Source organism: Paenibacillus sp. 01T431 (assembly GCF_056398625.1).
Genome location: NZ_JBFTPT010000014.1, coordinates 1 through 115,343 on the forward strand (window position 1 = coordinate 1; position 115,343 = coordinate 115,343).

Annotated in this window: 80 protein-coding genes and 1 other annotated feature (1 of these 81 running past the window's edge); of the genes, 28 read left to right on the forward strand and 52 right to left on the reverse strand. The window is 45.7% G+C overall.

What is annotated here, in order from left to right; translation table 11 throughout:
• Positions 1 to 509: hypothetical protein (locus AC1DM9_RS23820; RefSeq protein WP_477582548.1), on the forward strand; the 509-nt coding region annotated here is incomplete at its 5' end.
• Between the two features lie 119 nt (positions 510 to 628).
• Here AC1DM9_RS23820 and AC1DM9_RS23825 read toward each other — a convergent pair.
• From AC1DM9_RS23825 to AC1DM9_RS23865, 9 genes are all read right to left on the reverse strand, one after another.
• Positions 629 to 1,747, reverse strand: a complete 1,119-nt coding sequence (locus AC1DM9_RS23825; protein WP_477512562.1) for a S1C family serine protease — start codon at positions 1,745 to 1,747, stop codon at positions 629 to 631.
• Positions 1,748 to 1,759: 12 nt separating this feature from the next.
• Positions 1,760 to 3,013 (reverse strand): FxLYD domain-containing protein, encoded by a 1,254-nt coding sequence (locus AC1DM9_RS23830; protein WP_477582550.1) that lies wholly within the window; start codon positions 3,011 to 3,013, stop codon positions 1,760 to 1,762.
• Positions 3,014 to 3,184: 171 nt separating this feature from the next.
• A complete protein-coding gene (locus tag AC1DM9_RS23835) occupies positions 3,185 to 9,169 on the reverse strand; it encodes an S-layer homology domain-containing protein (protein ID WP_477582552.1) in 5,985 nt (1,994 codons plus the stop codon).
• Between the two features lie 282 nt (positions 9,170 to 9,451).
• A complete protein-coding gene (locus tag AC1DM9_RS23840) occupies positions 9,452 to 11,122 on the reverse strand; it encodes a ribulokinase (RefSeq protein ID WP_477582554.1) in 1,671 nt (556 codons plus the stop codon).
• A 14-nt stretch (positions 11,123 to 11,136) separates the two neighbouring features.
• A complete protein-coding gene (araD, locus tag AC1DM9_RS23845; RefSeq protein WP_441907995.1) occupies positions 11,137 to 11,832 on the reverse strand; it encodes an L-ribulose-5-phosphate 4-epimerase in 696 nt (231 codons plus the stop codon).
• 163 nt (positions 11,833 to 11,995) lie between these two features.
• A complete protein-coding gene (locus AC1DM9_RS23850) occupies positions 11,996 to 13,108 on the reverse strand; it encodes a substrate-binding domain-containing protein (RefSeq protein WP_477582556.1) in 1,113 nt (370 codons plus the stop codon).
• 142 nt (positions 13,109 to 13,250) lie between these two features.
• Positions 13,251 to 14,129 (reverse strand): UTP--glucose-1-phosphate uridylyltransferase GalU, encoded by an 879-nt coding sequence (galU, locus tag AC1DM9_RS23855; RefSeq protein WP_477512560.1) that lies wholly within the window; start codon positions 14,127 to 14,129, stop codon positions 13,251 to 13,253.
• A gap of 124 nt (positions 14,130 to 14,253) precedes the next feature.
• Complete coding sequence (locus AC1DM9_RS23860) at positions 14,254 to 15,645, reverse strand: ATP-binding protein (protein WP_477582558.1); 1,392 nt, start codon at positions 15,643 to 15,645, stop codon at positions 14,254 to 14,256.
• A complete protein-coding gene (locus AC1DM9_RS23865) occupies positions 15,642 to 16,316 on the reverse strand; it encodes a response regulator transcription factor (protein WP_477582560.1) in 675 nt (224 codons plus the stop codon). The genes AC1DM9_RS23860 and AC1DM9_RS23865 overlap by 4 nt, the downstream gene beginning before the upstream one ends.
• A 155-nt stretch (positions 16,317 to 16,471) precedes the next feature.
• On the opposite strand from AC1DM9_RS23865, the gene trxB reads away from it, so the two are divergent.
• The 4 genes from trxB (at position 16,472) to AC1DM9_RS23885 (ending at position 23,815) form a co-directional block, all read left to right on the forward strand.
• A complete protein-coding gene (trxB, locus tag AC1DM9_RS23870) occupies positions 16,472 to 17,413 on the forward strand; it encodes a thioredoxin-disulfide reductase (protein ID WP_076268899.1) in 942 nt (313 codons plus the stop codon).
• 237 nt (positions 17,414 to 17,650) lie between these two features.
• Positions 17,651 to 19,609 (forward strand): glycoside hydrolase family 13 protein, encoded by a 1,959-nt coding sequence (locus tag AC1DM9_RS23875; protein WP_477512557.1) that lies wholly within the window; start codon positions 17,651 to 17,653, stop codon positions 19,607 to 19,609.
• Positions 19,610 to 21,516: 1,907 nt separating this feature from the next.
• Positions 21,517 to 22,416, forward strand: a complete 900-nt coding sequence (locus AC1DM9_RS23880) for a LacI family DNA-binding transcriptional regulator (protein WP_477582772.1) — start codon at positions 21,517 to 21,519, stop codon at positions 22,414 to 22,416.
• A 121-nt stretch (positions 22,417 to 22,537) separates the two neighbouring features.
• The gene (locus tag AC1DM9_RS23885; protein WP_477582563.1) at positions 22,538 to 23,815 is read left to right on the forward strand and encodes an MFS transporter; all 1,278 of its coding nucleotides are present in this window, start codon (positions 22,538 to 22,540) and stop codon (positions 23,813 to 23,815) included.
• Between the two features lie 20 nt (positions 23,816 to 23,835).
• Here AC1DM9_RS23885 and AC1DM9_RS23890 read toward each other — a convergent pair whose 3' ends face one another.
• Positions 23,836 to 25,707, reverse strand: a complete 1,872-nt coding sequence (locus AC1DM9_RS23890) for a beta-L-arabinofuranosidase domain-containing protein (RefSeq protein WP_477512442.1) — start codon at positions 25,705 to 25,707, stop codon at positions 23,836 to 23,838.
• A gap of 146 nt (positions 25,708 to 25,853) precedes the next feature.
• Between AC1DM9_RS23890 and AC1DM9_RS23895 the strand changes: the two genes are divergently transcribed.
• A complete protein-coding gene (locus AC1DM9_RS23895) occupies positions 25,854 to 26,672 on the forward strand; it encodes an SDR family oxidoreductase (protein WP_477512441.1) in 819 nt (272 codons plus the stop codon).
• A 92-nt stretch (positions 26,673 to 26,764) separates the two neighbouring features.
• On the opposite strand, the gene AC1DM9_RS23900 is transcribed toward AC1DM9_RS23895, so the two are convergent.
• From AC1DM9_RS23900 to AC1DM9_RS23980, 17 genes are all read right to left on the reverse strand, one after another.
• Positions 26,765 to 27,910 (reverse strand): glycoside hydrolase family 76 protein, encoded by a 1,146-nt coding sequence (locus tag AC1DM9_RS23900; RefSeq protein WP_477512440.1) that lies wholly within the window; start codon positions 27,908 to 27,910, stop codon positions 26,765 to 26,767.
• 32 nt (positions 27,911 to 27,942) lie between these two features.
• The gene (locus tag AC1DM9_RS23905) at positions 27,943 to 29,010 is read right to left on the reverse strand and encodes a glycoside hydrolase family 76 protein (RefSeq protein WP_477582567.1); all 1,068 of its coding nucleotides are present in this window, start codon (positions 29,008 to 29,010) and stop codon (positions 27,943 to 27,945) included.
• Between the two features lie 246 nt (positions 29,011 to 29,256).
• On the reverse strand, positions 29,257 to 30,399 hold the full coding sequence (locus AC1DM9_RS23910) for a GntR family transcriptional regulator (protein ID WP_477512438.1): 1,143 nt from the start codon (positions 30,397 to 30,399) through the stop codon (positions 29,257 to 29,259).
• A 126-nt stretch (positions 30,400 to 30,525) separates the two neighbouring features.
• The gene (locus tag AC1DM9_RS23915; protein ID WP_477582569.1) at positions 30,526 to 31,635 is read right to left on the reverse strand and encodes a glycoside hydrolase family 76 protein; all 1,110 of its coding nucleotides are present in this window, start codon (positions 31,633 to 31,635) and stop codon (positions 30,526 to 30,528) included.
• A 44-nt stretch (positions 31,636 to 31,679) separates the two neighbouring features.
• Positions 31,680 to 32,621, reverse strand: a complete 942-nt coding sequence (locus AC1DM9_RS23920) for a carbohydrate ABC transporter permease (protein ID WP_477512436.1) — start codon at positions 32,619 to 32,621, stop codon at positions 31,680 to 31,682.
• A 5-nt stretch (positions 32,622 to 32,626) separates the two neighbouring features.
• Positions 32,627 to 33,592: a carbohydrate ABC transporter permease gene (locus AC1DM9_RS23925; RefSeq protein WP_441878535.1), complete on the reverse strand. Its 966-nt coding sequence runs from the start codon at positions 33,590 to 33,592 to the stop codon at positions 32,627 to 32,629.
• A 24-nt stretch (positions 33,593 to 33,616) separates the two neighbouring features.
• Positions 33,617 to 36,217: a DUF5696 domain-containing protein gene (locus AC1DM9_RS23930; RefSeq protein ID WP_477582572.1), complete on the reverse strand. Its 2,601-nt coding sequence runs from the start codon at positions 36,215 to 36,217 to the stop codon at positions 33,617 to 33,619.
• 29 nt (positions 36,218 to 36,246) lie between these two features.
• Complete coding sequence (locus AC1DM9_RS23935; protein WP_477512434.1) at positions 36,247 to 38,373, reverse strand: YIP1 family protein; 2,127 nt, start codon at positions 38,371 to 38,373, stop codon at positions 36,247 to 36,249.
• 21 nt (positions 38,374 to 38,394) lie between these two features.
• Positions 38,395 to 39,267 carry a carbohydrate ABC transporter permease gene (locus AC1DM9_RS23940; protein WP_430055165.1) on the reverse strand — a complete coding sequence of 291 codons (873 nt, stop codon included), beginning with the start codon at positions 39,265 to 39,267 and terminating at the stop codon, positions 38,395 to 38,397.
• Between the two features lies 1 nt (position 39,268).
• The gene (locus AC1DM9_RS23945; protein ID WP_076268836.1) at positions 39,269 to 40,231 is read right to left on the reverse strand and encodes a carbohydrate ABC transporter permease; all 963 of its coding nucleotides are present in this window, start codon (positions 40,229 to 40,231) and stop codon (positions 39,269 to 39,271) included.
• Between the two features lie 39 nt (positions 40,232 to 40,270).
• The gene (locus AC1DM9_RS23950) at positions 40,271 to 43,090 is read right to left on the reverse strand and encodes an extracellular solute-binding protein (RefSeq protein ID WP_477582575.1); all 2,820 of its coding nucleotides are present in this window, start codon (positions 43,088 to 43,090) and stop codon (positions 40,271 to 40,273) included.
• A 176-nt stretch (positions 43,091 to 43,266) separates the two neighbouring features.
• Positions 43,267 to 44,772 carry an ABC transporter substrate-binding protein gene (locus tag AC1DM9_RS23955; protein ID WP_339206816.1) on the reverse strand — a complete coding sequence of 502 codons (1,506 nt, stop codon included), beginning with the start codon at positions 44,770 to 44,772 and terminating at the stop codon, positions 43,267 to 43,269.
• Between the two features lie 91 nt (positions 44,773 to 44,863).
• The gene (locus AC1DM9_RS23960; RefSeq protein WP_477512444.1) at positions 44,864 to 46,129 is read right to left on the reverse strand and encodes a glycoside hydrolase family 125 protein; all 1,266 of its coding nucleotides are present in this window, start codon (positions 46,127 to 46,129) and stop codon (positions 44,864 to 44,866) included.
• A gap of 245 nt (positions 46,130 to 46,374) precedes the next feature.
• Positions 46,375 to 48,036 (reverse strand): alpha-amylase family glycosyl hydrolase, encoded by a 1,662-nt coding sequence (locus AC1DM9_RS23965; RefSeq protein WP_477582577.1) that lies wholly within the window; start codon positions 48,034 to 48,036, stop codon positions 46,375 to 46,377.
• Positions 48,037 to 48,040: 4 nt separating this feature from the next.
• The gene (locus AC1DM9_RS23970) at positions 48,041 to 48,880 is read right to left on the reverse strand and encodes a sugar ABC transporter permease (protein ID WP_076268893.1); all 840 of its coding nucleotides are present in this window, start codon (positions 48,878 to 48,880) and stop codon (positions 48,041 to 48,043) included.
• A 2-nt stretch (positions 48,881 to 48,882) separates the two neighbouring features.
• Complete coding sequence (locus AC1DM9_RS23975; RefSeq protein WP_076268830.1) at positions 48,883 to 50,196, reverse strand: carbohydrate ABC transporter permease; 1,314 nt, start codon at positions 50,194 to 50,196, stop codon at positions 48,883 to 48,885.
• 125 nt (positions 50,197 to 50,321) lie between these two features.
• On the reverse strand, positions 50,322 to 51,632 hold the full coding sequence (locus tag AC1DM9_RS23980; protein WP_441878547.1) for a sugar ABC transporter substrate-binding protein: 1,311 nt from the start codon (positions 51,630 to 51,632) through the stop codon (positions 50,322 to 50,324).
• Positions 51,633 to 52,127: 495 nt separating this feature from the next.
• Between AC1DM9_RS23980 and AC1DM9_RS23985 the strand changes: the two genes are divergently transcribed.
• Both AC1DM9_RS23985 and AC1DM9_RS23990 read left to right on the forward strand, forming a co-directional pair.
• Positions 52,128 to 53,156, forward strand: coding sequence for a LacI family DNA-binding transcriptional regulator (locus tag AC1DM9_RS23985; protein WP_076268828.1), 1,029 nt, complete (start codon positions 52,128 to 52,130; stop codon positions 53,154 to 53,156).
• Positions 53,157 to 53,160: 4 nt separating this feature from the next.
• Positions 53,161 to 55,104, forward strand: a complete 1,944-nt coding sequence (locus AC1DM9_RS23990) for a glycoside hydrolase family 15 protein (RefSeq protein ID WP_477549135.1) — start codon at positions 53,161 to 53,163, stop codon at positions 55,102 to 55,104.
• Between the two features lie 104 nt (positions 55,105 to 55,208).
• Here AC1DM9_RS23990 and AC1DM9_RS23995 read toward each other — a convergent pair whose 3' ends face one another.
• Together AC1DM9_RS23995 and AC1DM9_RS24000 are read right to left on the reverse strand one after the other, a co-directional pair.
• Entirely contained in the window at positions 55,209 to 57,500 is a 2,292-nt protein-coding gene (locus AC1DM9_RS23995; protein WP_477549134.1) for an alpha-amylase family glycosyl hydrolase, read from the reverse strand.
• A gap of 146 nt (positions 57,501 to 57,646) precedes the next feature.
• A complete protein-coding gene (locus AC1DM9_RS24000) occupies positions 57,647 to 58,666 on the reverse strand; it encodes a LacI family DNA-binding transcriptional regulator (RefSeq protein ID WP_477549133.1) in 1,020 nt (339 codons plus the stop codon).
• 414 nt (positions 58,667 to 59,080) lie between these two features.
• On the opposite strand from AC1DM9_RS24000, the gene AC1DM9_RS24005 reads away from it, so the two are divergent.
• Positions 59,081 to 59,527, forward strand: a complete 447-nt coding sequence (locus AC1DM9_RS24005; RefSeq protein WP_477582579.1) for a Dps family protein — start codon at positions 59,081 to 59,083, stop codon at positions 59,525 to 59,527.
• Positions 59,528 to 59,621: 94 nt separating this feature from the next.
• On the opposite strand, the gene AC1DM9_RS24010 is transcribed toward AC1DM9_RS24005, so the two are convergent.
• From AC1DM9_RS24010 to AC1DM9_RS24060, 11 genes are all read right to left on the reverse strand, one after another.
• A complete protein-coding gene (locus AC1DM9_RS24010; protein ID WP_477582581.1) occupies positions 59,622 to 62,369 on the reverse strand; it encodes an ABC transporter permease in 2,748 nt (915 codons plus the stop codon).
• Positions 62,363 to 63,049, reverse strand: a complete 687-nt coding sequence (locus AC1DM9_RS24015) for an ABC transporter ATP-binding protein (RefSeq protein WP_475446220.1) — start codon at positions 63,047 to 63,049, stop codon at positions 62,363 to 62,365. The genes AC1DM9_RS24010 and AC1DM9_RS24015 overlap by 7 nt, the downstream gene beginning before the upstream one ends.
• A 97-nt stretch (positions 63,050 to 63,146) precedes the next feature.
• Complete coding sequence (locus AC1DM9_RS24020; RefSeq protein WP_477582583.1) at positions 63,147 to 64,457, reverse strand: sensor histidine kinase; 1,311 nt, start codon at positions 64,455 to 64,457, stop codon at positions 63,147 to 63,149.
• Positions 64,454 to 65,158 carry a winged helix-turn-helix domain-containing protein gene (locus AC1DM9_RS24025; RefSeq protein WP_477582585.1) on the reverse strand — a complete coding sequence of 235 codons (705 nt, stop codon included), beginning with the start codon at positions 65,156 to 65,158 and terminating at the stop codon, positions 64,454 to 64,456. Before AC1DM9_RS24025 ends, AC1DM9_RS24020 begins: the two co-directional genes overlap by 4 nt.
• 136 nt (positions 65,159 to 65,294) lie before the next feature.
• A complete protein-coding gene (locus AC1DM9_RS24030; RefSeq protein WP_475446214.1) occupies positions 65,295 to 65,927 on the reverse strand; it encodes a fumarylacetoacetate hydrolase family protein in 633 nt (210 codons plus the stop codon).
• A 45-nt stretch (positions 65,928 to 65,972) separates the two neighbouring features.
• A complete protein-coding gene (locus tag AC1DM9_RS24035) occupies positions 65,973 to 67,922 on the reverse strand; it encodes an ABC-F family ATP-binding cassette domain-containing protein (RefSeq protein WP_477582588.1) in 1,950 nt (649 codons plus the stop codon).
• 158 nt (positions 67,923 to 68,080) lie between these two features.
• Positions 68,081 to 69,466: a class II fumarate hydratase gene (gene fumC, locus AC1DM9_RS24040; RefSeq protein ID WP_076268818.1), complete on the reverse strand. Its 1,386-nt coding sequence runs from the start codon at positions 69,464 to 69,466 to the stop codon at positions 68,081 to 68,083.
• 139 nt (positions 69,467 to 69,605) lie between these two features.
• A complete protein-coding gene (locus AC1DM9_RS24045; RefSeq protein ID WP_477510792.1) occupies positions 69,606 to 70,838 on the reverse strand; it encodes a GAF domain-containing sensor histidine kinase in 1,233 nt (410 codons plus the stop codon).
• Positions 70,839 to 71,003: 165 nt separating this feature from the next.
• Positions 71,004 to 71,879 (reverse strand): glycoside hydrolase family 43 protein, encoded by an 876-nt coding sequence (locus AC1DM9_RS24050; RefSeq protein ID WP_477582590.1) that lies wholly within the window; start codon positions 71,877 to 71,879, stop codon positions 71,004 to 71,006.
• A gap of 109 nt (positions 71,880 to 71,988) precedes the next feature.
• A complete protein-coding gene (locus tag AC1DM9_RS24055) occupies positions 71,989 to 72,657 on the reverse strand; it encodes a bifunctional 2-keto-4-hydroxyglutarate aldolase/2-keto-3-deoxy-6-phosphogluconate aldolase (protein ID WP_477582592.1) in 669 nt (222 codons plus the stop codon).
• Between the two features lie 99 nt (positions 72,658 to 72,756).
• Entirely contained in the window at positions 72,757 to 73,068 is a 312-nt protein-coding gene (locus AC1DM9_RS24060; protein ID WP_076268814.1) for a Dabb family protein, read from the reverse strand.
• 241 nt (positions 73,069 to 73,309) lie between these two features.
• Here AC1DM9_RS24060 and AC1DM9_RS24065 point away from each other — a divergent pair, with 241 nt between their 5' ends.
• Positions 73,310 to 77,383 carry a bifunctional 2',3'-cyclic-nucleotide 2'-phosphodiesterase/3'-nucleotidase gene (locus AC1DM9_RS24065; protein WP_477582594.1) on the forward strand — a complete coding sequence of 1,358 codons (4,074 nt, stop codon included), beginning with the start codon at positions 73,310 to 73,312 and terminating at the stop codon, positions 77,381 to 77,383.
• A 123-nt stretch (positions 77,384 to 77,506) separates the two neighbouring features.
• On the forward strand, positions 77,507 to 78,640 hold the full coding sequence (locus tag AC1DM9_RS24070) for a winged helix DNA-binding domain-containing protein (protein ID WP_477582596.1): 1,134 nt from the start codon (positions 77,507 to 77,509) through the stop codon (positions 78,638 to 78,640).
• Here AC1DM9_RS24070 and AC1DM9_RS24075 read toward each other — a convergent pair.
• Positions 78,619 to 79,848 carry a DUF418 domain-containing protein gene (locus AC1DM9_RS24075; protein WP_477582598.1) on the reverse strand — a complete coding sequence of 410 codons (1,230 nt, stop codon included), beginning with the start codon at positions 79,846 to 79,848 and terminating at the stop codon, positions 78,619 to 78,621. The genes AC1DM9_RS24070 and AC1DM9_RS24075 overlap by 22 nt on opposite strands.
• 130 nt (positions 79,849 to 79,978) lie before the next feature.
• On the opposite strand from AC1DM9_RS24075, the gene AC1DM9_RS24080 reads away from it, so the two are divergent.
• Both AC1DM9_RS24080 and AC1DM9_RS24085 read left to right on the forward strand, forming a co-directional pair.
• Complete coding sequence (locus AC1DM9_RS24080; protein WP_477549122.1) at positions 79,979 to 80,728, forward strand: response regulator transcription factor; 750 nt, start codon at positions 79,979 to 79,981, stop codon at positions 80,726 to 80,728.
• Entirely contained in the window at positions 80,725 to 82,461 is a 1,737-nt protein-coding gene (locus tag AC1DM9_RS24085) for a sensor histidine kinase (RefSeq protein WP_477582600.1), read from the forward strand. The genes AC1DM9_RS24080 and AC1DM9_RS24085 overlap by 4 nt, the downstream gene beginning before the upstream one ends.
• A 44-nt stretch (positions 82,462 to 82,505) precedes the next feature.
• On the opposite strand, the gene AC1DM9_RS24090 is transcribed toward AC1DM9_RS24085, so the two are convergent.
• Positions 82,506 to 83,693, reverse strand: a complete 1,188-nt coding sequence (locus AC1DM9_RS24090; protein ID WP_477582602.1) for an aminotransferase class I/II-fold pyridoxal phosphate-dependent enzyme — start codon at positions 83,691 to 83,693, stop codon at positions 82,506 to 82,508.
• A gap of 52 nt (positions 83,694 to 83,745) precedes the next feature.
• Positions 83,746 to 83,983 (reverse strand) — a binding site (T-box leader).
• Between the two features lie 244 nt (positions 83,984 to 84,227).
• Here AC1DM9_RS24090 and AC1DM9_RS24095 point away from each other — a divergent pair.
• Complete coding sequence (locus AC1DM9_RS24095) at positions 84,228 to 84,917, forward strand: class I SAM-dependent methyltransferase (protein WP_477582604.1); 690 nt, start codon at positions 84,228 to 84,230, stop codon at positions 84,915 to 84,917.
• A 103-nt stretch (positions 84,918 to 85,020) separates the two neighbouring features.
• The gene (locus AC1DM9_RS24100) at positions 85,021 to 85,359 is read left to right on the forward strand and encodes a hypothetical protein (protein ID WP_076268806.1); all 339 of its coding nucleotides are present in this window, start codon (positions 85,021 to 85,023) and stop codon (positions 85,357 to 85,359) included.
• Positions 85,360 to 85,523: 164 nt separating this feature from the next.
• Here AC1DM9_RS24100 and AC1DM9_RS24105 read toward each other — a convergent pair whose 3' ends face one another.
• From AC1DM9_RS24105 to AC1DM9_RS24125, 5 genes are all read right to left on the reverse strand, one after another.
• Positions 85,524 to 85,739 (reverse strand): hypothetical protein, encoded by a 216-nt coding sequence (locus tag AC1DM9_RS24105; RefSeq protein ID WP_076268805.1) that lies wholly within the window; start codon positions 85,737 to 85,739, stop codon positions 85,524 to 85,526.
• Positions 85,740 to 85,983: 244 nt separating this feature from the next.
• Positions 85,984 to 86,664 (reverse strand): S-layer homology domain-containing protein, encoded by a 681-nt coding sequence (locus AC1DM9_RS24110; RefSeq protein WP_477582607.1) that lies wholly within the window; start codon positions 86,662 to 86,664, stop codon positions 85,984 to 85,986.
• A 72-nt stretch (positions 86,665 to 86,736) separates the two neighbouring features.
• Entirely contained in the window at positions 86,737 to 87,936 is a 1,200-nt protein-coding gene (locus AC1DM9_RS24115; protein ID WP_441878590.1) for an MFS transporter, read from the reverse strand.
• A gap of 39 nt (positions 87,937 to 87,975) precedes the next feature.
• Positions 87,976 to 89,103 (reverse strand): Gfo/Idh/MocA family protein, encoded by a 1,128-nt coding sequence (locus AC1DM9_RS24120; RefSeq protein WP_477582609.1) that lies wholly within the window; start codon positions 89,101 to 89,103, stop codon positions 87,976 to 87,978.
• The gene (locus AC1DM9_RS24125) at positions 89,096 to 89,929 is read right to left on the reverse strand and encodes a sugar phosphate isomerase/epimerase family protein (protein ID WP_441878594.1); all 834 of its coding nucleotides are present in this window, start codon (positions 89,927 to 89,929) and stop codon (positions 89,096 to 89,098) included. The genes AC1DM9_RS24120 and AC1DM9_RS24125 overlap by 8 nt, the downstream gene beginning before the upstream one ends.
• A 362-nt stretch (positions 89,930 to 90,291) precedes the next feature.
• Between AC1DM9_RS24125 and AC1DM9_RS24130 the strand changes: the two genes are divergently transcribed.
• The 7 genes from AC1DM9_RS24130 (at position 90,292) to AC1DM9_RS24160 (ending at position 97,232) form a co-directional block, all read left to right on the forward strand.
• On the forward strand, positions 90,292 to 91,692 hold the full coding sequence (locus tag AC1DM9_RS24130; protein ID WP_477510807.1) for a stalk domain-containing protein: 1,401 nt from the start codon (positions 90,292 to 90,294) through the stop codon (positions 91,690 to 91,692).
• 19 nt (positions 91,693 to 91,711) lie between these two features.
• A complete protein-coding gene (locus tag AC1DM9_RS24135) occupies positions 91,712 to 92,575 on the forward strand; it encodes a phosphate ABC transporter substrate-binding protein (protein WP_076268799.1) in 864 nt (287 codons plus the stop codon).
• Positions 92,576 to 92,739: 164 nt separating this feature from the next.
• Positions 92,740 to 93,702 (forward strand): phosphate ABC transporter permease subunit PstC, encoded by a 963-nt coding sequence (gene pstC / locus AC1DM9_RS24140; protein WP_477549117.1) that lies wholly within the window; start codon positions 92,740 to 92,742, stop codon positions 93,700 to 93,702.
• Positions 93,703 to 93,716: 14 nt separating this feature from the next.
• Complete coding sequence (gene pstA / locus AC1DM9_RS24145; RefSeq protein ID WP_430056169.1) at positions 93,717 to 94,607, forward strand: phosphate ABC transporter permease PstA; 891 nt, start codon at positions 93,717 to 93,719, stop codon at positions 94,605 to 94,607.
• Between the two features lie 272 nt (positions 94,608 to 94,879).
• The gene (locus AC1DM9_RS24150) at positions 94,880 to 95,371 is read left to right on the forward strand and encodes a DUF1648 domain-containing protein (RefSeq protein ID WP_477510809.1); all 492 of its coding nucleotides are present in this window, start codon (positions 94,880 to 94,882) and stop codon (positions 95,369 to 95,371) included.
• Positions 95,372 to 95,465: 94 nt separating this feature from the next.
• Positions 95,466 to 96,242 carry a 3'-5' exonuclease gene (locus AC1DM9_RS24155; protein ID WP_076268796.1) on the forward strand — a complete coding sequence of 259 codons (777 nt, stop codon included), beginning with the start codon at positions 95,466 to 95,468 and terminating at the stop codon, positions 96,240 to 96,242.
• Positions 96,243 to 96,353: 111 nt separating this feature from the next.
• Positions 96,354 to 97,232 carry a DMT family transporter gene (locus tag AC1DM9_RS24160; RefSeq protein WP_339209500.1) on the forward strand — a complete coding sequence of 293 codons (879 nt, stop codon included), beginning with the start codon at positions 96,354 to 96,356 and terminating at the stop codon, positions 97,230 to 97,232.
• A gap of 213 nt (positions 97,233 to 97,445) precedes the next feature.
• Here AC1DM9_RS24160 and AC1DM9_RS24165 read toward each other — a convergent pair whose 3' ends face one another.
• The gene (locus AC1DM9_RS24165) at positions 97,446 to 98,030 is read right to left on the reverse strand and encodes a LysE family transporter (protein ID WP_441878601.1); all 585 of its coding nucleotides are present in this window, start codon (positions 98,028 to 98,030) and stop codon (positions 97,446 to 97,448) included.
• A gap of 63 nt (positions 98,031 to 98,093) precedes the next feature.
• Between AC1DM9_RS24165 and AC1DM9_RS24170 the strand changes: the two genes are divergently transcribed.
• Positions 98,094 to 98,699, forward strand: a complete 606-nt coding sequence (locus tag AC1DM9_RS24170; protein WP_441878874.1) for a helix-turn-helix domain-containing protein — start codon at positions 98,094 to 98,096, stop codon at positions 98,697 to 98,699.
• Between the two features lie 62 nt (positions 98,700 to 98,761).
• Here the strand turns inward: AC1DM9_RS24170 and AC1DM9_RS24175 are convergent, their stop codons facing one another.
• Positions 98,762 to 100,411 (reverse strand): sigma-70 family RNA polymerase sigma factor, encoded by a 1,650-nt coding sequence (locus tag AC1DM9_RS24175; RefSeq protein ID WP_477510811.1) that lies wholly within the window; start codon positions 100,409 to 100,411, stop codon positions 98,762 to 98,764.
• A gap of 192 nt (positions 100,412 to 100,603) precedes the next feature.
• Here AC1DM9_RS24175 and AC1DM9_RS24180 point away from each other — a divergent pair, with 192 nt between their 5' ends.
• Positions 100,604 to 102,172 carry a class I adenylate-forming enzyme family protein gene (locus AC1DM9_RS24180; protein ID WP_477582612.1) on the forward strand — a complete coding sequence of 523 codons (1,569 nt, stop codon included), beginning with the start codon at positions 100,604 to 100,606 and terminating at the stop codon, positions 102,170 to 102,172.
• A gap of 28 nt (positions 102,173 to 102,200) precedes the next feature.
• Here AC1DM9_RS24180 and AC1DM9_RS24185 read toward each other — a convergent pair whose 3' ends face one another.
• The 3 genes from AC1DM9_RS24185 to AC1DM9_RS24195 form a co-directional block, all read right to left on the reverse strand.
• Positions 102,201 to 102,737, reverse strand: a complete 537-nt coding sequence (locus AC1DM9_RS24185) for a hypothetical protein (protein ID WP_477582614.1) — start codon at positions 102,735 to 102,737, stop codon at positions 102,201 to 102,203.
• Positions 102,737 to 103,153: a MerR family transcriptional regulator gene (locus AC1DM9_RS24190; RefSeq protein ID WP_477510814.1), complete on the reverse strand. Its 417-nt coding sequence runs from the start codon at positions 103,151 to 103,153 to the stop codon at positions 102,737 to 102,739. The genes AC1DM9_RS24185 and AC1DM9_RS24190 overlap by 1 nt, the downstream gene beginning before the upstream one ends.
• A gap of 239 nt (positions 103,154 to 103,392) precedes the next feature.
• Positions 103,393 to 110,958, reverse strand: coding sequence for a pullulanase (locus tag AC1DM9_RS24195; RefSeq protein ID WP_477582617.1), 7,566 nt, complete (start codon positions 110,956 to 110,958; stop codon positions 103,393 to 103,395).
• A gap of 461 nt (positions 110,959 to 111,419) precedes the next feature.
• Between AC1DM9_RS24195 and AC1DM9_RS24200 the strand changes: the two genes are divergently transcribed.
• The 4 genes from AC1DM9_RS24200 to AC1DM9_RS24215 all read left to right on the forward strand — a co-directional run.
• A complete protein-coding gene (locus AC1DM9_RS24200) occupies positions 111,420 to 112,115 on the forward strand; it encodes a response regulator (RefSeq protein WP_477510816.1) in 696 nt (231 codons plus the stop codon).
• Positions 112,108 to 113,112, forward strand: a complete 1,005-nt coding sequence (locus AC1DM9_RS24205) for an ATP-binding protein (protein ID WP_441878619.1) — start codon at positions 112,108 to 112,110, stop codon at positions 113,110 to 113,112. The genes AC1DM9_RS24200 and AC1DM9_RS24205 overlap by 8 nt, the downstream gene beginning before the upstream one ends.
• Before the next feature lie 103 nt (positions 113,113 to 113,215).
• Positions 113,216 to 113,977: an ABC transporter ATP-binding protein gene (locus AC1DM9_RS24210; protein WP_441908051.1), complete on the forward strand. Its 762-nt coding sequence runs from the start codon at positions 113,216 to 113,218 to the stop codon at positions 113,975 to 113,977.
• A protein-coding gene (locus AC1DM9_RS24215) for an FtsX-like permease family protein (RefSeq protein ID WP_477582620.1) crosses the window boundary here: on the forward strand, positions 113,967 to 115,343 show its 5' portion. 576 nt of this gene lie beyond the right edge of the window; 1,377 of the gene's 1,953 nt are visible here — the first part of the coding sequence; it begins with the start codon at positions 113,967 to 113,969; its stop codon lies off the right edge, out of view. The genes AC1DM9_RS24210 and AC1DM9_RS24215 overlap by 11 nt, the downstream gene beginning before the upstream one ends.

Sequence of the window (115,343 nt, forward strand, 5' to 3'; positions counted from 1 at the left end):
GCTTTGGGCCAGGGGGACCCGGCGGCTTTGGGCCAGGGGGACCCGGCGGCTTTGGGCCAGGGGGACCCGGCGGCTTTGGGCCAGGGGGACCCGGCGGCTTTGGGCCAGGRGGACCCGGCGGCTTTGGGCCGGGGGGCTTCTGGATCGGTGGGCCATGGCTGTTCCCGCCTGCGGGACCACAGGCGACCGTTACGGTTCTCATAAACGGTGGAAGAGCGTTTCCTAGCATAACGGAGGCGTATCGCATTCCTTTCCGACCGGGTTTGAGCATCTATCAGGCTCTAGCGGAAACGGGGGTTGTTAGCTTCAGCTTCAATGGTCAAATTAATTCCGTTAGTGGAGTCCCTATTGGCGGCAATACCAGCTATCAACTTGTACTGAATGGACGCGTAATTCCAGCATCGCTGCTCAGCTTCCCGCTTCAGCGCAATGACTCTTTAGCGCTTGAACTCTTTTTAAGCCCTGTTTTGCGCGAGGATGAAATCGAAAATACAAGCATAGAAATTTAATTAGAACTGACGATGAATCAATAAATTCATCGATAAGGCAAGTCCCACAGCTATACAAAAAAGCTAGAAAAAGCGGTCTCCCCTGACCGACTTTTTCTAGCTTTTTAAACAGCATTCTTTTACTTAATAGCCTTACCTTTGCCGCTCAGCAGCTTTAATTGATCGTTCTCGTAGCCGACCTCATAGGTCACTTGGTATTTGCTTAACACATATTTGCCTTCGACCCGCTCATCTACTGAAATAACAGCGATAACGGTAGCTTTGTCTTCCCTGCTCTCCGTCACATGCATATTTTCGATGACCACATTCAGCGTCCCCAAGTAACCTGCCCTGAACTTCTCGTAGCTCGTCCCTTCCTTCCAATTGCCGCCTAGCAATGAATAAGCATAGACATAATCGGCATTGTTCAGACTGTCATAAAAATGAGTAACGAGATAATCAGCATATTCCTCAATCTTCGCTTCATCTTCCATCTTCAGTTCCTTATCCGAAAGCTCCAGATCGGGCAGCTTAGTCATCGGTTTAGTAGACCAGCCTTCTGCGATATCGATTACGTTCGCAATGGGGATACTAAAGCCAATTGAACCTTGCTCATAACCGGCAGAATTAATGCCAAGCACCGATCCCGTTTTCTGATCAACGAGCGGTCCACCGCTATTACCAGGAGCAATTGGCGCAGAAATTTGATAGAGATCCGAATACAAATAGGAATCAATTTTGAACGTTCTTCCTAGTCCGCTGACAATACCGGTAGTAACCGTATTTTGAAATCCGAGCGGACTGCCAACAGCAAGCACTTCGTCCCCGACTTCCGCTCTTTCTTTACGCTCTACCTGCAGCGGCTCCGTTCCAGCCAGTTCCTTCACACGAACAACCGCAATATCCGTTTCCGTGCTAATGCCAATGACTTTTCCGTCCAGCTCGCGTGCATCCGCTGTTTTAATTTTCACAGTATGGGAGCCAGCGACAACATGCGCATTCGTGATGAGATCCCCTTGCTTATTATAAAGGAAGCCTGAGCCTTGATCCCCGTTTTCATTTTCAATCATGACGACCAGCTTCTGCGTTTCAAAAATAATATCCTTAAGAGACTTCTGCTTCGTCTCATCAGCTACCGCAAGCAACGGCTTTCCCGTCAGCCTGTTTGGCAACTCTGAATGAATGGCTAACGCAGCAGCCAATCCTCCACATACAATGAGAGTAGAAGCGATGACGCTAATCCAAGCTCGTTTTCTCATCACATCTTCCCCTTAATCCAAATACCAAGTCGCGTGATCAACGACGACGGTTGTATTCTCTACATAAACCCCATATACCGTACTATTAAAGGTGATTTTCTGGCCTGGATCAACATAATCCGGCGTCGCCTCTGCCTTGCCCTTGCCTACCTCTTTGCCGTCAGCATCGTAGACGATAAATTGAACGCTAATCGAATAAATAGGCCGTGTAGCGGCATTTTTCAGCTCGCCTACAATATTTAAATCTCCGAACTCATCTAGCGTCGATTCGATTTTAACAACCTCGACGGCTGCCGTCTGATTTTTTAGATCCTCTGCTGCAGCCTGCTGCATCGCTTGCTCTAATCTTCGCTGTTCCCTTTTCTCGTAATCAGCCTGTGCATCAGTTATCTTTTTGGCCAGTGACATAATCCGCTCATTATCCTTGGCAAAAAGCAGCGCTCGGTCCGTCAGCGCCAACGCATCCGAATAGTTTTTTTTCTTAAGCAATGCTTCGGCATCCTTATAGCTTATATCGACGATTTTGGCAACAATTTGCTCTTTTACAGCTAGCGCCTCTTCACCGTCTAATTGATTCGCAATGTTAAGCCTTGACTCAAGCTCATCCACTGTATTCAGACCTGCCAGTTCTTCCGTCAGCCTCATGACACCAAGTTTAACGTTATAGTCGTCAAGCTGATGCTTAATCTTTATATAGATTGGCTCTTTATGACCCTTTAATTCACCGTTAATCCGCTCCAGTGTCTGTTCTGCCTCTTCAAGCTTACTCTCCTCCAGCTGCTTCCCCGCAGCTGTAATTGACTGTGCCAGCTCTGCGACAAGGGCAACGATCTCCGCATCCTTCTGCAGAGCGTCAAAGCCTGGACGCGCATCCGAGGCTTCCTGCAGCAGCTTCTGCGCTTTGTCATATTTCCCTGCTAGCGCCTCCGCCTTCGCCTCAACATGAAGCTTGATGACTCTATCATTTATTTCGGATTGATATATATAGTAACTAAATACGGAACCAGCGGTAACAAGTGCTAAAATTATAGGCATCAGCCATGCCAAAATAGAGCTCTTAGCTCTACGTCTCCGCGTTTTTTTAGGCTTGCCCGGCTGCTGGCTTGTTGCGTCTATCTCTACAGAAGCAGCCCGCTCCGATAACAGCATAGATCGCTCAGTACTTAGAGCCGCTGCAGCTTCTTCTCCATCAGCAAGCAATCTGCCGCACTGGCTGCAATAAATGGCATCATCCGTCTGTTTTTTTTCACAATGATGGCAATACACTTCCGTTCATCCCCCAGCCCACGTTTCTCTCTAAACATATCTATCTATTCTATATCAAAAAGTAAATGATCTCCATTTTTTTATAGTGGGAAATGGAGCCATATTTAAAAAAAGCAGCCTATCATGGTCACAATACACTGTGAACAGATAGGCTGCTTCTATTAATGCTCTTTATTTCACGCTATCATTGATGCTTTCGATCCATTTTTCACTGCCATCTTCATTGCGCTCAGCTTTGTGTGAGATCGTTGCTTCCTGTACATCGCCAAAGCCCCAGTGGCTTTGCGGCATATCAGGGAACAATGGAGCCAGCCCCTGAAGCGGTCCGCGATAAAGCATACGATTGATCATCGTAACTGCTTCAACACGAGTAATTTCTTTTTTCGGCTTAAAGCTTCCGTCCGGATAACCGGTTAAAAACTTGCCGTTAAACAAAGCTTCGATCGTGTCTGCTGCCCAGTAGCCTGAAGTATCCTTAAAGTGGGCTGTCGCAGGCGCGCTCACTTCAAGCTTGAGGAACCTTGCCATAACCGCTGCAAGCTCTCCTCTTGTAACTGCCGCATCTGGACGGAAAGAGCCGTCTTCGTATCCGCTGAAGTAGCCGTTTACCGTAACGCTTTGGATGTAGTTCGTCGCCCAGTGACCTTTGCGAATATCGTTAAATGAAAGCGGCTCTTCCACTTTCTCGTTTCCAGATAGTCTTGCAACAATGGCTGCAAGCTCCGCACGAGTCAATGAGCCTTCTGCCTTGAATTCCTTATCCGGGTATCCAAGAATATAACGAGTATGAGTAAGCTCCCCGAAGCGATCTGAGAATACATTTACTTTTACTGATGATTGGACAGTGGCATTATTCCCGACAAATTCACCCGAAATATCAAATGCCGTATCTGCTGCTTTCATAAGCGGCCATTCGATGACCAGTTTGAAGCTGCCGTTCTGTCCGCCTTGCACATTTGTTACTTTCCATACAATGGTGTTGTCCGTTACAATTCCGCCAGCTGCATCCACAACAACTGCGCCCGCTGGAATCTTGACCTTGATTTCTCCTGCTGCCATTGGACTGCTGGAGTTGTTTTTGTAATCCACCGTTAGAGTCGACGTTGTTCCTTTTTTTACTTTGTTCTTGTCGACTGAAAGAGTAAGCGCAGGATTGGCAGATGGAGCACTTGCCTCAATAGGCGTCAGCTCTAGATCATGTTTGACAATCTCCCATTCAACGGAGAGAACTGGACTTTTATAGTTATAGAACCCATTCTTCATTACGCTAAGATAATAGTCCGTTTCTGGATACACCATATAGGCATAGAAACCGTGTGCATCAGTCAGCTGTTCTGGACTCGCATTGTCATTTGGTGCAAAACCAACGAGAGCCGGCAAAACAACCTCCGTGTTAGGTGTAATCCCTTTGCCTTTATTTCTTGCTGTGTCCGCGTAATAAAGGACAACGGATGCACCTTCAATAACTGCTTTTGTAACCGAATTAGTAATCGTTCCATATGGATCGACAAGCGCCTCAGAAATATTCATTTCCCCTGAAGCCGTTACTTTGACCCCCGCATGGCTGAAAATAATTTCCTTGCCAGGTTCAACTTCATATCTAATTTCCAGCTCGTATTCTCCAATAGCAAGCCCATTCGCATTAAATACCCCTTGCGGGCTAAGTGCAAATGCTTTCGGAGCTCCACCTTCGGAAATGTAGCTGCCATCCGCTTGTTTCAAATAAATATTTGTTTTAGCAAGCAGATCACTGTTAAACAACGAGGACTTGCCATCTGGCTGCTTAAGCAGCACGATACCTGTGACCGTTTTCTCGGATTCAAAGTTTTCCTCGCCTGCTCCTGTTACTTCACCCACTTGTGCCGATTGCTTATAGGTTACAGTTGTAGGAACGCCGCCAACGTCAACCGTTTGCGTCACTTCCAGCTCATAAACGACATCGCCTTTCGGAACCACGACATAATAAGCTCCGCTAGCATCGGTAATAACCGTTTCATCAAAGTCTGTTCCTGGAGTGATAACGCCGTCGCCATCTAGATCAAGCGTTACGCGAACACTTACGCCAGCAATTGGCGAATTCGTATCTCCCTTTGTAATAAACCCTTTAACTGCCGCAGGCAAGAAGGTAATGATGATCTCATCCTGCTCCTTCAAGCCACGCTCTTTGTTGTACACATTCGCTTGAATCGGAATCTGCTGCTCGTTGATGCCTGTAATTTGCTGTGATTTGTACGTAACCTTCGCTATTCCTTGCGCGTCAGTTACCGCAGTGTTTCCACCAACAAACGTCCCTTTACCAACAGGAGCTTCAAAAATAACCGTTACATCTTTAATTGGAGTGCCATCTGCATTTGTTAGCAATGCTGATAGCTCGGTAGTTGATTTGCCATCGCCCAAAATTTTCTCTGGACTTGCGGTTAACGCCAGTACCGCCTTAACCACTTCAAAGCTGTTATCCGCTAATTTTGTCTCTGAAGGCAATAAGCCTCCTTCAACGTCTAGCGCCTTAAATGTAACTTCGTATTTGCTTGCTGCTGTTAATTCAGGAAGTAAATACGTTGTATTTTCCCACTTCTTATAGCCGTCTGCTACGAAAGTATCCTGATTGACAAGCGTAAGCGGTACGATAATACCGTTCACATTCGCCGTAACGCTCTTAGCAAGCAAGGAACTGACAGCACTCAGCTTAAGCTGTTCGCCTGGAATGATTTTTAATACATCTACCTCGCCCTGCGCTTTGTCTCCGGCCCATCCATCGAGCGCTCTATGAATATTAATCGTTACCGTTGCAGGAGCTGCAACTTGATTATCTCCATCCGTTACAGTGTACGTAAAGCTATCCTGTCCAGATATAAAATCCGAACCCGGTTTATAGATCCATGTATCACCCGATACATTATAATCGGCAGGCTCTAGCGTACCTTTGCCTGGATTGCTCTCTAAACCGTAAACAAGCTTCGTAACTGTCTCGCGATCTGAACCTTTAAAAACAATAATAATATCAGTTGTGCCTTCGGCAACATTTACAGTGATTGGTTCTGCAACCGGCTTGCCGTTGTAGCCAATAGTGATTGCAGCAGTCGCTTCTGCAAATTGTTTCCCATCGCTGCCCCTCCAACCAAATTCAACTGTGCTTCCTTCTGCTAATGAGGTTGAAGGCTGGAATTTAAGACTTTCCAAATCGATTTTTGCAATGATTTCAGTACTGCCTGGCATCAAATAGACTGACTCACCAACAGAAGGTGTATACCAAAGCGTTCCGCTCTGATTGAAATTTGCTGGAACAATAATCGCAACTTCTTTCAGCAAATCGCCATCTGCATCTGTGTAACGAGGCGAATCCGTGAAATCCGTTGTTTTAAAAGCAATAATTTCACCAGAAAGTCCCGCTTTTATAATGTCATCTAAGACTGGCGGAGTATTAATGGTAATCGTAACCTTCTTGTTTTCCTTCGCATATTGCTTGCCGTCCGAGCCGTTCCAGTCGAATGTTACTGAACCCGTTACGCCTGCAGCAGGCACAAAGGTTAAACCATCTAAGTCACTTGCTTTAATGACAAAGCCGGCAGTCGTAATGTCATAAACTGGGCCATTGCCTATTTGAAAAACAAGCTTGCCTTTTGCAGGATCTGGGAGCGATACGAGCTTTACTCTGCTTAAGCTCTCACTGTTGGAATCGCTGTACGAATCCGTAAAGTCCTTAATTGCAAAAGGCACCGTGCCACCTTTCAATATCTCCTTATTAATCTGTTCTACCGTTGGAGCAGCATTCGCTTTAATAGTTACCGCAGCTGGCTGCTTCGCATATTTCGATCCATTATAACCATTCCAATTAAATGCTGCCGTACCTGTGAACCCAGCATCAGCTGGAACAAAAGATAACGTATCCACTTCACCGATCGCAATTTCATCACCGGCTTCAACTGCCTTGCTGCCTAGGAACAAGGAGCCTTGTCCCACTGCTGGCAGAGTAACTATCTTCACAAGCTGAAGTCCATTGTAATTAGCAGCACCGTTTGCTTTCGCATATTGGCTTCTAAACTCGTCAGCTGTAAAAGCAGTCGGCTCATATTGAAGACCGTCCTTCGCAATGTTGCTCACGACAGGGTCGTTCGTATAAGTAATGCTCACATTTGCTGGCGATAAAGAATACTGTTTGCCATCAAATCCATCCCAAGTGAAGGTAACTATACTTTCTTCCGCCAAATTTGCAGCTGGAACGAAACGCAGCGTATTTAATTCCGTTAAAGAAATTTCTCTATTAGAAGATACTACGAAGTCCACCCCTTCGGATGTATAACGCAGCTTTCCGCTATTGGAAAAGTTGGCTGGAAGGTTAATACGTACTTTTGTCAATAAATCGCCATCCGCATCGCTATATGCATTCGCATTAGTGAAATCGGTAGCTTTCATTTGAACCGTATTGCCAGCTATAGCTGCAAAAGAAATGTTACTAACAATTGGCGCCGTATTAATAGCAATGGTCACTTGCTTATTATCCTTCGCATACTGAACGCCGTCTGAGCCATTCCACTCAAAAGAAGCTGTACCGCTGGCATTGCTCGCAGGAACAAAGCTCAGCTTGCCCAAATCAGCTGCACTGATTTCATCGCCCACGGCCACAGCTGCAGCAGAACCACCGTTTGTGATCATTAGCTTACCGGCAGCTGGCGCCGGCAATGAAACGATTTTCACCTTGCTTAAGTTTTCCTTCGGCAAAGTTGCATCCGTATACTGGCTTGTGAAATCTGAAGCTGTAAATGTCAGTGTTTCACCTTGATTAATAGCCTTATTCATATCTGTTACAACAGGCGCGGCATTTGCAGTAATCGTTACCGTCCCATCGATAGCCGCGTACTTGCTTCCATCATAGCCATTCCACTTAAAGGAAGTCGTACCCGTTAAACCTGCTGCATCTGGAACGAAGGTCAATTGAGCGACATCTGCCTTAGCAATTTCGTCATCTAATTTAACGTCCACTCCTGCAAGCTGGAGCTTGCCGCCGCTTGGAAGCGAAACGATTTTCACTTTTTCAAGCTTAGCTGCTTGTGCTTCACCTGTTACGCGATAATATTTGCTGCTGAAGTCAGTTAGCGTAAAATTCGTTGGCTCGTATTGAGGTCCCGCTTTTGCAATATCTCTTACGGCAGGGTCAAACGTAGACATCGAATAAATATGCTGAGCTGTTCCAGGTTCATTCTTATCTGGCTGCTTGTCGAACAAAATAATATTTACCGTGTATTCCTTGCTTGGATCTGCTCCAGGAGCATTAAGTACAATGTTGTCCCATTTCTGCTCGGTTCCTTGCTTGGAGCCGCTAAAGTAATTCTGCGACAAATCCAAGTTTTTCTCCCTAATCTCATTGCCGACTTTCGTTTTCTCAATGACGTTGACTTCCATATAGAAGTTTCCGTCTTTTTTAGGCAAGAAACCTGTGTTTATCGTTACTTTGTCTTTCGCAACGGCAACAGCGGCTCCGGTAATTTCTCCGGTCTCTCTCACACCGCCGTCAATGACAAGCTGACCCCAATCGATGGTCGTCACCCAGCCGCTGCTGAAATTAGTCGTATTCATGAAATAATGATGTACTGAAATGCCAACATATAAATCCTGATTGGCGACGATTCTATTCCATTGATCTGGTTTAATTTCCAGAACGGTCGTATTCCACACATTATTTTTTCCGGATAAAGCGCCCAAGTTAAATGCTTGAGGGAATTCCTTCTTGTATGTATCAGACCCAAAATTTGCTGGCCATGGGGTTGTAGGAGCACCTAATGCAATATCTGCAGGGTTAGATGAGAAATATACACGGTCCCACTCGCCTGTACCGCTTTTGTTTGATTCATCGTATTCGTCTACATCAAGAGCCCGTATAAGCATATAAGCGCTTTTTGTAGGTTTGGCTTTAATGTCTTTAATTTTAAATTCGATTGGATAAAGAGCCGTACCGTTCCCCGTGCTGCTGTCTACATCGCCGTCAGCTGCACTGTTCGCAGCTCCGCCGCCCCAGTTATCCGTACCGGTAAAATAAGTCGCTCCTGTATCAAGCGCTGCAGCACTTGCTGCGTATGGAACAGGGAAAAGCTGAACGAGCAGCACCGCAAATGCCATAAATGCGGTAAATAACCGTTTTCGCCACAGTCTGCTGTTCATTCGACCTCTGTTCCTAGAACCCCTTGGTTCTATAGACCTACCATCTTCCATCATTCCCGTACTCTCCTTTACTATTAAGATCACTTTCAAAAGTTGTCTACTTTCTTCTGTCTCTTTTTTATAAGTCCGACGACCTATAATAACATTCGTTTCTGTACAAATTCTGTACATTTTCGACAAGAATAGTGGGAAAAGCTAGAAATTAATAAAAAAAACGACTCCGTCGCATAATTAAATGCAGGAGTCGTTTTTTTGGTATATAGATGATTGAATAATAGCTACCTAAGCTTGCTCTTCTTTTATAACCTTAAGGCGTTTCATTACATCATTTGCGCCGCGTCCGTAGTAGTCGTGCAGCAAGTTATATTCCGCATACAGCTTCTCGTAAACCGCAACGTTTGCCGGAATCGGCTTGAACGTTTCTTCGCGTACACGAGCCATCTTCTGAGCAGCGTCAACAATGCTGTCGAAACCGCCCTTTTCGGCACCAGCTGCTACTGCTCCAAACATCGCTGCACCAAGTGCAGGCGTTTGCTTGGATGCTGCGACCTTAATCTCGCGATTCGTTACATCTGCATAAATCTGCATGAGCAGCGCGTTCTTCTGCGGCAATCCGCCGCATGCGTACAATTCATTTACTTCAACCCCGTTGCTGTGGAATGCATCGACGATTTTGCGTGTGCCAAATGCCGTTGCTTCAAGAAGGGCGCGGTAAATTTCCCAAGGTTTCGTTAGCAAGGTGAGGCCCACAATAGTACCTGTCAAATCCGTATCTACAAGTACCGAGCGATTTCCATTCCACCAGTCAAGCGCCAGTACGCCGGATTCGCCAACGTTCAGCTCGCTGGCTTTGCGAGTCAAATAAACATGTACATTTTCGCCAGCCTGCTCTGCCTCTTGAATTACGTAGGCTGGAACAGATTCCTCAACGAACCATTCAAAAATATCGCCAACCGCTGATTGTCCCGCTTCGTAGCCGAAGTAACCCGGAATGATGCCGTCCTCAACGACGCCGCACATTCCTTCCACTTCCTTCTCTTCCGTTCCAAGCAGCATGTGGCAAATCGATGTACCCATCGCCATAACCAGCTTGCCTGGCGTAACGACGCCAACACCTGGCACCGCCGCATGCGCATCCACATTGCCAACCGCGATCGCCGTGCCTGGCGCAAGTCCGATGCGGGTAGCCATATCAGGCAGCAATTCTCCAGCCTTAGAGCCAAGCGGTACAACTTCTCCACGCAGCTTCGTTTCTGTCAGATTTTCTAAACGAGGATCAAGCGCTTTGAAAAAATCCTTGCTTGGGTAGCCCTCTTGCTTATGCCACATGCCTTTGTAGCCGGCCGTACAGCTGTTGCGAACGATATTGCCGGTCAATTGGCCGATAACCCAGTCCGTCGCTTCAACAAATTTATCTGCAGTTTCATAAATGTCCGGTGCTTCATTCAAAATTTGCCAAGCTTTGGCCATCATCCACTCTGATGATATTTTGCCTCCATAACGCGGCACCCACTTCTCACCACGCTGTACTGCCATTTCGTTGATGAGGTTAGCCTCATCTTGTGCAGCGTGATGCTTCCACAGCTTCACCCAGCTATGCGGATTATCCTTGTAGGCATCCTGTACACATAGCGGATTCCCTTCTCCATCGATGGGAAGCATTGTGCATGCTGTAAAATCGATGCCTAAACCGATGACATCAGCAGCATGGATACCTGATTCCTTCATTACAGCAGGAACCGACAATTCCAACACTTCAATATAGTCAAGCGGATGCTGAAGCGCCCAATCATGCTCAAGCTTAATGCCAGATACCGGAAGCTTCTCATCAATAACGTGGTGAGTATACGGCGTGACATGCTCCGCTACCTCTGCACCGTTAGATAGATCCACAAGAACAGCTCGGCCCGATTGCGTGCCGTAGTCTACACCAATTGCGTATTTTTTGCTCATTATCCGAATCCTCCTTATTTTTGGCCGTAGTAGGCGTTCGCTCCGTGCTTGCGCAAATAGTGCCGGTCTAATAAAGCTTGATCCATCGGCTGAACATTCGGGTTAAGCTGATACGTATGAAGAGCCATCTTCGCCACTTCCTCCAGCACAACTGCATTATGAACGGCGTTATGCGGGTCTTTGCCCCAGCAAAAAGGAGCGTGGCTGTTTACGAGCACCGAAGGCACTTGGTTTGGATCGATATGGTTTTTATTGAAGGTTTCAACGATGACATTGCCCGTTTCCAGCTCATATGCGCCGTTGATTTCCGCTTCTGTCATCGCGCGTGTGCAAGGCACCTCGCCATAGAAATAGTCGCCATGCGTCGTGCCAAGCGATGGAATAGAGCGCCCCGCCTGCGCCCAGCTTGTCGCCCAAGGCGAATGGGTGTGTACAATTCCGCCTATCGAAGGAAACGCTTTGTAGAGCAGCACATGAGTAGCCGTGTCAGAGGAAGGTCGAAGATTTCCTTCAATCACATTGCCTTCCAAATCTACGACAACCATCTGCTCTGCTTTTAACTCCTCGTAAGGAACGCCGCTCGGCTTAATAACCGCATATCCAGACTCCCTATCTACACCGCTGACGTTGCCCCAAGTAAATGTAACTAATCCGTACTTCGGAAGATCCATATTCGCTTCCCAAACCGCATGCTTCAATGCTTCTAACATGACCACTTATCGCTCCCTTCAAGCTCGCATTTCTATGCTGATCCGCATTCACTTATACGGACATCGCCATAGAATATCTTTGCTTTATTATAAGTTGTACGTACAAGTGTGTCACGTCTTTTTTATTCATCCATTTAAAAAGCATTAACCGTTCAGCAACAGCTTAGCTATGCGGCGGTCTAGTTGAATCACGTATAACGAGCTGCGGATCATATATTTTATCCTGCGTTTGTCGCCGCTGGTGCTGCTTATCCAGCATACTAAGCAGCAATTCAACCGCATCCGTGCCCATTTCTGTTTTTGGATGCGCAACGGTTGTCAGCTTCACTTCGGTAGCCGTAGCCAGATTCGCATCATCAAAACCGACAATCGAAAGATCCTCAGGCACCGTTAAGCCAGCCTGCCTTACGATATCAAGCATTTTTACAGCCAGCTCATCGTTATAGCAAATAATAGCGGTCGGCCGTTGATCCGGCTCACGCTGCAGCATCGCAAACAAGGCCTGCATCGGCTTGTCCTGCTTCTCCTCCGTCGTATAGCGCAGCAAATAATCCGGCGGAACCGTGTGCCCTTGCTCCCGATGAGCCCGTAAAAAACCGCGCATCCGGTGTACGCCTTGAAAGTCATCCGTCTTAAAAAATCCAGCGATTCGCGTATGGCCGAGCTTAATTAAATGCTCTGCGGCACGAAAGCCGCCAAGCTCGTCATCCACGCGCAAGCATGGCGCATCCACGTCGCTGTATCGTTCATTGAGCATAATGTATGGAATTTTGAGCGCATCGAGCGCCAAAAAATAATTAAAGTTCGGGTTGCCCYCCGCGCTCTTCGTCGGCTCAATAATGAGCCCGGTCAGCGGCTCGCGCAGCATCGACTCCAGGCTGTCCTTTTCTTTATCCTTTTCATTATCCGTGCTCGCCAGCAGAAGTCTTGCCCCTACAGCGCGCAAGCTCGATTCAACGCCTCTGACGATGGTCGGGAATATATAATCTGATATATGGGTCGTAATCATCCCGATCGTCATGCCTTGGGATGAGTTTTTCCGCTCCGGCGCAGACTGATCCGACACGAATGTCCCTTTCCCTTGTACGCGGTAGAGCCAGCCCTCCTGCTCCAAATCACCGAGTGCTTGGCGCACCGTTTGCCGGCTCATCTCGAATTGCTTGCCGATCTCATTCTCCGATGGCAGCTTCTCGTGCGGCTTAAACTGCGCTGTGACGATCCAGGATATAATTTCCTGCTTTAATTGCATATATTTGGGCGTTTGCTGTTCCTTCACTTCACACCTCAACTCCGTTAGTTGTATTCCTGTAGTATATCATACGCGAAACTTGTACGTACATGATCTCAAGCTCTAACCATAGAACCGGCCAAGAGACAAAATAAAAAGCCGCTCATAGGCGGCCTTCATTTCTCATGAATTAGAACTGCGTTTCCTTCAGCCTCTCCAGCATGTACTTTCTGACCTCATCGCCTAGATCCGCACGCTCTAATGCAAAATCAATCGTAGCTTGTACAAAACCAAGCTTGTCGCCTACATCATGTCTAATACCATCGAACCGATAAGCCATTAAAGAAGAGATATGGTTTAATTGCTGTAAGCTGTCTGTCAGTTGAATTTCCCCAGCTTTGCCTGGCGTCGCTTTCTCAAGCAGATCAAATATGACAGGATCAAGGACGTAGCGCCCAACAACCGCATAGTTGGACGGGGCTTGTCCTTGCGCCGGTTTTTCAATAATGTTGCGTACTCGCGCTACCTGCTTATCCCGTTCAATATCAACAATACCATATTTATGCGTCTGATCCCAAGGCACCTCCATCACAGCTACAACAGATGACTGTTCCCTCTCGTACACATCCATCATTTGCCGCAAGCAAGGCGGATCAGCTTTCAAAATATCGTCGCCTAGCAATACCGCGAACGGCTCGTCCGCTATGAAGCGGCGTGCACAAAGCACTGCATGACCAAGGCCTAGCGGCTCCTTCTGACGAACATAATAAATATCTGCCAGCTGTGATATTTTCCGCACCATCTCCAGCATTTCTTCGTTATGACGCGCTTCCAGCTCCATTTCGAGCTCGGCAGATTTGTCAAAATGGTCCTCGATCGCCCGTTTGTTGCGTCCGCTGACGATTACGATACTCTCGATGCCTGAATTTACAGCCTCTTCTACGATATATTGAATAGCAGGCTTATCGATAATAGGCAGCATTTCTTTCGGCTGCGCTTTCGTAGCCGGCAAAAACCTTGTCCCTAATCCCCCAGCAGGAATGATCGCTTTCCGAATCCGCTTCTCCACCTTAACATCTCCCCCAGCTCTTTGCTTTCTATGCAATCGCTCCTTTTATCATAACGGTTTCACCCTCGTTTTTCCATGTATTCAAAAGCTTCCACTGTCGCTTCTTTCCAGCTTCGTCCCATAACTAAGCAGCTGTTCGTGCAAACGGGAGCTTAATCATAAAGCTTGCTCCAGTAAGCTGGTCCGCACTTGGATCAAGCGTAATGGTTCCGCCGTGAATATGAATGATGGTTTGTGCGATCGAAAGCCCAAGCCCGCTCCCGCCTTGGCTTCTATCTCTCGATAGATCACCCTTATAAAAACGCTCAAATATTCGCTCGCGATCCTCCTCATGAACGCCTATCCCGGTATCGGTAATTCGAACCACGATGGAACCATTCTGTTCGGACAAAGACAAAAAGATTTTGCCGTCCTCTGGTGTAAATTTCATGCTATTGGCAAGCAAATTCATCCATACCTGATTAAGCTGATCACGATCAGCAGTAATCACCGTTTCCTCCATTAGCAGCTCGACCGTTTGCCTCTTGGCCATCCACTGCGGCTCGCAGGCAAGCACCACATCTCGAAGCTGGCGATCCAGTCGATAGGGCTGCGGGTGAAAAGGATGCTGCTGCGAGTCGAGCGATGCCAAATTAAGCAAATTTTCACTTAGCCGAGAAAGCCGCATGCTCTCTTGCTTAATGATGCTAATATAACGCTCCCGCTCAGCTCCAGTAACCTCCTCGCTGCGCAGTGCTTCTGCGAAGCCGCCAATCGACGTAAGGGGAGACTGCATTTCGTGCGAGACATTGGATACAAAATCCTGACGCATCATTTCAAGCTGTGATAAGCTGAGTGCCATTTTGTTCATGCCCTGCGCAAGCTCACCGAGCTCATCGCCGCGTCTTGCGGGCAGCCGTACACTGAAATCCCCCTGTGACATTCGCGTCGCAGCGTTCGTCATCATTTTTAGAGGCCTCACTAAATAACGGGCCACGATCAGAATAAGTACGCTTCCGACGAGCAGCAGCGTAACAAGCAGCGTGACAGCCGTCCATAAGAAGTTGCTATTTTGCGGAAAACGATTCGGCTGAACGAACAATGCCCATCTTTCATTGCCGAATGACACAAGTTTCCCTACAGCAGGCGGCGAAGGCGGGCTAACCTCCTCGCTAGTGTATACATCCAGTCTGACAGAGCTGCCACCGAATACCTTTCTTAGCTGCTCGAATGTAAGTCGCTCCATAATCAGCTCGCTTCGCTCGCCAGCCCTTACTAAATAGTTGGAGCTGCTAATAGCGACAATTGACTGCCCTTGCAAGCTTGAGATCTCTTCCAAAAATGCTTGCAAATCTGCCGGCTTCGAGACGGCATAAAGCTGTTCTATGCGAGCAATCGACTTCTCCAGCTGATTGGGCAGCTGCCCCCTTGCATCCCTCTTGAACATTTGGTTCGTGAATAAAAAAGCGACCCCGATGCTAATCAAAACGATAACGAGGAATGTAGCCGTAATGCGAAAGTAAAGGCCGCGAATCATGACCATACCTCCATTCGATACCCTAGACCGCGAATCGTTACGATACGGAAACGATATTGCTCCTCGGGAAAACGATCCCGCAGTCTTTTGATATGGACATCAACGGTTCGCTCGTCCCCCTCATAGTCCATCCCCCATATTTGTTCAATCAGATGATCACGGGCAAAGGTTTTGCCTGGATAGCTTGCCAGCTTGAACAGCAGCTCAAACTCTTTAGGCGGTAATGTTACCTTCTCGCCACCAGCTGACATATGGAAGTCCGTTCGATTCATGAGGACATCGCCGAACTCCACCGTCTGAGAAGCGGTGATCCGGTATCTTTTGAGCAGCGCCTTAACCCGGGCTATGAGCTCCGGCGGATCAAATGGTTTGACCATATAATCATCCGCACCAAGCTCAAACCCCTTCACCTTCTGCGAGGTTTCTCCCTTTGCAGTCAGCATGAGCAGCGGAATATCATAGCTCGCTCGCAGTTCTGCGCAAAGCGCCCACCCGTCCATGCGGGGCATCATGACATCAATAATCGCAAGATCTGGTCGTACCAAGTCCAGCTTCTCTAATGCGTCTATACCATCTATAGCTTCAATGACCTGACAACCTTCTCTTTTTAGGAAAAGAGCTACCAGCTCGCGAATGTTTGGATCGTCGTCTGCAACTACGATTTTGGGCATTTTGTTCTTCCTCCAATTAGACTTATGTAGTTATGATTTCAGCATACATGACCAACATGAACGTTACATGAACGATATTGACTTTAAAGCTACATTATAATAATTTTAAAGTAGGATTTATTATTCAACGGAATTTTGAATGGAGGATATAGATGATGCATAAAACAATTATTATTGGTACAGGACCTGCCGGATTGACGGCTGCCATTTATTTGGCTCGCGCGAACATGGAGCCGCTCGTTATTGAAGGGTGGCAGCCAGGCGGCCAGCTTACAACAACAACAGAAGTAGAAAACTTCCCAGGTTTCCCTGATGGTATTTTGGGCAGCGAGCTAATGTCCAACATGCGTAAGCAAGCACAGCGCTTTGGTGCAAAATTCAAAACAGGCTCTGTAAAAAGCGTCGACTTCAGCAAACGTCCCTACACGCTTGATGTGGAAGGCATTGGCGAGCTGCAAGCCGAATCCATCATTATCTCTACAGGCGCTTCAGCCAAATACCTCGGCATTCCGGGTGAGCAAGAAAATATCGGTCGCGGCGTAAGCACATGTGCAACTTGTGATGGCTTCTTCTTCCGCGGCAAAAAGATTATTGTAGTAGGCGGCGGCGACTCCGCAATGGAAGAAGCCGTGTTCCTTACTCGCTTCGCTTCCGAAGTAAGAGTAGTTAACCGCCGCAATGAGCTGCGCGCATCAAAAATTATGCAGGATCGCGCTCGTGCGAATGACAAAATCGTATGGAGCCTAAACCGTACACCGCTTGAAGTTGCTGCAACAGGCATGGGCTTGCAAGGGTTGAAGGTGCGCAATAATGAAACGGGCGAGGAAGAATTGCTTGAAACAGACGGCGTATTTATTACGATCGGCCACACGCCTAACACTGGCTTCCTTGGCGGTCAAATCGACACCGATGAGCAAGGCTACATTATTGTGAAGCCGGGCACTTCCGAGACGAACATCCCAGGCGTATACGCTTGCGGCGATGTTCAAGACCGTAATTACCGCCAAGCGATTACCGCTGCTGGAAGCGGCTGTATGGCTGCTCTGGATTGCGAGCGCTACTTGGAATCACTAGCGCATGAAGCGGTTAATGCATAATTTTTTTTCAAAACTAGACTAGTACAATACGTGCAAATTATGTATAATAAAAGTGTTGAGATTTACAATAGAAAGGCAATGCTACCGCAACCATTTGTTCGCAATATGCTTCGCGTGAGCGGCGCCTGAACGTGTTATGGGAGAAGGTACAACCTCGGCTTATTATGAGCAGAGAGGTTGTGCCTTTTTTCGTGTTTCCATATCTTTTCTCACATCATCCATGAAGGAGCGATAATCATGTTATTAGAAGCTGTTTATCACAGACCGAAGCAAAACTGGGCTTACGCCTACGACGGAAAAACGCTGCACCTCCGCTTGCGTACCAAAAAAGACGATGTTGCTGTAGTTGAAGCAATCGTTGGCGACAAGTACGCGTGGGATCAAACGATCACAACGGTCCCTATGCATATTTTCACTTCGGATGCACGATTCGATTATTGGGAAACCTCCGTTATCCCTCCTTTTCGGAGGCTGCGTTATGCGTTCCGCTTAATAAGCGGAGATGAGGCGATTATTTTCTCGGATAAAGGTATCGAGCTTACACTTCCTGACAACTCAAATTCATTTTTTGATTTCCCATATATTAATCCAATCGATGTATTTGAGCCGCCAGCTTGGGTGAAGGACGCTGTCTTTTATCAAATATTCCCTGAACGCTTCGCGAATGGCGATCCTTCGATCAATCCTGAAAATGTGCTGCCTTGGGGCGGCGAGCCTACGCCAAAAAACTTTTTTGGCGGTGACCTCCAGGGTGTAATTGATCACTTGGATCATATTTCAGCACTTGGCATTAATGCGGTATATTTCACACCGCTGTTCGAAGCAACGACCAATCACAAATATGATACACAAGACTACATGAAGGTTGATCCGCATTTTGGCACAAATGAGAAGTTGAAGGAATTGGTTGATGCCTGCCATGCCCGCGGCATTCGTGTCTTGCTTGATGCGGTATTCAATCACTCAGGCAAAACCTTCCCTCCATTTGTCGATGCTCAGAAAAACGGACAGCAGTCAAAATATGCGGATTGGTTCTATGTTCGGGAATGGCCGCTGCAAGTGGTGGACGGCGTTCCGACGTACGAGACCTTCGCATTTGAGCCGCTTATGCCGAAGCTGAACACCGAGCATCCTGAGGTGAAGCAATATTTGTTCGAGGTAGCTCGCTACTGGATCGAGGAGATCGGAATCGACGGCTGGAGATTGGATGTTGCCAATGAGGTTGATCATCAGTTTTGGCGTGAGTTCCGTCAGACGGTAAAAGCAGTGAATAAAGACGCTTATATTTTGGGCGAGATTTGGCATGATTCAATGATGTGGCTGCAGGGTGATCAATTCGATGCGGTTATGAACTACCCTTTCACGAATGCAGTTCTTGATTTCTTTGCTTATCAAACGATTGATGCCTCTGACTTCGCTAATGCGATTGGAGCGCAGCTTGCAGCATATCCGCAGCAAGTAACAGAATCGGCTTTCAACCTGCTCGATAGCCATGATACGCCTCGTCTGCTTACGATCTGCGAGGATAATACGGATGCGATGAAACTTTCTTCGCTCTTCCAGCTGACCTTCCCTGGAACCCCATGTATTTATTATGGCGATGAGGTAGGCATCAATGGCGCTGGCGATCCAGGCTGCCGCAAATGCATGGTGTGGGACCCAGAGGAGCAAAACCGTGAGTTGCTCACGTTCTATACCGACGCAATCGGACTGCGCCACAAGTACAGCGCGCTTCGCAGCGCTGATATTCGCTTCGTGCACGTTGGCGCAGCAGATGGCACCTTGGTCTATGAGCGTCGTGAAGGCAGCCAACGGCTTCTTATCGCGATGAATGCTCGCGGCGAAGCGGCTGATCTGAGCTTCGTAATTGAAGCTCAGCCGACTGATTGCAACGCTGCTCCTCATGCTGTTGCTTTTAGAGGCTTTGCGAAACCAGCAGCTGCAGCTGCAACTGCTGTAAGCGAGACTTCTGCATCCCCAGTGGCTGCCTCGATCGAAAATGCTAAGGCCGATGCTAGATCGGTTGCAACAGCTGTCATCACCGATAACGGCTCATCGACTTGGTCTGTATTGTTATCAAACACTAGCAAATATGCAGTAAGCTCTTCCGTTGCAAGCAGCAACGACGGTAAACTTCAATTCACATTGCCTGCTTACGGCTATGTGATTTTGGAGCAAACAGCAAGCAACCACTAACCTTGTTTCCTTAGGGCAGTCCAATCGCGGACTGCCCTTTTTTTGGGGGTTGATTCACACGTCCATGTAACACAATAAACACCTATTTGTGCTTACAGACCAGTAACCATAGCTAGTTTCTCACTGTAAGAACACATACGTGCTTACAGCCTCTTTTCTACCTTCCGCATACGCCGAATTCGCTCAATAAGCACTTATACGTGCTTATTGAGCAGCAACCATAGCTAGTTTCTCGCTGTAAGAACACATACGTGCTTACAGCTTGTTTTCTACCCGCCGCATGCGCCGATTTCGCTCAATAAGCACATATACGTGCTTACAGACCAGTAACCTTAGCTAGTTTCTCGCTGTAAGAACACATACGTGCTTACAGTCTCCTGCCTACCCGCCGCATACGTCGAATTCGTTCAATAAGCACCTATGTGTGCTTACAGACCAGTAACCATAGCTACTTCTCGGCTGTAAGAACACATACGTGCTTACAGCCTCTTTTTTACCTTCCGCATACGCCGAATTCGCTCAATAAGCACCTATGTGTGCTTACAGACCAGTAACCATAGCTAGTTTCTCGCTGTAAGAACACATACGTGCTTACAGCCTCTTTTCTACCTTCCGCATACGCCGAATTCGCTCAATAAGCACCTATCTGTGCTTACAGTCCAGTAACCATAGCTAGTTTCTCACTGTAAGAACACATACGTGCTTACGGCTTCTTTTCTATCCGCCGCATACGCCGAATTCGCTCAATAAGCACCTATGTGTGCTTACAGACCAGTAACCATAGCTAGTTTCTCGCTGTAAGAACACATACGTGCTTACAGCCTCTTTTCCACCTTCCGCATACGCCGAATTCGCTCAATAAGCATCTATGTGTGCTTACAGAACAGTAACCATAGCTACTTCTCGGCTGTAAGAACACATACGTGCTTACAGCCTCTTTTTCTACCTTCCGCATACGCCGAATTCGCTCAATAAGCACCTATGTGTGCTTACAGAACAGTAACCATAGCTACTTCTCGGCTGTAAGAACACATACGTGCTTACAGCCTCTTTTTCTACCTTCCGCATACGCCGAATTCGCTCAATAAGCACCTATGTGTGCTTACAGACCAGTAATCATAGCTAGTTTCTCGCTGTAAGAACACATACGTGCTTACAGCCTCTTTTCTACCCGCCGCATGCGCCGATTTCGCTCAATAAGCACATATACGTGCTTACAGACCAGTAACCATAGCTACTTCTCGGCTGTAAGAACACATACGTGTTTACAGCTTGTTTTCTACCCGCCGCATGCGCCGATTTCGCTCAATAAGCACATATACGTGCTTACAGACCAGTAACCATAGCTAGTTTCTCGCTATAAGAACACATACGTGCTTACGGCCTCTTTTCAACCCGCAGCATACGCCGAATTCGCTCAATAAGCACCTATGTGTCCTTACAGACCAGTAACCATAGCTAGTTTCTCACTGTAAGAACACATACGTGCTTACAGCCTCTTTTCTACCCGCCGCATGCGCCGAATTCGTTCAATAAGCACCTATGTGTGCTTACAGACCAGTAACCATAGCTACTTCTCGGCTTTAAGAACACATACGTGCTTACAGCCTCTTTTCAACCCGCAGCATAAGCCGAATTCGCTCAATAAGCACGTATTCGTGCTTACAGCTATTACTACTACTCGTTACCTTGAGAAGTGTTTGAGGAAATCTTTAATAAATTGAGTCTAGACATTTAATTGACATTCATGCAATAATTACTTAAACGATTAAGTAACTGCTTTTAAACATGCCATTTCCGATATAATAATCCAACAGTCATTATCAAGCTTTAGCAAGCTCTCACGATTCCAATCGTATTAAGGTTGAAGGAGTTGTATCCCCATTAAAAAAGCTACGCTTAAGGACATTGCAAAGGCTGCTCAAGTATCTGTAGCTACTGTCAGTTATGTACTCAACAATGTCTCCAATCAGACGATACCTGAAGAAACAAAATGCCGTGTCCTCGATGCCGCCAAGCAATTGAATTATGTACCCAACCTTGCTGCCAGATCGCTGGTCAAGCAAAAGTCTGGATTGATTGGCATTCTGATTAACAGAGCGGAAAATGAAGGCTTCTGGAAGCAGTTCCGTTATTCTCAGTTTATTAATCGGCTGGAGCGGCTGCTGACAGATCGCGGCTACCACGTTGTATTATTCAGCTTGGATGCCTTAAACCCAAATCTTGATATTATCTCGGAACGCAAGCTGGATGGCGTATTTGTTGTTGATGTTAAAGAGGAAAACTTCCACCTGATTTCAAGCCACTTCTTTGCTGACGTCCCTTTAATCGTTGTGGACAGCATGATTGAAGATCCCTTATTTTATAAGGTTAATTATGATTATGCCGACGCCTTCACTCATGCATTCGCATCGCTCTTACAGCCTAAGGAGAGCTTTTTGATAATCGACAGCTTCAACAATGCTGACCTCGTTAACCATATTTGTACTCATTCAGGAATAGGACACGATCAAATTCACGTTGTGGACGAAGAGCATGACTTAAAGGCATTCCTAGAACACAATTCGGATCGGACCGGCGTCATTCTGAACGAATTTGTCGCCATCTCAGCAGCTAAATATGTTGATCCAACAAGCTTAGCCATCATTTGTACGGCAGGCTGTCCGGAAATCGCCCCTGCTTCCGCTTCCAAGATATCGTTTGGCGATCGCAAGCCAGAAGAAGCGTTCCAGCTTATGATGCAGCTGCTGAAAGATCCGAAGTCTGGCCCTACGAATAAATATGTTCTAGTAAAAGCTGAAAAATAAGCAAACGCAGAGTAATCTCTGCTTTTTCTAGGATAACTTAAACGATTAAGTCATCCTCTATATCCTTAATAACTGCTGTTAATTATTAACCAAGTCAATCATTCTTATAGGAGGTTATATTATGCTCGGATTAGCAAAAGAATCAAGTGGCGGCGCTCCTAATCTTCAACCGCAAGAAGGTACTGCTTCATCTCTGTGGAAAAACCGAAATTTCATTGCCGTATTCTCCAGCTACAGCCTATCGCTGCTAGGCAATACCTTTCATAGCATTGCGCTAAATCTGTGGGTGCTGCAAACGACAGGAAGCGCCAAGCTCATGTCCGTTGTACTCATTACCCATCTCGTAATCAGCATGCTGTTCGGTTCCTTCGCAGGTACGATTGCGGATCGTACCGATCGTCGAACGTTAATGTGGGTGACAGATATTATCCGTTTTGTGCTCGTCGGCGCTATCGCTGTACTTGTTTACCTGCCTAATATACCGTTTATTTTTATCGTTATTTTGACCGCCATCGTCGCTTTTGCAGGGGTCATTCGAACGCCTGCCTTCCAGGCTTCGCTCGTCGAGATTATTGATAAAGAACAAATAACCAAGGCCGTTGGGGTAATCAATATATCGGATAACATCATCCGAATATCTGGCTTTGCTCTTGGAGGTATCGCTGTTGCTGCATTTGGCGGGGCATTTGCAATTGCAATCGATGCAGTAACCTTTCTGCTCTCAGCAGCGCTGCTACTCTTCACGGGCAAGTTCCCCTATGCAGCAGTTCGAGATACGGAGAAGGCGCAAACCACCTTTAAAGAGGATCTCAAAGCAGGCTTCCGTTACGTATGGACGGATCCATTTGCCAGAGCAGCAGTTATTTTATTACCGGTAGTTATGTTCTTCTTTCTGTCCACCTTCATGCTCATTCAAGTCATGGCCGTCAATGTGTGGCATGCAAAACCGTTTGTATTCGGACTTATGGAGGCGTGCATCCCGCTCGGTTATGTCGTGGGCTCCATTCTGATTATTAAGCTGGATACACGGTTAAAAGGCAGAGGAAAATGGATCATTGGAAGCATGATCCTCATGGGGCCTATGTTCATCGCCATATCACTAATGTCATCTGCATTTGCAGCATTGCCGCTTATCCTTCTGGTTGGCTTCCTCTTCTCCTTCAGTACGACGATCATCTTTATCGCACTTCGGGTAGCCATTGATCCTTCGATGCAAGGCAGAGTATTTGGACTCATCGGTGCTCTAACAAGCGTTGCGCCGCCTGTCGGCTTAGCCGTATTCTCAACCCTATCTGATATACACGGACCTGCCGTCATCATAGCGATAAGCGGCGCAGCAATGCTCATTATTGGCTGCTTCTCCTACATGTATATGAAGGAGATGCGTCACTTCAACTAAACGAATAGACGGACAACGTTTTAAGATTGAATAACTGGGAACTCGGCGATCCGAAGTCGCGCGCAGCCGTACGGGATAAGCGTAATTTCTTCCTCGGGTTCCTTGCTAGCAACAGGCCCTATTGGCAGAGTGCCAGCCGAATTAAGCTCCATGGTCCATTGCGGGATCCGGCGACCGTTCATTCGCAAACGTATCGGTGCGTTCTCAGCTGCGAAGGGCTGCCTTACCATTGCTGCGGCTTCCACAATAGGTTTTCCCTGTTCATTTCCCTTCAGACTCACTCCATAATTCCATGGCGACTCCGGGTAAATCTCCCAGTCATGATAAGGCTCGTATGTGCGATGCTTCTGCCAGCGCTCCTTGATTGGGATAACGAACATAAGCGCTCCGCGCTGCAAGCCGGCTGCACCGTTAGCTCTGCTGATCGTGCGTACCTCCATTGGAAGCCGAAGAGTCAGCTCATCGCCATCGTTCCAAACCTGCCGCAGCGTAGCAAAACCTTTTTCGATGATCATAGAAGGCTGCTGTTGTCCGTTGATCAACAGAACCGGCGCGCTGCACCATTCCGGTATTCGTAATTTAATCGGGAATTCAGCTGGCTGATTTACATGCACTGTCATCGTTATCGTTTCTCTAAATGGATATTCCGTAGCTACACGTATGGAAACATCGGTACTTGTGTCGATGGCAGCTGTGATCGTACAAGGAGCATACGCGATAGCAGCCAAACCGCCATCCTCCGTTGCCATCCACAATCTTGCCGTATATTTCGGCCATCCTTGATGCATGTTAGCGGTGCAGCAGCCAAAATGCGGCTCAATGCCAAATAGATTGGCTTCATTGTTGTTTTCCGTCCAATTGCGTTTGGCATGCGTACACATAATCTGGTTAGCCTGCTGGTCATATTGATGAACGGTCCAATCCGGGCTGATTGCGGCAGGCAGTGCATTATAAGCAACCTTCTCCAAAATATCACCGAAGGAGCCATCGCCTGTAATCCGAATCAAATGCTCTAAGGAATGCATATATTCCACCACAGAGCACAGCTCCGTACCTTGGCTAGGATGAGTTCCTGCAAGCCACTCGTCACCAGAAAACATGCCGTTAACTTGGCCATGGTAAGTCATCACGCTTGAGATCCCTTTGTATGCAGCTTCGATATGCTGCTTATCCTTTGATTGCATGTAGCGGAGAGCTGGCTGCTTGAATGACATCGCTACGTTAACAACATGAACCCTGTGATCAAATGCCTTCTGCAAGTACCAATAAGGATAGTCTTCATACAGGCCTATCCAGTCCAGCGTTTGCTCCTGAATCAATTGCGAGAGCTCAAGCAAGAAAGGCTCACCGGTGCGATTGTACAACCAATAAATGCTGATGAGATTTTCGCCGCCTCTAGCCTTTGCCCATTCCTGCAAAGGACGATTCGGCAGCTCCGCAAGCTGATATTTGAAATAGTTCATCAAGAATGGTTCTACCCGTTCATCACCAGTATGCTCAGCGTGCTGAATCAGCACCTTGAGCATAATCATTCGGCTCCACCAATCTTCATTTGCGGCTGGCCCGAATTGTCCATCCTCGCGTGCGCTTGCAAGCGTCCATTCGATCCACGGCTTTACTTTGGCCTTAAGCTTGTCCTCATCAATGAGATAAGCAAGCGGAAGTAGACCGTCCAAGTAGTAGGGTCCTCTTTCCCAGCTGTCTCCGTCTCCTCCAAGCCAACCGCTATTTGGCCCGACATAACTCCAAAATTCATCTAGATGCCCTGTCATCCCCTCGCTTTGAATCTCCAGCTGGTCTCTAAGCCAGCCATCCGGCTTAATCGCACCAAGCGGCAGCTCTTGAAAAGGGGTCGAAGCAAGCGGTGCACGGTTCAAAAATATAGCGCTCAATTTGTCATCTCCTCTATGCTGCTTATGTAGTTGAATTTCATCTAGCCATGCTAGTGATCCTTAACCCGTTTCCTTAAAGAATAAATGATTTGCCCCAAAGGAATACTAATTTGGAAATAAGCTAGTAATGGAGGGAATCGTTAGTAATGAACAATGCAGCTAACCAGAAGGATTCCAGCTCTTCTCAGCTTCGTGTAAAGGATAAGGTTGCGGTCATCACTGGAGCTGGTTCCGGCATAGGACGTGCAGCCGCGCTGCGTCTCGCACAGCAAGGAGCAAAAATCGTTCTTCTCGATCTCATTCACAACCGTACTGAAGAGGTAGAGCAAGAAATTAAGGAATTAGGAGGCGAGTCCTTCTTTATCGATACCGATGTTGCCAATGCTGAACGGATGCAAGAAGCGATCCAAGCTGCCGCAAAGCATTTCGGACGAATCGATATTGTGTTCGCTAATGCGGGCATTAACGGCACTCTCGCTCCTATCGAAGATCTGTCGCCCGAGTCATGGGATGAAACGCTAACAACGAATCTAAAGGGAACCTTCCTTACCGTCAAATATGCAATCCCCCATATGAAAAAATCCGGCGGGAGCATCATTATAACGAGCTCTATTAATGGCAATCGTGATTTTTCAGGTGCCGGCATGGCTGCTTACAGCTCCTCCAAGTCAGGTCAGGTAGCTTTTGCCAAGATGGCTGCTCTAGAGCTTGCCCGATATAAAATACGTGTGAATGCCATTTGTCCTGGAGCCATTCAAACGAACATTGGGCAAAACACCCATCGGACTCCTCAAGTAGATAAAATCACCATACCCGTGAACTACCCTGAAGGCAGCCAGCCTCTTGAGCATGGTCCCGGGCAGCCTGAGCAGGTCGCCGATTTAGTGCTATTTCTAGCATCACAGGAATCCAGCCATATCTCTGGAACCGAAATTTACATCGATGGGGCAGAAACCTTGCTATAGAAAAAGAAGCATACAGGGTTGGAATGCCTTAGGGAGGATCCCTAAGGCATTTTCTACTACGCTAAATTGAGGGCTAAATCACATCACTCTGATCACTTTTTCGTATCAGCTGCCAGCTGAGCGTGGATCGTAACCAGCGCCGCTTGCTCCAATAGTTCAGTTGAACGATTCGGATCGATTTCAATGACTCCCGTCTGAGGGTTCCGAAGCGTCGTCCACACCTCATCCGCATAGTTCTGTATATAATCTTTATACTTCGATTTTTTGTTCATGTCATCCAGCAGCAGCAGATTTTCAAAAAAGATTGAATTGAAAATAATCGGCTGTGTGTAGAGGCGCGAGCTGCCATAAAATTTCAAAGCCGCATCAGCGATGCTTACTGCTTTGTTCAAGTACGATTTTTCACCTGTTGCTTTGTATAAAAGTACGCTGGCTCCAATCATCGTTCCTTGATTATAGGACCATTGTGTTTTATTAATATTTCCGTTTAGGTCAATATGGTCCCAGTAAAGCCCGTTAGGCGCCAGCATGCAGTCATTTACCCAGTTATACATTTTCTTCGCCCAGTCTAAATAGTATGTATCCTTGCTGATTTCATATAAATACAGTCCTATTTGAGCTGCAGGTGCATTCGATACGGTATTCCGATCCTTGCTCCACGATGCCTGTGTCCAAAAAACGCCGCCAGGGCAAGCATGAGAGGCATCCGTGTCCCAGCCAGATACTTGCAGCTCAAATATTTGCTTTGCTCTATCTAAAGCTGCAATATCACCAGTAATTCGGTAAATTTTTATAAGTTCTATTGCGATCCAATCATTATCATCATAAAAGATGTCCCCGCCTCCGCCAAGCGGTGCACGTACGTAAGAATCGTAGCCTGCAGGTGTCTTCGTGTCATTCCAATATGCAGCTAGACCATCTAATCGATTCTGAATGTCGGTTTTGTATTTCTCGCCAACCGCAGGTATTTTCGCCAAAGCTACAGTTGACTGCATCGTCCCTGCATAAGGCCAAACATAGGAGTATTGGTTGTTCCCAGAATGTGGGCTGTTCTCGCTGTAGAGCTTGGTGTCTGGCTGATAGAAGTAGGTTTGTAGAGCCTGATAAGCCGCTTCAGCCCGTTCTGCATTTTGATTTTTATTCGGTTTGGCCCAGACGCTTTGACCGGACGTCATTAATAAAACAACAATCGACAATGCAACAAAACGGAACGTCTTTACTGGTTTCGGTGTACTCATGATATACCTCCCAAGGATCTACTTAGACTACTCTATATTAATCCAGACTTCTCCAAAGCTGCTGCCGTTTCGAGCAGGATCACGCCGCTAAGCTGTGTGCTGAGCTCGATTTCTTCTTCAAGCGATTCATCCCACCGTTTGCTGAAAAGAATATCCCCCCGGCTCGAAACGCTGCTCCATAGGGACGATGCGTTTGCATACAATACATCTGCTACTTCACTTCCGCTGCCGCTGCCCATCGCAAGGGCCAGCTCGCCTGCGTAACGAACAAAAATGCCTTTAAACAAGCCAGCATCCCCGCCGCCTTCTGCAGGCAGGACATTAGCTTCCTGCGAAGCAAACTCCTCCACAGACGCCTGCCATGTCCGAATAGCATCTTCAAGATAACCTTTTTCGCCCGTAATTTTGTACAGCTCAACTGCTGCTCCAATGAATACGCCCTGGCAATAAGTGAACTTCCAATCCTTATCAATAGTTCCATCGCCTAGACGGTTAGCGCCATCCCACACGAAACCGCTTTCAGGATCAACAAGCACAGCTTTCTGCCAATCGTAAATCTTGATTGCCCATTCTAAATCTTCCTGCTTGCCGAATACCTGATATAGACGTGCAGCCAAAATAGCCGCAGGAGCATTAGCAGGCGTGTTTTTATAATCCAGCTGCGTTTTCTGCCAAGCAATTCCGCCGCCGACATGGTCATTCCATCCCGTCTTAATATCCTCCCATAGCAACTTCGCAGTGTGCCCGTAGGTTTCATCTTGATCAATCAAATACGCGCGAAGCCAGCCAATTGCCATCCATTCCATATCATCGTATAGATTGTTAGGCCATTCTCCGCCGTTTCTCTCCAGAAGGCCTTGATGAAGCATAGCCAACCTTTGCTTATAGATGGAATCACCCGTACGGTTCCATCCATCCACCTGCGTTTCAACCGCATGGGCCATCCACCAATAATGAAAAATCGTGTTGCACGCTCCGCCGGGACATGGAGTCTTAATGTCATACAAGCTGATACTTGGGTTCCAGAACCGAGAATCCAAAGTTCGTTGAGCCTGCTCCGCTCTCATATCCCAGAACGCAGCTTTTACGTTGTTTGCCATCTTCCTCTACCTCCGTTTCACTTTGATCCATTAGGTTTCCCGCGACCTGCAAATTGCTTTAACACGGGATTACGTCCTCTTTGAAAATGTACAATATAAAGCACTTTCAAATAATATACTATATTTCACATGTTAATATGTCAATATGTCATCTTTACATTTCAGACTGTAATTTTCTACAAAAAAAGGCCGTTCCAAGAGCCATATTGGCAGCTCTAAGAAACGACCCTTTATTCTGATCTGACATTAGATAGATACGGTAGAATTTCCTTGAACAATCTCATGCTCCACAATATTGTTCAATTCCGTAGTCTCATTATTCCAAACACGCTGTAATATTTCGACAGCTCTCCTGCCTGTATCACGCTCGTTCTGGCGAACATGAGTAAACAAATAATCGCCAAACGGCTGACTCGGAGAGTCAAAGCAAACAATTTGATAGTCTTCCGGAATCCGTTTCTTTAGGGACAATAGCGCTTCCCGTAAAATAAGAGCAAGATTATATTCCGTAACGACATACGCATTAAGATCCTTATTAATTTCCACGAAATGGCGTACCGTCTCAATATCATACTGTACTTTAATCGTTTGAAACGATTGCGGCAAAGAGCTGTATAGATTCGTCATAATATGCTCAGGTTTAGGTGTAAACCCACGCTGCATGCACGCATCATTAAAACCTTGTATTCGGTCTTCAATCGTCGTCGTATTGTCTGCAGGCGTCGATAAGAAACCGACATGCCGACCCTCTTGATTCAGCAAAATATTCGTAAGGTCGAAGGCTGCCTTTCTGTTGTCTGTATACACAGCGGTAGCCGCAATCCCCTTCAAATATCTGTCCACTAACACAATAGGGAAACCGTTTAATACGAGTCTAAGCACTTCAGCATTATAGTGCTCGCCGTGGCCTGGGAATACGACAATGCCATCGACACCCAGCTTCACAAAAGCACGAATGGCAGCTTCTTCTTCATCACGATTATCGTAAGTCAGCTTCATCATCATGACGCAGCCGCTAATCGCGCATTGCTCTTCTATTCCGCGAATAAGATCAGCACCAAACGAATCGCCAAAGTCGGGCAGAATCACACCTACAATGCGCACAACCTCATCTTCCGGCCTCGCTTCTACGCTTTCTGACTGCTTCTGCAGCTTCGTTTCTTGCAGATCAGGCAAAACCTCCGCCACAAAGGAGCCCTTCCCTTGTATTCTCTCAATGAGTTTATACTGCGAGAGCATCTCCAGCGCTTTCTTAGACGTAATTCGGCTAACGTTAAATTGGGCAGCAAGTTCTTTTTCCGAAGGAACACGCTCCCCTTTTTTCAATTCGCCGTCATTGATTTTTTGAAAAATATAATTATAAATCTGCTCGTATAAAGGATTATCCATTAGCCGACCTGCCTTGTCATAGTATCTTGATATATCAACTATACAACTTTATTATCACGACATCAATATATGAAAAGGCGAAATGGAGCAACGACGCTGCCGTCGCTCCGCTACGTCAATACTAACTTATTCCGAATCTAGTCTTTCTATTTTGGCTGCAACTTCTATTAAGAAAACTCCGCTCAATTGCACGGATATATCCAGAGGCTCCTGATGAGGCATATCCCAAGCGGGGCCAAACAAGCCAATTTCCTTCGTGCTGCCTTTCGAGAGCAGTGTATCCGCATTATGAAAGATCATTTCTTTAATTCGGACGCTTTCGTTGACTTCATACAAATGGATCAGATAACGAATGAATATGCCTTTGAACAGTCCACCGTCTCCGGTTCCTTCTTCCTTCATCATTCCGGTCTCAGCAACCGTATGATATTTCATAGCCGAGGCAGCGGTTTTCTCCGCATCTGCCAAATACGTCTTGTCATTTGTATGCTTATAAAGCTCAACTGCTGCGCCTATATAAGTGCCTTGGTTATAGGTAAATATCCAATTCTTATTGACATTAAGATCACCATTCTCTTCCAGCTTAAGGCCATCATACACAAGACCGCTTTCAGGATCAACCAAATTTTCCTTCTGCCAATCATATATCTTTTTGGCCCACTCCAGATCTTCCTTATCGCCAAAATACTCATACATCCTTGCGGCTAAAATAGCTGCCGGCCCGTTCGAGCATGCATTCCGGCTGTCTCGTTGATCCTTCTTCCAAGCCATGCCGCCCAGCTCATCCTCCCACCAAGCGGTCTTAATATCATTCCACAGCTTTAGCACATAACCTTTAACCGTCTCGCTTTTGGTTGCATCATAAAGCCTTAGCGCTGCAAGAGCGAGCCATTCCATATCATCATAAAATTCATTAAACAATGACCCATTTTTTTTAATAATGCTTTTGACGATCCCCTCTGCCCTATCGGTATAAGCAGCATCACCCGTTCTCTCATATCCATCCATCATGGCATCCACGGCATGAGCCTTCCACCAATAGTTAAGGCTCTCCTCGCGTTCTTTGCTATAAGGATAAGCGTTGTTCATCAGCTTCCCATTCTCATTCCAATAATGCTCGATGAGCTTCTCTTCCGCCCATTCCGCATGATTATTGTAATTTTCCAAGCGCTCCTCATTTCCATTGCAGCCTGTCAAGAAAAAACTGCCGACAAGCAGCATGCATATGCTTTTCATAAATTTCACCTCATCCGTCCCTTCTTCTTGCAGGCTTCCGCCTTTTAACCGACAATACCGCTATGTTCAATACCCTCTACGAGGTATTTTTGCGCAAACAAATACACAATGATTAATGGCACAACAACTAATAATGACATCGTGTTCGTTAAGGTGGCGGTCAGAGGCTGACCCTGCTTCAGTCCAATGGTGGCGCCCTCCAGCATCAAGCCTTCAAATCCAACCAGCAGTGAATTCGATAACAGCTTGAACTGGCTGAAGAACATCGAGGAATAGAAGCTATCCGTCCACTGCCACGAGAAGGAAAATACAAAGATCGTAATCATCATGGAAAATGAGAGCGGAAGAATGATCATGCTGAACGTCCGAAACAAGCCCGAGCCGTCCACATAAGCCGCTTCCTCTAATTCTTTCGGTATTCCTTTGAAATATTGCCGCATGATCAATATATAAAGCCCATTTTTGAATCCAAAACCAATCATCGATAAAATCGCCATCGGCCACATCGAATCCATCAGCCTAACTGTCCCTCCTGTAAAGGTAGACATCAGGCCGTATAAATCAAAGAAGCTGAACTTCATATAAAGAGAGATCATATACGTTTGCGGCGGAATTAAAATCGTAAGCACTACTAAAGAAAATATGACGCTTTTTCCTTTAAAATTAAACCGCGCAAGCCCATAGCCGACCATCGTACAAACCAGCATTTGAATAATACCGCTTAGAAAGGAAATGCCGAACGTGTTCGACAGCCCTTTAAAAAAGGACGTATATTCGATGACCGTTTTGTAATTAAACCATGTAAACTGCCTTGGGATGAAGCGCACCGTGCCATCTATCAAATCCTGCGGGCTCATAAAGCTGTTAGAGAGCTTTACGAGCAGCGGATATAAGATGAGAAACGCCAGCCCAATGAGAAGCAAATAGCGAATAACCGACCAGAACAAGCCATTTATTGCATGCAGATTTAAATATTTAGCCCGCATATTTTTCACTCCCTATTCTGATAAAAGACGAATCTGCTGACAAAAAAGCCAATGACGACAAGGAATACGGCTGCTACCAGAAAATAAATCCATGCCATAGCCGAGGCTGTTCCATATTGGCCAAGCTTCATCGCGTTCGTAATACTGTGCATAATTTGGTTTTTGCTTCCCGTAAAGGAATCAATAATCGAATAAATGATATTGACTAGAATCAACGGACTGATCAGCGGGAATGTAATTTTCCAAAAGCATTCCCAAGCGGAACAGCCTTCGATTTTGGCCGATTCGTAGATGGAGGAGGAGATTGCCTGCAGTCCTGCCAAGAAAATAAGAATTTGCACACCTGAACTATTAATGACGGCAAATATATTTTCCGCAGCGCCAACCGTTATATTAACGAGTGCCGGACTGAAATCCAGCATTTGGAACATATATTTTTTTAGCTCCAGATTGCTGAACATCCCGCCTGCCGATTCATTCACGATAGACGCGCCCGTATCAAGCCCTGGGATACTCTGATAAGCATTCATAATCGAGTTGCTTAAATCAGCTTTATCAATGATTCCAGTTGCCAAAATAACGGGCACGAAAAAAATCGCTCTAAAAATTCCTCGGCCCTTCATTTTCATATTTAACAAAACGGCAATAAACAAGCTGTACATGACGATAATCGGAATATCGAATAACATGTTCTGAACAGCACCGTAAAGCTGCTTGTTAAAGTTAGGGTCCACTCTTAAAATTTGATGGTAATTGTCCAGCCCAATGAATTTTTCCGAAAATCCGCCTTGGGTTAGAAGATTTACATCCATGAAGCTAAATCGCAACGAATCAATGAATATACCCAGAAACAGCAGGAGAAATCCGAGTACAAAAGGACTGACAAAAACCCAGCCCATCAGATCCCTCTTCTGCGTCACGGTTAGCCTAAACCTTTCTTTTTTGTTTATGGCTGCAGACAATTTGTTCATTGCCGGTGATCCTCCTCGCTTGGTTTAAGGATTAATGACCGCGTAACCCAATCCATCTACTGCGGTACCCTCAACCTCAATTCCTTTATCGCTGTAATTAACAATAATCGCTGTACCATTTTCATAAGTTGTTTTGTAAACCTCTTCACCAAGCCGCTCATGATTCACGATCGCCTGATCCTGAACATGCTTCAATACATTGTTCATTTCTGCATAGATCGCTGCAGCGCTCTCCTCCCAATCATCAAACTGGGAAGCGTACAAATCATCGAACAACGAAGCATCCTTCAGCAGGCTGTTCTCCCCGTAATTCAACTTGAAATAGACACCGCTGCCGTATTCCAGAGCTTTCAAAACAGCTGGACGCAGCTCGCTCGCTAGGTTCAAGGCTTCGCTCGCGTACCCAATATAGCCATGCAGCGCGATTTGAATAAATGGTACCTGCGCATCTGCTATCGAGAAGGAGCTGTCCTCATCAGGCAGGTTCAAAATATGATTAACATAAGGAAAGGTGTACGCGTTTCCGTCGTCTGTAATAATATCCTCATAATCCTCTTTTGCTTTAGCTAAAACGTCTGTCGTTATTTTTTTTGTGTCCTGTCGATTGATTTGAGCGCGGTTCTTAAAGTTGGAGTTCAAGCTTTCTCCCATCGTCGATAAGGAAAGTGCCTTTAAACCAAGCGAATGATAATCTTTGGAAAATTTATTGTAATAACCTGAAATTTTGTCCGGATTAATTCCCCACACGCTGCTCTCATACTCAAGCGTAGCTACATTGAACAACCCTTTATAGCTAGTTTTCTGAAACAAGGAACGAATGCTGTCCTTTTGCGGCTTAAAGCCATCGAATGCTTTATTAGAAGAAACAAACAGCATATCCACATCCGGGAACACCTTTGCCCCCAGCTTCTCCGCTTTCTCTGACAGCTTGCGCAGTCCCTTTGCACCGCCGAGCACGGACTCTACCTTCATTTTTGCAGGTGCGGTATGGCTCATGCCTCCGTTATACCATCCGGTATAGCGAAACTTAATGTTTTGGATACCGCTTTGCGACAGCTCATCCAGCATTAGTCCCGCTTGATCGAAGGAAGTAACTGCCACTTGGCTGCGAAACGGAATACCCAGCTTCCGCACCATCTTATCGACAGAACCCATCGTATCCAAGTAGAACGGAATGTTCTCTTCGGCGCTCACTTTGCTCAAGCTTCCTTTATCAACGAGATACTGACGATATGCCTTTGCCATTCCAACGTAATTTGCATCGTCGCCTGTAAGGAAGAAGTACTTCATGACGATGTTGCCGGTATAAGCATTTTTCTCATAAATAATCCAAGGAGCCTGTTCAAAAGCATTTTTGGCAATAAAAGAGTCTTTATTTCGAATGGTGAAGTTAGCATACGCCGTGTTATAGGAGTGATTAATGCCGCCCATAACGCCATTAATATCCGCTACCGCATCGCCCTCTTCAATAACCGAGAATAGCGCTGCTCCATCCTTCTTGATGCCAAACACCGGCGCTCGAAACTCTTGTTTGAAGCTGCCTCTTGGCGACTGCGTTAATGCATAATCCGGCCCGTACATTTTCCCTGTCGTTAATAGCGTATTTTTGCTTGCATCATTATTGAAATTGAGGAGCGTTCCCGAGCCGTCTGGAAGGAATACATACCCCTCCTCGCCGGTTTGCCCTGCACCGAAATAATTCAGCAAGGAAAGCTTCACAAGATTAAAACTGGATTGATCATATTCAATGCCGCCGTTATAAAGAGTGACCGATAGACCGCCGTCCGCAAGCACGTAATCAAGACTCATTTTAAAATAAGGGAATACGGAATCATCTCCGTCAAATCCAACCTCGGCGTAGTCCTCCTCCTGCTTCTCGTACGTATAACCTGCTTCCTTGACGTAGTTTTCCAATACCTTCTTGTCCCGCTCCTTGACGGAGGTTTTCAGCGCATAAATATCTTCTTTCTCCAAAACAGGGTATTTCGCGATCAGCTCCTTGCCTTTGCTCCCTTCTACATCAGCACGACTGTAGAGGATATAGTAGGCTAATAACTTCTTCTTATCCCGATCAGCTTCCATATGATCAAGAACATTTTGCTCAAATTTGGACTTCGTAATTTGACGCGGCAGCAGCATGCGCTGTTCCTCGCGCCCGATAACCATGTCCACCCTTATGCCGTTATCAATCTTGCCCCAGCTCACCTGATCCAGCTTCATCGCATGCGTGTAGCTGTTCATTTCCAAGTCGCCTTCTTTGCCTTGCACATTATAGACAAGCTTGACCTGCGACATAAGCTCCTGTTTCATCGCATCACTGGCTTTCGGGTCTTCCAGAGCACTTGGCGGGTTGGAATAAAATTTGCTTCCCGTCGCTTTATCTTCAACCGCCACGCCGCCCGATTCATTATCGAAGTACAGCAGGAGGCGATCGTTCTCAGCAGCAAGTGCCAATCCGCCATCCTTTACAGCTTTTTTCATGTTTGGCGGGCTTGCTTTTGCTGCAACTGCTGTTTCTGCTGTTGTTGCTTCAACTGCCTCCGCCGTTTTCCCATTTGTCGGTATCCCGAGCGTAATGGCAACCACTATGACCAATAGCCTAGAGATAATCCCCTTGGCATTCATATCGCTGACCTCCTATCCACCATCTTGTTCTACAACCGAAACGTAATTTCATTGATGATCGTCGTAATAAAGGAATTCATATTTTGCAGGATATTAATGAACAGCACCGTAAGGAAAGCAATGAAACCCATTCCTACTATTGAAATAGCAGAGGTATAGAAATTCTTGAATGGACTGTAATCATTGGTCACCAATACACCTATAAATATGAGCCCGAGAGACCAGCCTAACGCTAGGGTTGTAAAAAAGGTAATAAACTGCTGCTCTTCCAAAACAACGATGTTGCTGAATAGGGTGACAGGAATCGTAATGATCACCATTGGGACTAACGAATAGGAAGACGCGATAAAAATATCTTTAAGGCTTCCTTCACCATCCATCAATGTTGTAAGACCCCAGTTTGCACAGCACCATAATCCAAATGGAATAAGGACGCTAAGCAGCGTATCCCAAAGCTCAATAACACGCCAGTCGGAAGGGTACAATATGTATCCGCCTGCCAGCTGTTTAAAGATGTCTACAGCCATAACGGCTGCAACAATAATGACAGCGGCACGAACGCTGCCTCGTTTCTCATGCTTCAAATCCCAAAACCCGTCAAACGGATGGAACATCACATGGAAGGAATAAAGCAGCTCTTCCCACAGCGTTCGCTTGCCGGGCTTTCTCCAGCCTGCTGTGTTGACCTTCTTGGCATATTTGAAAAATCTGTACACTAACCATAGAATGGCTGCTGCGACTATTGGAATGAGGATAATAAATTTGCTTACTATTTCTTTCCGATACTCCGCAAAAGCTTTGAAATAATGATCCCAGTCATTAGCCAGCTTGTAATTATGCATCGCTTCCTTGTATTCTTCTTTGCGCATATTGGACTGCGCCACACCGGAATACGCCATCTCAAGCGTCGGATTCATCTTCAAAACCCGCTGCCATGCAGCGATGGATTCATCGTAATTGCGATTCTTGCGATGATGAATCGCTGCTGCAATGTTAGCGCCGTATTCGGTCCGCCTAAATACAGTCAGCTTGCTTGAATCCTTATCCAGCACAAGCAGATTATTACTCTGGTAAGCGAGTGCTGAAGCGCTTTGGAACACGCCGTCCTGTGTTCCATATCCTCCAAATACATAAAGAAGATTGCCATTATCGTCGTAAGTAAAAATCTTATTTTGCGAAGAATCGAGCGTGCTGTAAGCCCCGTCCTCTGCCAAAGCTACATCAATAAAACGTGAAACCTTGTCGGTTGTTTGAATATCTCCAGCAGGCGGAAAAGCGCCATTTCGTTTCAATACATCGATGCCTGTATTGTTCAGCCGCTTAATTGGCGCATGCTTGCTCGATTTATCCCGGTTAATGAGCGCGCTGTATTGGTTTCTTGCGTGGATCGCACTGCTCGTAACATAAGCGAAGCCAAGCTCATCGATCGTAATGTTGTTATACTCGGTCGGCACGCTTTTGGCCGTGCGGCTCTTCTGCTCCTTGGTCGTCACCAGCTTCCAGAACAAATCGGACACTTTGGGCACTACCTTCTCCGCTCCGACAAAACCTTCGAATCCTCCGTCAGCATTCAGAGCAATAACACCCATGTTTGTGCTCTTCGAAATCACATAGATAAGACCGGATGGATCAACACCGATTGCTGATGGCTCGTAAATAAAGCCGGCAGGAAACACATCCGAATCCGGTGCCTCCAATATTTTCTCTACGCTTCCATCCTGATGAAGCACGACGATTCTAGCGTTTTTGGAGTCGGCAACGTAGATCAGCCCCTCCTCTGACACAAATATGCCGCTTGGCGTGTTGAACTGATCCTTCGTCACGCCGTCTTCATGGACAAACTCCGTAATTTCTCGTTTTATTCGGTACTGTTCATCGAGAATAATAATTCTGTTCGATCCCGTATCTGCGATATAAACCGAGTTATTGTTGTCTACAAACAAATCCAGAGGCTGGTTCAGCCCAGCGCCCTCGATTCCCATCGCCTTGGCGTTTAACACTTTGCCTGGCACATAAGCGTCAGGAGAAACGAGATACTCCCCGTCATAATCATAAAAATAGGTTTTATATGGAACCATGGCGGAAGCTGATTCAATACCGAAGCTGCACAACAATAATAGTGCGGCAAAAAACAAAATCCACTTTTTTCTAACCACCGCATTCTTCCCCTTCCATGCCTATTCTTTCATGCCTGATGCAGACATGGTCTCTATAATCTTCGACTGCGAGATGATAAACACGATGATAGGCACAATCATCATCAGCACCGCTGCAGCCGATCCTGTTCCTGTACGCGCAATTCCGCCGGCTAAGATTTGGGACAACGCATAGTTTAAGGTTTTCAGCTCCTCGCTTTGGATGAAGTGATTCGCGCCGATTCCCCACAAACCTTGCATGGAGAAGATGATGAGCGTCAGCCAAGCAGGCTTAACCATCGGCATAACGATTGACCAGAAAATCTTCCATTCGCTGGAGCCGTCAATGCGAGCCGATTCCAAGATGGCGTCGGGAATCATCTGATCCATAAACTGCTTCATGAGATACAAACCGAGCGAGGATGCAAATGCCGGAACAATAATAGCCTGATACGAATCAATCCAGCCTAACGAAGAAATGATGATAAAGTTCGGTATTTGGGTAACGACACCGCTAAACATAAGCGAGAGCACGACCGTGCTGAACATGATTCCTTTGCCAGGAAACTTATGCTTGGATAAGACATAAGCGCATAAGGAAGCGATGACCACATGGCCAGCCGTACCAACAGCTGTTATAAATACAGTGTTAAAGATATACCGGCTGAAGGGCACCCACGAGTCGCTCATGACTGCGAGCAAATCTCTGAAGTTATCTAAGGTTGGGTTGTTTACTAGAAACCGCGGAGGGAAAAACCAAATCTCCTCCAATGGCTTAATCGAATTTGAAATCGCATATACCAGTGGCAGCATCATAAAAATGCCAAACAGCAGCAAAAACAAATAGATGCCAAAATCCGCAAAAAAGGAACGTTTAATGCCGCTCTTGCTTCGATGAAGCTTGATTTGAATCACTTCATTCACCTACCTTTGCCAGAAGCATTTGCACAATCTTATTCGCTCCAATCATGATGATAAATAGAATGGTAGCTATAGCAGAGGCATAGCCCATCTCATAACGTATGGCGCCGTAATCCTCCAAGTGGTTAACGATGGTATGCGCTGCATAGCTGTTGCTTGGCATGCCGCACAATGCGGTAACAATGGCGCCGGTGCCGAATGCGCCGGTAATGCTCATTACCGCCCCGAACATAAGCTGCGGCTTCATCGAAGGCAGCGTGACGTACCAAAGCTCCTGCCACCGATTTTTAACACCATCCATAGCCGCTGCTTCATAAAGCGTTCGATCTATCCCCTGCAATCCCGCAATAAAGGAAAGGAAGCTCGTTCCAACGCTGGTCCATAAAGCAACGATGACGACAAGAGTCATCATATATTTCGGATTCTCAAACCATAGAATAGGCGAAGATATGACATTATAACGAAGCAGAATAGCATTGGCATAACCATAAGCGTCCTTGTTGAAGAAAATGCCCCAAACCAAATAAATGTTTCCTGAAATGGATGGCGCGTAAAAAATTAAAGTCAAAATCGTTCTTAGAGACTTCGGCAGCTCATTAATAAGCCAAGCGAACACTAGGCACATGATATAACCGATCGGACCTACCATCACAGCTAGCAGGAACGTATTTCCGATCGCTTTAATGAAAATATCATCGCCTAGAAACAGCCTTATATAATTGTCCATGCCAACGAAGATAGGCGCTTCAAGCAAGTTAAACGAGAAAAAACCTAAAATCAATGAAATAATGACGGGCAGAGCGGTAAAAGCAAAAAACAAGATCATGTAGGGAGCAGCAAAGAGGTAGGACACTTTATTTTTTTTAATCGACTTCCAGCCCTGCTCCAATTTTCGCAAGACCGGATTGCCCTGCCTCTTAGGGTCAACAGCTCCTGATATCACCAAATCTCTACTCATGAATGGGTCCTCCTGAATCAGTAAAATCGCAAGGCAGCATCATTCCAACTTGAACTCCCGCCTTTTTCGCGTTATTTCAGTATTAACTTCTTTCACATAGTCCAGAAGAGATTCAGGATCTCCGTTGTTATACGCCGTTGCGGCAGCAAATCCAATACTTCGGGTCACATAGTAACCGCCCGGCACCTCCGGTGTACCTGTTGCGAACGACCACTGCGTCATCAAATGGTCATACTCTGTTTTTGTCCAAGGCATATTAACAAGGGCTTCCATATTGGCGGTCGCTTGTTTGGCTGCCTTGCCGAGAATCGCTTCCATTTCCATTCCGAATCTGGACTGCGTCTCTGCACTCGTCCACCACTCCATAAAGCGCCATGCGTCATCCTTGTTCTGGACGCCCTTAAGCATCATGATCGCTGTCCCCGTCGACGGCGTCGCCCGGTTCAATTGTCCATCCTCCATCACCGTTCCAGGAAGCGGAGCAAATTCCCACAGTCCTTTAATTTCAGGAGCAAACGCGATTAATTGGTTGTATGTCGTATAATCCGCGATGCCTATCGGCATTTCCCCAGTTCGGAAGCGGTTGCTGAAATCATAATCCCTCGGAAACTTATAGGTCGTGAACAGCTCCGTCTGCTTCTGGAACGCATCGATCGTCAGATCGTCTTCCAGCGTTGAGCGGCTGCGCTCCTTGTTGTAAAGCTCCCCATTTTTCTGATACAAAAAGATTTGCAAGCCGGTAATATCCGCCGGAAAACCAATTTGCATATTTTGTTTCTGAATTTCCGGTATTAGCTTGTAAAACTCATCCCATGTCTCTGGAGCCTTCAGCCCCATATCATGCAAAATATCTTTCCGATAAAACATCATGGGAAACGATTGCGTTTCCGGCAAAGCGTATACTTTTCCGTCTAATTCGAAGGGCACTAATGCACTAGGATGGAATCTAGAGGCAATAGCATCATAGTTCGGCATGTCTTTGATGTTCTCCACCGCATGTCTTAACGCGTATTGAATAGGGTCGGCAGCTAGATTTCCCATCGCCACATCCGGCCCCGTACCTGCGAGCACCGATGGCAAAAGCGTTCCTTCCGTTACCAGCTTGAGCTTTACGTTTATGCCCGATTCCGGCGTAAACGTGTCATTGATCATTTCCCTAATAATTTGCGATTGATCGCGTCCAGACGTCAGCCATACTTCGAGCGGCTCTCCTTTGGTTTCACCTTCTGTATTCAAGGCATTGTAATCCACAAAGAAAGACATCGAAAAAGACTTCGCTTCAAACATCATTTTTTTGAAAAAGGATGCATCCGCTTTTGGCAGCTTCTTGGACAACGGCATCACGCTAAAATAATCGACCGTTAAAGGCTGCTCGCCTACCGTCAAGATCCACGTACCAAGCGCGCCTACATTTTCTTTAAAAGGGGTAAACGTCTTCGCAATATTGGCTTCCGGATTTTTAACCATTTGCTCGAGCTGGAAGGCGACTTTATCGAGCAGCACCATGTTTTCGCCTTTTTGACCAACCAGCGCCTCCATGTCAGCCGATACTTCTCTAAGTATCGCGGCATGCTCCCTCATGGCAGCTATGGCATCCGGTATTAATTTCTCAAAGCCGTAATCACGATACAAATCCGGCTCAGCGCCGGTTATCATCAGAATTTGCCGATATACGGCATTCAGTTGAAATAAACTATCATCAACCCTGTTCAGCACATCAGCCAAATCTCCGAGCGTGACCTCCATCGTCAGCTCATGCTCGCCCGGTTCTAGGTAAAAAGAAAACGCCTGATCGTCGTTCCCCAACGTTTTCACTTGCCAGTTGTTCCCGTATTTAAATTTCACAGCTTTCGCTTCTTTAAACGGTACGGCTCCATCCAGCAAAATTTTACGGTTGACGTACATCCCAGCTAATTTGTTTTGCTTGAATCTCGTTGCAATCTTGTATAGGCCCGCTTCCTCTACCGTGAATCGGTAGCTGATCCATTGACCAGGCATTTTCCATTTATCGCCGCCTATGCTGTTCAAGCGAAGCTTCGATGGGTCCTGCGGCTCGGTTATAGCTGATGAGCGATCGGACACCGGATATAGCGTATTATCAGATTTCTCAAAGCTGTTTTCCGCTTGAACCTTAATTGTCTCGGCGTCCGCTTCCTTATAGCCTTTTGCTTCATAACCCGCTTTTACTTCATCATAGGTCGGAAGCTCCTCCGCTTTATAAATACGAACGGTATTTAAAACCACTGATTCCCTCACCGATTCGAATCCAATGGTATGCTTACCTTTTTCCAAATAAAATAGTAATGGATCGTTATAATAGCCAAGCAAATCATGCAACAGCACCGTTCTCCATCTAGGCGCTTCTGTCTGTTTCGGCCTAATGTCATTTCCTTTTTTGTCTTGCGCAATCTCGCTTTTGTCCTTCCAAACCCGTGATAAATTTATGTATTTCGCTTCGTTATAAGGTACTTCACCGTCAATTGATATCATTCTTTCAATGGAATTGCCTTTCCCATCTATCGGGTAATAAAGCAGTTCTACATTGTACATGCCACTCTCAGGAACGTTAATTTCCCATTCAATCTTTCCGATTTCGCCCGTAAGAACAGATTTGCCTTCCTTTCCTTCAAAATGATCGAGGGTTTTCAAATCTCCCTCCGCATTCGTATACGCATCCGCCTTGATCACAATATCCGCTTTCCCAGCTTTTTTATCGGCGTGCTGTTCAAGATAGGTACGGTAGCTTTGCAGCTTGATTAAGTTGTCATCCTTGCTTGCAAATGCCGCATGCGGCCAAACAATCACCAACAAACATAAGGCTATTGCTGCAACTGATAATTTCGCTATTTTATTATTCATAAACGTTCAACTCGCACCGTCATATTTGTTTCCTCCATATGGACAGAGATTCATTGCCTTTTCGTGAACGATAGGGAAAGCAGCCTCTTTTTTTTGCAAAAAAAAGAAAAGGGGCTGTTGCGCTAGCAGCAATCGTCATCTGTCTGACAGCCCCTTTATCTATTTGGTGAAAGCTGCTATTCCGCCTTTTTCTCTTCCTCAGGCTTCGGTTCAGGCTCTACGAATTCACCTTTCAGCCTTAAAGCAAGCTCCTCAAGACCAATATTTACAGCATCCTCGATTTCCGCAACCTTGGAGGCAGGCTCTAGGTTCTGATCGTAGAACCCAACATCGGGAATGAGTGCCAAACCACTGTGTACATTGCCTTGCATTTGCTGACCGATGAACGCCATGTCCGACACGCCATAATTTTTCAGCTGCAAGAGCGTTTGAAGCGATTCCTCATCACGCAACTGAGTGAGAGCAATTTCATCCATCCAAATTTTCTCTTCGCTTTGCGCTTTCCACGCTAGTGCATCCAAGATAAGTCCGGTTTTATCAAGCTCTTTGTTCGTTACCGGCACTGCGATCGAAGGAGCATCATGGCTTACCCAATCAAGGTAATCGTCTGTGTTATTGCCCATAGGCAATGGGATAAAGCCAAAGTCACTTTCCATTTCATAAATCGGATCAATAACGCCTCTGCCTCTGGAGTAGGCTAAAAACAGCGATTTCCCTTCTGCAAAAGCTTTCACGTAAGCGTCCATATCCTCGCCTTCGTTTTTCGGGAAGAACGTATCACCTTTTTTCGCCATCTTCTTAATCATTTCAATCGTCTCGTATGCTTTTGGTGTATTTACTGCATATTTCATTTTTCCATCACTGGCGATATCAATGATTTTATTGCCGGATGCCAGATAAAGCGCTACAGAAATATCCCAGTCATGTCCAGTCGCCAGTCCATAACGGTCATTGCTGTCCATCACGCCATCACCATTTAGATCACGTTTTGCCGCTTGCTCCATCTCGAGCATTTTCTGGAATGTCCATTGTTTGTTTTTTACCAGCTCATAAGGATTTTCAAGACCTAGCTCTTGAATAATGCTTTTGTTGAATGCCAGAACCCATACTTCATCCCCCTGGTTAGCGAATGGAGCTGCTGTTCCATATGTTCTGTTGTCATAAGTGAGCAAGAATGAAGTGTTGTATTCCTTCCAATAATCTTGATCCATCCGAAGGTTAGGAATCGTATTCATGTCCACAATACGCTTGCCGTTGATATGTCTTCCCAGCTCCCAAGTAGGAGCAACGATGATGTCAGCGTATTTGTCGCCCGCCAGTACCGCCGCGCCAAACTCTTCCTCGGAATGTTTTCTCACTTCAATTTTTACGTTGTATGTTTCTTCTACCCACTTGATTCGATCAATAATGGCATTGGCGTGATCAGAGCTTCCTTCTTGCGGGAACCATCTGTTCGCATTGTTATCCGCAACGATAAATTTATAACCGCCTAAATCTTTTACTGGAGGAGCTCCGTCATCTGGTGTTGCTTCCGGACTTGGCGAGGCTGTGTTTTCTGCCTTGTTCGTTGCTTCAGCCGTCTCCTTGTCTTTGCCTCCGCCGTTATTACTTGTGCAAGCACTCGCAAAGATGGAAATAATGAGGACGCATACGACTAACAAAAACATTCTCTTTTGTTTCATTTTTCTGCCCCTTTCAAATCTTTTATTTGTTATGCAAGTCCTGTCCTCAGCGGAGTCAGGCCCGCTCTAACACAAGTGGAGGTCAAACCAATTAAAAGAGATGCTGTTTCTTGTCTTCTACGAGTTTATAAATAAGTTCACCGAGTAAGCTGTTAGCCCATGCAAACCACGGTCTCGTGAATTCATTCGGATTGTCTACGTGAAAACCCTCATGCATAAAACCAGTACCGCCATCTGAGCTAATTATCGTTCTTAGAAGTTCTTGTATTTCTGCGTCGTTGTCTGAAGTGAGCGCTTGCATGACTAGGCTGATATGCCATATGTAATTCGTGGGAGTATGTGGGCTTCCGATCCCTCTAGCTGCTTTTCCTGCGTAATAATAGGGATTCTCTTCACTTAAAATAAACCTTCTCGTATTCTGATAGATGATATCCTCTTTGCTTGTATATCCGAGATAAGGAATCGACAGCAGGCTTGGCACATTAGCATCGTCCATCAAGTTGTAATTTCCTAAGCCATCTGTTTCGTAAGCGTATATTTCGCCAAACGTTTCATGCTTGTATATCCCAAATGCTTTGATGCCGGCATCGATTTCGCCACCTAATTTCTTGGCTGCGAGCGCCAGCGTTTCGTCTTTGTATATGTCTTGGGCGATTTCTTCCACATATCTCAGCACAACAACAGCGAACATATTCGCAGGAATCAAATAATGATATTTGCACGAATCGTCGCTTGGCCTAAAACCCGACCATGTCATCCCTGTATAGGCAACGGGACTCCCTTTTCCATCGTGGCTTAACGTATCCGATTCTGGACAATTAAATCTTTGGAAGCTGTAGCTCGATTGTTCTGCATGCTTCTGCTCGACTGTCCAAAGCCCAATAATTTTGTTAACCGCTTCTTTAAAAGCATCATCAAACATTGCGGTGCTGTTTGTGGCCTTCCAGTACAAATAAGCGAGCTGTATCGGGTAACATAGGGAATCAATTTCATATTTTCTTTCCCATACCCATGGATTGCCCTCGGTTGCATCTTCCGTATGTCCCCTGTTGTCCGGGCCTTTATTGAATGCGTTTGCATAAGGATCAATCTGGATATATTGCATTTGCCTTTTGATAAGTCCCTCTATCATTTTCTGATAGTGGCTGTCTGAAACAGCCAGTGGAATATAATGCCGAACCTGAGCTGATGAATCACGCAGCCACATGGCTGGTATATCACCCGTAAATACAAAAGTGGTTCCATCCTCTAGCCATTCCGTCGTCGTCTCCAGCGTGTTATAGAAGCAGTTTTTATAAAACTTAACGATTTCAGGCCACTTTTCCAGAGATGAAATCAATGCGTCACTCTTTTTCATATCGGTAATAGACAGATTCATTCGCAAACATTCCTCCTAATGGTGATCCTTCTACAAGTTGGATAAAGCTTCGTGATAAGCGCTTACAAATAGTATATTATAAACAATATGTCAACATGTCAATATACCAACTAGTAATTTCCTTAATTTTTTTACAAAATTTGAATACAAATGGGCTGGAATCGCATTGGAACGCACAAAAAAAAGAGGGAGCAGCACCGGCGGTGCAGCTCCCTCTTACCGTATTATTTTAATATGACTGTGGTGTAAGCCGGAATGGTCAGTTTCCCATTATCCAACTTTGCCCCATCATTGCTTGAGCGAATGATCCCCTCGTATGATCCAAAAGTTTTGGATGGCTGAAGATCAGCCATCTGATCCTCGCCCGATAGATTGTGCACAACGAGCACTCTCTCGCTAGCAATGACGCGAACATATACACTTAGCTTCTGATTGGCAGGCTCCAGCTTAAACTCGGCTATTCCGCCATTGCGCAAAGCGGGCTCCTCGTTCCGCCACTTTATGAGCTCGCGATAATGGTTTAACAGCGAATGCTTATCTGCTGTCTGTGCCTCAACAGATACCGTCTCGGCATTCCCATTGAATCGCGATTTCTCCCAAGTGGTTTGGCCTTCTCCTCCACTTGCTGCGCTATACCAAGGCATTGGCTCACGAATGTATTCATCCGGCTTAGCCCCTTTCATGCCCAGCTCCTCACCATAATAAAGGTACGGGGTGCCTGGCAAAGTAAGCAGCATTGCAGCAGCCATCTTGGCATGATTAATATTGCCGTTTAAAACCGTCATGACACGATTCTGGTCATGATTGCTTAGGAACGGCGCATCAACAAATGTACCACCAGATGATTTCTCGTAAACGCCGTATGCACGTCCTAGAGAATAAACTAAGTCTGCATCCTTCTCCGTATCGGCCGCACTCAGCAGCCGAACAGCTAGATCAAAGTGGAATGCGGAGTTCAGCGCTTGGTCAAAGTAAGGCGCAATAACCGTTAGTGAATCCCAAACCTCTCCGATCAGATAAGCATCTGGCTTCACTTTGTTCATGCCAGCTCGGAACTCTTGCCACCAAGCTTTATTTTTCGCTTGAATCTCAGGCGTGCTGGCCGTAGACGCGAAGTCGCCGTAAATATGTTTTGCCGCATCAAGGCGGAAGCCGTCCAGCCCCTGCTCCAGCCAGTATTGTCCGATCTTAATCAATTCCTCGCGAACCTTCGGCTCGTCAAAGTTCAGATCGGGCATGCCTTCCCAGAAGACACCTAAATACTTGAGACTGCCATAGCTATGCCATGGATCACCACCAACTGCCCCATCTGCTCTAACCTTCTCACCTTGTTTAGCAAATGTGTACCAGCTGCGGTAAGGACTGTTCTCATCCTTTAATGCTTCTTTGAACCAAGGATGTTCCTTGCTCGAATGATTAACGACAAGATCCATAATAACTTTAATATCGCGCTTATGCGCTTCATCCAACAGCTTCTGCAAATCATCCAGCGTGCCGTATTCCGGATTTACCGCATAATAATCGGTTGTATCATAGCCATGGTAGCTTGGCGAAGCGTTAATCGGCATTAGCCAAATACCGCTAACCCCAAGCTCCTTTAAGTAATCAAGCTTAGCGGTTACACCATTCAAATCGCCGATTCCATCTCCGTTCGTATCATAGAAGGAACGGACAAATATTTCATAGTATACGCCGCCAGGCTGCTCATCTACTGTGTAAGCAGCAGTGGAAGCTTCCCCGCTTGCACCTTCTTCATCCGCTTCTGCAGAAGCTGTGCTACTTGGTTTATTATTGTTCGCCGCCTCCTCTGAAGAGCAAGCAGCGAGCATAATAAAGATTAGCGAGCATAACAGGACTATCGCATAACGCAAACGGCTGCGGTTCATTCTCTTATCCTTTCGAAGCGCCAGACATCAGCCCTTGTACAAGGAAGCGCTGCAAGAAGATGAATAGGAGAGTAATCGGGATCGCAATCAACACCGCACCCGCGGCAAACAACGTGAAGTTGCTGTTCTGATAATTGCTTACAAGATCCCACATTCCTACAGCAAGTGTCCAGTTGTCTTTGCTTCGAAGTACCAATCTTGCAAAGATAAAGTCTACCCATGAACCAGCAAATGTAGTCAGCGCTACATAGGTTAACATCGGACGCGACAGCGGAAGCATGATTTTTACGAACACCTGCAGATGAGTTGCTCCGTCGATCCGAGCCGCTTCATCCAAGCTCCGAGGAATCGTATCGTAAAAGCCTTTAACGACAAAGCCACCGAGCACTGCACCAGCAGAATATACGATAATGAGCGCCGCATGTGTATCGAGCAGGTTAAGCTGCAATAAGAAGATAAAGATAGCGATCATACTCATGAAGCCAGGGAACATGCCCAGTACAAGCATAATCGTCAGTGTCATCTTACGGCCGCGGAAGCGGAAGCGCGACAACGCGTACATGCTGAGCGTGACCAGAATCGTAGAGAAGATCATCGTCAACGTCGCAATTTTGAGCGTATTCACGTACCAAACACCGTATTGGAAGCTTGGATTCGTAAATAACTCCTTATAATGAACAATTGTGAATGTATCAGGAATAAGACTGTCGCTAAACAGAGCCGTGCCCGGGCGAAGCGAGGATAGCAGCACCCAAAGAGCAGGATAGATAGCGCACACAGCTATAAATATTAGAACGACATAGCTAAGTGTCAGGCGCACAATATTGGCGGTTTTCCGGCCCATTTTCATTGAATCATATCCTCCTCTTTAAATGACCGTGAGCGACGATAGTTATAAATAGAGAACGACGCTACGATCAAGAAAATGATGATACCGATCGCGGATGCCATATTGAACTGACTGTTGTTCAGCGTTAGCTTATACAACCAGGTTACAAGCAAGTCCGTGCTGCCGGCGTACTGGTAATCACCTTTAACCGGGTCACCGTTCGTGAGCAAGAAAATAACGTTAAAGTTATTCATGTTGCCAGCGAACTGTGTAATCAGAATCGGTGCCGTCGAGAACAAAATAAATGGCATCGTAATAATACGGAATTTCTGTATGCCTGTTGCGCCGTCAACATCGGCAGCTTCGTACAGGTCTTTCGGAATTGCAGTCAATACGCCTAGAATAAGTACCATTGAAACCGGGATACCAATCCACATATTAACGATAATAACCGTTACCTTTGCCCAAAATGGATCTGTCAGCCAAGGCAGCTTGCCCATACCAAAAAACTTTAAGTATTGATTGATCGGACCAAATTGTCCATTAAACAAATTTCTCATGACGAGCAAGGAGATCAATTGCGGAATGGCATAAGGAATAATGAACAATGTCCGCCATAGCTTTTTAAAACGAATGCCTTTTTGCTCAATTAGCAGCGCAACTAACAAACCGCCGAAATACGTCGTTACCGTTGCAATAACAGCCCATACAATCGTCCAAGTAAATACGCCAACGAATGTATGGCTCCACGTTTTCAAAGTCAATAGATTAGCAAACGTTTGGAAGCCTACCCAGTCAACCAGCTTAGCTGGCGGAATATGATCAGGCGATGCGTAGTTGGTGAAAGCAAGCATAATCATGAAGATAATCGGCATGATCGTTAGAAACAATACACCGAGCGCCGGAAGCGTAAGCAGTAAGTGCGGAAAATTACGATCCGTTACATAAGCCCACGTCTTCCGAAAGCTTGCTGGCGCCACTCCTGCGTCTCTTTGCTTGCCGTTCAGATAAGCATCGCGGATATTCATAACATAGATAAAGACAAATAGCAGGAATAAAATTAACGTTATTAATCCACTGATTAGAAGAAAGATCGAATGGTCTCCCTCTACACGAACACTGATTTTACCTATTTTCTCAAGCCCTTGCGTTTTCTCTCCGAGCGTGACAACTCCCCAAATCGCTCTTCCTAGGTTTGGAATAAAATACATGAGCGCCGCTGCTTCAACAGCAAGCATAATTAAGCCTTTTATAAATTGGCGGTTATACAATTGGCCAAGACCCATTACGAGTAACGACAATATAGCCGCGGTGCTGCGATGACGATTCATCCCGCCTGGCTCCCTTCCTTTCATATAAAAAAACTTGTTGCAACTTGCTAGTATGGAAAGTATCGCTTATAAAACATCGGTTCACCCGCCGAAGGAATTCGGCGGGTGAAACCGTTGATATGATGTTATTTCGATGCCGCTGCGCCGTTGTTAGCGTCTTTAATTTGTTGCACGGCATTGTCTAAAGCTGCTTTTGCATCTTTGCCGGAGTTCCATACGTCAGAGAACGCTGCTCCGATAGGAGTCCATACATTGCCCATCTCAGGGATGGAAGGCATTGGCGTCGATTGGTTGAATTGCTCCAAGAAACCTTTTACCACTTCATTGCCTTGTACAGTAGGATCTGCTGCTGCTTCTGTGTTCGCAGGAATAGCGCCTGTCAGTTCAAAGTTTTTCAACTGAGCTTCTTTTGTAGATGCATAGTAAGAGAATAGACGTGCTGCATTCGGGTATTTCGAGAATGAGTTAACATACCAAGCTTTAATGCCTGAGAAGGAAGAAGCCGGTTGGCCGTTGATGCTAGGCAATGGAGCTACGCCGAAATCGATGCCAGCGTTTCTGTAATCGCCAATTGTCCAAGGTCCGTTAATATCCATTGCAAGTGTACCGCCGATGAACAAACCTTTTTTAATATCGTAGTTGATATCGCCAGAGTTAAGCGGCAAAATGCTGTCTTTCAATGAACCGTAGTATTTCAAACCAGCGATTGCGCCTTCTGTGTTAAGGCCGATATCGTCTTTGTTTTGACCGTTATCGCCGTATACATAACCGCCAGTTGAGATGAACGGATAGCTGAAGTAGAAGTTTCCTACATCCCACATAAGACCGTATTTGTTGTTTTTCGTATCGTTGAACGTTTTCGAGAATGCTACTACCTCATCAAACGTTTTTGGAGCTTCTTTGATTAGTGCTTTGTTATAAAACAATGCGTATGTTTCTACCGAGCGCGGGTATCCATAAAGCACGCCGTCATAAGATACTGCATTTACTGCAATTTCCGAGTTTGCGCTTCTTGATTGCTCTTCATAGTAGTCATTTGGCAAAACCAATCCAGCTGTTACTGCTTTACCAAGGTTATCATGAGGGAAAAGAACAACGTCAGCGCCAAGACCTGCAGGGCCGTCTGTAACCAGCTTGTTTACTTGATCGCCTGCGCCGATTTCCTCGAATTTAATTTCAATGCCGTATTTTGCAGTGAATTCCTTCGCGATGGCTTCAACGAAAGGACGTTCCTCTTTACTTTCCCATATAAGCAGTGATGCGCCTTCTTCAGGAACGATTTCTTCTGATGCAGTACCTTCGTTAGCAGGTGTATTATTCGTTGGAGCATTTGTTGCATTTCCAGTTTTCTCTGTGTTTTCTGCCTTATTTGTTCCACCACAAGCGGAAACGATAAACAAGGCTGTGATTAATGACATTACAAACCACTTTTTCATGCTAGGTGATCCCCCTCCATAATGTGTTTCATGCCTTTTTTTTGAATTCGCGGCGTTCCAACAATTCCTCAAGCTCTTTTCTAATAGGCTGCATTCGCACAAACGTTTTATTCATCGTTCTGAAAAGCTTACTTCCATCATAAATTGGTAAGCTCAACAATGCGCAAACGTTTGTACAAATCATACTAGAAAATAATTTGTGAGCGGTTTTTATGCCGTTTCACAGCTGAAAACATGGTGGAATTGTTTTGAAAGCGTTCTATTCGTGGATTCATCATACAACAAGGTGCACGGTTTGTTAAAACGTTTGCACAGTTCAATATTCCGCTTAAATACGGAGTTATCTTCAATTTTCTTCGATATTCTCCTTCTCATTCAGTTTTTCAATATTTGTGAAACGCTTACTTTAGATATATATTTACTTTTAGGCAACAGTTGCATTAGGATGAAGCATATAAAGCAAGCACGTTTGCGCGGGTGGGGGTTCAACTTAATATGGTAACCATTAAAGATATTGCAAAAGCTGCAGGGGTATCTCCTTCCACTGTATCAAGAGTCGTCTCTAATCATCCTAGAATTAGCAAGGCAACCTCTCAGAAGGTCAAACGGTATATGGAAGAAATGGGCTACCATCCTAACGTGATGGCGAAGAGTCTGGTATCAAAAACAACACAAACCTTAGCCATTATGCTGCCTCGACCAGCTGAAGAGCTGTTTCAGGACTTTTTCTTCGGTGAATTGCTTCGCGGAATACTGACGCAATCAACAAGAGCGGGATACGATATGCTGCTTACCGCAGCGACGTCGCCAAGCGACGAGACGGAAACCGTATCGCGTCTTGTATTCGGTAGACGAGTTGACGGCGTTATCTTGTTATCCTCTCGGGTAAATGACCCTTTAATCGACCTATTGGACAAACATAAGTTTCCTACTGTATTAATAGGCCGCACAGAAAATCGGCCTAATATATTATCAGTCGATAATAACAATGAGCAAGCAGCTTATGATGCGACGCAGCATCTCATTGTCCAAGGCCATGAAAGAATCGGTTTTGTTAGCGGTCCGCCATCATTAACCGTTGCACATGACCGGATGGAAGGCTACCGCAGAGCCATGTCCGAAGCCGGTTTGCCTGTTCGATCCGAATGGATCGTTGAAGGCGAGTTTCTTCAGCAAAGCGGCTATCGTGCCATGTCATTTATGATGAGCCTGCCTGAAAGGCCTAGCGGCCTTGTTGTCATCGATGATGTGGTCGGATTCGGCGTATTGCGCGGCCTGACAGAGCTTGGGTACAAGGTGCCTGATGATCTTAGCATCGTAAGTTTCAATAACATTGCATTGTCCGAACTTGCAACACCGCCGATCAGCTCGATAGATATCGGAACCTATCAGCTCGGCTATACCGCATCACAAATGTTGATTCGTCTTATCCAAGAAGAAAGCATACACCAGAACAGAATGATTATTCCGCATCGGCTGATCGTTCGCGAATCATCGATTCAAACCGTATCCAAGAGGAGTTGACAGCATGTCAAATAAAAAACCATTTTTAGTGGATGCCATTATCGGCAATTCAAAGTTTCTCGCATCGCTTGGCCGCACAGGCAAAATGTATCGCCTGTGGTGGCCGAACATTGATTTGCCGCAGCATGTAGACGCTATCCGCACAGGAATTCAGTGGGCGCAATCCCCTGTTTCCTGGTTCGATGAAGAAACGAACGGCTTCACTCATGAGACGGCATATGTTGCAAAAACAAACATTTTGCAAGTGAATGCTCGTACTGAACAACAGCCCGTTCAAGTGGACAGCTTGCATTTTGCTGTTCCGGGCGAAGATATTATCGTTCGTGAATACACGTTCACAAACGTCAGCGATCAACCTGCTTCCTTCTCGTTTATCGTTCACTCTTCTTTTCTCGTAAGCGAGAATAATCTATATAACACAACAATGTTTAATGCCGCTGAAGATTCCTTGGTTCATTTCCGCCATAAGTATTATTTTGCGCTTTCAAGTGCAAACGTATGCACAGGTTATCAATCAGGAATCAACTGGGATAACGTTCAGCATGGGGAGTTGAACGGCAACAACATTGATATGAAGCCAGATGGTGCATTGAACTGGCGTATCAATGAGCTTGCAGCAGGCGCATCTGTAACGATTCCCGTCTATATAACAGCCGGCCATGATGAAGAAAGCGTACTGCAACAAATGCGTACTGCAAAAAGCAAAACAAGCGCAGAATGGGTCCAAGAAACGACTACCTACTGGCATGAATTTTTGGCTGCCGCTGCCCCTTGTCCGATTGACGACAACGAAATCTCAGATCTATATGACCGATCCCTGCTTATGTTCAAGCTCATGTCCGATGAGCAAACGGGCAGCATTATCGCTGCTCCAGAATTCGATGAAAATTTCACGCGCTGCGGGGGTTATTCCTACTGCTGGGGCCGAGATGCCGCATTCATTACAACTGCGCTTGATAAAGCAGGTCTTGGCGCTCTGTCCGACAGCTTCTATGCATGGACGCTTTCTGCGCAATCACCAGATGGTTCATGGCAGCAGCGGCATTATCATGATGGCAGCTTAGCGCCGTCATGGGGTTTGCAAATTGATGAAGGCTCGTCGATTCTTTGGGGAATGTGGCAGCATTATTTGGAGAAAAAGGACTCTGATTTCGCTAAGCAGGTATGGCCTGCTGTAGAGAAAGGCGCATCCTTCTTGATGAGCTTCCTCGATGCAGAGAGCGGCTTGCCGAAGCCTAGCATCGACCTGTGGGAAGAGCGTGAAGCATCGCATACGTACTCCTCTGCCGCTGTATACGGCGGGTTGACGGCAGCAGCGAGCTTTGCCGAGCTAGCAGGCAGACCTGAGCTTGCAGCTGAATGGACGGCTGCTGCGGAGCGGATTTCAGCAGCGATCAAAGAGCTATGCTGGAACGAGGAAGGCGGCCGATTCTACCGCGGAGTTGACCTAACAGTAAACGCAGGCAAATACGAGCAAGCCTTGGCAGCTGGCTCAACTGGTTATGTGACTGAGGGCAATAAAGGCTACAAGAAGCATGTTCTCGATCATGATGCTGTAATCGATATCAGCCTGCTTGGCATCGCTGTACCGTTTGGAGCGGTAGCGGCAGATGATGAATCCATGCGCCGCACTGCAGATGCAGTTGAAGCTGCATTGACTGTACCAGGCGTCGGCGGCATTAAGCGTTATGAGGACGATATCTATATTGGCGGTAACCCATGGATTCTCACTACTTTATGGCTTGCTCACTATCGCATTCAAACCGGCAGCATAGATGAAGCGAAGCAATTGCTGAAGTGGGCGATGGACCATCGCACAGAGACCGGCCTCCTGCCAGAGCAAGTAGACAAAAACACCGGCGAAACCGCTTGGGTTGTCCCGCTTACTTGGTCGCATGCCATGTTTATATTGACGATTTTCATGCTTGCGGATGCAGAAGCAAAGTAAAACCTGCTCTATCCGATTTTAAAGAATCTCAAATACATCAAACCCCGACGGCTGCTTGAACCGTCGGGGTTTTTTATGCTTGAATTCCGCGCTGCTGATTTACATCAAGACCAATTGTAGACGGCAGTGTCAGACGTGCCTGTCGAACTCGCAGGAGAAGTAAACGAGCGGTTCGTTCCACTCTCCCAGATAACATTGCCGAGACTGTCCTTCTTAATGAACTTGAATTCGAAGGTCGTCCCTTTCGGCACACTTACTGGCAGGAACCATACTGGATAGTTCGGATTCATCATCGCTTCCGTCGATTTAGCTGCATCCCAGCTGCCAAGCTCAGGAATGCTRCCGACGATATGAATATTTTGTCCAACTGCCGTTGTAGCGTTGACCTTAAAGATGACCTGCACCTGATCACCCGACAGTACCTCGTAAGTAAAGCTATTGCTGACATTTGTCCCTTTCGTAACCGTAATGCTGCTTGAACCGGCAGCTACAGCTGGAACGACAGCTTCGATAAACGTATCATTGTTGGAAACGATCGTTGCAGCAGCCGTACCGAATTTCACGGTAGCCGTACCGCCTAAGCCCGTTCCGTAAATATAAACGGTATTGCCTGGGCGTCCTGAGGTAGAAACTACATCTCCGATTCTTGGAACGGTAGTGCCAAGCGATGGATTGTATGCCAAAATGTTAACCTCGCCGCCTGAGAGCGTAAAGCTGGAAATTTTATTTTGACCTGATACGCTCGTAACCGTATTCGACGCGCCCATTAGCAGGCCGGACAATCCATCTGTGTATGTTCCTACCGGCAACGTTGTATTAATTGCAGGAACCGTATACGAAATATCTGGCTGTCTATTTACAGCGACAATCACTTGCTTGTCGTAGAACTGACGCTGATAAACGAGAACATTGTCTGTGCTGTACAGGATAGAAGTTGTACCATAAGCGATCGCTTCGTTGGACTGGCGCAATGCCGATAGATTCTTGATCACTTTGAAAGCAGTTGTCGTCTCATCGAAAGCAGCCGCCTTCTGCATAAATGAACGGCCAGCAATATCGCTGCTGTCCGCGGAGGACATATACTGCTCCGTACCGTAATAAATATTTGGTGTTCCACGTGATGTCATAAGCGTTGCGAGCGCAGCGTGATAAGGCTTATTGTTCGATTGAATATAGCGGAACCGCGTAACGTCGTGGTTGTCGAGGAATGTTACCGCTTGATTCTCATAGGAATAATCGGCGCTCGTTTGTGTCAGCATATTACCGAAAGTAGACATCGTCTCGGAGAAGTTGCCGAAAGCATTTGTTGCAGAACGATAAAATTCAAAATCAAGATTATTCACGCCCGTACGGTCAGGGAAGGTACGGAATTCATCATATTTCGGGTCAGGTCTGCTGATAAAAAATTCACCAAAATGAGTGAGCGGTCCGCCTGCAGCGGAGTCAATGGCATCTTTCAAGCCTTTTGTAAATGCAGGATTCATATGCAGCGTTGCATCATGGCGGAAGCCATCAACGCCCTTCGATTTCCAGAACGTCGCTGCCTTCTCCAAATGCGCAACTACATTGGCATTCTCTTGCGAGAAATCCGCAAGCGAGCCGAGCTCCTTATGACGGAAGCCATAACGAGAATTGTCGCCTGCGCGATCGCCTAATCCGTGAAACCAGCCGTTTACATCATTATTCGGGTCGGCGATTAAATTTTCTATTTTGCCATCATTGTTGTAATCGTAAGGGTTGCCAGCAGCATTGAAGGCATAATTGCCGCTTGCGTCTTTATCCGGCTCATAGAGCTTGCCGTCTTCTGGAGAATTGCCGTTAGTCGGGTTTTGCCAGCGGCTCGTATGATTCGTTACAAAATCAATGACCAGCTTCATTCCTTGATTATGGAGAGCATCACGAAGATTCTCAAAGTCCTTCATCAGCCCAAAATGCTGATTCGTTGCAAAATAATTGCGGACATGATACCCATGGAAGCTCGTCCATTTATTCATGCTGCCGCCAGGCTGGTAATCCTCAATTACAGTATCTCTATTCTCGTAAGGTGCGGATATCCAAACAGCTGTTACACCCATATTTTTCAAATAAGGAATTTTGTCGATAATCCCTTGCCAATCTCCGCCTTGATAAAGCTTTAAATCATTGCCATCCCCTTTGCCATCGCCATTCGCATCATCAAATAAAGCAGCGGAGGAGCCAGCAGGGATATTATTGCTTGTGTTGCCATCATAAAATCGATCCGTAATAATTTGGTACACCGTATCCTTTGGCGTAACTGGACTAAGCGCGGACGATGCGGTTAATGCCTCTGCTTCTCTTGGATTAACACTAATTGCCGGCAATACAAGTGCTGCTGCTAATACGAACAAAGCTAACCTTTTCCCTATAACCTTCATCCATTCAACACTCCCCACTATTTTGAAATGCAGATTTATTGCCTAGTTCAAAAAATACCCTCCGTTTAGACGCATGATTTCACCTAGGCTCCTAGAAGTTTGGCATCCCCCCCTTCATAGACTGCAAGTCATCGCGCTGCTTCTGTTCATTTCTTTACTGCTGTGCTTTGCCTAATGGTCAGCTCGACTCCAATTACGACCTTGCGATCGACAGCAGCATCCTTATCCATTTGTGCAGTCAGCAATTTCACAGCCGTCTGTCCTTTGAGCACAATATCCTGATGAACGGTCGTTAAGCCGGGCACCATATAATGGCTGTTTTGATTATCGTCAAAACCCATTACGGACACATCACGCGGCACAACGATACCAAGATCATGCAAGCCTTTAATTAGTCCAATAGCGAGAACATCCGATAAAGCGAATACAGCCGTTAGCTCCTGTCCTCTTGAAGCGATTTGAGATGCAGTGCGATAACCGCCAATGGATGAGGTAGGAACCTCGAAAACATAGTCGCTTTGGTAGGTCAATCCCGCTTCTTTCAGCGCTCTCTTATAGCCGAGCCACCGTCTGTGATTAACGCCTTCTTCCAGCAGTGTCCCGGTCAATAATGCGATGTTCTGGTGTCCAAGCGATAACAGATGTTTTGTTCCGATATAACCGCCAAGCTCATCATCCAACCCAACTTGGTACAGCTCATCGTTTTTTAAATAACTATCCATAAATACACAAGGCACATTCAAATCTAAAATTCGCTCGTATATCGGTGAACCCTCAAATACGCCAATAATGATCAAACCATCCAAATGGCGTTCACGAACGAATGAAAAGGTTTCATCCGGCTCCACCCCGACAAGAAGCACATGCAGCTTCTCGTTCCGTGCTCCTTCTTCAATGCCCGTAACAAGCTGCCAATAAAACGGATTGTCATGCAGCCTGCCTTTCTCCAAAAAAGGGACAATGACCGCTATTAGCGATGATTTCTTATCCTTTAAATTGCGAGCGGACATGCTTGGCGTGAAGTTCATCTCAGCGATAGCTGCTTGAACCGACTGAACCGTATTAGGCGCTACTCTGCCTGTTCCATTCAGCACGTTGGATACTGTAGCAATCGATACTTTTGCGCGTTTAGCAACGTCTTTAATCGTTATTCGTTCCTGACTCATGACGAACCACCTTTACAATAATTAAACGTTTCATCTATGTAAAAGACTTATGAACAAAGAGTTTATATTAGGATATATATGAAATTAATAAATAATTGATTAAACGTTTCATTTAATAATTCATACTATATTTTATCCTGTATATTTCTGTCAATCATTATTTTGTAAGCGCTCTACTTTATCCGGTCAGATGGCTTCTTCTACTCTGTAATAAAAAGAAAAATGAGCTTCAATGCCAATAAGATGTTTCAACTCTAACAAAATGGTGTATACATATTGACAGACATCTTCTAGTTTGTAATAATTATAAACAAGGAGTTAGTCTAATTTAATTCAGAATTTGCAATCAACCTTTCCATTTTTGTATTCACTGACTGCAAATAGCGCAAACTACCATCAGAAAGGATGATCATTATGACAGCACCTACAACTGTACAACAACATTTGAATCGCCAAATCGCCAACTGGAGCGTACTTTACATCAAGCTGCACAATTATCACTGGTACGTAAAGGGCTCTCAGTTTTTCACTTTGCATGCAAAATTCCAAGAGCTTTATGAAGAAGCTGCGCTTCATGTCGATGAAATCGCTGAACGCTTGCTTGCCGTGAAGGGTACGCCTATCGCAACCATGAAAGATTATTTGAAAACTTCAAGCATTGAAGAAGCATCCAATAAGGAAGATGCTACGCAAATGGTTGAGCAATTGATTAAAGATTTTACAACCGTAATCGGTGAACTGAAAGACGGCATGGAGGCCGCACAAAAGGCTGACGACGAAACAACAGCCGACATGCTCCTTGCTATTCATACGACACTTGAGAAGCATGTATGGATGCTTACCGCTTTTAATGGCAAATAATTGTTGCACGTCCTATGCAAAAAGGAGCTTCGGCAGTATACTCACTGTCGAAGCTCCTTTATTTGCTTAGTGTTCTAGCCTGATACATCCATTATTAATCGCTGTTCATTTTGAGAACATCAACCGCTTTGAGCTTGAGTGCTGCTCTAGCTGGCGTAATATTAATGAGAAGAGAGGCCAGCAGCAAGCCAGCTATAATGGGAAAAACAATATCGAATGGATACTCATATAGGAGTGCCGACTTATCGCCTTTCAAATCCGCTTTCACACTCTCGACAAACATATGAACCCCGCTAAGGCCTATCGCTAAGCCTGACAACAAACCCATCAAGCTTATAACAAAACCTTCAATAAACAGCATCCAAAATATGGACTTTCCGGGAACGCCGATGCAGCGCATCATTCCGATCTGTTTGCTCCGCTCGCGCACGGCTCTAAACAAAATAATCGCAAGACCTAGCAAACCAATAAGAGCGGATATAACCGTAAAACCTATGAATCCATAGCCAATTTGTTTATTAATCAATTGCTCCGCTGTATTTTGTACATAAGGAACATGAAAGGCCAACACGCCTTCAAGTGCAAATCTTTCCTCCAGCTCCTTAGCCAGCTTAATGTCTTTATAATCAAATTGGAATAAAACGAAACCAAGATCGGTTTGGTTGGGCCATTTGTGACCCAGCGGACGCAGCTCATCTACAACTTTTTTGTTCATCAAGGTTGTGCCATAGAAATCTATTAATCCGGAAGCTGCGTCGTTATTTAAAAAACCAGCGATAATGAAATCTCGTTTCTGTTCGGGAACCCAAGCTTCTTCTCTCGATCGGAGCTTGCTTTTATATACAGGAAGCGTAATCTTATCGCCTGCCTTGAGATTCAATAATTGCTCAGGAAACTTCTCTTTATAATAGTCAGGCAGGATCACATATGCAGGATCATTCAGTACAGCGTGCCATGCTTCAGCATCGCTTGAGAACGCTGGTGATCGTGCATTTAATGCAAAGTTGTTATTAAGCAGGAGCTCCTTCGTAACGGGTATAATAGCTTGAGCTATGCCGTTCTCCTGCATACTAAGCATATAAGGCTCCACGACAACTTTCCCCTTCATATGCTCCTGTATCAACGGGTCAGCAGCGGCAACCGCTTCAATTTTATCCTTCTCCAGCTCAGATTGGTATACAGCATAACCACCAAAACCTAAGACGGTTTGATTTATGCGATCAACATTCCCGCTAGCTTGTAAAAGCTGCGTAATGCCAACCAAAAATGTAATCAACATCATAACAAGTGCAAATAAAAGCGATGCTGTGTACGTTCGTCCTTTATGTTGATTCGGGTATTTAACAGCGAGGAGCATGGATATCGGCGGAACACCAATAAACCGCAGCAGCTTTTGCAGCGGGACAGTCATTTTCCCCACTCCATTAAGCGCGATAAATAACACTGTAAACACGGATGCTATCCAAGTAAGCACAATGGTAAGCATGTTGTCATTCGTTAATTCTGGCGGATCGATAAATGCAAATATAAAATGAACGCAAGTAGCGGATAAACCCGCAGCGATTACCCAGCGGTTACGCGTTCGTTTCCACCCTCTCGCTCGCAAGGTCCCGCTGTCCGCTGAAGGCCCTCGCAGCGCTTCAACAATATTGAACCTGCTTGCTTTGCGAGCTGTTAATCCAGAAATGAAAAGAAGAAACAGCAAGGTTGCTGCGAATACAGCTGCTGCTGTTAGGATTGAAACATGAGCTGTAATCGGCACAACGAGACCGGCCATTTGAGACAAATCCGCAGCATAGAAGCTATAAAAAAATTGTATCAAACCATAACCGCCAGACAACCCAATTAGCGTACCAAGCAGCGCACTAGCTACTGACAGCAAGAGCGCTTCAACCATGAACATAGCAGATATATTGTCTCGCGAGAATCCGATTGCTCGTAGAATACCGTACATCTCCCGCCTGGAATCGCCAATCATGACCAGCACCTGCCTCATAAACAGCATGCTCGATATAACGGCTACAATACTGATCATGCCAATAATGATCGAATAGTTCATATCATCGACTTCATTTTTATATTTGCTCTTTAAATTTTCTACATTGTATGTCTGGCCTGAAACAAAAAACATGCCGCCCAAGTTTACAGATGGATCAGTGCTTCCCGCAAGTATAGCCTCATAGCCATCTCCAGCTTGGCCAGACATTTGACGCACTGCTTGCTCCGTACCGATTATTGTACCGGCAAATGCACCATATTCTTGGTAGCCAGTGAGTCCCCGCTGCTCTACTACCGCTCGAATGCGAAATAACTTATCTTTGCCCGAGACAGAAACCTTAAGCGCGTCACCGACATCAACATGCAGAAGCTTGGCTATGTCACGGTTAATAATAAGCTCATCGTCAGTCAAGCCATTTGTCCATAAGTCTTCAAATGCAGGATCAAACCTAGCAGCTTCCTCCATAGAGAAGCCCATAAACAGTATATTTTTCAGGATGGATTGTTCACCCGTATTTGCAGCCTCAGCAAAAACAGCCGCTTCCGCTTTTACATAGGGAAGAATTGTATAATCGCTTTTTCGAGAGAAGTCTATTAAAAATGCAGCCTCTTGCGCTGAGAAGCCTTCAGAATTAAGCTTCTCCGGCGTTAGCTTCCAGTTGATCGGGCCTAGATGCTTCTCAATCCAAGCTGCCCCGCTTCGCTCGACCGATTCATAGTTTACAGCACTAATGGCGATCAGCATGGCCCCGATGGCGCCAGCCATTATCGTGATCAACGTCTGCTTCCATTGTTTTCTCAAATGACTCAGCGCCATTCGCCATACAAGACGAGACGTTAGCATGACGAAACGCCCCCATCATGGATAACACGTCCGTTTTGCAAGCGAATGGTGCGTGATGTTCGGTTAGCTACTTGTTGATCATGCGTCACAATAACGATCGTTGTGTTGTAATGGCGATTGAGCATCTCCAGCATGCCAATGATTTGATCCGCCGTTTCCGTATCAAGCGCGCCTGTAGGCTCATCTGCCCAAATGATATCGGGTCTCCCCACAATAGCTCTAGCGATAGCAACTCGTTGATTCTGACCGCCCGATAGTTGATTAGGATATTGATTAGCTTTATCAGACAGCCCAACCTCTTTGAGCGCTTCAAACGCTCTCTCTTTGGCCTTATTGGCATCACTGCCAGCGGCAATAAGCGGCAGCGCCGTATTCTCCCAAGCATTCAGCACCGGTATGAGATGATAGGATTGAAACACGAACCCCATCTTCGCAAGCCGCAGCTTAGCGATCTTTTCGTCTTCCCATGAATGGATGGGCGCATCTCCAATCCATACTTCACCTTTATCGCTGGACTCGATGCCAGCCATAATATGTAGCAGCGTTGATTTGCCGCAACCGGAGGCACCCGTAATGGATACCATTTCTCCTTTAGTAATTGTAAAAGATACGTCCCTCAGCGCTCTGACCGCTGCTTCTCCCTTGCCATACGTCTTGCATAATTCTTTTATCTTTATCATTTCTTCAAATCTCACCCCTTGTTCCATTGAATGCTATCACTTTATCAAATCGATATGCATTCTTAATGGAGCAAATATGCAGAACTTGTGCAGATGGCTAGTCTTTTATAATGGGGAGGCTTAATGTAAAAGCAGCTCCTTTGCCATAGCTGCTCGACACATCAAGCGTTCCGCTGTGGGCATGCGCGAATTGCTTCGCTATGGCGAGCCCAAGGCCCAGCCCTGAGCCGCGTTTGCTTGCTCTAGCTTGCCCAGCTCCTCTGTAAAAGCGGTCAAAAACAAAAGCAAGCTCCTCCTCTTCAATACCCAAACCATCATCGATAATCGCCAATTCCGCATATCCAGCTTCTAAGCGGAGCTCGATTCGCAGCTCATGGCGTGCATGCTGCAGCGCATTCCCAATCAAATTAATAATAATTTGTCTGATTCTTGCTTCATCCGCATAGATACGAATATCATGCTCAATATGTATCGTTGTCTGTACCGTATGTTCATCCGATTGAACGACAAGCGTCTCAGCAACCGCCGCAGCTAGCTCGGTAAGTGAAAACCAGCTTTTGCTTAAGGACAAATGGCCAGATTCCGCTAGCGACAGCTCCTGTAAATCACGAACTAACTTAGTCAGACGCAGCGTCTCATCATGAAGCGATACAGTACGCGCTAATGGCAGCGGCAGTCCCTCCTGAATAGCATGGTCCAGCTGCGTCCGCATGACTGCAATCGGCGTTCGAAGCTCATGAGCAATGTCAGCTACCATCGTTCGCCTAACCGTTTCTAGGCGTTCTACGCGCCGCGCAAGTTCATCTATTTGATCGAGCGCATCCGTGAGATGCATGTCCCCGTCTATACGATTATTTGCTGGTAAAGAGGCCCGCTCCCAAATTAACGCTGCTATTCGCCGCTCCGTTTGTTTTGAAACATTGTACGAGCGTTGAATAACCCATAATCCAATGCTGTATATCAACATAGCGAGCAACAGCGGCGGCAGTACCATTCTCATACTCATAAGTTTCTGAGCTGTAGTCGATACCTGCGTATACCCGACAATCGAGCCATTTGAGAGTACGGCTATTTTCCGCGCGTCTTTATCCGAATTTTGCTTAATGACCAGCGTGGCCGTCTCGGTTATTGCATCTTTGTCATAAACGATAATAGACAGCGACTTGTGTCCGGAAATCATGTAACGATCATGCTGAAGCCGATCCTCAAGACCGATCCAGCTTCCCGTCGACTCATAAAAAAGCTTGGCGTATCCATTCCAAAACAGCTGCGTCTTCTTAAGCTCAGTCCGATCAATGCTGTTCATCATCCATAAGGTACAAATAAATGCAACAACGACAGCAATCATACATATGTAAACTAATCTAAGCTTCTCACGCTGCATGCTTGTACTGCTATAGCTCTTCACAGTACTTCCTCCGTAAAACGATAGCCAACTCCATACACGGTTTGAATGAGCTCACGCTTCTCATCGCCGCCTTCCAGTTTACGCCTCAAATTACGAATATGTGAATCGAGCGTTCGCTCATAACCGAGAAAACCGTCGCCAAGCGCCTCATCCATCAAATGTGTTCGTGTAAATACTCTGCCTGGATTTGCCGCTAGCTTCCACAGCAGCAAAAATTCAGTACGGGTCAAGTCAAGCCTGTGCTCGTTGAGCACAGCTGTGAAGCGCTGCTGATCAAGCATGAGCGATCCTCTATAAATAATCGATTCATCAGGCGCAGGAAGGGATGACTCGCCATGCTTGCTTGCTCTGCGCATAACCGCTTTTATTCTCGCACTTAGTTCACGAAGCCCAAACGGCTTCGTCAAATAATCGTCCGCGCCAAGCTCCAGTGCCAGCACCTTATCGAATTCATCACCCTTGGCTGTAACCATAATGAAGGGCAGGTTCCACTCTTTTTCATTACGCTTGCAAATGTCTATTCCGCTTGCTCCACCGGGCAGCATCCAATCGACTAGCAGCAAATCCGGATTTACCTGCTTAATGAGCGGCTCCGCTTCGGTCAATGAGGAAGCGCCATAAACCTCCACCGATTCTTTCCGCAAATAATCAGCGCATTCCTGAAGCAGCTGCTGTTCATCCTCAATCCATACGACTTTCATCCTTCGCTCACACTCCCCTAAATAAATTGTTGCATAAAAAAACAGTTCTTCCAAGTAGGGAAGAACTGTCTTTTCATACAAATCTATGGATGTTCGCTAAACAAACTCGCTGCCGCGAAATGATAATCAAATGATCTTATACAAGCTTTACGCCGCAGCTGCCTACAGCTGTACCTGCCCATAATGCTTGCAGCTGGTCACCTTCATGCAAAGCAGCCACTCCAGCTGGAGTTCCTGTGAATAGAAGATCGCCGGGGCCAAGCCCGTAATGCTCCCCTACGAATTGAATCAGCTCCGATACGCTGAATAACATATCGCTGGCTTTGCCGCGCTGCGCCTCTTCGCCATTTCGCAAGAGCACAAACTCGTTTTCGGCAAGAGCGGCTGCACCAGGGTAAGGAAGCCATTCACCAAGCGGAGCTGAGTTTTTAAACCCTTTGGCCGCAAGCCATGGTTGTCCCTTTGCCTTCAGCTTGGACTGAACGTCACGAAGCGTTAAGTCCAAGCCAAGCGCCATGCCGTCAATGCATTGTTCTGGATCGATGCCCGGCTCATAAGCACGGCCAATCCGCAGTACGATTTCAAGCTCAAAGTGCACCTCGCCTACATTACCGGGAAGATCTACGGTGTTGCCTGCCATTGGAACAATGGCATGCGACGGCTTTGTAAACACGAGCGGCTTATCAGGCACCTCATTGCCAAGCTCCAAAGCGTGAAGTTTATAATTTCGACCGATACAATAAATATTACGAATCTCATTGCTGCTCATGAACAATGCCGCCTTTCTATTTCAACTAAGTTAAATCGGTTTCGTTTACTTCTGGGCAGCAATTTGCTCAGCCAATTCATTCAGTTCTGCCCAGCGGTCCATTAGCTTCTCCAGCTTTTCTTCCAGCTGCTGCTGCTCTGCTGCCAGCTCTAGGAGACGAGCAGAATCGCTGCTTGCAGCTTCCATGCGTGAGGCGATTTCACTGATCTCGGTTTCCGCAGCCTCAATCCAGCCATCAATTTGCTCAAAGTCCTTTTGATCCTTGTAGGACATTTTGAGTGTACGTCCCTTAACCGCGGGTTTCGCAGCCGCTTCTGTACTTTTCACCTCTGCGCTCGAAGCCGCTTTTGCAACGGCTGTGTCGGCTGCAACCGCTGATGGCGTAGTTCCAGAGCCGTATTTCTCAACAAACGCTTGGTAATCCGAATAGTTGCCGGTGTGATGTGCAATCACGCCATTGCCCTCGAACGCGATAATCTTGTCTACTGTCCGATCAAGGAAATAACGATCATGAGAGACAACGAACACCACGCCCGGGAAATCGTCAAGATAATCCTCCAGCACTGTAAGTGTGGAAATATCCAAGTCATTCGTCGGCTCATCGAGCAGCAGCACATTCGGCGCATTCATTAACACGCGCAATAGCTGCAAGCGGCGCTTCTCGCCGCCGGACAGCTTCGAAATCGGTGTCCACTGCATCGTAGGGGAGAATAGGAAACGCTCCAGCATTTGTCCCGCCGATATGGTCGAGCCATCAGCCGTCTTTACTTGCTCAGCGCCCTCGCGGATATATTCGATCACCCGCAAAGATTGATCCATCTCTTCATGCTCTTGCGAGAACCAGCCCAGCTTGACTGTTGTACCAAGGTCCACGGTTCCTTCGTCTGGCGTTAATTGCCCTGTAATCAGCTTCATTAGCGTTGATTTCCCGCTTCCGTTGCGGCCGACGATGCCTACTCGGTCCTCTGGAACAGCAATATAGCTAAAATCGCGAATAAGCGTCCGATCACCAAAGCTTTTTTTCACATTTTCCATTTCAAGGATTTTCCGGCCAAGTCTAGTCGAAGCTACCGATACGTCCATCTTCCCGCCCGCTTGCTTCGGTGCATCTGCCTTAAGCGCCTCAAAGCGATCGATACGCGCCTTTTGCTTCGTCGATCTTGCTTTAGCTCCTCGTCTGATCCAAGCGAGTTCATTGCGCAGCAAATTTTGACGCTTCGATTCTGTCGAAGCTTCCCGCTCCTCGCGGTCCAGCTTCAGCTCAAGGAAACGACTGTAGTTTGCTTGATAGAAATGGGCTTGGCCTTTATCGAGCTCGATGACGCGGTTACTGACACGATCAAGGAAATACCGATCATGCGTAATCATGAGCAATGCGCCTCTGCGTTTTTGCAGCATGCCTTCGAGCCAAGCCACGGAATCATTATCGATATGGTTCGTAGGCTCATCCAGAATGAGCACATCGGAAGGAAGCAATAAAGCAGCAGCCATAGCGACACGCTTGCGCTGGCCGCCGGACAGCGTCTCTACCTTCGCTTCAAAATCATTAATGCCAAGCTTTGACAGCGCCATCTTCGCATCGCTCTCCAGCTGCCATGCATCAAATTCATCCATAAGCTGATTTGCCTTAATCAGCTTATCTTGCAGCGCTACATCGCTTGGATTAAGCTCAATCGCTTCCATTGCCGCAGCATAAGCCTGCACAGCTCTTAGCTGAGGAGAATCTCCGCCAAGCACATGCTCCAGCGTCGTTTCGTTCGGAGCAAATACCGGATCCTGCGCCAGCATTCTAACCGTTACCCGGTTGCCGATCGACACTGTGCCTGAGTCAGCTTGTTCTAGGCCCGCAATCACCTTAAGAAAGGTGGACTTTCCCGTGCCGTTCACACCAATGATGCCGACTTTGTCGCCATCCTCTACGCCAAATGTTACATTTTCGAACAATAGCTTCTCGCCATAGCTCTTCGTTATATGTTCTACAGACAATAAATGCATGAGACAAACCTACTTTTTTGGAATAGTATTGCTGCGATTGCAGCCCCTCGTATCATACCATAAAAAGCCCATATCATAACATGAACCTCTGTACAGCAAAAAGAATCAGCACCTTGTCCCATGAGACAAGAGCTGATCCTTTCTTATTTCGCTGTTTATTAACGCTTTCCGATCATGTTCTCGGGACGAACAAATTCATCGAATTGCTCTGAAGTAAGCAAGCCGCTCGCGATAGCCGACTCCTTCAATGTTAGTCCTTTTTTGTGAGCGTTTTTGGCAATGGCAGCCGCATTCTCGTAGCCGATATGCGGATTAAGCGCTGTGACCAGCATAAGCGACTGATCTAGATTACGTTTGATTACCGCTTCGTTTGGCTCGATGCCAACCGCGCAGTTGTCGTTGAATGAAACCATGCCATCAGCAAGAAGGGCTACTGATTGCAGGAAGTTATAGATGATAACTGGTTTGAATACGTTTAGCTCGAAGTTTCCTTGGCTTGCTGCCATCGAAATAGCCGTATCATTGCCAATCACTTGGCATACTGCCATCGTCAAAGCTTCGCTTTGCGTTGGATTAACTTTACCTGGCATAATCGAGCTGCCCGGCTCGTTCTCTGGAATCGAAATTTCACCGATGCCGCAGCGTGGACCGCTTGCCAGCCATCTTACATCGTTTGCAATTTTCATCAAATCAGCCGCCAGCGCTTTTACGGCACCATGCGTGTATACGATTTGGTCGTGGCTTGTAAGGGAGTGGAATTTGTTCTCTGCCGTTACAAATGTTTTGCCCGTAAGTGCCGTTACTTCTTGCGCCACTGCGACTGCAAAGTCAGGGTGAGCGTTAAGGCCCGTACCAACTGCCGTACCGCCAAGCGCTAGATCGCGCATCGTTTCTACGCTTTGAACTAACATAGCGCGCGTTCTGTCCAGCATAGAGTACCAGCCGCTGATTTCTTGACCAAGCGTAATTGGTGTAGCATCTTGAAGATGAGTACGCCCGATTTTTACAATATCGTTAAACTTCTCCGCTTTCGCGCGAAGCGTGCCATTCAGTAGATCAAGAGATGGAAGCAAGCGATCCTCGAGCGCAATTACGCCAGCAATATGCATCGCTGCAGGGAATGTATCATTCGAGCTTTGTGAGCGGTTTACGTCATCATTCGGGTGGATGCGCACTTCGCTTCCGCGTTCTGCAAGCAAGTTGTTCGCACGGTTAGCAATAACCTCATTCACGTTCATGTTCGTTTGCGTGCCGCTGCCTGTTTGCCATACGACTAATGGAAAATGCTCATCCCATTTGCCTGAAACGATTTCGTCTACCGCTTCACCAATAATCGCTGACTTTGCTGCATCCAAAACGCCAAGCTTCTCGTTGGCTTGCGCGGCTGCTTTTTTAATATAAGCCATCGCATACACCACTTCTATCGGCATGCGCTCACCGCTAATTTTGAAGTTTTGCAAGCTGCGTTGCGTTTGTGCGCCCCATAGCTTATCCGCAGGAACCTGAATCTCGCCCATTGTGTCCTTCTCAATACGATAATCCATTAATTGAACGACTCCTTTAATCAATTGTGTTTTCTCTTTTTTGACCCTGTTTCTGTTATAACGCTATTCCCGATCAGAATCAAGCAAAGCTCCCAAATTGGTTATAAGGACTGCGCTTTTGCTGAGCATACTGCTCACGCTAAACATACGCTTCTTCAGTCATAAGAGGGAGTTCTAAGGCAAAGCATGAGCCGTGCTCATTGGATTCCATCAGCCATATCCGGCCTGCCATTTGCTCAGCAAGTTTCTTACAGATAGATAGCCCGAGCCCTGTACCGCTGTATTCGAAGCTGCGCTCAGGTGTATGCAATTGAGAGAATGGTTTAAAAAGCATGTCCAGCTTCTCCGCACAAATACCGATTCCTGTATCTCTAACCTTTACAAGCATTAAAGGATAACTTGATTCTGAAGACAGCTGCTCCACAGAAAGCGTTACACCGCCAGTATTTGTGAATTTGATTGCATTGCTGATTAGATTAATCATGATTTGCTGAATTTTCGTAGCATCGGTCCTAACCATATCCGGTATAGTAGGACAGACCTCCACATGAAGCTTAATCCCTTTTTTGGCAGCATCCGGACCAAGCAGCTCTTGAACTTGTTTGACGCATGATCGCAGGTCAAGCGGGAGATGAACGAGCTCTGATTGATCGGATTCGATTTTGGCATACGATAAAATATCATTTAGCACAGCGAGCAATGAATCACCGCTGGACTGTGTAATTTTAATATATTTACGCTGCTCCTCGGTCAGCTCAGTGGACTGAAGCAGATCGATCATCCCGATGATACCGTTTAGAGGGGTGCGGATTTCATGACTCATCACGGCCAGCAGGTTGGATTTCTCCTCAGCCAAATCACAAATCTTATGATGGGCTTCCTGCAGTGCCATGGCTGCGTCTTCCAATTCTAGAACATTGGCAAAAAAAGCAGCTAACGATGACATGAAAGCTACTTCCTTCTCGTCGTAAGCATAAAAGTTATGGTCAAAGGCACAAAGGGAGCCGTATACTTCTCCACTTTTTTTGACGATCTGAACTCCCATGAAAGAACAGCCGCCGACCAGCTTCGTTGCATCCATATCCCGCGTGAGCGGATGTGTCAGATTATTATTAATAATTAATGGCCCTTCTGACTTTTCAATGACCAAATGACAATAGGACTCTTCGTTGTCAACGACTAAGCCTTCATCCAAAATCATGTAGTCGCGATTATACGACCTCAAGACGGTTGTTGTCATTCTGTCATTTATAGCGATGCAAAACGTGTTTGCAGGTATCATCGTATAGGCCGTGCTCATTACTTGTGTAGCCGAATTATAAATATTTGCTGAGACTATCGTTAGCATGTCCTCAATAATCGTAGATCTCATACTACCCATCCCATCATGATTATGAATATGACCGTTACACTAAAATTCCATATGTATTGATCATATACTTCTATAGGAAAGAAGTCTAAGCCTTTCGACCTAGCAATGCCTGTGATTAAAGCAAACGTTGCCTCTGAATAGTCACGAGCTGCCTATTTTTCTTCGTTATTCTTTTCGCTGCAGCGTACCGTTTTTCTCTTCGATTTCAATAAATACTGCTCTTTCATCCGGCTCATTGTTGGGTGAGTGCATGGCAAGCATAAGCTGTCCTTCCAATGAGCGGAACAACATGCCATGTCCACCATCCTGCGGGAAAAGCGTCTCCGCATCCTGCGTCCATGGCCCTTCAATCGTTCCGCTGGCTGAACGGGCGATCCCAATAGCGTAGCCATTTTTCGAACCGCTTGACCAAAGCATAAGCAGCTCGCCTACTTGATTACGATATAGATAAGGGCCGTCTGTTATATAGTTGTTATGATCATCGCCAAATGGAATGGCCCAAGCTGCTTCCGATGCGGAGAAAAGCGTGATCGGCTCTCCAGCCGCTTCCTTTAAATCTGCGGTCAATGGAATGGCGCACATTTTACCATCATTCACCTGCACCCATTCTTGGCAAAATACCATCCATGGCGTTCCATCTGCTTCGATATGCAGCGTACCGTCAAGACATTCCCACTCCGATGGAGTGACGGGCTTATCTGTAAGCGGGACAAAAGGCCCAAGAGGGCTTTCCGCTATTAAAACCTGTGTTGCGCGCCGCTGATCCTCTGACTTAAATGAAGCAAACATATAGTAGCTGTTATCGTAAACATACACTTCAGGCGCCCAAAAATGATGATCCGACCAAAAAGCCGGCGCTGGCCTGAAGGCTGGATAAGGCCCATCCCAATTCTCAAGATCAGTGCTTTTGTACGTATCGAACCCCGTCCCTGGAGCTGACCATACATTCTCATCCGTTGTCCCGTATAAGTAATAACATTTCTCTTGCTCATTTACGAGTATGTAAGGATCACGAATTCGAATTTGATCACGTTTCAGCATTGGCTGGATTTCCCCCTCTAAACTAGTCACGTAACTATGAGAAAATGATATCCTTTCTTATATTTCAAAAAAAAGAACCTGACAGAGGCAGCCTCCGTCAGGTATTTGATTAAAGTCCTTTTGCTTCGCGGTAAGCTGAGATATAAGCAGCGGCTTTCTTCTCAATGAGCGAGAAGTCGCCCGTTTTTACAGCGTCCTTCGTTAGATCGGATCCGATACCGACCGCTACCGCGCCCGCTTTGATCCAGTCCTTTAGGTTGTCGAGCGATACGCCGCCGGTTGGCATAACGTTAGCCTGCGGCAACGGTCCTTTAATAGAAGGAATCACACTTGGTGAATATAGGTTGCCTGGGAACAGCTTCACGATATCAACGCCCAGCTCCAATGCCGTTTGAATTTCATGAATGGTCATTGTACCCGGCAAAATAGGAACCGCATAGCGATTGCAAAGCTTGATCGTATCCGGATTAAGCGCTGGAGAAACGACATATTCCGCCCCTGCCAATATAGCAGCGCGTGCCGTTTCTGGATCTAGTACTGTGCCGACGCCGATAATAGCAAAGTTGTCAGCATCAGGTGATACGGAGCTTGAATACTCTTTGGATAATTGCTCGATGGCACGCAGTGCAAATGGTACTGTCATCGTAATTTCAATTGCTTTGATACCGCCTTTAATTGCACGGCGTGACATTTCCACAACTTCCTCAGGCGAGTCCGCACGCAATACCGCCACGACGCCGGCATCCGTCAACTGCTGAAGCACTCTAAGCTTTTTCATCCCTTAGTCCCTCTTCCCATTATGTTCGTATTTGTTCGAAAATGTGTAGTCTATACCGCTCATTATATGTCGTATTAGCTAAATCTTCAATGGAATGTCCTACTTCGCGTAATCGATTTCAAGAAACTTTTCTACTTCTGTCACCCAACGTTCATTTACAAACTGCACATGCAGCGGATGCTCGTTATAAGCATCATAATCAGCCTGATTCGCAAATTCCATTGCGAAGCCATGGCGGTAGTCATTTTTCCCGCTTACTTGCTTATACACTTGAAAGTTCTTTACAGACGGAATCGAAGTAAGAATCCGCTCGCCATCCTCCAAAAACTGCTGTTCCTCCGCAGAGCCTTGTTCATGCTTCAAGTTAAAAATGACGGAGTGCAATATCCAGTCTTTTGTTTGCGTTGTCATACGTTTCACTCCTTCTTCTCTATGAAATGGTTTTGTTCCTATAAAAATAACATAAACAAGCTGCTAAGTGAAACGCTTTTCGATACAAAGCCTTCCATTTTTTGTTCTTGTTCTTTTTTCAAAATATACATTATTATAAGCTTGGTTCTATTAAATTCCGAAACGATAGTATTGGAATTTAGTAGCTTCTGCTCTATTATGTTTATGTTAACATTTATGACATGAGAGGAAGATTGGTAGAATGCAAGAAGGTCAGCTTAAGGGGAAAAAGGGTTTACGAAAGCTCGCTGTCTCATCATTGACTTTATTCGTGCTGTCGATGCCGTTTAACGGCATGTTCGCAGCAGCAGCGGATGCAGGGTCCAGCGTGAAACTCAGAATTATGGAAACAACAGACATTCACACCAATCTTGTGCCGTACGATTATTACAAAGATGCCGTTTCCAATACGGTCGGATTTGCTAGAACTTCAAATCTGATTAAAGCGGCTAGAGCAGAATCAAAGAACACATTCCTTGTTGACAACGGTGACCTTATCCAAGGCACGCCGCTTGGCACTTACAAGGCAGTCGTAGCTCCAATTAAAGACAAAGAGATTCATCCCGTTTATAAGGCCATGAATCAACTTGACTACGACGTTGCTACCCTTGGCAACCATGAGTTCAACTATGGATTAGATTATTTGGACAACGCTCTTAAAGGCGCCAATTTTCCTTATGTGAGCGCAAACGTATATATCGATGATAAGGACTCGAATCCGGATAACGATGTGAACCGCTTTGAGCCTTACAAAATTATTACGAAAAAAGTCGTTGATGAATCCGGTCAGGAGCAGACGCTGAAAATCGGTGTTATCGGCTTTGTACCTCCGCAAATTACACAGTGGGACAAAACTTGGCTTGAAGGCAAAGTCATTACGAAGGATATTGCCGCAACTGCTGAGAAATTTGTACCTAAAATGAGAGCGGAAGGCGCGGACATTATTATCGCTATGGCGCACACGGGCTTTAATGGCAACTCTCAAGCAAATACTAACGCTGAGGATGCTGTACTGCTTCTTAGCAAGGTGTCTGGTATTGATGCAATTACATTCTCTCATACTCATAAAGTATTCCCTGCAGTTGACGAGAAATCGCTCGACGCTTTATTTAAGGATGCTTCTGGCAAAGTATATGCAAGCGTTGACAATGCGAAGGGCACGATTAATGGAGTGCCAGCCGTGCAAGCTGGATACGGCGGAAGCAATCTAGGAATTATTGATTTGTCGCTAGAGAAACAGGATGGCAAATGGAAAGTTGCTGGCTCCCAGTCTTCCACGAAAGCGATTTACGATAGCGCAGCGAAGAAACCGCTTGTTGAAATCGATCAAGCGATCATCGACGCCGTGAATGGTGACCACGAAGCAACGATTAAATACGCAAACAACCCTATCGGAACAACAACAGCGCCGATTCACAGCTATTTTGCGCTCGTACAAGACGACCCTTCTGTTCAGATCGTAACGAACGCACAGAAATGGTATGTTGAAAACTATATTAAGAAAAACCTGCCAGAATACAAGGACACGCCAATCTTGTCCGTAGGCGCTCCATTCAAGGCGGGACGCAATGGCGTTGAGGAATTCACAGAAATTAAAGCCGGCCCGCTCGCGATTAAGAGTGCAGGCGATCTCTATCTCTACGACAACACGCTTAAAGCGATCATGGTTAAGGGTTCTGTTGTGAAAGAATGGCTGGAAATGTCTGCTGGCAAATTCAATCAAATCGATCCAARCAAATCGGAAGAGCAAGAACTGCTTAATCCTTCATTCCAAGTGTATAACTTTGATGTGATCGATGGCGTAACTTACCAAGTTGACGTTACCAAACCAGCTAAATATAAAGTTGATGGTACGATTAATGATGCAGCTTCCAGCCGGATCATTAAGTTAAACTACAAAGGCAAGCCGGTAGATCCAAATCAAGATTTCATCGTTATTACTAACAATTACCGTGCTGGCGGCGGCGRCAACTTCCCAGGCGTTAAAGGAAGTAAATATATTATTGACGCACCGGACGAAAACCGCCAAATCTTAATGGATTACATTAGCACCAATAAGCAAATCAACCCATCGATCGATAACAACTGGTCGATTGCTCCAGTTATGGGCGATGTAAAGGTTACATTCACTTCATCTCCAAAAGCGGCGGAGTATGCTAAAACGACGAACAACATCCGTTACTTGGATAAAGTCGATGAAAAGGGCTTCGGCATCTTCTCCCTCGACCTAAACAAGCTATTTACTGATGTACCAGCTTCTCACTGGGCTTCCCCTGCTATTAATGAGCTGGTTGCAAAACAAATCGTTACAGGCAAAACCGATACCACTTTTGAGCCAAACACGAACGTTACCCGCGCGGAATTCGCGACACTGCTCGTGAAAGCTTTGAAATTGACTGCGAAAAGCAAAAGCTCGTTCACCGATGTTCCAGCGACTGCATGGTATGCGGAATCCGTTGCAGCGGCAAGCGAGAACGGCTTGGTTAACGGAGTTTCCAAAGGCAAATTTGCTCCGAACGACAAAATTACGCGTGAGCAAATGGCAGTAATGGCAAGCAACGCATTGAAACTCAAAGCAGGCAAAGAGACGATCGTAGCGGAAAGCAAAAAAATGGCCGACGATGCTCAAATTAGTGCTTGGGCAAAAGCTGGCGTGAATATCGTAGTTGACCGCGGGGTTATGAACGGACGCGGCGAAGGCAAGTTTGTCCCTAAAGCGTCATCGACTCGTGCGGAAGCGGCGAAAGTCGTTCATACGCTGATCAGCGATATTTCGGTACAATTGCTGGGCATTAACGATTTCCACGGACAATTGGATTACAAAAAAGATGTAAAAGATGCAGCGGGCAAAGTCGTGTCGACACTCGGAGGCGCGGATTATTTGGCCACATATTTGAAACAACGCGAAGCTTCGAATCCGAACACGCTGCTTGTGCATGCTGGCGATGCGGTTGGTGCTAGCGCACCGGTATCCGCGATGCTGCAGGATGAGCCGACGATCGATTTCTTGAACCGTCTCGGCTTCGATATCGGCACACTCGGCAACCATGAGTTTGACGCTGGCGCAGCTGAAGCACTCCGCTTAATCAACGGAGGCAAAAACCCGAAAACGGGCAAGGATTTCGCCGGTGCAAACTTCCCTTATGTCGCTGCAAACGTAGTGGATGCAAACGGCAAACCGCTGCTTGACGCCTACAAAGTACTTGAAGTTGGCGGAGTTAAAGTCGGTTTTATCGGGGTCGTAACGAATATTACGCCTTCTATCGTAAAAGCTGAAAGCATTAAAGGCCTTAACTTTATCGAGCAAGCTCCAGCGGTTAACAAAGCAGTGAAAGAACTGCAAGCGAAGGGCGTGCATACCATAGTTATTTTGGCGCATGATCCATTCGATGGCAAAGCCGACGCTCCAACTGGCGAAGTTGTCGATCTGGCTAACAACGTTGATGATGATGTAGACGTCATCTTCGCAGGCCACAACCATGGCGGCCTGAACAAAATGATCGACGGCAAACTTGTCATTGAAGCCTTTTCTTATGGTACGGCATTCTCTGATGTGGATCTAGTTATCGATCGTGCAACGCATAATGTTATTTCCGCTAAAGGCGAAGTCGTTGAAGTGAAACGCGAAGGCGTTACGCCGGATGCAGAAATTGCACAAATGATCAAATCGTACCAAGAGCTGAACGCTCCAGTTATGAACGCACCGGTTACTAAAACGGATGCTGCCATTACACGTACAACTAGCGCTTCCGGCGAATCAGCGCTAGGAAACCTAATTGCCGATGGCATGCGCGAAGTAATGAAAGCGGACTTTGCATTCATGAATTCAGGCGGAATTCGTAATGATCTTCCACAAGGAAATGTCACTTACGGAAACATGTTCTCCGTACAGCCTTTCGGCAATGTGCTCATTAAGATGACGCTGACTGGCGCGCAAATGAAAGAGCTGATGAATCAGCAATGGGCAGGAACAAGCCCGAAGATTGGCCAAATTTCCGGTTTCACATATAAGTATGACGATAGCAAGCCAGACGGCCAAAAGATTGTTGAAATCAAGAAAGCCGATGGCACTGTTCTAGATGACGCAGCAGCCTATACGATTGTCGTGAACGATTTTATGGCAACAGGCGGTGACGGCTACACGGTGCTCTTGAAAGGAACAAACCGTGAGGCTGGTCCTGTAGATCTTGACGCTACGATCACATATATTAATGCGAAATCCACAGCCGGTACTATCTCGGCAAAAATTGAAGGCCGCTTTACTAAAGTGAACTAATCACCTGTTAAAAGAAAATCCCCCTCGCCGAGGCTTCATTCGCACCGGTCGAGGGGGATTTTTTGTATAATAAAGTGAACAATGAAAAATAACCGAATCGTAAATAGAGAGGGGATTCATTGCATGGCTTCATCTAAGCGAGCAAAGAATGCAGCAGCACCTATTTTAGGAACGCGCCAATTAAATAGAGCTTTGCTTGAGCGGCAAATGCTGCTGCGAAGATCCAATATATCCGTGCTGGAGACGATCCAGCATTTGGTTGCCATTCAGTCACAAGCGCCTAACCCGCCCTATTTTGCGTTATGGACACGGCTTGAAAACTTCCGACAAGAGCAGCTCTCTAGGCTCATCACGGAGCGTCAAGTCGTGCGCATTGCTCTCATGCGCTCTACGATTCATCTGGTCAGTGCGCGTGACAGTTTGGAATTGCGGCCCTTGCTTCAACCTGCTTTAGAAAAAGGCATGTTTAGTACATACGGAAAGATGCTGCAAAACGTAGACCTCGAAGCTATCCGTGAAGCTGGTCGCGCTTTAGTGGAGGAGCAGCCTCGCACATTCAACGAACTCGGCAATCTACTCGCGTTAGAGTGGCCTAATGTTGACCCCTCTGCCCTTAGCGCTGCTATTCGTACTCTCGTCCCGCTCGTCCAAATCCCGCCTCGCGGTGTATGGGGACTTAGTGGTCAAGCAACACATACATCTGCGGAAGCTTGGCTTGGTCAATCGCTTGCGAACTCTCCTTCCCTCGAGACGATGCTGCTGCGTTACCTTGGCGCCTTTGGCCCCGCAACCATTAAGGATATGCAAGTTTGGTCTGGGCTAAGCAAGCTCCGCGAGACTATTGAACAGCTGCGTCCAAGCCTGCGTACCTTCTCCGACGAGAAGGGCAATGAGCTGTTTGATTTGCCGGATGCTCCCTTGCCGCCCGGCGACACGATAGCACCGCCGCGCTTTCTATCCGAGTTCGATAATATGCTGCTCTCCTACTCTGACCGCAGCCGCATTTTGGATGAAAAGTATAAACCGCTCGTGTTCACGATTAACGGCATTATTCGCTCTACATTTTTAATAGACGGATTCGTACGCGGCACGTGGAAGATAGAACAAAACAACGAAACTGCAGCACTCATCATTCAATCATTTGAGAAGTTAAGCGCAGCTGATCATGATGCTTTAGTGGAAGAAGGCCAAAAGCTGCTCACATTCGCTGCAGGCAGCTCCCTCTCGCATGATATTCAGTTCATAGCGCTAAAATAAGTATGATCCGCAGCCTGTGCATCTGCTGCTTTTTTCGAAACCCGAGCTTTTCCGCTAAACGACCAATATGTTGCAATGCGAAGCAGTCGCTCAAATGGGCCATTTTTGAACCAGAACAGGATGAAGCTGGACACAACGGCTTGAACGGCATAAATGGCTATGCCAAGCAGTACGCCGTTAAGCACACCGATTTCTCCAAACCAGCCCAACGCATATCCATAAAATATAGTGGTACAAATCACCGTCTGCATTAAATAGTTGGTCATGGACATTCGTCCAACCGATTCAAATGCCATGATGATATAGGATCGTTTAGATAAAAAGGACATGACGAACGCAAGGCCAAAAATATACCCAAAGGCCAGCAATTGTCCGCCTAACGACAATAATACGCTGCTCCATGCCCAATCCGGCTTTAATACAGCTATCGCTTTCAATAGAAGACCTAGTGGCAGCAGTATGCCGCTGAGCCAAGCAAATTTACGTCTCTCCCGCTTGGGATTATGAAACCACTGCTTATTGGCAGCCGCTATGCCGAACAAAAACATCGGCATCATCAGCATAGGCATCAAAGCCATAAGCACTGCCATGACGGCCACAGGCAGGTCTAGCGGGTCCTCTTCTTGACGAAAATTCATAATTTCCTGATAGGTTCCTTCACCATATACGGTAATAGACTCTTCTACGTAATCATGCATGCGAGCTTTCTCTTTTGGCGTATCCTCCTTCAAGTCGTAGCCGAGTCCAGACATTAATATGCTTAATATGACTCCCCATATAATAAGCGTTTTTGGCTTTCTTTTTACAAACAGTAATAAGAAAAATCCAGTTATTCCATAGGCCAATAGGATATCGCCCTCCCAAAGGAGCATGCTATGCAAAAGCCCAAGCCCTATTAGCATAAAAAAGCGCCGTACCATATACCTCGCCGGCTTGAGCCCCTTGGCGACTAGTCCTTCGCGCAGCTTAAAGAGGCTGTAGCCGAATAAAAACATAAAGATAGGCATAAAGCTGCCTTCCACCGCTACCTTGAGAACTTGATGCGTTACTTCATCTGTAGGAGTAGGATTAAATAGCTGCATTTCCTCTTTCCCATAAATGCCATATTGAAAAATAAGCATGTTCGCCAGCAGGATGCCAAGCAAGCAGAACCCTCTAATCGCATCAATAACGCGAATTCGCTGTCCCGTTTCATTTTGATTTATCATTCCCATCACCTCTTACCCAATCATAAGGATTCCAATTGAACAGCGAACAAACGGAATCATAACAGCAGCTTAATTTTTTCAATTTTGTTCAACAGATGTTAAGGTTGGTGTGCTAGCATAAAACGGGGTGATGAACATGAACAAAATTGTCATAGTGGAAGATGAACCTTCTATTGTAAAAATGCTGCAGCTGGTGCTCCAAAAGGAAGGCTTCCAGCATATCCATACGGCAGGAACCTGCCAAGAAGCTCTCGATACGATCGCTCGCTACGGAGCCGATATCGTGCTGCTGGATGTGATGCTGCCCGACGGCAGCGGATTTGAGCTTTGCTCAAAAATTAGACAGCTGGGCAATCCGCATATCTTATTTTTAACCGCCAAAGCATCCGATCTCGATATACTGACCGGATTTGCGATGGGCGGCGATGACTATATCACAAAACCATTTAATCCATTGGAGATTGCCGCTCGCATTAAAGCAAGGCTGCGCCGCATGGAAGAGGCGGAATCACTTCCACCGCATTCAACATTTGCTTCGTCAATATCTGCTGCCTCTGCCCCTCATCAAACCTACCGTTATGGCCGTTTTCAGTTAAATGAAGCTGCTGGAGAATTATTAGTAGATAATCAGCCGGTATCATGCCCTGCACAGGTTTTTCAGCTGCTGCTGTATTTCTGCAAAAACCCCGGCATCGTCTTCTCGAAAGGTCAGCTTTATGAAGCGGTATGGGGCATTGACGGATTAGGGGACGACAACACGGTTATGGTTCACATCAGGCGAATTCGCGAGAGAATTGAATATGATCCCAGTATGCCGACGCATCTGCTTACCGTTCGTGGTCTCGGCTACAAATTAGTTAAGGAGCCTGTAAGCCTATGAAGGTTCAACGCCGAATGGCCTTTCATTTTACATATCAGCTCGTCGTGTATTCGATTCTCATATTCGTTGCGATGATCGTGCTGTTTCTTGTCCTTATTAATAAAATTACGAACGAGGATCTCAAACGAAACTTTCCCGCCGGCGCGCTTAGCTCCATTGTCGCGGAAACCGACTATTCGAAAAAAGAGATTAAGATGTCGAAGCACTGGAAGGAGCTCATTGAAGAGCGTGATATGTGGCTGCAAGTCGTGGACTCCAAAGGGCAGGTTATTTATTCCGTCCATTCGCCGAAAGAGCAGCCGACTTCTTATTCGATTACGCAGCTTTTAGCCATCCAGCAATCCGAAAAATCCGGCATCTATACCGTCGATAACGAGCTCGATCTTACATACTCTACTCCGCTGCTCTTTCTTCTTGGCTACAAAAATCCGCAGCAAGAGAAGCTGACTGCATGGTATATGGCATACCAGCAGAATGGTCTAGTAGATGAGGCATATAAGAATGACCTGCTCACCGAGCTAAGGAAAACGAAGAGCTATTTGCTAATCGTAGACCAAGCTGGCAAAAGTGTTCAAACGATTGGAGATCAGACTTCTGCTATCGATGTATATGAGCCGCTGGAAGTGCTGACTATGCAGCAAAAGCCTGGTGATTATGATACGAACATCTTTGTGTACCAGCCTGAAAATAGTGATTTGACTTGGATTTTGCACACGCCAAACGAACAAATAACGTATACGAAGCAGCCCATCCTATCGGAAGCTATACGCATCTTCATTTGGATAGGCGGCTCGCTGCTCTTACTCTCCCTTGCTATCTCCATTTGGCATGGCTATCGCTATGGTCAGCCGCTCATCCTATTCGCCGGTTGGTTCGAGCGGATGGGCAATGGACGGTATGATGAGGTCCTTACGCCAAAGGATCGCAAAAAGGTATTCCGCCGCAGCGGCAAGCTGCGTATTCGCTACCGCCTTTACCGGGAAGTGATTGCGGCTTTCTACCAAATGGCCGAGCGGCTGGCGCAAACGGAGAAGGATCGGCGCCAGCTTGAGAAAACGAGAGAGGAATGGATGACTGGGATTTCGCATGATTTGCGCACGCCGCTCTCTACCATTCAAGGCTACGGCTATATATTGGAAAGCTCCCCTGCGCAGTGGAGTGATGAAGAGCTTCAGGACATGGGCAAAATGATTCGTGAAAAAAGCAGCTATATGCTGGAGCTTATGAATGACTTCTCGCATATTTATCAAATAAAGCATGGAACCGTCCATATGGATCGACATGAATTCGAGCTCGGCGAGCTGGTTAGACGCTCAGTACTCAAATATGTGAACGATGCTACGCTTTCCGAGGTAGCCTTCCTTTATGAGGGAGACGAGCTGCCTGTCAGCCTTTATGGCAATCCGAAGTGGATGCAGCGGCTAATGGATAATCTGCTTTCGAACGCCGTGAAACATAATCCTGCAGGCATAACCGTTACGGTAACCTGCGGCATGCTGAATGATGATGCCTACATCCGCGTCTCCGACAACGGGAGAGGCATGGATGAGGCCACTGTCAACAAGCTGTTCGAAAGATATTACCGCGGGACGAATACAGAAGAATCAAGCAGTGGTACTGGCCTTGGCATGAGTATCGCCAAAATGATCGTAGAAGCACATCAAGGCCGAATCGAGGTGCGTTCTGCGATTGGTGAAGGCACCTCGATCAGTATTTATTTTCCAAGCGATTGATCCACTCGTTTGGGCCGTGAGGGAGCCTCTGCTGGCTCCCTTCTTTATTTCCCAGACATACCGGGTGTCCTCAAGCAGCGATCCATACGCTCAAGCGCTTCGTTAAGCCTTGATACAGAGGATGCATAGGAGCAGCGAATGAAGCCCTCTCCTCCTTGACCGAACACATGCCCAGGCACTGTAGCAACACTGGCATCAAACAATAGCTTTTGCGCAAATGCATCGGAAGTAAGTCCCGTATGCGCAATAGAAGGGAAAGCATAAAACGCGCCCAGCGGCTCATGGCAGGGCAGACCAATTTCCCTTAGGCCCTTAACAAACATCCGTCTGCGCTGCGCATAAGCCTCAATCATCCTATCCTTTTCATCTAATCCATTGCGAAGTGATTCTATCGCCGCAACCTGCCCAATAATCGGTGCGCACATGACGGTATACTGATGAATTTTGAGCATCGCTGCGATCAGCTCCGGATGACCGCAAGCATAACCGATTCTCCACCCTGTCATTGCAAAAGCTTTGGAGAAGCCGCTTATAAGCAGCGTTCTGTCCCGCATGCCTGGCAGTGAAGCGAAGCTTACATGTTTCGCATCGTAGGTCAGCTCCGCATAAATTTCATCGGATATAACGATTAGATTATTTTCTTCCACGACCTTAGCAACAGGAAGCCACTCTTCATAGGTCATGATAGCCCCTGTCGGGTTGTTGGGATAGTTTAAAATAAGCACCTTCGAGTGCGGAGTAATGACGGATTTCAAGGCTTCTGCCGTTAGTTTGAAATGATCCTCAGCGAACGTTTCAACCTCAATGACCTTGCCGCCATTTAATTGCGCAATCGGCGCGTAGGCAATATAACTAGGAACAGGAACAATAATTTCATCCTCTGGCGCTATTAACGCCCGCAGTGCAAGATCAATGGCTTCACTGCCTCCAACGGTAACAAGCACTTCATTCGATGGTTCGTATTTCACTTGGAACCCATTGTATAAATAGTTGGCGATTTCTTCTCTAAGCTCAATAAGCCCTGCATTTGAAGTGTAGGAGGTTTTGCCCTGCTCTAGCGCACGGACGCAAGCCGCTCTTACATGCTCAGGCGTAACGAAGTCAGGCTCTCCAACGCCAAGCGAAATAATATCCTTATTGCCTTCAGCCAAGCTAAAAAATTTACGAATGCCCGAAGGCGGAATTTGCTGCACCATTGGTGAAATCATTTTGCTCATCGACCAAGTCTCCATTACTTTTCCTCCTAAAATATGGATAAAAAACAAAAAAAGAGACCCATCCCTATAAAGGGACGAGTCTCTACCCGTGTTACCACCCTAGTTTCACGCCAAAAGCGCGACACTCTGCTCATGTATCTAGCAATACATGTTCCCGTTAACGCTGGAAATGCGGCAGAGCTTACTCTCGTTCAGCCTGCTTCTCGGAGATGGCTTTCCGCTACTACCCGAACGTTGGTTTTCAGCTGCCCCAACTCTCTGTTCGATCAGGCCCATAACGTACTCTTTCTCGTCATCGAATGTAAAAGCTATTTGACTTGCCATATGTGTTCATCAGTGATCTTAAAATTTTACCAATCGTACCATCAAAAACTCGAATACGCAATACCCATTTTTTAACGGATTGAAATCGATTCTTTCATAGTTTAAAACTATAAAGTATATTTATATTATATATTTCCATTATGAAACAATCATCTATAATATACTGTTTAACTCAAGTGAAAATGAAAAATCAGCACTCAGCCCACTATTCGAGGAGGCATTATTGTGAATGAAAATGTGAAAAAACAGTTTGATGCTGTCGCGCCTGAATATGACCGTCAGCGCCGCCAACTGATCCCCTGCTTTGATGATTTTTACAGCTTAGCAACCGACTTGGTTCACTGTGATAGCGATGCCCCGCGTATACTCGATTTAGGTGCCGGAACAGGACTTTTCTCATCTATGATTCGCAACAAATACCCAAATGCCAATCTTACTCTTATCGATTTGAGCGAAGAAATGCTAAAGGAGGCGCAATCTCGCTTCGGAGCTGACCCATCAGTCAGCTATATAGCTGCTGATTATTCAAGCTACCCTTACACAGAAAAATACGATGCCATCATCTCCTCCTTGTCCATCCATCACTTATCGCATCCAGCAAAACGCGACTTATTTCATTCCGTTCATCAGCTTTTAAAAGAAGGCGGCAGCTTCGTTAATGCTGATCAAGCAGCGGGCACAACCGCTTATTGGGATCAATATTATATGTCGCAATGGACAACAGCCATCCGGCAAAGCGGTTTAACCACAGGCGCAATCGAAGCGGCCATCCAGCGCCGAAGCGTCGACATTAATGCCACTGTAGAGGATCAGCTTAGATGGCTGAGTGAGGCTGGTTTTGTTCATTCCGACTGCGTATATAAAAATAATGGCTTCGCTGTTTTTGCAGCATTTAAACATAAAACCAGTTCCTAACCGAATAGGACAAAAACACAATAATTACAAATCGCTTGCAATCCCTTTAATTCCTAGTATAATACTAGGTATATAAACAAAACGGAGATTGGAGCTGACCAGCATGACTTATTCCGAGAAACAAATTGCAGCAAAATGGGTTGATGATTATTTGGATCTTTATAACTTTGCTGTAATGATCGGAGATGCAGAGTGGCAGCAACAAATCCTTCAAAACCTGCGCGCCAAAGATAACCATATCCGCCTTGAAATCGAACATGGCATTCGTGTCGATCTATGGCTTCGCTTCGATCAAATCAATCGTAAAATGCTTGATATTTACGAGCAGCTTCGGAATGCACATAATTCGGAGCAGCAGATTCAGCTAAGAGAAAAGGTTTGGGAGTTTAAGCTTCAACGGGTTATGATCGCCAGCAAGCTGAAAGCCCACTATGCGTTATAAGGCAAAGGTTCGAGGCGCAATGGTGAAGGTCTAGAAATAAAAAAAAGCCTGCATGCAGTTGGCTGCTCTGCTTAGCTATGTAGGTAAAAACGATATACGACGGCATGCCGCGAACAGCTCTGCCGATTATTCTAACCTCTATGAATGGTCAGATTCATAGATGATTACATCGATACTTGCTCCATGTCACGCATCATTTGCATCATCATCGTGGACATTTCGTCACATTCCTGCATCTTCATCATCATCATGTTCATATCCATGTTGTCCATCATTTTCATTTCCATCATCATGTCCATCATCATCTTCATGGATTTCATCTTGCACATCATTTCATCCATGCACATGTTCATCATCATTTGCATTGCCATCTTTTCCATTACCGTTCACCTCCCAAAAGTTTCCTATACAGAAGATACTACAGCCTTGAATTAATTTCAAGGTTTTTTTACATTTTTTATTGATTTTTCAAAATAAAATGTGATATAAATAAAGATTACCCTTTTATATCTTATTACTCCGCTTGGAATTATCGCGTTGCTAGGAAAAAATAATATTAAAATAAAAAGGCAGTTAAGGAGGCTGAAATAACCCCCAATTAACTGCCATTCCCTATTTCATTTTTTATTCAGCTGCTCCCTGCTCGGGTTCCGCCTTTTCCTTATGCGCCTCAATAAAGCTTTGTGTATCATACAGCATTCCTGCCGCTTCAGCACGGGTTAAAACATGCGCTGGATCAAAGTTGCCCTTCTCATCTAGAGACGCAATCTTGTATAGCAGTGAACGCTGAATGGTTCCTTGATATGCCGTCGTAATATCCTTTTCGTCCTGGATATTAATAAACATTTTGATCGTCGGATATTGACCGGTAAGCTCTAACGCTTGAACAAGATAATGCGTGAACTGCTCTTTCGTAAGTGGCGCTTGCGGATCAATATCAGCCGGGATGTCCAAACCGTTGTAGTGTGCAATGATGAAATCCTCCGCGTACCACGCATCGTTTTTCACCTTTGTATAGAAACCATCAGCGGTAGGCGCACTAGAAAAATCAATGGCTGCTAGGCTAATTTGCGTCGTTCTCACGATCAAAGAAATGCCTTGTGCTGCCGTCAAATGATCCTCTGGATGGAATGCCGTATCGCTCACTCCTTTAATAATTCCTTGCTGCTGCAAAGCTTCAATCTTTGCTTTGCTGCCAATGTTTGCGATATCGCCAAATGGAGCCGCCGCGAAGGCTTGTGCTGCAATAGATGTAGAAAGCATGACCGCGACTGCTGTTATGGCTAAACTCCGTCGTTTCCTCATGGTCGTTCACCTCTCCTATAACATGATGTCCATTCTCTTATTCGAACGACCATAAGACAAGAAAGGTTGCAGTTATCCAGCATGAGAGCTTATTTTGCTGCTCGTGCCCACTTCTCTGCGCAGCCGCGCAAACAACAAGAAGAAGCCAACAATCCCGAGCGCAGCCATGACGCTGCATAATTGATACATCGCCTGCGGACCCATTTGCTCAAACACCCAGCCTCCGAGAAAGCCCGCCGCAATACCTGACAAGCCTCCCCAAGTAAGGGCATAAAGCGCTTGTCCGGATGCTCTGAATTCAGCAGGCACAAGCTGTACGGCCAGCTGCGTGCCAATATAATAGTAGCCGCCAAATGTTAAGCAGTGCAGCACTTGGATATAAATAATTTGCTGAGCAGTGTCTGCGTTTGACATCAGGAACCAGCGCAAGGCGAATAGGATACTGATGACAACGAGGCATAATACCATCGTTTTTGTATTTTTTTTCAAATACCGATCAAGCAGCAAGAAGACTGGAATTTCAAATATGGATGACCAGAAGGCCGACCAACCGATTAAGGAAGCCTCTCCGCCCAATTCCTTAATATACAGCGGGATAAATGTCGTATTCATAGAGTTAGGAATGGAGATCACTAGACCTATGATTAAGAACAACAAGAAGGAACGGTTCACGAACATCGAACGGTAATTCACTTTGCCGGCAGGGGCTGCACCCTTCGCCTCGCCCTTTGGCAGCGTAAAAGCAAAAGCAAGCGAGATAAGCATCATGACCGAATAAATAATCCAGAGACGCTCAATGCCAATTTGCCCGATCACAGGACCAGCCACCAAAGCGATAAACGCCCAGCCGAGTGAGCCGAACAAGCGAAAAGCGCCGAATTTATGGTTCGTTCCTTCAATGCTGTTCAGAATGAGACTGTTGCTCTGTGAAAATAAAGGCATTTGAAAAAAGAAAAAGAACAGCATACAGGCATAAATGATCGTATACGATTGATATAAAAAGACGAGCTGCATGACAAGCATGCTGCCAATAAGCATTACGATCAGAATTAGCCTGACATTGCGGAATCGATCGCTCAAATAACCCCATAGCGGGTTCGCGATGATGGAAACAATCGGGCCGCCGGCCATTAACGCACCAATCTCAAGCGTAGACATTCCAATGGATTGCAAATAAACAACAAAAAACGTACTGTAGACGGCAATCGCGCCATATACAAAAAAGTTAAACGCTTTAATTAAATGAAATGTACGATTCTGATTCTGATTCATATCCAAGTCCCTCGTCTTGCTCTTTAGCTTAGCACTTCTTTAAAGCTCTACAGCAGAAGTACGTGCGCGTACAATAACTTCGTCCGCGCTAACCTCACGTCCAAGCTCCTCTGACATATAAATGCCTTCGCTAATGAGCATCGTATTCAGCGCGATTTCCGCTGTTGGCAGTAGTGGCACTCTGCCTTGCAGAGCTGCGATCCAGTGATGCTGAGATGAGCTGTGGGCATCCTCATTCTCATATAAGCGATTCCTGCGCAGGTCCATCATATCAAGGTCCAGCGTACTGTCCATATCCATATCACAAACCGTGTTATGGAAGCTGAAGGACTGAGCCCCCGGTCCTGTCTGCTCGTTCGGCAAGCGTACGCCACCCTTGGAACCGGCGATACTGCTGCCCTCGAAGCCGCCAAGATGAACAGCCCACGCTTCTACGATATCAAGCGTCAAACCACCGCTGAACCGAATCAAGCCTGTAGCCAGCTCCTCTACATCAAAGCCGCTTTGTTCCCTTCTCTCTTGCAGCATATCCGTCTCTTGATAAACTTTCCCTGAAATTCTTTCAACCTGCGGGTTGCCTAATAAATAGAGCAGCTGTGCAATGTGATAGACGCCCATGTCGAGCAGCGCGCCGCCTGCCGCTGTTTCCTTGCGCGTAAAATAAGGCGTGCCATAACCATCAACAAACGGTCGATTTCTTCGGCGAAAGCCTGACGAGCGGGCATGGTACAGCTTGCCCAGCATGCCGCCATCAATTAATGTTTTGGCAGCTTTCGTATCTTTACCATATAACGTGTAGAGCTGCACATGCAATTGTTTTCCACATAGCTTCGCAGCATCGACCATAGCCTTGCCATCTGAATAGGTTCCTGCAATCGGCTTCTCACAATAGACATGCAAGCCCGCCTGCAGCGCTGCGATCGTTACCGGTGCATGGAAATTGTTGTGCAGGCACACGTCGACCGCGTCCAAATCATCACGCTTCAGCAGCTCTCTAAAATCAGAGTAGGCATGAGGGATATCATAATGCTCAGCAACTCGTTTAGCTTCCACTTCATTTAAGTCGCATACAGCAACAAGCTCAGCGCCAGCGATATTTTTATATTTTTCGATATGCATTTTTCCAATTTGTCCTACGCCTATAATGCCAATTCGTATTTTATTCATAGTGCTGAGCCCCTCTGCCTGATTGCTGATCTGCCTCGATCAGAAGCTTCTTCACCTTCGTAATAAGCAGCTCCGTTTCTACGTATTGATTTTTTGGCGCATTATATTCTACTCCCCAATATCCCTTGTACCCTGATTCTTGCAGCATATGGATCGTCTCCAAAGCATGAGTACCGTCAGCAGTTTCTTCGTCAAAATGGGTATGATACGCCCAAGGCGCAACGATGCTGTCTCCTTCTGCTTGATTCTCCTTCCAACGGCCTAAATGAACAAGAAAACCAAAGGCTGGATGATCAACTGCCTCTGCGAGACGCTTCATCTCATTTGGATTTAGTGACGCACCCATATGGTTCTCTGGTCCAATTAGAAAGCCATGGTCAGCCGCATATTGGGAAAATTCCTGGTATCTTTTTACCGTATATTCAAATTGCTCGTCGCTCATTGCTTCCCAATCCTCGTAGCTGCCTCCCGTATCAATACGGACGGTTTCTGCACCTAAAATAACGGAAGCTTTCAAATGAAGGAGAGCATTATCATACAAATGCTGTCTCATTTCCTTGTCTGGGTCCCACAAATGAGCACCGTCGATCGCAAAATTAACGACCCGCATTTCTTTTTCATCGAGCGCCTCACGTATTTTGCGAATATAGCTTTCATCGGCCAGCTTCATAATAGGCTTGCTGCTGCGATCTATAAAAAAGCCATTCCACAAATCGACCACATCCATCCGATACCGGTATTTTACCGTTTCCAAATATCCGAAAATATCCATTTTTCCTTCTAAATACGTGTTGTTGAATGAATAACCTCCGATTGAAATGTTCATTGATTGGTCCTCCTATAAGTGAATAGATTTGCGAGCATACCCCCATTATAAACCTCGTTCAAAAAAGACCATGGTGCACTTTCTTCTTATAGTGGGGTAAATTTCTACTATTTCCTTCTTAAAAGAAGGAAAATTGGATTTAGGTGGTAATTTTCCTATCTTTACAAATTCGATACAATTTCTAAATATTGGGATGATAATTGATTGTTATGATCAGGTAGAAATAAACGATTCGTTACAAAATGTATTGATCTAGCGCTGCCTGGGAGGGATCAAGCCAACCGTATATACTGACCGAGTATGCCTTGGATTGTATTAATAAAAAAAAAAAAATACCCATTTGAGAAAGGTGACCCAATTCCATGCAAATGAAAAAAGCAATGGCAATCTCGATGATCGCAGCAGCAATTAGCGCATCAGCAGTTACTCCGGTATTCGCACAAACCGCTTCAGTAAAGCAAGCTGCACAAATCAGCACAGCAAGCTTTCTAGTAAATGCTAATCCAGTAACTGTTCGTACCGTTGTAGACGGCGGCGTTACACTCGCTTCTGTTCGGGACATGACAAACGCGATCGGCGCGACTCTTCACATCAACAGCGATCATACGGTAGTTGTAAAGTTTGGCGACAAAACGCTGAAGCTAAAAATCGCTGCAAAAACAATGAACATAAACGGTGTTGCAACTGCACTTCAACATCCAGCTATTGAAGTGGCTTACTCCACTTTCATCGAGCCTACAGCATTCGTTGAGGCACTTGGCGGCACTTACGAAGACAACAACATACATACGGTTCAATTGCTTGATAGCGCTGAGCATGCAATCTGGGTTAACTCCAAACAGCTTATCGTATCGAACACGGCTGGCGAAGGCCGCGAAGATTTCTTAGTTGATGCTGTTACTGGAAAATATGAGCTGCTTCTAGCATCCTCTGACACTTCCGATCTTATTTTGTCTCCTGATGGCAAAAGTGTAGCTTACTCCGATGCAAACGGTGCAGTATTCACAATCGATCTGAGCACAAAACAAGCGAAACAAGTAAGTACGGACAACTCGATCAAAAATGAGCTTCAATGGTCAAAAGACGGTTCTTCCATCTTCTTCTTACAAGGCGACAAAAGCTCTGTCATCGCAAAGCTTGCTATAGCTGACGGCAAAGTATCCAAAGTATTGGAAGATAAAGTAGATTACAAGGCAAACCTTGAAGTATCTGCAGACGGCACTAAATTCGCTTTCTACGTCTTCAAGCAGCCGAAAGTAACGGCAGACAGCAGCAAAGACGTTGAGCTTGATGATGTTGCTATTGATGCAACAGGCACTGAGCCGCAAATCTACTTCTATAATTCTACAGTTGGTGATAATAAACCTGTACAGCTGACAAAAGAAGCAACGGATAAAGTTTTCCTTAAGCTGGCAGCAGACGGCTCCAAAGTAAGCTATGTTAGCGTAAGCTCAGACGAAGCAAGCGTTGGTCAGCTCGTAACGGTGGACAATACAGGCAAAGCAAGCACGCCTCTCTTCGCTGACAAAGACGTTTACCAATTAGTTCAAGGCGGAAGCAAGCTCTATCTGCTTACAGCTGACGGAAACAGCACTAACGCAATCTACGAGATTGACAGTGCTACAGGTACGAACAAACTTGTGCAAACCGTATCGGACAGCGCAACAGAATTAGTCGTATCGGGCAGCTCCGATTTCGCAGCACTTATTGATGGTCAATTGGCAGTATCCGTTCAAGGCAAATGGAAAAACATCACAAACTAATTAATGGAGGTCATTCCTAATGAAATGGTTTAAACAATTAACAATCGCAGCGCTTATCGCTGTTATCGGCTTCAGTTCCGTTCCTGCATCAACACCTACGGCTACCGCAGCTAGCAAGCTTAGCGGCAAAATTGTCATCAACGGCTCCTCTGCTCTTCTGCCGTTGACACTTCAAGCATCAAGCGAGTTCAAAAAATTGAATCCAAAAGTAAAAATCTCAGCTTCCGCTGCTGGATCGATTACTGGACCGCAAGCTGTACGCAAAGGCATCGCAGACATCGGAGCAGTTGACTGGGACGCATCCAAAGATGTTCCAGGCTTCAAAAAATTCGAAGGCCAAGTTGCACATAAAGTAGCTATCATTCCTTTCGCAGCTGTTGTTAACAAAAACGTAACTGCAACAAACCTAACGACTAAAGACTTGCAAGGCATCTTCTCCGGTAAAATCAAGAACTGGAAAGAAGTTGGCGGCAAGGATGCTGATATCATCGTTGTAAACCGTACTTTCGGTTCCGGTACTCGTGTTAACTTCCAAGACAAAGCGCTTGATGGAACAGATTTCATGAGCAAAGGCGACAACTACAAAGAAGTAAAAACAAGCGGCGACATGAAGTCCGCAATTGAAACAACACCAAACGCTATTGGTTACATGGACCTTGCTTATGTAACAGACAAAATGACTGCTGTAAAAATCAACAACATCGAACCAACTGAAGCTAACGTTATTAACGGGAAATACAATGTATGGGGCTATGGCTACTATATGACAAAAGGCGAGCCAACTGGCGCTACAAAGGAATTTATTAAATACGTACAAAGCACAAAATTCCAAAATGGTTCGCTTAAAAAGCTTAAATTCATTCCGATCTCAGCTATTAAATAGTTAAAAACAAGAGGAGCGGTCGGCTTGCGCACAAGAGCGCTTAAGTCGATCGTTCTTTTCTTTCATCGCATGAATCATTATCCCCATTTATATTTTATTGCGAAACAAGCTTAGCTGCTCTAGAAACAGCTAGGGCGGGTTTCGCACAGAGGAGCCTATAATTTATGTTGGAGTCCACTCATGCTGCAAGGCAGCCGCGTCTCTCTTCTGAGCTCGGCAGCGCGATCTTGACTGGCAGCAGCAAGCCGTTTGACCGGAGATCGCGCTTGTTTTTCACGAATCGTATGTTTCGTTACTTGTGCATAGCAGCAGCCGGTTTTGTTTGCCTCATCCTCTTACTCATATTGCTGCTTATGTTCCGTACCGGCATTTTGACATTCGGCAACATTTCACTAGCAGATTTCTTCTTTTCCACGGAATGGAATCCCGAAAATGAGCAATACGGCGCGCTTATTTTCATATTCGGCACCTTCGCCCTGACAGCTTTGACGCTATTAATCTGCGTCCCTATTTCCTTAATCATTGCAGTATTTCTGTCTGTCTTTGTACCGCCGTGGCTTAAAAACATGCTGCGTCCGGTTCTTGACCTGCTCGTCGGAATTCCGTCCGTCGTTTATGGCTATTTAGGCTTGACCGTTCTTATTCCTCTGATTCGAAATGTTACCGGAAGCGGAATGGGCGATGGGCTGCTTGCGGCAGCGCTCGTGCTTACAATTATGGTTTTGCCTACTGTAAGCCGTATAAGTGATGACGCGATTAGCGCTGTACCAGCCAAATTCAGCGACGCTTCCTATGCGTTAGGCGCTACTCGTTTTCAAACCGTATGGAGAGTATTGCTTCCTTCAGCCAAAAGCGGAATCATGTATGCCGTCATTCTCGGCATGGCGCGTGCAGTCGGCGAGACGATGGCTGTCGTTATGGTTATTGGCAATACGCCTCAACTGGCAGACAGCTTGCTCAAGCCAACCTCCGTTCTTACGAGCAACATCGTTATGCAAATTTCGAATGTTCCTTTTGATTCAACTTGGAACTATGCGCTCTACTTAATGGGCTTCTTGCTCCTCGTTATTTCGCTGCTTATGATCGTTGCCATTCGCTGGCTTCAAAGAAAGGGGTCGCAAGTATGAAACAAGCATTAGATATGAACCCATTAGCAAACCCCTTTAGCAGCAAAAAAGGACTTAACCGCTTTAAAGACCGTCTGTTTACAGGTATTGTTTGGTCGTTAGGCATTTTAATCATCGCTTTTATTTTTGGCCTTCTTTTTCTAATTCTTCAGGACGGTCTTCCAAAAATAACATGGGATTTCATATTCGGCTTGCCGAGTGAAATTGAAGAAGGCGGCGGTATTGGCCCTACTCTGCTTAACTCCTTCTACATCTTATTTATCTCTTTGCTCATCTCTATTCCGCTCGGAATGGCAGCTGGCATTTATTTGGCCGAGTTTGCACCTGACAATAAGCTGATCGGCTTCGTACGCATTTGCGTGGAAGGACTCGCTTCCGTACCGTCTATCATTTTCGGCTTGTTCGGTATCGCTCTATTCGTTGAATATTTCGAGATTGGCTTGACCATCCTTGGCGGTGCAGTCAGTCTAGCTTTTCTTAACTTGCCTGTACTAACCCGCGTAACAGAGGAGTCCATTCGCGCTGTACCGAAAGAGCTGAAGAGCGCTTCCTTTGCACTTGGCGGTACGCATTTGCAGACTATTACTCGCGCACTTATTCCGGCTGCGCTTAACGGCATCATCACAGGGATCTGCCTTGTTGCCGGCCGCGCATTCGGCGAAAGCGCCGTAATCATCCTAACTGCTGGTGTTACGACATCCGGTGAAATGTGGGATTTCAGTCTCTTCTCGCCAGGTGCTACACTTGCCGTTCATCTGTGGTATGTACAATCCGAAGCCATTGTTGGCGACGCTCAGGAGATTGCTCAAAAAGCGGCAGCCGTGCTCGTATTCGTTGTCCTGCTGATCAACTTAGTGTTCCGTATCCCGCTTTGGCTGAATTCCCGCCGTATGAAACGCTCTTAAAAAACTAAGAGCCTCAAGCTAAAACGGCTTCAGCGTCCTTTGGAAGCTGAAGCAGCTTTGACGGAGAAATATAAGCCTTCTATAAATATCAAACTTATAAATTCTTATATTTGAACAAATAAGTGATCGAGCAACTCCAGCCTTAGCCCTCCCCCGGCCTAGGCTGGAGTTTCTTATTTGGAAAATTACTGTAAAAAAGGTTACTATCCGCAAAGCCATAAGTTATAATTAAAGGGTATGCACATGAACAGAGATAAGGCGGTGCTGCCACTATGGCGAATTTACCTAAGCTTACTATTGCAAAATCAAATCTTGAAAGATGGCATGATGGAATATCGGTTCTACTCCTGCTCTCGTCCGTCATCTATTTAATTGTAAAATGGCCTGATCTTCCGCAAACGATTGCCATTCACTTTAACGGGAGCGGCGAGGCTGACGGATGGGGAAGCAAAGCAGCACTCGTCATTTTACCGATAATCTCATTCCTTTTATTTGCTGGGCTTGCGCATTTACGCAAAATTCCACATGAATTCAATTACATGACCACCATTACAGAGCAAAATGCTCCATACCAATACAAAACCTCCATCCTTCTGCTAAGCTGGATCAAGCTTGAGATTGTAGCCTTATTCGCTTATGTGCAATGGGCTGCCATTCAAGTAGCTTCCGGAGGCGCCTCTAAGCTTGGCATATGGCTGCTTCCTGTGATCCTCGTCATTCTTATTGGCACGATTGTCTTTTATGTGATGAAATCAAAAAAATAAACCTGCTGCGGCGTTCTACCATATTGTAGTTTCCATCTGGATAACTTTTTCTGATAGAATGAATAACACAGGCTATCTATCGGAGGTTAAGATTTTGGACTACATTATATTGGATATTGAATTTAACGGACGAAAATTTGCAAGCGAATTACCTATGGAGGTTATTGAAATTGGCGCGGTTCGTCTCAATAGTTCACTTGAACAGGTAGATGAATTTTCCGCATTGATTAAACCGATTTATTTCTCCAAGCTGAACAGCTTCATTAAGAAAAAAACAGGCATTCCACAGGAAGACATCGACGTAGCAAGCCGTTTCCCGAAAGTAATCGGGGATTTCACCGCATGGCTCAAAAAAAGCGACTCCTTCCTGCTGTTCACTTGGGGCGGCGAAGATTTGAAGAGGATCGTCTATGATACGCGCATGCATAAGCTCGATGACAGCTTCTGGATGGCTGCCGATTATTTCGATCTCTTGAAGGGTTACATTCGCTATAAGAACGTAACGAACGATGTCAGCGTCGAAGCTGCGCTCATTGATCTAGAAATCACAGCTGAAGGCTCAGCGCACCGGGCACTCGATGATGCTCGTATGACGGCTGAGGTATTCCGCAAAATTTTTGGCGAGCTGGATTTCGAGCTTAAGCAGCAGTTCAAGGATATGTACACGAATGCAAAGGAACGCAGAATGGTTAAAAACGCGATTCGCTCTATGAACGCGCAAAAGATCGTTCCACAATGGGAAGTTTTCGCGGAACGTTATTTAGCAGGCAAAGCCTCATTCGAGGATGTAAGAAAAGTGACGGAGCTTCAGCAGTATTTTGACGCAGAACTCGAGAAGGCTGGGAAAACTTCAGCTGGACAAGCCGGATAGCCGCAAAAGCTGTTATGTTTGATCATAAATATAATAAAGCCCCCTGATCCTTCCATCGCAAATGTTGCAAATGGACTCAGGGGGTTTATAAGTATGGGAGAAATTACAACGATGAACCGCAGCACCAAGTCTTTAGCTACTTATGAATTGTTATACATTATTGGTATTATCGCTATATCCTTTTCTTCCATTTTCGTTCGTTGGTCAAATGCTGACGTTGCCGTCATCGCCATGTACAGGCTCTATCTAACTAACCTGATCATGCTGCCGCTCGTCTTTAAATACCGCACGGAAATGTTCCAGCTCAGTGCCAAGCAGTGGAGACTGCTCACCCTCTCCGGCGTCATGCTCGGGCTGCACTTCTTGTTATGGATGGCTTCTCTGCGGCTGACCACGGTCGCAAGCTCTACCGTTATTTTGACATTGGAGCCTGTTATGGTTATGCTCGGCTCCTACTGGCTGTTCCGTATTAAAGCAAATCGCATGATGCTGTGGGGGATGGGGATCGCGCTGATCGGCTCCATCGTTATTGCATCGGGAGACTTTTCCCTCTCAAGGGATGCGTTGATCGGTGACGTTCTGTCCTTTCTAGGCGCAGCTGCTGTTGCTGTTCATATGATGATCGGCAAGGAATTGCGTAAGGATATGAGCGCATTTACTTATAATTTCTGGGTATTCGCACTTGCTGCGACTTCACTTGCCGTCTACAATCTCGTTCGCGGCAATTCCTTTACAGGCTACAGCCCGCAGGAATGGGGCATTTTCTTGCTGCTCGCGATCGTACCGACGCTGTTCGGGCATTACTTGTTCAATTGGCTGCTGAAGCATATGAGCGCAGCAGCCGTTTCCATGGCTGTACTGGGTGAACCTGTCATCGCCTCCTTGCTCGCTTGGGCTCTTTTAAAGGAAGCACTAACGGCTTATCAAATGGCAGCCGGCGTACTTATCTTGTTCGGCGTGTGGCTATTCATACGTCATGGCAAGGAGTAGAAGCTAAGAACTGCAGCAATTATCGAATTTTTAAAATGGATTAGATCCTCATAATACAAACAGCGGCAGATCTGGACGAGAAAATAAGTCCTGACTGCCGCTGTTTTATTAAGCTGTAGTGCTCCGTTAACTTAACCATAAGAAAGCTTGCTGCCAAAGCCAAACAGCTCCTTTTTCAGCTCAACTATCCTGCCCTTCTGTCTGAACAATCCCCTACAAATGCATGGTAATTGCACTATAAATCAATAATAATCCCATGAATATATTGAACTTTTTCTCATGTGCAGCGAGAAATTTTTGAAATAATGCACCAAAAACAGCCCAGCAGGATGTGGCTACCAGTCCTACAAAGGCAAGGAACATCGAAAACAATAATAAGCTTATATTTGATTTGTAAAATGGCATGATGAACGTCGAAATCGCTGTGATCCCGTATAATATCACCTTAAAATTAACGAACTGCAGCAGCATGCCCGATAAGAATGAATTCAGCTGCCCATGATTATCTCCATCACTACGGTGTGGTTTACTCTTCATTATTTTAAATGCAAGATAAGTCATATACAGGCTTCCTAATATATTCATGACAAATTTCATTTTAGGAACGAAGCTATATAATAGCAGATTGAAATAACAACATAAGAGCATTAATAGTAAGAAACCAGTTGCTACACCAAACAGAAAACGAATAGACTTCTTCATTCCATATCGGCTCGCATTAGACATCGCCATGATGTTATTTGGCCCTGGCGTAAATGTATTCACAATAACATAAATCAAAAAAGGAGCTAAAGCCATTATTTAAATCCGCCTCTCGTGTGCTATACTTGAACAAGATGTACTTTTTAACGCATGTACGTTATGATTATACAATACGAACGCTATATCGCACAATCGAGGAGGCTAATTATTTTGGAAGATATCAATTATGTACTTGCCAATAACCTAAAACACCTGCGGGAGCTACAAAAACTTAGTCTTGATAAGGTAGCAGAAATGACAGGGGTCAGCAAAACGATGTTAGGACAAATCGAACGCGGCGAATCCAACCCTACTATTGGAACCGTATGGAAAATAGCTAATGGTTTAAAAGTTTCATTCACTTCCCTCATTAACGAGCCGCAATCCGATACAGTCATCGTTCGCAAAAATGAAATACAAACACTAACAGAAGATAACGGTAGATTTCTGCTTTATCCGTTTTTCCCCTTTGAAGAAGGCAGACGATTTGAAATGTATTCCGTTGATATGGAAATAGGCGCTTATTTGAGTTCTGAATCACATAGAGAAGGTACACAGGAGTTTTTAACCGTGTTTGAGGGTGAGCTTACCGTTCGTGTAAATAATGAAGAATATACAGTGAAAACGGGCGATTCCATACGTTTTACAGCCGATACTCCCCATGTCTATCACAATTCAGGTGATTGTATTGTGAGGATCAGTATGGTCATTTATTATCCGTCTTAAAAAGAGGCTGTTCCATAAGTAGAATACTCTACTTTTGGAACAGCCTCTTTTGTTTTAATCAACTACTGATTGCTGGAAGGAAATTGCCAAACCATTGTAGTAAGTCGTTTTTTCTCGGTATCGGCAGGAACTGCCAAAAAATGTTTGCGCTCCAAATACTCCATTACCGCAAAAACAAGCGTCATCCCATCATTCATTGCTTTGTACACAATCTCTTTATCCGATATAAATGATGGCGCATCCTTTCTGCATACGGATATCATATCCTCATAGATTTGATCTACTTTCTTTTTGAAGTTGTTCTCATGAAATGCTTGATCCAATATACGTTTCAGCGCTTTATGCTGGGAGGCATTAAAGTATGGAACCAAACATTCAAGCTTGCCGCTCTCCATGGATACAAAACCCTTTTCGACGAGTCTGCTAATTATGATCCGATCATATTCCGAGTGTGAAGCTCCGCTCTCTATAAGCTCTACGACCCTTGATAAGTCATCCAGATCGGGCGCGTTAAAGTCTCTCCACGTCATACCCGACCACCACGATTCCATCTGAAGCCCGCCATGGTAATGGCTGTTGCGCGTTTTAATGCCGTTCGTTGCATATTTGCGAACAATCTCATGGTTAGGCAAACTGCTCCGATACTCCTCATCGCTATAATGAATAGAAGCAGTCACAATATATTTCCCGCCATCTTTTTTTTCATCCGGCTGATATTGCACATAATAGGCTTCTTCTTTCACTTGATAATACTGCGTCCAAATAGCATAAGGGATGAAAGCCCATAGAAGGAACGTTTCGTTCAAATGCGTCCCATGAAAATCTAAAGTGCGTATTTCTTCCAGTTTTCCCGCTACACATGCGTAAATTTCTTCCGCCAGCTCTTCGGCTTTCGATTTAAAATAACTCGTTTCCGCAGACAAGCTTCTCATCGTCTCAATAATAAAGTTCGTCTGGTACTTCCCTTTGCCTACTTGCCGCACTAAATCCGATTTCTCCAGCTTCTGAAGCTCATCTTCGACATAGGCACTGGCAGCCCCAATTTTGCGCGCGATCTCTTCAATGGTCAAAGGTTTTTCATAAATTGCAACACAGATATTCGATGTTAGCATGGCATTGAAATAACAATTGGGCTCATTATTTGGACCTGGAGTTCCACAGTGGCCAACCATCATCCTCACCGGTTTATAGCTTAATCGATCAGCAGCTTGCTCCATTTTTATTGCCTCCTTCAGCTTTTTACGCACTTCAAAGAGATGCCACTTCACCGTCCCTGCCGCAATCTGCAAATGCTTCGCGATTTGCTCGATACTCTGCCTCTCATAATAATATTGAATCGTAATGTCACGATGGAGACGAGACAAATAAGCGATTTCAATGCGCATATTTTCCAGCAGCTCTTCCATATCCGCCGTAAAAAGCTCACTGTTTCCGTTCTCTAGGGATGATATATAATCGATATTTGCATGGTTCCAATGCCGTTTTTCCTTCGCCAAATAATTGCTCCATGTGAAGCAGCAGATCGTGTGAACCCATGCGTCCATGTTGTCCACCTGCTTGCCTGTCTGAAGCGAGCGATAGAGCGCTAACCATATTTCTTGGGACAAATCCTTTGCATTTTGTTCATGTCCCGTTTTCGAGAGAGCAAAGCCGAATATCTTTCTCGAATAGCTTTGCAGAAGCGATTCATCGATCAGGATATTTGCTGTCATGCGGCACCTCCTTTGGCAGTCGTATGGTATATAAGTAGCTGCACCAATCAATCGGTTGGTCATTTTATAAAAAAAACATTATTTTTCCATAAGGAAAATCAATTTGCTGCCCCAGCTTCTTCCTGTTACGGTTGAATAGTACAGTAAATTCATAGGTTTTATTGCTCTTATTTTAATTAGGGAGGTTATGATATGCTGCTTTCCAAAATATTGCCGAAGACTGCTCAGATGCACCCAACAAAAAAAGCAATGAAGGATAAGAATGAAACCCTTACTTATGAACAGTTATTTAATRAGGTTAACCGTGTCGCTCAAGGATTTCATAATCTCGCAATCAAGCCAGGTGAACGAATCGCAATGATTAGTTCTCCATCACCGCAGCTTGCTATCGCCGAACTTGCTGCGGTTGCCATTGGTGCCATTCCTGTAACGATTTTTCCCGGGTTAGCCGCAAATGAAATCAAAAATATTGTTCAAGATGCTGCTCCCACTGCGCTAGTCTACAGCTCCGAACAATCTCAGCTATTAGAAGCCTTATCTTCACTGCCAATTGCGCATTTCATTTCATGCACCTTAGATCAGTCCCCCCTATCATTGCAGTCCTTTATGGTTCATTGTCCCGCTCTCATGGAATGGCATGAAGCTGAACCAGATGATGTGGCGCTTATTATTTATACAGGCGGTACGACGGGACGATCCAAAGGTGTCATGCATTCTCACCGCCATATTCGCAATTGGTCCTTTATGAACCTAGAGAGGGGCGGCGGGCATAACGCTTCTAAAAAATCGATCGTGATGAATCAAGCCCATTTAACCGGCCAGTTTGTTTTGTGGACGACCTTATTTGAAGGCGGCTGCCTCATCTATCTGAATGAATATCCCGTTCGAGCTGAAGAAATTGTTGATATCATAGAACGGGGTCAAATTAAGTTTTTGGGTACTGTGGGGCTATTATTTCGAGATATTGTCCTTATGGAAAATATCAAATCCCGCAGCCTGCAATCCATCGAAGGCATCTCTTGCGGCGGCGCGCCCATCAGCGAAAATGTATTTCATCAAGCGTTAACTATTTTTCCGAATGCACAAATTACTGAAGTATATTCTCAAACAGAAAGCGGACAATTTATTAGTTTTTTAAACATAAACCAATGTTTCCATGAAGGAAAGCTAAATCGATTAATATCCGTTGGCAGTCCAGCCAACATGCCGTATTGGGGGCAAAAAGCATTTCAAATTCGTATTATTGACGAGCTCGGCCAAGATGTTGAACAAGGAGAAACTGGCGAAATTTTATGCAAAGGAGAGCAAATCATGCTTGGCTACTGGAATAATCCAGTGGAAACAAACCATGCCCTGAAGGATGGGTGGCTCTATACGGGTGACTTAGGCAGGTTTGATGAGGATGGTTATTTGTATCTCATGGATCGAAAAAAAGATATCATTATTGTTGACGGTGCAAATGTTTACTGCTCAGAAGTAGAGGAGGCACTTAGCAAGCATCCTTCTATTCGTGAGGTTGCTGTAATTGGAACGCCCTTATTAGTGGATGGCGAAGAAGTAACTGCGGTGGTGTCCCTTAAGGGCGATGCAGAGCTGACTTTAACTGATCTAAAAATATTTTGCCATGAGCAGATTGCTCCATTTAAAATTCCAACGCGATTGGAAATCGTTGCCTCTCTCCCAAGAACGTCCGTCGGGAAGCTGAACAAGGCGGAGCTGAAGAAACCGTATTGGCTCGGCAGAACACGTATGATTAATTAATGTTTATCTCATTAATTATTTTGGATGCCTAACGTGGTGCAAGCCCTTCAATTCGGTATTTTTTCTCCCAATCGGCATATTCACTCGATTCAATCCTAATGATTTTTGTTTGGGAATGATCAATAAATTCATATTCAGATGGCTCATTAGATTTCTTCAGAGACAGATGTTCTTTCATAAACGCTGCGGCTTCTTCATCAACGACCAAGCCGTCCATTTCATCCTCAGATACGATCCTTAATGGCACTTCATGTTCAATTCGAATAGGTTTTTCTTTTTCATTATAAGTGATCGCAACAATGATAGTCTTCACTCCGCACGATACTGGGCTTGTCGTAAATAGCTCAACGATCATGTTATTTATTATCATCGGATTAGATACGACGATCTCCTGAATATCCGTCTCCTCATATCCGCTCAAATTGTGTAGCCGATGAATGCCGCTTGGCAGCGTAAGCTGAACACGAACATCATCCGCATCACGGATTGGAGAAAGCTGAAGCCAAAGATGGTTCATGCCTTCTTCATTTTCCATAATTGATTTGGTGAACCTAGTTTGAATCATCACTTCACTTCTCCCTTCAGCATTTGAGAGATCGTCTCTACCATTTTCACTCGGAGTTCCGCCGAAATTCGTGGGCTCATCGAAAGAATGACATCATCATTAATGACATGGGTATCGTTGGTTAGCATTTTTTTGGAGCGATAAAGCTGAAGATTCTCGCCTATTTTGGAAATCTCATCTATAGAGAGCTCCTTCAGCTTTTCTTGGATAGCAGCCAGCGTATCTCCGCTATGGATTAACGTCAGAATCGCACGAAAGTAACTAATGTGGCTGCTCGTATAAACTCTTTTGTTCCCAACAAGCTCTAACGGGGGAACGATCCCGATCTGGGTATAATACCTGACGGTTCTCAAATTCATCTCAGGATCTTCCTGCTGGAGAATTTCCGAAACTTGTTTCGCTGTGAATGTGTCCATCTTTTCACCTCATTTCAAATTATCGACGATCAATTTAGTTACAGTTGACTGTATTAGTTACAGTATACTGTAATACAAGTCACGATGTAAAGATATTGATTGCTTAACTCGGCAATACAACAACGCCAACAAAAGCCGGGTCTCCAGAAGGAGAAGCCCGGCTTTTGTCTGTTTCAGCAACTACATCATGTTAGACATAATGATTTGCCAACTTTCTAACCCTTACATTAAAGAAATGCTTATTTCCCTAAAAGCTTATAGATGACCTGTGCACTTTCTGCACGTGTCATTTTCCCTTTCGGCGCAAATGTTTCGTTTGCTCTGCCTTGAACGAGCCCTAGCTTAGCAGCAGCCGCAACCGATGCTTCCGCCCATTTGCTAATTTGGCTGCTGTCAGTGAATGTTGTTTCCTCTGCCGCCGAAGCTGCAGCCGCTCCCTTTCTAACCTCATACGCTCGCATGATCATGACAGCCATTTCCTCGCGGCTTATCGTTTCATTTGGTGCAAACGCCGAGTTGCTGCGGCCTTTTATAATGCCTAGCTTGCTAGCTGTCGCCACATAAGCGGAATACCATTTGCCCGCTTCTACATCGCTATAGCTTGCCGTGCCTTCAGCTTTCACTCCAAGAGCACGGATAAGCATAGCTGCAAATTCTGCTCTCGTTACGTTAGCTTGCGGTGCAAACTGCTTCTCATTAATGCCCGAAACAATGTGCTTCGCAGCCAGTGATTTAATCGCTGCGTTAGCCCAGTGACTAGCTGGCACATCCGTAAATGATTTATCGTACTCAAGAACTGCATATTTACTGAAATGGAATACCTCAGCCGTAATCATCTCAACCTTAAGCGTGCCACCGATGTATTCCAGCTTGCCAGCATCACTCACATAATAGATACCAACGATGTCTTGGTTTGCGTTCGGGTTAAGCTGGAAGCTGAGTAGGATTGGCTTCTCAAACTTCGTAACCGGAATCACTTTTCCAGCCTTCGTTACGATGCTTAAGTTGAAATCATAAACCAGAGAGCCCGCTTTCAGCTTAGCTTGAACATCCTGAGTTCGGTCAACCAAAGCGTCCGCATCTGCAGTATTCAACGGTTTTGCCTCGAATACGATACGAGCCCCGTCCGCTTCACTCACAGACACAAGTCCTTTAATAGAAGCCAATAGTTCATTTGACAGCGTCATTGTAATGCCAGCTGCCTTCAGCTCCAAGTTATTGCCTGCCAGTACTGCTGCTGCATCAAGCGGCAATTGTACCGAATGTTTTCCATCGACAAATTGTACCGACACTTTACCATCCTTGCCGCTGCGCAAGATGTCATTATCAATCACTTGGACATCAGCTGGCTGTGGTGTAATCGGCGTCGTAGGTGTTGGAACATTATCCGCTACCTCACTCAAAATAACCGTTCCGCCTTCGTTTCTGCCCGGCACTTCAACCGTCACCTGTCCATTATCCTTCACCGTGTAAACCGTTCCGCTGTACTCATCCTTTGCCTTAGCTCCAGCTGCGAAAGGAACTTCCAGCGTAACCGACTTGCTCTCCACGGCTGTGTTAATGATCGTTACAATATTTACGCCGTTAAATTGTTTATTAAATGCTAAATAGGCTAGTGTATCCGATCCAGCAAGCTTGGTACGCAAGCCTTTCGAATAAACCTTCGAGAACTTCGCCCGAATATTGAGCAGCTTCTCGTAATGATCATGCAGTGCTTGTTCTGCCGTCAATTGATCCCATGGCATATCTGAACGGTTTTCGCTTAACAAGCCTGCTTTCAAGTCACGAGCATTAGGACCTGAGCGGCCAAGCTCCTCGCCGTAATAAATGACGGGCTGGCCTTTCGCCGTGATTTGAAGGGCTGCTGCGATTTTCAGCTTGCCTTTGTCTCCTTTCACAAACTCAGACAGGAAACCATCCTCATCGTGGCTGCTTAGGAACTGCCCCATCATTGCTGTGTTATCCAGCTTCGTTTCCCGGTCTGCTAGATAAGCATCGACAGCATCAATCTTCCCATCTGTAAAATCTTTGGCTCTGTCATTAAAGCTAAAATCGAGCAAGCTGTCCATTTGGCCGCTGCGCAGCATGCCGCCGTCACCGTCGATTGAAGCGCCAAAATTTTCACCGATCAGCTTGAAGCTTGGATCGATAGTCGTCAACGCATTTTTGAACGCTTTCCACGTTGTGCTCTCTACATGCTTCACTGTATCCACGCGGAAGAAATCAATCGTGTCGCCGCGATCCGTTCTAGCACGCTCCAGCCAGCCTGCTTGCCATTCAATCATTTTCTCACGAACGGCAGGGTCCTCTGTCTTGAAGTCCGGCAAACCATCCAGTTCTCCTTCAATTGGATTGGTGCTGGCTTGAACGCTATTTGTTCTGAGCATCCCTTCAAAGCGAGCTTTGTCCTCCGGCGTAATGCCTGGACGGTTATCCTCAGCTTTTAAGCCGTAGCCGGTATGGTTAAGCACCACGTCGACCATAATTTTGATGCCCTTGTCGTGAGCTTTGTTAATTAGTTCCTTAAACGTATCCATATCACCCAGATGCTCATCAAGCTTCGTGAAATCTTTAGCCCAGTAGCCATGATAGCCGTACTGCTTGGTGTTAAAATCTACGCCTTTGTTGAAATCGATATTATCGACAATCGGAGTGATCCACAGCGTATTAATGCCCAGCTCCTGCAAATAATCCAGCTTGTCGATCATGCCTTGGAAATCACCGCCGTGGTAGGCTTCAAGGTGATCTTTATCTACATCCGCATTATTGGTTGAATCCCCATCCGCAAACCGATCAGTTAGCGCGAAATAGATACGCGCCTCATCCCAATCAAAGTCGAGATTGCCAGCAAAGGTTCTAGCTTTTACCGTTATTGTGGCTGTATGCGTGTGCTTGTTGCCGTACTCATCGATGAGTGTAACGGGTATTTCTTTTACTCCCGCTGTAACTGTGTCTTTCACGGCAATCGTTTGTGCAAACAGCTTGGTGTCGAAAGGCACTTTAGCTAATCCACCTACTGCCGTTAAATCCATATACCCTTCAGTAAATACGACTTCTTCTGATGCTGATGCCTGTAATTTGAGCACCGCGCTTTCATTATACGAAATCGCAGCTGGATGAACCGATGTCGTCATCGTTACGACAGGCTTCCGATACGTAATGACTGATTTGCCATTGGTCGTATTTTTGGGATCGGTTATTTCAACGGTTGCTTCGTCTTTCTTCTTCACAAGGAAGGTATATTCGTATGTGCCGCCTTCTACATTTGCAAGTGAATAAGTAAACCACTCCTTCGCAGCATCATAAACCATTTCATGCTCTGCACCATTCACCTTTACCTTAACCCCGGTCAAATCACTTGAGCGTCCTTTTTCAAATAGAGCATCATCCCGGTACAGGAAGGTAATGCCACCATCTTTTAGAACTGGTCCGGTGATAGTTGGCAAAATACCCAGCTGATTTACCATACTCGTTATATTTACTTTCGTAAAAGCAGCCCCTGGCGAGATCGGAATCACGCGATCGTCTGGTATATCCTGCTTCGCCGTGTTCCAGTCTGTTCCTTTACGAAGCACGAAGCCCACATTGGTCGCATCCTGCGAAATTTCAAGCATGACTGTTGCAATGCCATTTTCGATTTTATCAAAGTTGATTTGATCATTTTTCACACCGGTGTTCCATATCCACATATTCCAGTCCTGATAGTTTTTATCCGGACGAATGTAGTTGATTTGGACATACCGTTTGATTGATTCCGTTTTTACAGCAACTACAGCGCTCACGGATATTCCGTTATACGTAGCTGTGATCGTTGCATTTCCTAAGCTGTTTGCCTTAACAAGGCCTCCTGTTGTTACAGAAGCAATATCGGGCTTATTCGAAGAATATACAACACCGCTCGTTACTTTTCTTTTGCTGCCGTCGCTGTATTTCGCATAAACTACCGTTTGATGGGTCGTTCCAACCTGCAAAGGATAGTTAGCGTTATCCAGCTCAAGCGCGTTCAGCACAGGCGCTGCCGCTTCCATCTTAATAATGACTGCGGTCAACGGCTCAAGCATAATCGAGCTCGCTGTCAGCTCAAAGCCGGATGGCACAGAAACCGCCGAAATCCCCGCTTCATCATTATCTACTAGCACTGTGCCTGTAGTTAAATCCTCTGATAACGTTAGCGTTCTTGCTGTACGATCAGCATTCATAAATACATAATAATTGCCGGTGCCGTCTGTTGCTTTATTTTTGTAGCCAATCACAAGATCGTTATCTTTCATTTCCTTCGCAGGAATGAGCGTGACATTGGAATCAACGAGGTCCTTTTCGCCTAAACGGAAGGCATCCGTATGTTTCCGAAGTTCAATTAGTCCTGCTGTGTACTCCTTCGTTACATGATTGACTGGATATTGCTCAGCATTCGTCGCCTTCTGCCAGTCAAATTTATTGATTGCATCGGAGGAATCATAGGAATCATGAATGAAATAACCAAATGAGGTTCCGGCTGCATCTTTCAGCTCGTGGTATTTCTGCTCCGGCACTCCTGCCCCAAGCCACTGCTTCGTTCTGCCATATTCTTGACCAGCATGAAGGAAAGCCGTACCTTGAGAGGTTAGAATGAGCAAATTGCCCAGACGTATCCGTTTATGAATTTCCAGATCATTAGCCGCTATAGCCGGGTCTTTCTTAATCGACTGGGCAATAACATCATACAGCGGCAAGTTGTCATGGGCTTCAATATACTGCACCATGTCTCCCGGGTCATCAGCAGGCGTGTTGCTTGGCTGCCCCTTGATATTATTCAGGATCGTCGCCACGCTTCTTGCTCCACCTGTTATAAATCTTGGCTCGCCCTCCGAGCCGAAACCGGATTTCAATTCATTACGAATCTCATCGGAGAAAACGCCTACGCTGTCTGTTTTATCCATCCATTTTTGGTCTGCGCCTTTGCCCTTCAAAGCAGGATCAGAAGCATCGCCCCCGAACGTTACCCAGCCTTCACCGATAAACAAGGCATTCGGATTAATACTCGCTGCTGCATCGTAAGCATTCTGCACGGAATCATAGGTAGCGTCGCCCATCATATCCCAGCGCATGCCGTCGATTTTATATTCATCAAACCAGTACTTAACCGAATCAACCATTAGCTTCTCCGCCATTTTGTGAGAGGTAGCAAGGTTGTTGCCGAATCCGCCGATGTTGTTGCCATTTGCATCTTGGAATGCGTAGTAATTAGGTACGATATCGTTTAAGAAGCTTGCTTTGGCCATATGGGTGTAGACGACATCAAGGACAACCCCCATACCTTCATCATGAATCGCATCAATGAGTCCTTTTAATTCCTTTACTCTCAGCTCGGGATCTGCCGCATCCTCCGAATAAGCGCCATCCGGTGAGAAGTAGCTATGCGGATCATAACCCCAGTTGTATTCGTTGTTTTGTGCAGAGTATTCCAGTTCTCTTGTTCCCATCTGAGCTTCGTCGCCATAATACCAAGCCATAACTGGAAGCAGCTGAATATGAGTAACGCCTAATGATTTAATATAAGACAGCTTATCCTTGAACGCGTTATAAGAGCCCCATCTCGCATTAAGATCATCAGCTACGGATGGATCGGACGTAAAGTCTCTAATATGCGCCTCCCAAATAATCGCGTCCTCTCGTTTCTCATAGCCGTCAATTTTGGCAAAATCATAGTCTGCGGCAGGATCAGTCGCACCTAGATCAACGATTGCCGCTTTGCCAACTGCATCGCCATCTGGACCGGTTTCACCTTTCGTATTCACTCTAAACTCCGCCATCGATTTCGCGTACGGGTCGAGTACTTGTTTCGTAACCCCATCATTCGTCACTTCATATTGATAAAAATACCCCTTCAGATCGGTTATGTCTTGACCTGTGAGATCAGTTGGCGCGATAGCTGCCGTCCAAACGCCTTTGTCGCCTTTCGTCAAACTAGCACTGCCAACTAGCTTAGTGGAATCGGCTTTATCATAGACATTGGCTACGACTGAGCTTGCTTTTGGCGCCCACAGCTTCAGAACGACGCTGCCAGAATGATAGCTAGCCCCAAGATCATTTCCTTCGTAGTTGTAAAGCTCATCAAGCATTCTCCAGCCTGCAGCTGCGGATACGGTTCTCCCTTGATAAGTTACGTTCAGAGGCGTTTGATCCAGCTGAATGTTGGCCGAGACCATAGCTGTTTTTTTATCAGCATTCAACACCACTTGATTAATCGATACAGCTGTACCGTTCTTATCCGTAATAGTGATCGCATTTTTCAATTCCTCTGCTGCGAGACCGTCGGTCATCGTGAATCCGAGAAGGAGTTTGCTCTCGGATAAGATCTCTGCGGACTCAAGGGCTGTAGGCAGTTCCCAGTAAGGGGACACGTATACATTATTATCTCCCTTCTTGATCCAGAGCTGATTGTAACGATTTACAAGACTGAAGGAGCGATTGCCTCCATCCTTATCCGCATCGCCCAAGGTGCGATTAACGACAATAAAACTAATTTTTTGCGCGTTCTCTTGAAGTGGAATATCGACATAGCTGCCATAACGGTCAACCTGTTCCTCTGTAAAAGCGGATGCGCCCGTTGGCCAGCCTGTCGAAGGAGTTGCCACCTGATCCCACAGCCATAAACCGTAAGCACTCTGTTTTTTATCGTCTCTTACATAGTGAATACGAACGGTATTAGCTGGGAGCTCTACCGGCTCGAAATAAGATACTTTATCGGAGTTCTCCTTAATCCAAATTTCATTTACTGCAGGGGAGCTTATCGCTACCGCTTTATCGCCGCCATCCTTAGCTCCATCTAATCGATTAACGATAAGGAAGCCCACTTTTTTGGCATTCACAGCTATCGGAATATCAACATAAGCACCATAGCTGTCTATCTTATCTGCTGGAAAAGCTGTTGCGCCACCCGGCCAGCCTGTTGAAGGAGCGGCAACCTGCTCCCATGTCCATATTCCTTGATTCTCATAAAGAGCATCTGCCCGATTGTAATGAATGCGCAGGTGGTTAGCCGGAATCGGATCGAGGTTCGGGTCAACCGGATCTGGACTCGGACTCGGTTCAACTGGCGCTTTGAAATCTGCTGATACTACTTCTGTATTCGCATTATATTTAAACGTTACTGGAAGATCGGCAGGAAGACTAAGCAATTGATCATCCTTTGGATACGTCTGGTCATCCCAAGTCGATCCAAGCACGATTTTGAATTTGTAATCCCCTTTGGGTACATCTTTCGTTATCGTGTAGACGCCATCCAGATCGGTATCAGTCAAAACAGATAGCGCCGATTCTGGTGCCCAGTTACTTGGTTCCCCTAGCGGAACCTGCAAAGTCCCAACAATCCGAGGCAGCTTGTCGCTGGCTACCTGGGTGTAATAGGTAGAATCCGCAATTTTATGTGTATCGTGGTTATAATAAAAAGTCACTTCTTTCTCTTCGGAGAGTGTCAGCTTAATATTGCCGCCGCTATCCACACCGCTTGGATTCGTGTAATTACCAAAGCCATAGCTTTCCAACCAGCCTCCATTTAGAGCAACTTTATATTCATATGTGCCTGCTGGCAGCGTAGCCTTAAACGTATAATAACCGCTGCCGCTATCGCTCATCTTGGTTACCTCGGCTTTCGGGTCCCAATTCTCGCTGTTACCGAGCCCCTTCTGCAAGTCGCCGACAAGAACAACCTGAGTTGGTGCCGCGGCGTTCGTATGTAGCGGTATTGCGCCCACTATCGACCAGATCATAGCTGCAATAAGCATGATAGACATCATTTTCTTTCGTTTTAAAGCAAAGCCCATTTGGATGAACCTCCTCAAATTATGATCATTGCACCTTTCAATCATCAACTCGCACCTTCTGACTACACCAAAGTTCGTTAAAACAACACCCCCTGACTTCTGTCTAAACAGCTATAGATTTTATGCAAGCGTTTGCACAAATAACATAATTAATGCAAACTTTTTAACCGCTTCTTCTACAACAGCTGTTCCAGTCATAAAAGCGCAATGAAAGCGTTTGCTGATTCCCATATTAATACTCAAAATAAAGCGCTGTCAATTGTTTTTCTCACCTTTTACCTATTTCGACACGGAAATTCACCTTTTTCTCCTGAAATGACAACGTTTGCACAAAATGTTGCACAACCTTCTTTTCTCATCCCCTCTCTCTATTCAGCACTTTGTTCCGTGCCATTTATGGCATACATAGGGATTTTCCTATACAATTCATAGTAATAAACTTTTAAAAAAGCGGTGACTCTATGTTTAAACTATTGTTAATTGAAGATGACACAACGTTATTTAACGAGATAAAAGACCGATTATCCCAGTGGTCATATGAGGTACATGGCATATCGGACTTTGAGAAAGTGATTCAGCAATTTACCGCGATTAAGCCGGACCTCGTGATCATCGATATTCAGCTTCCAAAATTCGATGGATTTCATTGGTGCAGAATGATACGTTCCCACTCCAACGTCCCGATCATCTTCCTATCCTCGCGAGACCACCCGACGGACATCGTCATGTCTATGCAGCTTGGAGCGGATGATTATATACAAAAGCCCTTTCACTTCGATGTGCTCATCGTCAAAATACAAGCTATTCTTCGGCGGGTATACAATTACAATACCGAACATATCGAGCTTAAAACCTGGTGCGACGCAACGGTTGATTATGAGAAAAATCTGGTCTCCAATCATAAAGGCTCCATTGAGCTTACCAAAAATGAGATCTTTATTTTAAAAATGCTCATTGACCGTAAAAATAAGATTGTTAGCCGAGAAGAATTGATTAATAGCTTATGGGATGATAAAAGGTTTGTCAGTGACAACACGCTTACTGTGAATGTGAACCGGCTGCGCAAAAGGCTCGATGAAATTGAACTGGGCCGTTTTGTTGAAACGAAAATTGGACAAGGCTATATGGCTGTTGAAGAGGCGCATGATTATGATTAGAAAATATATAGTGGAACGGCGCAGCTGGATTCTGTTGTTTATTATTTTGCAGCTGCTGATTCTTGTTTGTGCTTATGTAGATTCAACGATTCCCCTGCAATCGATGATCTATCTCTTTTATTTATCTTCGATTATTTTTATCATCCATTTCGTCATCCGGTATCATAAAGAAACAAGGTTCATCAGAAGCTTAGAGGAGCGAGACATCAGCCTGGATACTACGAGCATGGCTGAGCCGGAGAGCCCGTTTGAGAAAGTGATCGAAAAAAGCATGACGAATCAAGCGGAACTGCTGAAGCACGCTGCAATGAACAATCGGATGATTTTGGAGCATGAGAAGGATGAGCTGTTATCTTGGATACACGAGGTAAAAACGCCGCTAACCGCGATGCGTCTCATGATAGACCGTATACAGGATGAAGGAATGAAAACGCATTTGACGTATGAATGGCTGCGAATTCACCTCCTGCTCGACCAGCAGCTCCATCAGAGACGCATACCGTTTATTGAAAATGATATCTATATCGAAAACACCGATTTGGAAACGATCATCTTCGATGAAATCAAGACGCTGCAATCATGGTGTATCCAGAAGGGGATAGGCTTTGATATTCAATTGGATGAACCGAAAGCGCTGAGCGATGCGAAATGGCTTTCCTTTATTATCAGACAGATTTTAACCAACGCTGTAAAATATAGCCCGCCATCTGATATCGTGATCAAGAGCTATCAGCGGAATCAGCAGACTATCCTCGAAATTATTGATAATGGACGCGGCATTGATCCGAAGGATCTGCCTCGCATTTTCGATAAAGGCTTTACATCGACGACGATGCACCAAGACAGCGCCGCAACAGGCATGGGATTGTATTTAGCTCAAAAAGCAGCTCAATCGCTGTTGATCCGTGTCCATGTTAAATCCGAGCTTGGAGCAGGAACAGCGTTCACCTTAACTTTCCCGCAGCGAAATGAATTCGTTCGTATCACAAGCATGTGACAACATTGTCACATGCTTCTATTATTTGTTCGGTCATTCGAAGGAACTAATCGGACATTCGATTTACAATACAAGTAATAGACCTAGGGAGAGTGTTAATCACATGTTCATTCTGGAAGCAACCAAAATTCATAAAATTTACGGAAACAAATTCAATAAGCAGGAAGTATTATGCGGGCTTGATATTAGCATTGAAAAAGGGGAATTCGTCAGCATCATGGGCGCATCCGGCTCAGGAAAAACAACCTTGCTTAACGTGCTTTCATCGATTGACCACATTAGCAGCGGCTCGATTAAAATCGAAGGGAAAGTTATTTCTGGGTTAAAAGAAAAACAATTAGCTGAATTTCGTAAAAATCGTTTAGGCTTTATTTTTCAGGAATACAATCTGTTAGATACTCTAACGGTTAAAGAAAATATTTTATTGCCGCTGTCGATTACGAAGACGCCAAAAAAAGAAGCTGAGCGTAAGTTTCAGGCGGTAGCGACCGAGCTTGGCATTTATGAGCTCCGCAATAAGTATCCGAATGAAATATCTGGTGGTCAAAAGCAACGTACATCCGCTGCAAGAGCCTTCATTCATGAGCCAAGCATTATTTTCGCTGATGAACCGACAGGTGCCCTTGATTCCAAATCCGCCTCTGATTTACTGAACAAGCTGAGCGGTTTAAATCAAAAAAGACAAGCTACAATCGCCATGGTTACTCACGATCCGGTAGCTGCCAGCTATTGCAGCAGAGTCATCTTCATCAAGGATGGACAAATCTATTCTCAGCTTTATAAGGGAGAACAAACGCGGCAAAAATTCTTCAACGATATTATGGCAACACAAAGTGTACTAAGCGGGGTGCACCATGAGCATTAATCAACTCATTTTCCGCAATCTAAAAAAGAATCTAAAAAATTATTATCTCTATGTGTTTGCTCTCGTGTTTAGCGCTGCTCTTTATTTCGCCTTTGTCACCCTGCAGTTTGATCCTGCCATGGATGAGGCGAAAGGCTCTGTTAAAGGGGCTGCCGCCATTAAGACTGCTTCTTATTTGCTTGTTGGAATCGTTTCTATTTTTCTGCTGTACGCCAATACCATCTTTATTAAAAGGCGCAGCAAGGAAATCGGCTTATTTCAGCTTATCGGAATGACCAAAAATAAAATTTTCCGCATTCTGACGCTGGAAAACTTTTTTCTTTATTTCGGCTCCATCCTGCTGGGGGTTCTGGTCGGTTTCTCTGTGTCCAAATTAATTATTATGATTTTATTTAAAACGATCGGTGTTGAGGTGGCCGCAGAGCTCCATTTCTCCACCCAAGCATTCAAGCAAACCATCATTATTTTTTTAGTTATTTATCTTCTGATTATGTTGATGAATTATTTATTTATAAAAAAACAAACGATATTATCGCTGTTTAGAGTGAATTCCGTCACAGAAGGCAAAGCAAGAAGAGTGTCTATTCTGGAAATGCTGATCGGCATTGCCGGATTGCTGTTGATTGCGCTGGGCTATTATATTTCTTCCGAACTGTTCGGTGGAAAATTTGTGACGATGACCACGCTCTTTGCTGCCATGATCGGCATACTCGGCTCCGTCATCCTTGGAACCTTCCTTTTCTATAAAGGATCGGTCAGCTTTATTTTCAACGTGATCCGAAAGCAGAAAAACGGCTACCTTAACATTAATGAAACCTTATCGCTCTCGTCCATTATGTTCCGTATGAAATCGAATGCGCTGCTGCTCACTATCATTACGACCGTGTCGGCGCTTGCTATCGGCTTATTATCCTTAAGCTATATCTCTTATTACTCTGCCGAAAAAACAGCCAAAAACAATGTTCCCGAACATTTTGCATTTATGAACGTTCAGGACGCGGAGCAGTTTAAAGAAGCGCTAAACAAAAACAAGCTGGCGTATACCGAAAAAACGATTCCTGTCATTCAGGTAGACGTCAATGTGAAGAGTATTATGAATAACAATCTGGAAGGGGTAAGTGTGGCTGGGAATTCGGATATGATGACCTTGCCCGTTGTCAGCGAACAGTCTGTTGACGGCATTCAGCTGTCTAAAGACGAGCTCTATCTCTCCGGTTACAGCAGCATGCTCAAACAGTTCATGTCTTTGAAGGACTCAGGGCCTGTACAGCTAGTGAATCCTACTCAAAGTATTCCACAACAATATATCGGACTTAAGGAGCAGCCCATCGTCTCTTGGTGGTTTAAAAGCGGCGGATTGCCTGTA

What these genes read in the sequence shown, in the direction of transcription:
- AC1DM9_RS23860 (WP_477582558.1), bottom strand. Translation starts at nt 15,645, where the DNA reads ATGATTCGCGGCCTTTACTTTCGCATTACGGCTACATTCCTCGTTATC.
- AC1DM9_RS23910 (WP_477512438.1), bottom strand. Translation starts at nt 30,399, where the DNA reads ATGGATAATCCTTTATACGAGCAGATTTATAATTATATTTTTCAAAAA.
- AC1DM9_RS24150 (WP_477510809.1), top strand. Translation starts at nt 94,880, where the DNA reads ATGGCGAATTTACCTAAGCTTACTATTGCAAAATCAAATCTTGAAAGA.
- AC1DM9_RS24185 (WP_477582614.1), bottom strand. Translation starts at nt 102,737, where the DNA reads ATGATTCAAACTAGGTTCACCAAATCAATTATGGAAAATGAAGAAGGC.
- AC1DM9_RS23990 (WP_477549135.1), top strand. Translation starts at nt 53,161, where the DNA reads ATGTCAAATAAAAAACCATTTTTAGTGGATGCCATTATCGGCAATTCA.
- AC1DM9_RS24160 (WP_339209500.1), top strand. Translation starts at nt 96,354, where the DNA reads ATGAACCGCAGCACCAAGTCTTTAGCTACTTATGAATTGTTATACATT.
- AC1DM9_RS24090 (WP_477582602.1), bottom strand. Translation starts at nt 83,693, where the DNA reads ATGGAGACTTGGTCGATGAGCAAAATGATTTCACCAATGGTGCAGCAA.
- AC1DM9_RS23970 (WP_076268893.1), bottom strand. Translation starts at nt 48,880, where the DNA reads ATGGGCCGGAAAACCGCCAATATTGTGCGCCTGACACTTAGCTATGTC.
- AC1DM9_RS24210 (WP_441908051.1), top strand. Translation starts at nt 113,216, where the DNA reads ATGTTCATTCTGGAAGCAACCAAAATTCATAAAATTTACGGAAACAAA.
- AC1DM9_RS24010 (WP_477582581.1), bottom strand. Translation starts at nt 62,369, where the DNA reads ATGCTAACGTCTCGTCTTGTATGGCGAATGGCGCTGAGTCATTTGAGA.
- AC1DM9_RS23835 (WP_477582552.1), bottom strand. Translation starts at nt 9,169, where the DNA reads ATGAACAGCAGACTGTGGCGAAAACGGTTATTTACCGCATTTATGGCA.
- AC1DM9_RS24000 (WP_477549133.1), bottom strand. Translation starts at nt 58,666, where the DNA reads ATGAGTCAGGAACGAATAACGATTAAAGACGTTGCTAAACGCGCAAAA.
- AC1DM9_RS24025 (WP_477582585.1), bottom strand. Translation starts at nt 65,158, where the DNA reads ATGAAAGTCGTATGGATTGAGGATGAACAGCAGCTGCTTCAGGAATGC.
- AC1DM9_RS24115 (WP_441878590.1), bottom strand. Translation starts at nt 87,936, where the DNA reads ATGAATCAGAATCAGAATCGTACATTTCATTTAATTAAAGCGTTTAAC.
- AC1DM9_RS23920 (WP_477512436.1), bottom strand. Translation starts at nt 32,621, where the DNA reads ATGCGGGCTAAATATTTAAATCTGCATGCAATAAATGGCTTGTTCTGG.
- pstC (WP_477549117.1), top strand. Translation starts at nt 92,740, where the DNA reads ATGTTGGAGTCCACTCATGCTGCAAGGCAGCCGCGTCTCTCTTCTGAG.
- AC1DM9_RS23825 (WP_477512562.1), bottom strand. Translation starts at nt 1,747, where the DNA reads ATGAGAAAACGAGCTTGGATTAGCGTCATCGCTTCTACTCTCATTGTA.
- AC1DM9_RS24060 (WP_076268814.1), bottom strand. Translation starts at nt 73,068, where the DNA reads ATGACAACGCAAACAAAAGACTGGATATTGCACTCCGTCATTTTTAAC.
- AC1DM9_RS24170 (WP_441878874.1), top strand. Translation starts at nt 98,094, where the DNA reads ATGATTATACAATACGAACGCTATATCGCACAATCGAGGAGGCTAATT.
- AC1DM9_RS24055 (WP_477582592.1), bottom strand. Translation starts at nt 72,657, where the DNA reads ATGAAAAAGCTTAGAGTGCTTCAGCAGTTGACGGATGCCGGCGTCGTG.
- AC1DM9_RS24135 (WP_076268799.1), top strand. Translation starts at nt 91,712, where the DNA reads ATGAAATGGTTTAAACAATTAACAATCGCAGCGCTTATCGCTGTTATC.
- AC1DM9_RS24205 (WP_441878619.1), top strand. Translation starts at nt 112,108, where the DNA reads ATGATTAGAAAATATATAGTGGAACGGCGCAGCTGGATTCTGTTGTTT.
- AC1DM9_RS24080 (WP_477549122.1), top strand. Translation starts at nt 79,979, where the DNA reads ATGAACATGAACAAAATTGTCATAGTGGAAGATGAACCTTCTATTGTA.
- AC1DM9_RS24070 (WP_477582596.1), top strand. Translation starts at nt 77,507, where the DNA reads ATGGCTTCATCTAAGCGAGCAAAGAATGCAGCAGCACCTATTTTAGGA.
- fumC (WP_076268818.1), bottom strand. Translation starts at nt 69,466, where the DNA reads ATGGATTATCGTATTGAGAAGGACACAATGGGCGAGATTCAGGTTCCT.
- AC1DM9_RS23915 (WP_477582569.1), bottom strand. Translation starts at nt 31,635, where the DNA reads ATGAAAAGCATATGCATGCTGCTTGTCGGCAGTTTTTTCTTGACAGGC.
- AC1DM9_RS24045 (WP_477510792.1), bottom strand. Translation starts at nt 70,838, where the DNA reads ATGAGATCTACGATTATTGAGGACATGCTAACGATAGTCTCAGCAAAT.
- AC1DM9_RS24105 (WP_076268805.1), bottom strand. Translation starts at nt 85,739, where the DNA reads ATGGAAAAGATGGCAATGCAAATGATGATGAACATGTGCATGGATGAA.
- AC1DM9_RS23945 (WP_076268836.1), bottom strand. Translation starts at nt 40,231, where the DNA reads ATGAGTAGAGATTTGGTGATATCAGGAGCTGTTGACCCTAAGAGGCAG.
- AC1DM9_RS24165 (WP_441878601.1), bottom strand. Translation starts at nt 98,030, where the DNA reads ATGGCTTTAGCTCCTTTTTTGATTTATGTTATTGTGAATACATTTACG.
- AC1DM9_RS23885 (WP_477582563.1), top strand. Translation starts at nt 22,538, where the DNA reads ATGCTCGGATTAGCAAAAGAATCAAGTGGCGGCGCTCCTAATCTTCAA.
- AC1DM9_RS24050 (WP_477582590.1), bottom strand. Translation starts at nt 71,879, where the DNA reads ATGCTGAAACGTGATCAAATTCGAATTCGTGATCCTTACATACTCGTA.
- AC1DM9_RS23980 (WP_441878547.1), bottom strand. Translation starts at nt 51,632, where the DNA reads ATGAAAAAGTGGTTTGTAATGTCATTAATCACAGCCTTGTTTATCGTT.
- AC1DM9_RS23975 (WP_076268830.1), bottom strand. Translation starts at nt 50,196, where the DNA reads ATGAATCGTCATCGCAGCACCGCGGCTATATTGTCGTTACTCGTAATG.
- AC1DM9_RS24085 (WP_477582600.1), top strand. Translation starts at nt 80,725, where the DNA reads ATGAAGGTTCAACGCCGAATGGCCTTTCATTTTACATATCAGCTCGTC.
- AC1DM9_RS23950 (WP_477582575.1), bottom strand. Translation starts at nt 43,090, where the DNA reads ATGAATAATAAAATAGCGAAATTATCAGTTGCAGCAATAGCCTTATGT.
- AC1DM9_RS23840 (WP_477582554.1), bottom strand. Translation starts at nt 11,122, where the DNA reads ATGAGCAAAAAATACGCAATTGGTGTAGACTACGGCACGCAATCGGGC.
- AC1DM9_RS23865 (WP_477582560.1), bottom strand. Translation starts at nt 16,316, where the DNA reads ATGCCCAAAATCGTAGTTGCAGACGACGATCCAAACATTCGCGAGCTG.
- AC1DM9_RS24030 (WP_475446214.1), bottom strand. Translation starts at nt 65,927, where the DNA reads ATGAGCAGCAATGAGATTCGTAATATTTATTGTATCGGTCGAAATTAT.
- AC1DM9_RS24195 (WP_477582617.1), bottom strand. Translation starts at nt 110,958, where the DNA reads ATGGGCTTTGCTTTAAAACGAAAGAAAATGATGTCTATCATGCTTATT.
- AC1DM9_RS23965 (WP_477582577.1), bottom strand. Translation starts at nt 48,036, where the DNA reads ATGAACCGCAGCCGTTTGCGTTATGCGATAGTCCTGTTATGCTCGCTA.
- AC1DM9_RS23985 (WP_076268828.1), top strand. Translation starts at nt 52,128, where the DNA reads ATGGTAACCATTAAAGATATTGCAAAAGCTGCAGGGGTATCTCCTTCC.
- AC1DM9_RS23895 (WP_477512441.1), top strand. Translation starts at nt 25,854, where the DNA reads ATGAACAATGCAGCTAACCAGAAGGATTCCAGCTCTTCTCAGCTTCGT.
- AC1DM9_RS24100 (WP_076268806.1), top strand. Translation starts at nt 85,021, where the DNA reads ATGACTTATTCCGAGAAACAAATTGCAGCAAAATGGGTTGATGATTAT.
- pstA (WP_430056169.1), top strand. Translation starts at nt 93,717, where the DNA reads ATGAACCCATTAGCAAACCCCTTTAGCAGCAAAAAAGGACTTAACCGC.
- AC1DM9_RS24035 (WP_477582588.1), bottom strand. Translation starts at nt 67,922, where the DNA reads ATGCATTTATTGTCTGTAGAACATATAACGAAGAGCTATGGCGAGAAG.
- AC1DM9_RS24175 (WP_477510811.1), bottom strand. Translation starts at nt 100,411, where the DNA reads ATGACAGCAAATATCCTGATCGATGAATCGCTTCTGCAAAGCTATTCG.
- AC1DM9_RS23875 (WP_477512557.1), top strand. Translation starts at nt 17,651, where the DNA reads ATGTTATTAGAAGCTGTTTATCACAGACCGAAGCAAAACTGGGCTTAC.
- AC1DM9_RS24120 (WP_477582609.1), bottom strand. Translation starts at nt 89,103, where the DNA reads ATGAATAAAATACGAATTGGCATTATAGGCGTAGGACAAATTGGAAAA.
- AC1DM9_RS23905 (WP_477582567.1), bottom strand. Translation starts at nt 29,010, where the DNA reads ATGGCAAACAACGTAAAAGCTGCGTTCTGGGATATGAGAGCGGAGCAG.
- AC1DM9_RS24125 (WP_441878594.1), bottom strand. Translation starts at nt 89,929, where the DNA reads ATGAACATTTCAATCGGAGGTTATTCATTCAACAACACGTATTTAGAA.
- AC1DM9_RS23960 (WP_477512444.1), bottom strand. Translation starts at nt 46,129, where the DNA reads ATGAAAAAGAGTGACGCATTGATTTCATCTCTGGAAAAGTGGCCTGAA.
- AC1DM9_RS24005 (WP_477582579.1), top strand. Translation starts at nt 59,081, where the DNA reads ATGACAGCACCTACAACTGTACAACAACATTTGAATCGCCAAATCGCC.
- AC1DM9_RS23925 (WP_441878535.1), bottom strand. Translation starts at nt 33,592, where the DNA reads ATGAACAAATTGTCTGCAGCCATAAACAAAAAAGAAAGGTTTAGGCTA.
- AC1DM9_RS24200 (WP_477510816.1), top strand. Translation starts at nt 111,420, where the DNA reads ATGTTTAAACTATTGTTAATTGAAGATGACACAACGTTATTTAACGAG.
- AC1DM9_RS24130 (WP_477510807.1), top strand. Translation starts at nt 90,292, where the DNA reads ATGCAAATGAAAAAAGCAATGGCAATCTCGATGATCGCAGCAGCAATT.
- AC1DM9_RS24110 (WP_477582607.1), bottom strand. Translation starts at nt 86,664, where the DNA reads ATGAGGAAACGACGGAGTTTAGCCATAACAGCAGTCGCGGTCATGCTT.
- AC1DM9_RS23900 (WP_477512440.1), bottom strand. Translation starts at nt 27,910, where the DNA reads ATGAGTACACCGAAACCAGTAAAGACGTTCCGTTTTGTTGCATTGTCG.
- AC1DM9_RS23930 (WP_477582572.1), bottom strand. Translation starts at nt 36,217, where the DNA reads ATGAATGCCAAGGGGATTATCTCTAGGCTATTGGTCATAGTGGTTGCC.
- AC1DM9_RS24075 (WP_477582598.1), bottom strand. Translation starts at nt 79,848, where the DNA reads ATGATAAATCAAAATGAAACGGGACAGCGAATTCGCGTTATTGATGCG.
- AC1DM9_RS24015 (WP_475446220.1), bottom strand. Translation starts at nt 63,049, where the DNA reads ATGATAAAGATAAAAGAATTATGCAAGACGTATGGCAAGGGAGAAGCA.
- AC1DM9_RS23955 (WP_339206816.1), bottom strand. Translation starts at nt 44,772, where the DNA reads ATGAAACAAAAGAGAATGTTTTTGTTAGTCGTATGCGTCCTCATTATT.
- AC1DM9_RS24190 (WP_477510814.1), bottom strand. Translation starts at nt 103,153, where the DNA reads ATGGACACATTCACAGCGAAACAAGTTTCGGAAATTCTCCAGCAGGAA.
- trxB (WP_076268899.1), top strand. Translation starts at nt 16,472, where the DNA reads ATGCATAAAACAATTATTATTGGTACAGGACCTGCCGGATTGACGGCT.
- araD (WP_441907995.1), bottom strand. Translation starts at nt 11,832, where the DNA reads ATGTTAGAAGCATTGAAGCATGCGGTTTGGGAAGCGAATATGGATCTT.